The following is a 112380-nucleotide window of genomic DNA, read 5'->3' on the forward strand; positions in this document are numbered from 1 at the left end:
AGACCGAGCAGCTGGCCGACGCCGGCCTTCCCGCCGCCGCCGAGGCCGTACGGACCATGCGCGCCTTCGTCTTCGGCAGCGTCGCGGTCGAGGTCCAGCAGTCCGGCTGGGCCGATCCCGAGGTCGACACCTGGACCCGCCGCGACGAGCGGGCCGACGCCGACTTCGAGCGCGGCCTCGACGCACTCATCAAAGGACTGCAAATTTAGTCGGCGTGTCGCGCTTGGACCGTTATCCTGCTTAAGACACGCTGTGTCGTAGGTCACAGACTCACCCGGGGCACCCTCCACTAACCGCCCGAACGGGCTATGTCGGTTTGTGTGACCCACGTCGCACACTTGCTAGAAACGAACAAGCCCGAGCCGCTCCCCGTCAGCTCAGTGCGACATGGGAGCCATCCACGAGATATCGGAGGCACGCCGATGTGCCCGCACGACCCGGTCTGCCCGTCTGCCGAGGCGCCCGACCGCGAGGCAGCAAGAACCCTCGCCTGCCACCCCGAGCAGGGGTGGAGCCTCCTCTGCAACGGCGTCGTCCTGTTCGAGGACACCGGGGAGCTCCTGCCCGGCGGCATCGTCATCGCACCCCACCGCCCCGCCGTGGGCGCCGCCTGACCTACGCGTAACGCACGATCCAGCGGGCGACGATCTCGCCCACCTTTTCGGGGTCCTTCTTCAGATCATGTCCCTCCCCCGGCAGGACGACCAGCTCAGCGGCGTCTGCCGGGTCCGGCACCCCGAACGGGTCCCGGTCCCCGTTGACCACGAGCACGTCGACGCCCGCCTCGCGCAGCTCCCCCGCCCTGGAACGTTCCGGCCTCCCCGGCGGATGCAGCGGAAACGCCAGCGCCACCACGGCCGCCGCGCCTGCCCGCAGCGCCGTACGGCAGGCCACCCGGGCCCCGTTGCTCCGCCCGCCCTGCACCAGCGGCAGGCCGGGAAAACGTGCGGCCAGCGCCGCCACGACGATCTCCCATGCCTCGTCCTGCCGCTCGGGCGAGCCCGGCGCCCTGGCCCCCGCCAGCCGGAACGGCTGCGTCACCCTGGCCACGCTCACACCCGCGGCCAGCGCGTGCTCGCGCACCGCCAGCAGGTCGGGCGCGTCCACCGTGCCCGCGGAACCGTGCGTCAGCACCAGCAGCAGCTTCGGCCGCCGGACCTCGTCGAGGTCGACCCGCGCGGGACCGCGCGCAGTGGTGATCTCCATGGCGCCAACGGTACTCCGGGAGGAGGCGCGACCTGGCTCTCAGGTGGGATGACGGCGCGCCGCCGCGAGGGGACAATCTCGGTATGGCAGACATGCGTCCTCTCCGCGACGAGCTGCAGGCGACTCTCGACGCCCGGCGCGATCTCGGTCCCGAATACGAGCAGGCGTTGGTGGAATCGTTCGTGGAGCGGCTGGACGCCACGATCGCCGCCCGGGTGCGCGCCGAGCTCGACACCCACGGCCCCAGACCCGGCAAGAACCACAAGCCGAGCGCCTCGGCCCTGATCCCCATCGCGCTCGGCTCGCTCGCCCTCGGCATCCCGCTCACGGCCATCGCCGCCTCGGCGGCCGGTCCGGCCGGCCTGGTCATGGCGTGGCTGGCGATCATCATGGTGAACGTCGTGGCGGCCGTCGCCATCATGCGCGGCCGCTGACCCGCACACCGCTCCGCCACGGGTACGAGGGCTCCGTGGCCCGCGGCGGCCGGGCGGTCAGCCGTCGCGGTCGAGGCGCAGGCGGACCTCTTCGGCCAGCGCCTGGTCGGCGTGGTTGAGGCCGTAGCTCCAGACCCGGTCCGCGTCGTCGGCGCGCCCGCGCAGCGGCAGCGTGCGGGCCAGCAGTTCGATGGCCAGCGCGCTCGTGCCCGGCTCGTCGCCGTCCTCCACCGCGCCCGCGAACTCCGCGCACGCCAGCTCCAGGTGGGCGATCCCCAGCTGCACCCGCAGCCTGGCCACCTCCGCCGCCGGCGCGTCGTGCAGCGCGGCCATGAGCACGTCCGCGGCCTCACCCGGCTCGCCCTGGAGCAGCAGCAGGTCGCCGAGCTGCTGCGCGGCCCGCGCGCCGAGGTTCGGGTCGCCCGCGCCGATCGCCGCGCGCAGTTCCTCCTCCGCCCCGTCCAGGTCGTCCCGCTGTACGGCCAGCCTGGCCAGCCCCAGCCGCGCCAGCGCCACGTACTCGGGGGCCCCCATGCCGAGCACCGCCTGCCAGGCGCCTCTGGCCTGCTCCGGCCGGTTCTCGCGCTCGAAGCCCTGGGCCAGGTGGCAGGCGGCCTGCGCGCCGTACTCGGGATGGCCGGTCGACAGCGCCACCCGGGCGGCCGCCCGGGCGCCCTCGGCGTCGCCCCGTTGCTCCAGCACGACCGCCAGCCCCACCGCGGCCTGCGCCCGGTCGGGCCCCGCGGGGTCGGCGGCCAGCTCGGACAGGATGGCAGCAGCCGCATCGAGATCACCGCCCTCGGCCAGCCTCCTGGCGTGTTCCAGCGGGGACGCGTCGACGTCTGGGGGTGTCAAGGAGGCTCCTTCTGAACGTTGATCGCCCCGAGCCTAACGACTCGGGGCGATCACGTCTCGCAACTCGGCCTGTCCTCATCTATCCCTGATGGACACGCTCTTGTTGCCTGCCGGCGTGACGAACGTCCAGGGCGGCCCATGACATACGCCACGACCGCTTCGGCCGGTACCGGACGTCAGCAGCCCCGGGCGCCGAACGCCAGGAACTGGGTGACCTCCCGCCGGTCGAAGTTGTCGTCGCTGCCGATCACCAGCGTGCACTCGCCGGTGGCCAGGCGCGGCCCCCAGGCCAGGCTCTCCAGGTTCTGGACCGGCGCCCTGACGTTCTCCAGGTCCATGACGAGCCGCTTGGAGACGGGCCGGTAGGGGCGCCCGGTCGCCAGGCTGTCCCTGCCCTGGACGTCGGTGGCCCGGCGCAGGTCGATCTCGTAGAGCTTGACCTTGTAGTCCACGCCCTCGATCCAGGAGCGCTCCAGGGCCAGGTAGCGGTGGTCGTCGAGGGCGAGGATCTCCGACACGCCGCTGTCGGTGACGCCGTCCGGCGGGATCGGGGCGGCGGGCAGCGGGTCGATCGGGTAGGCGTACTGCCCGCGCAGCCGGCCGTCGCGGCCCCACACGGTGATCCGGGCCGGGGCGCCGGACTCGACGGTGGGCGGCTCGCCGTCCTCAAAGCGGGGGCCCTCCACGATGGCGGCGATCGTGCTCGGCGCGAACGTCAGCCCCTCGAACCCGAAGTTGCGCCGCGGGCCGCTGTTCGTGGCGGTGACCTTCAGGTTGCCCGGCAGCGGGAGCTCGCCCAGGTGGCGCCCGTCGCGCCCGGCCCAGCGGACGAACAGGCCGGACAGCGGGATGCCGGGGTTGCGCGCGTCGGGCCGGTCGCCCTCGTGGCCCCAGAGCAGGTTGCGGCTCCACCGGTCGAAGCGGATCGTCTCCGGGTCGGCGTCATCGGGCTTGCCGTACCCGGGGTAGGGGGTCCCGTCGGGGCGCAGGAGCGTGGTGGCGCCGGTCAGGCGCACTCCGGTGAACGCGCCGGTGCGCCGGTCGATGTCGAGGGCACCGGTGTAGAAGCGGGCGGGGTTGTAGCGCCAGCGGTCGTCGGAGATGAAGTACCAGGTGCCGGTCCGCGGATCGCGATCGATACCGGACAGGCCGCCGACGACCGTGCCCTCGAACTCCATCTTGTGCGGAAGGCGCTGCTCACCGAGAAAGCGGGTGATTCTGAGCCCCTGCCGCGGGGCGGAGGCGGCGCTCGAGGGCGGGGTGGCGACGAGTTGCGCGCCGACCACCAGAGCCAGAGCCAGGGCGGCCTTCACCGATCTTCCCCGAAGGATCATTCACTTCTCCACGGCTTGGAAACGGGCCCCATCGGGGCCTGAGCAAGCACATGAGAGCGTGGATCAAGAGGAAAGTCATGAGGACATGCCGCTGCCCCGGCAGCCTTTACCGTCGGCTCCCGGGCCGGGACAGTCGAAGGCCCCGGGAAGACACAAAGCGCTTCCCGGGGCCTTCGGCGACCTCAGTCCTCGTACGCCTCCAGCGGCGGGCAGGCGCAGACCAGGTTGCGGTCGCCGTAGGCCTGGTCGATCCGGCGCACCGGCACCCAGTACTTGCCGTCGCGCAGCGAGCTGACCGGGTAGGCGGCCTCGGCGCGGGTGTAGGGGTGCGCCCAGGTGTCGGAGGCGGCCGCCTCGGCGGTGTGCGGGGCGTTGCGCAGCGGGTTGTCGTCCTTGTCGTAGGCGCCCGAGGCCACCTTGGCGATCTCGCCGCGGATGGCGATCATGGCGTCGGCGAAGCGGTCAAGCTCGGCCAGGTCCTCGCTCTCGGTCGGCTCGATCATCAGCGTGCCGGCCACCGGGAAGGACATCGTGGGCGCGTGGAAGCCGTAGTCGATGAGGCGCTTGGCCACGTCGTCGACGGTGACGCCGGTCTCCTTGGTGATCTGGCGCAGGTCGATGATGCACTCGTGGGCGACCAGGCCGCCGCGGCCGGTGTAGAGGACCGGGTAGTGCGGGGCCAGGCGGCGGGCCAGGTAGTTGGCCGACAGGATGGCCTGCTCGGTGGCGGCCTTGAGGCCCTCGCCGCCCATCATCCTGATGTAGGCCCAGGAGATGGGCAGGATGCCGGCGGAGCCGTACGGGGCGGCCGAGACCGCGCCGACCGGCGAGCCGGGACGCAGCGCGTGACCGGGCAGGTAGGCGGCCAGGTGCGCGCGGACGGCGACCGGGCCGACGCCGGGGCCGCCGCCGCCGTGCGGGATGCAGAAGGTCTTGTGCAGGTTGAGGTGGGAGACGTCGGCGCCGAACTCGCCGGGCTTGGCCAGGCCGACGAGGGCGTTGAGGTTGGCGCCGTCGACGTAGACCTGACCGCCGGCCTCGTGGACCTTGGCGCAGATCTCGGTGATGGTCTCCTCGTACACGCCGTGCGTGGACGGGTAGGTGACCATGATCGCGGCCAGCGCGTCACGGTGCTTGGCGATCTTGGCGTCGAGGTCGGCGAGGTCGATGTTGCCCTCGTCGTCGCAGGCGACCACGACGACGCGCATGCCGGCCATGACGGCGCTGGCGGCGTTGGTGCCGTGGGCGGAGGACGGGATGAGGCAGACCTCGCGGCCCGTGTCGCCGCCCGCCTGGTGGTAGGCGCGGATGGCCAGCAGCCCGGCGAACTCACCCTGCGAACCGGCGTTGGGCTGGATGGAGACGGCGTCGTAGCCGGTCACCTCGGCCAGCCAGGACTCCAGCGTGCCGATCAGCTCCAGGTAGCCCTCGGTCTGCTCGGCCGGCGCGTAGGGGTGCACGGCCGCGAACTCGGGCCAGGTGATCGGCTCCATCTCGGTGGTCGCGTTGAGCTTCATCGTGCACGAGCCCAGCGGGATCATCGAACGGTCGAGGGCGATGTCCTTGTCCTGCAGCTTGCGCAGGTAGCGCAGCATCGCGGTCTCGGAACGGTGGCTGTGGAAGACCGGGTGGGAGAGGTAGTCGTCCTCGCGGGCGAGCGAGGCGGGCAGCGCGTCGTCACCGGCCAGGTCGCTGAGCCCGGCGGAGACTCCGAAGGCGGCGGCGACCTGCTCCAGGTGGGCGAGCTCGGTCTTCTCGTCGCAGGAGACCGAGACGTGGTCGGCGTCGATCTTCCAGAGGTTGACGCCGCGGGCGGCGGCCTCGGCGACGACCTGCGCGGCCCTGCCGGGCACGCGGGCGGTCACGGTGTCGAAGAACTCGCCGTGCACGACCTCCACGCGGCCCGCGCGCAGCACCTCGGCGAGCGTCACGGCGTGGGCGTGGGTACGGCGGGCGATCCGCCGCAGTCCCTCGGGCCCGTGGTAGACCGCGTACATGCCGGCGATGACGGCCAGCAGCACCTGGGCGGTGCAGATGTTGGAGGTGGCCTTCTCCCGGCGGATGTGCTGCTCGCGGGTCTGCAGGGCCAGGCGGTAGGCGGGGGCGCCGTCGGCGTCCACGGAGACCCCGACCAGGCGGCCGGGCATCTGCCGCTGCAGCCCCTCGCGCACGGACATGTACGCGGCGTGCGGCCCGCCGAACCCGAACGGCACGCCGAAGCGCTGGGAGGAGCCGATCGCGATGTCGGCGCCGAGCGCGCCGGGCGCGGCGATGAGCGTGAGGGCGAGCAGGTCGGCGGCGGCGACCACGAGGGCGCCCGCGCCGTGCGCGCGCTCGGCCAGCGCGCGGAAGTCGCGCACCCGGCCGGATGCGCCCGGGTACTGCACCAGCACGCCGAAACACTCGGGCAGTTCGCCGTCGAGGTCGGCATGGACGAGCTCGATGCCCAGCGGCTCGGCGCGGGTGGCCAGCACGGCCTTGGTCTGCGGGAGGGCGTCGGCGTCGACGACGAACACGTGGCTCTTGGACTTGCCGGCCCGGCGGGCCAGGGTCATCGCCTCGGCGGCGGCCGTACCCTCGTCCAGGAGGGAGGCGCCGGCCACGTCGAGGCCGGTGAGGTCGGAGACGACCGTCTGGAAGTTGAGCAGCGCCTCGAGGCGGCCCTGCGAGATCTCGGGCTGGTAGGGCGTGTACGCGGTGTACCAGCCGGGGTTCTCCAGCAGGTTGCGGCGGATCACCGCGGGCGTGATCGTGTCGTGGTAGCCCAGGCCGATCATCGAGGTGAGCACGCGGTTGCGGCCGGCCAGCTCGCGCAGCTCGGCGATGACCTCGCTCTCGCTGGCCGCCGCGGGCAGCTTCAGCTGGTCCTTGGCCCTGATGGCCTCGGGCACCGCCACCGCCACCAGGTCGGCGACCGACTCGAAGCCGACGGCCTCCAGCATCCGCTGCTGCTCGTCGGCCGAGGGCCCGATGTGGCGGGTGGAGAACGGAGGTGCTGTCAGGTCGGTCATGAGGGTGCCCTCCCGAGGCGATGGAGACCGGCGCCGGGGCGCGGTGGCCGGGTCTCCCCCTCTGTCATGGGACCTGAGAGCTTCACCCCGCGGGCGGGGCTTGCACCGTCGGTGAGGCGCGCCTGGCTGGCGTGCCTGCTTTCCAGAGTTGCCTCACCCGAGCGGTACCGGTTGCCTGAGAGATTCCGGGGAGGGTTGCTCCTTCGGCGCCCCGACTCAGGGTCGGGGACTCTCCCGCACGGGGTCGTCAGCCTTCGGGACCTAGATTACTACGCCGGACCGCGTCAGGCGTTCCGGCACGCTCACCTATCCGATCTTGCGCGCGCGCCGCCGCTGCGCCAGCTCGTCCGCGGGGTGGTCGGCCGGGTCGTCACCGGCCGCGGCTCGTTCCCCCGGCAGCTCCGCGAGCGACCCCTCGACTTCCCGCCAGACTTTGCCCAGCGCGATCCCGAACACGCCCTGACCGCCCTGCAACAGGTCGATGACCTCGTCGGCGGAGGTGCACTCGTAGACGCTGACGCCGTCGCTCATGAGCGTGATCTGCGCGAGGTCGGCGACGCCTCGATCACGCAGATGCTGTACGGCGGTGCGGATCTGCTGGAGCGAGACCCCGGTGTCCAGCAGCCGCTTGACGACCTTGAGCACCAGGATGTCGCGGAAGCTGTACAGGCGCTGCGAGCCGGAGCCCTGGGCGGCCCTTATCGTGGGCTCGACCAGGCCGGTTCTGGCCCAGTAGTCCAGCTGCCTGTAGGTGATGCCGGCCGCCGAGCAGGCCGTCGGGCCCCGGTAGCCGATGTCACCCGGAAGTGTCGCGGGGGCGTCGTCGAAGAGCAGGCCCTGCTCTCCGGCACGCTGCCGCGCGCTCTCGCGCCGCACCGGATCTTCCTGGCCGGCCGTCTTTCCCTCGCCGCTGCTGACCGCCACGCGGACCTCCGGCTTTCTCTCATCCCGCGGCCTGATCTGGGGGTTCGCAACGCGCGACCACGGGTTTCACTTGCACCGTAGGACCGTGACCAAGCGCAGTCAACGATCCGGCTCGGCGCGTCGTGAAGCGTAAATGCACTGAAATACCTACCCCGCCCTGCCGAAGTCCTCGGGCGTGATCGTGTCAAGGAACTCCCTGAACTTCTCCACCTCGTCCTCCTGGTCGTCAGGGATGATCACACCGGCTTCCTGCACGACCTCCTCGCTGGCGAAGATCCGGGCACCGGTGCGCAGGGCGAGCGCGATGGAGTCGGACGGCCTGGCGCTCACTTCGACGCCGTTGGAGAAGACCAGATCGGCGAAGAAGATGCCGTCACGCAGCGCGACGATGTTGACCGCGCGCAGGCCGACGCCGAGCGCGCTGAGCACGTCGCGGAACAGGTCGTGCGTGAGGGGTCGCGGCGGCGGCTCCTCGGCCTGGGCCAGCGCGATGGCGGTCGCCTCGGTCATCCCAATCCAGATCGGCAGGAACCGCTCTCCGTGTGCCTCCTTGAGCAAGACGATCGGCTGATTTGTGGGCATTTCAACGCGAACGCCCACTACCTCCATCTGCAACACGGGCTGCTCCGTATCCGACACCTGACCGCTCTTATGCAATTCAACGTAACACCCGGCGGACACCTGGGGGCGCGCCGGTGGCCTCTTCATCGGCCCAGGACACTCCGCACGCCCGCGCGCAGCAGGGCCGCGTGCAAGTCAAGCAGAAGTGCGGACAGCTCCCTGCCCACCTCGTCGGCCTCCCCGATCGCGCCGGGTCTGCGGCGTTTGAGGATGGGTGCGACGGTCTGTTCCACCAGCCCCGCCTCACGCTCGGCCGCGGCCTTCACCGCCCGCAGGTGCCGGGCGTGCAGGCCGAATCTGGCCAGGGCGCCGACGCTGCGCGCCACCTGGAGCGCGTCCTCGTCGTAGCGGCGCGCGACGGGGGCCAGCAGGCCGTAGTCCTCCAGCTCGGTGAGCGTCTCCTCGCTCAGCCCCGCCGCCTCCAGGAGCTCGGCGCGGCTGAGCCGCACCTCCGAGGTCTCCTGTACGGCGTGCGGCCGCCCGAACGACTCGGCCATCTTGTCCTTGATCACGCGCAGCGGGAGATAGTGATCACGCTGCTCGCGCAGGATGAACCGCAGCTGCTCCACGTGCAGATGCGTGAACTTGCGATAGCCGGACGGGCTGCGCTCGGGCTCGATGAGCCCCTCCCCCTCCAGAAAACGGATCTTGGAGATCGTCACGTCGGGGAACTCGGCGTGCAGCAGGCCGAGCACCTCCCCGATGCTCATGTGCGAGCGGGCCGCCTGAGAGGTCATCCCGCGACGGCGGTCCGCATCAGGAAGACCAGCCGGAACTTGCCGATCTGCACCTCGTCTCCGGAGTGCAGCGGCACCTCCTCGATGCGCTCGCGGTTGACGTAGGTGCCGTTGAGGCTGCCCACGTCGCGCACGGAGAACTGGCCGCCGTGGTGGCGGTAGAACTCCACGTGCCGGCGCGAGACCGTGATGTCGTCGAGGAAGATGTCGCTCTCGGGATGGCGCCCGGTCGTGGTGAGGTCCTTGTCGAGCCGGAAGCGGCTGCCGACGTTGGGCCCCCTGGTGACCGTGAGCAGCGCGGTGCCCGGAGGCAACTGCTCCACCAGGGCCCGCTCGGCGAGCATGAACTCACCGGTCTCCGCCTCGTACGCCTCGATTCCCGCGACCGAGATGGTCGAAGTGGTGTCCCCGGCGACCTCGGGTCTGGTCAGCGGTGACCCACAGCGGGAGCAGAAACGGGCATCCTCGGGGTTGGCGTGCCCGCACTGCGTGCAGTAGACGCTCGGCATCGATCGGCTCGGCCTCCTACCGCGAAGTCGCGGCAACGGTGCTCGGGGCGCGCCTCGCTTCGCTCTTCAAGTTTGCGAATGCCGCAACTTACGCTGATCAGCGACGAAGGTCAAGACGGACGCCTGACGACAGGTTTGGACGGTGACAAAGTTACCGCCGAGTCTGCCTCAAGGTCCATGCCGCCGCGCTGCCTTTCTGTCACGTTCCTGTTGCCTGCCGGGCAATCCGGCAGGTCATCCTCCCAGATGCCCGCCCAATGATCCACTCGAAGGTCCGGCGTGTCACTCCGGATTCTCGCTCGATGATCCGGTACGCCCACGTTCACGTGGCCCGCAGGGCGCCTCACGTTCCCGAGGCCTGTTCGACGATGCGGGCCCAGCGTTCCAGGAGCGCCTGCGCCGCGTCGGCGTCGGCGGCCTCGGCCCAGACGTCCGTGACGGGCTCGGTGGCGGCCGGGAGGATGAGCGCCCAGCTGCCGTCCCCGGCGGCCAGCCGTACACCGTCGGTGGTGTCGACGCGGAAACCCTCACCCGCCGCTTCCGCGGCCTCGATGACCGAGCGCATCACCGCGCCCTTGGCCGCCCACGGAGTGGGGACGCCGCGCTTGAGCAGGCTCGCCTCGGGGATGCGGGCGTCGATCTGGCTGAGCGACAGGCGTGTGCGGGCGACCAGGCCGAGCAGGCGCATGAAGGCGGCCAGGCCGTCCACGGCGGGGCTGAACTCGGGCACGATGAAGCCGCCGCGGCCGTCACCGGCGAAGACCAGGTCCTCGGCCGCGGCGGCGGAGGTGAGCGCGTCGGTGGCGGTGGAGGTCCACTCGACCTGGACGCCGTGGAAGCGGCAGACCTGCTCGGCGACGCGGGTGGTGGTGACGGGCAGGGCGACGCGCCCGCGGCGCCGCTCGGCGGCGACGAGGTCGAGCACGACGAGCAGGGCGCGTTCCTCGCCGATGAGCTGGCCCATCTCGTCCACCAGGGCGATGCGCTCGCCCATGGGGTCGAAGCGCACGCCGAAGGCGGCCCGCGAGGAGCTGACCAGCTCGGCCAGGCGTTGCAGGTCGCGGCGGCGCTCGGCGAGCGTCTCGGTGGGCGAGGCCTCGTCCAGGCGGGCGTTGACGGTCAGCACCTCGACGCCGACGCGGCCGAGCAGCGTCGGCAGGACCAGCGTGGCGGTGCCGCCGGCGCAGTCGACGACGACCTTCATGTCGCGTACGCCGGTCATGTCCACGCAGGCCAGCAGTTCGTGGGCGTAGTCCTCGACGGCCCTGGCCGGGTAGCGCAGCTCGGCGATCTCGCCGGGGAACGCGCGGCGGAACTCCTGCCGGGAGTAGACGCGCTCCAGTTTGCGCTGGGCGGCGGGCGGCAGGTCGGAGCCGCGCTGGTCCATGAAGACGATGTCGACGCTCTGGGGGTCGCCCGCGGTGGTGCGCAGGGCGATGCCGCCCGCGGCCGCCTCGCGGGAGGTGTGGAAGCGTGCCACGGGCAGCGGGGCGGCCTCCAGGTCCAGGACGTTGATGGCACTGGCGGTCAGGGCGCCGATGACGGCCCGCTTGAGCGCTCTGGCCGCCAGCGAGGAGTCCCGGGCGGTGACCACCCGCTCGCCCTTCTTGAGGGTCGTGGCGTAGGCACTGGCCAGCCGTACGCACAGCTCGGGGGTGATCTCGACGTTGACCAGGCCGCTGACGCCGCGTGGGCCGAACAGGCTGCGCTGGCCGCGCGACTCCCAGATGACGCTGGTGTTGACGACGGCGCCGGCCTCGATGGTCTTGAACGGGTAGACGCGTACGCCGCTGGAGACGTAGGCCTCGGCCTCGATGACGCAGTCGTCGCCGATGACGGCGTTCTCCTCGACGCGGGCGCCGGTCATGAGGTCGGTGCCCTTGCCGATCACGCAGCCGCGCAGGTGGGCGCCGGGGCCGAGGTAGACGTTGTCGTGCAGGACGGCGCGGTGCAGGAAGGCGCCCTCGCGGACCAGGGCGTTGTTGCCGACGACGGTGAACTCGCGCAGTTCGGCGCCGGCCTCGATCTTGGCGTACTCGCCGATGAGCAGGGGGCCCTTCAGGACCGCGTCGGGGTCCACGGTGGCCGATTCGGCGACCCAGACGCCCGGGGAGCGTTCGAAGCCGCCGATGTCGAGCTGGACGCGTCCCGACAGGGCGTCGGCCTGCGCCTTGAGGTAGCTCTCGTGGGTGCCGACGTCCTCCCAGTAGCCCTCGGCGACGTAGCCGAAGAGCGGGGCGCCGCGCTTGAGCAGGCGGGGGAAGACGTCGGCCGACCAGTCGACCACCTCGCCGTCGGCGACCTCGTCGAGGACCTCGGGCTCCATGACGTAGACGCCGGTGTTGACGGTGTCGGAGAAGACCTGGCCCCAGGTGGGTTTTTCGAGAAAGCGCTGGATGCGGCCATGCTCATCGACGATGATGATCCCGAACTCGAGCGGGTTGGGCACACGCTTCAAGCCGATGGTGACAAGCGCCGCATTCTCACGATGGAAACGGATCATGTCCGATAAATCGATATCCGTCAGGGCGTCGCCGGAGATGACCAGAAAACGGTCGTCCCTGAGCTTGTCCGCGGCGTTCTTGACGCTGCCGGCGGTGCCGAGCGGGAGGTCCTCGGTGGCGTAGTTGAGGCTCATGCCGAGCTCGTCGCCGTCGCCGAAGTAGTTGCGCACGAGCGCGGCGAGAAACTGCACGGTCACGACGGTCTCGGGGAGACCATGCCGTTTGAGCAGCCGGAGCACGTGCTCCATGATCGGGCGGTTGACCACCGGCAGGAGAGGTTTGGGCTGGTTGGCGGTCATCGGTCGCAGCCGAGTACCCTCCCCGCCCGCCATCACGACCGCCTTCACCCGATCACTCCTTCTTGTCGGCCTTTATGAGCTGGCGCACCTGTACCACATACAACAGCCCCGCCCACCAGTACAGGCCCGTTCCCCAGATCGCGAAGGCCCAGCCGGTAATCCGGGCAATTTCCGCATACCACCCAGTGTGGGACGCGAGGAAGAGGAGCGGGAAGGCGTACATCAGGTTGAACATGGCGGCTTTGCCCAGAAAATGCACCTGGAGTGCCCGGTAGCCGTGTTTGCGAAGGACGGGAGCGAAACTCGCGACGAAGAGTTCCCGACCGAGGATGAGCACCACCAGCCACCAGGGGATGACCTCGCGCAACAGCAGGCCGATTATCGTGGCGAACACGTAGAGCTTGTCGGCGGCGGGGTCGATGATCCGGCCGAGGCGGCTGGTCTGGTTGAACGCGCGGGCGATCTTGCCGTCGAGCCAGTCGGTGAACCCGGCCACCATCAGCAGCGCGATGGCCCAGCCGTCCGCCTTGGGCCCGAGAACCAGCCAGAGGAACACGGGGACGCCAAGCAGGCGCAGGAAGCTCAGCAGGTTCGGAACTGTCCAGATCCGGTCCTCGGCGGAAGTTTCGCTCACGCTGCGACCCTACTGCGTTGGGTTGTCCTCCCACGCGATCACCTGCTGGGCTTGCCCGGACTCCCTCATTTCCCCCCAGTCCCCTCCCACCCCGGGGCGGAGGCGTGAGGTTCCCGGCGGTCATACGAGCCGACGCGGGGGCAGGCGGCACGGGCAAGGTCTCGCAAGGACAGAGGCCCGAGGGGCGGCGTCCCCGGGAGGCGGGGTCCCAGGAGCGGGGCAGGCACGCGGGGCGGGTCCTGGGCCCGTGGCATCGGTCGCGCGAGTGGGGCACGTGGACCGGGGAACGCGGGTCCCGGAGGCGGAGAGCATGCCGGGAAACCCGGGGCCGAGGGGGGCAGGCGGGCGCGTACCCGGGAGGAGGGTTACGGGCGGGCGGAGGTGAGGAAGGCCCGGATGAGCGCGGAGTCCTTGACCCCGCGCGCGACCTCCACGCCGCTGGAGACGTCCACGCCCCACGGCTCGGCGGCGGCCACCGCCGAGCGCACGTTCTCCGGCGTGAGGCCGCCCGCCAGCAGCCAGCGGCCCGACGGGCGGCCGCGGACGGCGGACCAGTCCCAGGGCTCGCCCGCGCCCGCCCGGGGAGCGTCGACCAGCAGCAGGTCCTCGTCGTAGGCCCCGCAACGCAGGTCGGCGTCGGCGGCCACGGCGCGCACCAGCGTGAGGCCCAGGTCCTTCAGGGCGGTGAAGTCGGAGTGCGGGTGAACGCCGTGGAGCTGGATCGCGCGCACTCCGGCCGTCAGCGCCGCGGCCCTGACCGTGTCCGGGTCCTCGCCCTTGAAGACGCCCACGGTCAGGACGTGCGGGGGGACCAGGGCGGCGAGTTCGGCCGCGCGCCCGGGCGTGACGCGGCGCGGGCTGTGGGTGAGCACGAAACCGATGGCGTCGGCGCCGGCCTCGACGGCGGTCCGCACGTGCTCTTCTTCGCTCAGGCCGCAGATCTTGACGTACACCCCTCCAGGCTACGGCAATCGTGAGAGAGCGCTCATGAACGCCTCATGAACGGGTAATCACGCGCCGCGACGATCGTGGTCGTGACAAGAACGATCTCCGCCCTCCTCCTCAGCGCCCTGGCCGTGACCGCCGTCGTGATCTTCACGCCGGGGCTCGGCACCCAGGGGAAGATCACGCTGGGAGTGTTCGCGGTGGCGACCGTTCTGTGGGTGATCGCCAAGGTGGACGACACGCTGGTCGCCCTGGGGGCCGGGCTGGTGCTCGTGGTGTCGGGGGTGCTGCCCGCCGACGACTTCTTCGGGGCGCTCGGCGAGCCGACCGTGTGGCTGCTCATCTGCGCCTTCGTGATCGCCGCCGGGGTGTCGGCCTCGGGGCTGGCCGCGCGGGCGACCGCCTGGCTGGTCTCGCGGGCCTCGACCGTACGGCGGCTGGTGCACCTGACCACGGCGGCGCTGGTGGTGAGCGCGTTCGCGGTCCCGGCCACGTCGGGGCGGGCGGCGCTGGCGGTGCCGGTGTTCCTGGCGCTGGCCAAGGTGCTGGAGGGGCGGCGCCGGGTCGTGGTGGCGCTGGCGCTGGTCTTTCCCGCCGTCATCCTGCTCTCGGCGGTCGCCTCCCTCATCGGGGCGGGCGCGCATCTCATCACGGTCGAGATGTTGTTCCAGGCCACGGGTGAGCGGATCGGGTTCGCGCACTGGCTGCTGCTCGGGCTGCCGCTGGCCGTCGTCTCCTCGCACCTGTGCGCCGAGATCGTGCTGCTCATGATCACGCGGCGGGCCGACCGGCGCGAGCCGGTGAGCGTGGACGCCGAGGCGGTCGGCGAGGCCACCGGCGTACCCGTCAGCGGGCCGCTGGACGGGCCGCAGCGCCGCTCGGCCGTGCTGCTCTGCGTGGTCGTGGCGCTGTGGTGCGCCGAGCCGCTGCACGGAGTCTCGCCCGCGGTCGTCGCGTTCGTCGGCGCGGTGCTCACCGCCACCCCGAAGGCCGGGACGATCACCATGAACAAGGCGCTGGCCACCGTGCCCTGGGCGATGCTCATGTTCATGGCCGCCACCATGGCCATGGGCGTGGCCATGACCTCCTCCGGGGCGGCCGGCTGGCTGGCCGGCGGGTTGTTCGGCGTCCGGGTGCCGGCCTGGCAGTTCCTGGCCGCGGTGGTCGGCGTGAGCACGCTGGCGCACCTGCTGCTGCAGTCGCGCTCGGCGCGCTCCAGCGTGCTCGTCCCGCTCGTCATCACCGCCGCCGCCGGGCTCGGGGTCTCCCCCGCCGCGGCCGCGTTCGCCTCGACGGCCGCCGCGGGGTTCTGCCACACCCTTCCCGCCTCCGCCAAGCCCGTCGCGCTCTTCCACCGCATCGAGGAGGCCCCCACGTACGGCTCCCGCCACCTGCTGGCCCTGTCGGCGGTGCTCGCGCCGCTGACCGCCGGGCTCGTTCTGCTTTTCGCACTCATGGTGTGGCCGTATCTCGGCCTGCCCTACTGAAGGATGATCATGCGTATTCTCATCGCCCCGAGTGGTTTCAAGGAGTCCCTGAGCGCGGGGATGGTCGCCGAGGCCATCGCCCGCGGGGTACGCCGGGTTCTGCCGCTGGCCAGGACCGAGACACTGCCCCTGGTGGACGGAGGCGAGGGCTCGGCCGCCGCGCTGGCCGAGGCGCTGGGCGGGCGGCTGGTGCCGTACAGGACGACCGGGCCGGTCGGCGCGCCGGTGGACTCGCACCTCGCGCTGCTGCCCGGCGGGACGGCGGTGGTGGAGATGGCGGCGACCGCGGGGCTGCGGCTGGTGCCACGTGAGCTGCGCGATCCTGGGCTGACCACGACGTACGGGGTGGGCCAGCTGATCGCCGCCGCGCTCGATCACGGGGTGCGCAGGGTGCTGGTCGGCTGCGGCGACTCGGGCACCTCCGACGGCGGCGCGGGCGCGCTGACGGCGCTCGGGGCACGGATGCTCGACGCGGAGGGGCGCGCGCTGCCGGCGGGCGGCGTGGCGCTGGCCCGGCTGGACCGGATCGACGTCTCCGGGCTGGACCCCCGGCTGGCGGGCGTGGAACTGCTCGTGGCCTGCAACCCGTGCAACGTGCTGTGCGGTCCGCGCGGCGTGGCGCGGGTGTTCGGGCCGCAGAAGGGGGCCACGCCCGAGCGGGTCGAGGAACTGGCCGCGGCGCTGGAGCGCTGGGCCGGGGTGCTGGAGCGCGACCTCGGCGCCACCGGGCTGCGGACCGCGCCGGGCAGCGGGGCGTCCGGCGGCCTGGGCGCGGGTCTCGCGGCGCTGGGCGGGCGGTTGCTGCCGCGCTTCGAGGTGCTGCTCGACCACGTGGACCTCGACGCGAAGATCGCCGCCGCCGACCTGGTGATCACCGCGGAGGGGGCGATCGACGCGCAGACGCCGTCGGGGAAGATCCCGGCCGAGGTGGCGCGCCGGGCCAAGAGGTACGGCAAGCCCGTCCTGGCCCTGGCCGGAACCATCGGCGCCGGGGCCGGCCAGGTGCACGAGGCGGGCATCGACGCCTTCGAGAGCATCATGCCGGGGCCCATGCGGCTGGCCGAGGCGATCGACGGCGGCGAGGAGTTCCTGGTGGCGGCGGCCGAGCGGGCGCTGCGCATGGTCATGGTGGGCGCCCGGCTCCAGCGGGCCGGCGGCACCTCCGAGATCATGAGGGCCGCGCTCCCCGGGATCTCGGGGGACGGGCCGTCACCGGGAACGGGCCGCCCCGCCGTCCCGCCCGCGGCCGGCGAGGCGTCGGCGGGCCGTGTCACGGCGGGCCGGGTCGCGACCCGGCCGAGGACCTCCGGAAGCGCGATCGCGACGAAGCCGAGGACTTCCGAAGGCGTGATCGCGGCGATGCCGAGGGCCTCCGGCGCTCCCCCGCTCACGGAGCTGATCAGGGGTCGGGTCGCGTGATGGGGCGGAAGTGGGCGTCCACCAGCCCCAGCCGGTGGGCGACCACCGCCGCCTGGATGCGGTTGCGCAGACCCAGCTTCTCCATCACCGCCCCCACGTGGGTCTTGACCGTGGTCACGCCCACGTGCAGGAGCTCGGCGATCTCGCTGTTGGACAGCCCGGAGCCGAGCAGGGTCAGCACGTCCAGTTCCCGGTCGGTCAGGTGGGCCGCCGGCGCGGTCTCGGCGCGCACGTCCTCGGCGGCCAGCGCCCGCTCCACCACGCGGCGCAGCACGGACGGCGCCAGCAGCTGCTCGCCGATCGCGGCCCTGCGCACGGCGTCGACCATGCGCTCGGGCTCGTCGTCCTTGACCAGGAAGCCGAGCGCCCCGGCGCGCAGCGCGGCGTAGACGTTGGCGTCCTCGGCGAAGGTGGTCAGCACGACGATCCTGGCCGACGGGGTGGCCGACAGGATGCGCCTGGCCGCCTCCAGGCCGTCGACGCGGGGCATGCGCAGGTCCATGAGGATGACGTCGGGGGTGAGCTGGGCGGCCAGGCGCACGGCCCCGGCTCCGTCCTCGGCCTCGCCCACCACCTCCATGCCGCCCGCCGCCTGCAGCAGCATGCGTACGCCCGCCCGTACCAGGGCCTGGTCGTCGGCGACCAGCACGCGGATCACGCGGCGCTCCCCCGGGCGCCGGGCAGGGTGGCGCTCAGCAGCCAGCCGCCGTGCCCGTCGGGGCCGGCGGTCAGGGCGCCGCCGAGGGCGCGCACCCGCTCGCGCATCCCGGCCAGCCCCTGCCCGGAGGAGGGCAGCGGCTCGCGGGTGGTGACCGGCGGGCCGTTGCGTACCTCGACCGACAGGCCGCCCGCGGTGCGGGCCCGGGTGACGCTGACGCTCACCTCGGTACCGGGTCCTGCGTGTTTGAGCACGTTCGTCAAGCCTTCCTGGACGATGCGGGCGGCGGAGGCGCGGGTGACCAGCGGCGCCTCCTCCATGGCGGGGTCGACCTCGAGCGCGACCACGAGGCCGGCGGCACTCATCCGCTCGGCCGACTCCCTGACCACGTCGCCGGGGTCGGCGAGGAGGTCGGGCGGGCTGTCGGGGTCGCGCAGCAGGTGGAGCAGGCCGCGCAGGTCCTCCAGCGCCTGGTGGCCGGTCTCGCGGATGTCGGCGAGCGCGTCGGCGATCGGGCCGTCGGGCGCGGCGTAGCGGGCGGCTCCGGCCCGCAGCACCATGGCGCCGACGTGGTGGGCGACGATGTCGTGGACCTCGCGGGCGATGCGCTCGCGCTCGGCGAGCTGGTCGGCGCGTACCTGGGCGACGGCCAGGCGGGACGACTCGCGGGCGCGCAGTTGCTCGGCCGAGCGCGCGGCCTGGTTCGCGCCGAGGTAGCGGCCGATCGCCACCGGCGTGACGACCAGCGCCATCAGGACCACGACGCGGACCGGCGTGGTCTCGACGCCGGGCTCGACGACGGCGATCGAGCCCAGGATGCACGCGGCGAGATAGACCGCGGCGGTCCACAGCCACGAGGAGACCCGCATCGCGAACACGCCGATGGAGATGAGCACCAGCAGCATGCAGGTGTTGACCACCTGCGGCAGGTAGCTGTCGGCGGCCAGCAGCAGCAGCCCTTGGAGCAGGAAGACCAGGCCGGGCAGCCGCCGCGCGACGCCGAGCGACAGCCCGCCGGCCACCGCGAGCAGCCCGGTGACCCAGATCGGCTGCTCGGCGGCGTGCCAGCTCGTCCAGGTGCTGAGCACCGCGTAGGCGACGCCGCCCGCCGCGAGCAGCAGGTCGGGCGCGATGGCGCGCTCTTCCAGCCGTACGGCGGGCCGCCGCAGATAGGCGCCGAGCAGCGCGGGGAACAGCGCGATCCCCACCGAGTACATCCACGCGGTGGACGTGAACGCCACGCCCGGGTCGGCGATGTTGAACGCGCTGGCCAGCGCGCCCGCCGCCACGGCCGCCACCATCCAGGGCCAGCGGGTGCGGTAGGCGGCGGCGCCGAGGGCGGCGCACAGCAGCACCTGCGCCGTGTTGGAGGTGAAGGACCCGATCTGGTCGGTGTAGACGAGGAAGGCCGCGAGGTAGAAGACGACGGCGACCGGCACGCGGCGCACGAACCCCATCGGCGCCCCGGCCAGCACCGCGAACAGGATCACCGACAGGGCGGGACGTGCCTCCCACGCGGGAGCCTTGCCCGATATCAGCAGGTCCAGGCCGATGCCGGAGGCGGCCAGGAGGAGATCGAGCGGCGCCGCCCGCCATCGCCAACGCATGGACAAACGCTATCCCCGCGTGTCGGATGCCGGGTCCTCCCCGCGGAGGACCGGGCCTCCTCCAAGTGGCCGGAACTCTGTCCGTTCGACCGAGGAGTGAGCCCCGATCTATGCCGTAAGTTTCCTCCCATGTCTAACGACACCGCTCTCTTTCTGGGCCAGTTCCTGCGCTCGCCCGCCAGCATCGGCGCGCTCGCACCCAGTTCCAGGCGGCTGGCCGAGGCGGTCTCGGCCCCGATCCCGGAACGCGGAGAACCGGTCGTGGTCGAGCTCGGCCCCGGCACCGGTCCCTTCACGGCCGAGATCCAGCGCCGGTTGTGCGGGCGCGGGCACCACATGGCCGTCGAGTTGAACGACTCGCTGGCCGGGCTGCTCGCCCAGCGCTACCCGCTGGTGGACGTGGTCCGCGACGACGCCGCCCGGCTACCGGAACTACTGGCCGAGCGCCGCCTGAACCGCGCGGACGTGGTCGTCAGCGGCCTGCCCTGGGCCGCCTTCCCCGAGAGCCTGCAGCAGCAGCTGCTCGGCGCGGTGTGCACGGCGCTCGGCTCCGGCGGTGCGTTCACCACGTTCTCCTACATCCACGCCATTCCGCTCAGCGCCGCCCGCCGCTTCCGCAGTCTGCTGGACGAGCGGTTCGAAGAGGTCGTGCCGGGCCGTACGGTGTGGCGCAACGCGCCGCCCGCCTTCGTCTTCCACGCGCGCCGCCCCCGCCCCTGAGCCTGCCCGCGCGGGTCGGCGATGATCCGCGCGGCTCGACCCTGACCAGAACTTCCTTCTACGATGGGCCGATGGACTTCACGCTTCCGGAGAGCGCGCTGGCCGTCCAGCGCGGCGTCGGCGACATCTGCGCCCGATATGACATGGACTACTGGCAGCGGTGCGAGGCCGAGAAGCGCTGGCCGGAGGAGGTCTGGGCGGAGCTGGCCAAGGGCGGGTGGCTGGGGCTGGCCGTACCCGAGGAGCATGGGGGCGGCGGTCAGGGGCTGCTGGAGCTCGCGGTCGCGACCGAGACGCTGTCGGCGTCGGGCTCGGCGGGGGGCTCGGCGTTCACGTACGTGCTGACGCCCGGCTTCGGCGCGCTGACCATCGCCCGGCACGGCTCGGATGAGCAGAAGGCCGCGCTCCTGCCCAAGATGGCCACGGGCGAGATCGAGACCTGCTTCGCGCTGACCGAGCCGGACGCCGGGTCGAACTCCCTGGCCATCACCACCTCGGCCCGCCGCGACGGCGACGAGTTCGTGGTCCGGGGCCAGAAGATCTGGATCACCGGCGTGCAGCGGGCGACCTGGATGCTGCTGGTGACGCGGACGATCCCGGCGGCCGAGGCCAAACCGCGCACCCACGGCCTGACCGTGCTGCTGGTGAACGTGCCGGAGGCGGTGGCCGCCGGGCAGCTCAGCTACCGGCCGATCCCCAAGATGGGCGCGAACACGACGCCGTCGAACATGGTGTTCCTGGACGACCTGCGGGTGCCGGCGAGCAGCGTGGTGGGCCAGGTGGATCAGGGCGCGCTCGTGCTGTGGGACATCCTCAACCCCGAGCGCGTCCTGCTGGCCGCCTCCGCGCTGGGCGGGGCCGAGGTGGCGCTGCGGGTCGGGGTCGAGTACGCCAAGGAGCGCGAGGTGTTCGGCCGGGCGATCGGCGCGAACCAGGCGATCGCGTTCCCGCTGGCCCGGGTCAAGGCCAAGATCGAGCTGGCCCGCCTGATGTTGTACAAGGCGGCGTGGTCCTTCGACCGCGGGCTGCCCTGCGGGACAGAGGCCAACATCGCCAAGCTGACCGCCTCCCAGGCCGCGTGGGAGGCGGCCGACGCCGCCTTCCAGACGCACGGCGGCATGGCGTACTCGCTGGAGTACCCCGTGGCCCGCCTGCTCACCGACGCCCGGATCGGCAAGGTGGCGCCGGTGACCGAGGAACTCCTCCTGAACTACCTGGCCACCCAGGTCCTCGGCCTGCCGCGCAGCTTCTGAGCCAGCGCGAGCGCTCCGGCCGCCGTCCCAGCGCGGTGACGGCGGCCAGGCGGGCGCGGCGAGGTCGTCGGTTTTCCGGACCGCGACCATCTTCCGGCAGGTACGCGACACGGCGCCGAGCCGGTTGGCGGACTAGAAGCTCGGCGGCCGCTTCTCGCGCAGCGCCCGTACGCCCTCCCGCACGTCGGGGCCGGTGAAGCCGAGGAACTCCATGGCCAGCGAGGCGTCGAAGGCCGGTCCCGCCATGCGCAGCCAGTTGTTGAGCGAGTACTTGGTCAGCCGGATCGCCTCCTGGGCGCCGGCGGCCAGCCGTACCGCGATCTCCAGGGCCTTGTCGTGGACCTGGTCGTCGTCCACGCACAGGCTGACCAGGCCCATCCGCTCGGCGTCCGCGCCGGAGACCGGCTCGCACAGCAGCAGGTGGTACTTGGCCTTGGCCATGCCGCACAGCAGCGGCCAGATGATGGCCGCGTGGTCGCCCGCGGCGACGCCGAGGCGGGTGTGGCCGTCGATGATGCGGGCGGTGCGCCCGGCGACGGAGATGTCGGCCAGCAGCGCCACGGCCAGCCCCGCGCCGACCGCCGGGCCCTGGATGGCGGAGACGACCGGCTTGGAGCAGTTGAGCACGTTGTAGACGATGTCGCGGGCCTCGCCGAACACGCGTAGCCGGGTGGCGTGGTCGAGCGTCATCTCCTCGATCATCGACAGGTCGCCGCCGGCGGAGAACGCGCTGCCCTCTCCCCTGACCACGACCGCGCGGACCGCGTCGTCGCGGTCGATGTCGCGCCAGATCTCGGCCAGTTCGCGGTGCCCGGCCATGTCGACGGCGTTGAGGCGGCGCGGCTCGCTGATGGTGACGCGCAGCACGCCGTCGGCCGGCATGTCGGTCTTGAGCTTGTCGTAGGCGTAGGTCACGGGGCCAGGTCCCCGCGCAGCCGCTCCGCCACGTACTCGCGGGCCTCGATCGCCTGGTCGAACAGCCCCGGCAGGCCGAAGAAGCTGTGCACGGCGCCGTCGAACCTGCGCGACTCCACCGCGACCCCGGCCTTGGCCAGGCGTTCGGCGTAGCGCTCGCCCTCGTCGCGCAGCACGTCGCACCCGGCGGTCACGACGGTCGCGGGCGCCAGCCCCTCGCAGGAGTCCAGCCGCAGCGGCGACAGGCGCGGGTCGGCCGCCTCGGCGCCCGGCGCGTACTGGGCGAAGAACCAGGCCATCTCCCGGGCGTCGAGCCCGAAGCCCTCGCCGAACTCCTTGTAGCTCGGCGTGTCCATCGCCGCGTCCATGACCGGGTAGACCAGCACCTGGTGGGCCAGGCTCAGCCCGGCGTCACGGGCCTGCCAGGCGGCCACGGCGGCGAGGTTGCCCCCGGCGCTGTCGCCGATGACGGCCACGCGGCCGTTGCTCTGGTAGAAGGCGGGCCGGGCGAAGACGTCGCGCACCACGGCCCAGGCGTCGTCGGCCGCGTCGGGGAAGACGTTCTCCGGAGCGAGCCGGTAGTCGACGGAGACCACGACGGCGCCGGTGCGGATGGCCAGGTCGCGACCCACGGCGTCGTTGCGCTTGACGCTGCCGAAGACGAAGCCGCCGCCGTGGAAGTAGACCACCACCGGCAGGGCGTCCTCGCCGCGGTCGGAGCGGTAGATCCTGATGGGCACGCCCTCGGCCGTCTCGTCGCGCACGAACGGCAGGTGCGTGATCGGCCCGCGCTCGGCGGCCAGGCCGTCCTCCGCGCGCATCCGCTGGATGGCGCCCAGATCGAGCGTGTCCGGGTCGACGCCCAGATCCGACGGGAAGCGCGCGACGAAGTCCCGCGCCTGGGGATGCAGCGGCATGATCCGAAGCCTAGCGGGCCGCCTCCACGAGCGCATCGAAGAGCTTGATCTCCTCCGCGCGTTCCGGGTGCCACTGCACGCCCACGCCGAAACGGTGCCCCTGGAGCTCGATGCCCTCGACGATCTGGTCGTCGGCCCAGGCGACGGCCAGCAGGCCCGAGCCGAGCCTGCGTACCGACTGGGTGTGCGGGGCCACCACCTCGACCTTGTCGCCCACGGCCTTGCCCAGCTTGCTCGACACGCTCACCTGGATCACGTGCGGGCCCTGTTCGCCGTGCCGTTCGTGGTCGAGCACGTCGGGCAGCCAGGGGATGAGCGTGCCGCCCTGGGCGACGTTGAGCACGTGCATGCCGCGGGCCACGGCCAGGATGGGCACGTCGGCCTGGACGGCCGCGCGGGCCAGCGCCAGCTCGAACCGGTCGCGGTGCGCCTGCGGCTCGGCCACCCTGGTGTCGTCGTCCTCGCCGTAGGCCTGCGCGCCGACCTCGACGCCACCGGCCAGCACGATGCCCTTCAGCCCGCGTACGTAGTCCTCGACGGCGTGCAGGCCGAGCGGCGGCAGGATCACGGGGGCGCCACCGGCGCGGGTGACGGCCTTGGCATACGAGGGCGGAGACAGCACGGCCTCCCTGACCCAGTCGCCCCAGCGGGCGGCCTCGAAGTAGGCGGTGATACCGATCAGGGGTCGAGACATGCGATCTCCAGGGAGTTGGGGCCTCAAGCCCATCATGGCGCAGACCATTTCGGTTATGTCGGCTCTCCCGGAGATCCCGTTCTGTCACTTCTATCCCCGCCCGAATCTCACCTCTGTCCTCGCCTCCCGTGTTGATCCACTTTTCAGCTCGCGGACAGGAGGTCTCCGGCGGCGCGGGCGAAGGCCAGTACCCGCGCGCTCCCTCCCCCGGACCGCCACATGAGGCCCCACTCCACCGGAGCCGCGTCGCCGAACGGCACGTAGGCCACGTCGGGGCGGGGGTGGTAGCGCCGGGTCTGCGCGCCGACCGGGAACACGCCGCGCCCGGCGCCCACGAGCGTGAGGATCTCGTGCAGGGTCGCCGCCACCGGACCCGGGGCGATGGCCCGGCCGGCCGGCGTACGGCGGGGCGTGCGGTCCGCCCGGTGCGACTCCGGCACCGAGTCGGGCAGCCGCAGCACGGGCACCCGGGCCAGATCCTCGACCGACACCCGCGTCCTGCGGGCGAACGGATGCCCGGCGGGCACCGCCAGCATCCGCATCTCGCGCACCAGCACCGGCCCGGCCACCACGCCGGCCGCGTCCATGGGGAACCCGGTCAGCGCCAGGTCGGCCACGCCCTCGCGCAGCCAGGGCACGACGTCGCCGAGCTGCGCCTCCCTGATGTCCACCGCGCACCCCGGCTGCCTGGCGCGGAACTCCTCGGCCGCCCCCACGACGAGCTGCCCGCCGGCCGGGCCCACGAAGGCGACGGTCAGCGTGCCGGTGATGCCCTTGCCGGTCTCGATGGCGCGTTCCACGGCCGCGCCGATGAGCTCCCAGGCGGGCCGGATCTCCTCGTGCAGCTGACGTCCGACCGCCGACAGCTCGACCCGCCGGCTGCTGCGGTCGAACAGCGGCACCCCGACCTTCCGCTCCAGCTTCTTGATCGTCTGGCTGACCCGGGCGGTGGACACGTGCAGCCGCTCGGCGGCGCGGCCGAAGTGCAGTTCCTCGGCCAGCGTCAGGAAGGCTTCCAGCTCGTATCTCTCCACATGCCACCCCGGACCGTTAAACCACGCTTCATGATCCTTGCACAGACGCGCATTGATGACGAGAACGGACGAAACAAGGATGAATCACATGTACGTCACTACTGACCGCGCGCTCGCGGACGGCGCGGACCCGCGCGACCTGCCGGAGATCACCGATGCCCTGTACCGGTTCGGGCTGGGCCAGGACCTGGGGGACGCGGAGCTGTTCGCCTCGGCCTTCACCGCGGACGCCGAACTGGACTTCGGCCCGGCCGCCGCGAAGTGGGGGGCCGCGCCGCCCGTGATGTCGGGCAGGGACACGATCGTCACGACCATCCAGGGCCAGTTCGCCGGCCGGGTGACGACCACGCACCAGGTCACCAACCCGCGCGTGCAGGTCACCGGCGGCACCGCCCGCCTGACCGCGATGGTCGAGGCCCAGCACGTGCTCACCGCCGACCGGGGCGTGCACGCGCTGCTGAAGAACCTCTACGACGTGGAACTGGTACGCGAGGACGGGCGCTGGGTGATGAGCCGGGTGGTCATCGACAACGTCTGGTACACCGGCGACCCGCCCGCGATCTTCGGCTAGAGGCGGACCGGGAGGGTGGCGGCGGAGTTGGAGAACAGGGAGGGGACCGGGGGGATGCGCGCGGCGTCCAGCGACATGCCGGGGTGGCGGGCGAACAGGGCGGGCAGGGCCACCGCGGCCTCCAGGTGGGCCAGCGCGGCGCCCAGGCACACGTGCGGCCCGCCGCCGAAGGCCAGGTGGCGGCGCTGCTCGCGGGTGATGTCGAAGCGGGCGGCGTCCTCACCGTGCTGCGCCGTGTCGCGGCCCACGGCGCTGTAGGGAGCGAGGATGGCCTCGCCGGCCGGGATCGTCACCCCCGCCACCGTGAGGTCCTCCAGGGGGTAGCGGGCCATGAAGTTGCCGATGGGCGCGTCCCAGCGCAGCGTCTCCTCCACCACCGCCGCCCAGGTCGCCCCGTCGCCCTTCAGGGCGAGGGAGAGCTGGTCGGGATGGGTCAGCAGCGCCCGTACGGCGTTGACGATGAGACTCAGCGTGGTCTCGTGCCCGGCGGCCAGCATGAGCCAGATGGTCCCGGCCAGCTCCTCGTCGGTCAGCCGCTCCGGGTCGTCCACCTGCGCGGCGATCAGCGCGCTGGTCAGGTCCTCGCCCGGTGCGGCGTGCTTGCCCGCCACCAGGCGGCCCAGCAGCAGGTAGATGTCGCGCTGGGTGCGCAGCACCTCCTCGGGGGAGGTGGTCGAGCGGAAGATGCTGTCCACCAGCGTGCGCAGTTCGTCACGCTCGTGCTCGGGCACGCCGACCAGCTCGCAGATCATCCGCATCGGCACCGGGTAGGCGTAGTGCGGGCGCAGGTCCACGGTGCCGTCCGGGGCGGCATGGCCGGGCAGTTCGTCCAGGAGCCCGTCCACGATCCGCTCCAGCCTCGGCCGCATGCCCTGCACGCGGCGCGGCGTCAGCGTCTGGGTGACGAACTTGCGCAGCCGGTGGTGCTCGCGCCCGTCGGCGGTGACCATGTTGGTGACCTTGACCATGCCGATCAGCGGCCAGTCGTCGGGGATCTCGCCGCGCCGGACGGCGTTCCAGTTGCGCCAGTCCTTGCTCACCCTGCGGTCGGCGACCAGTTCCGCCAGCAGGTCGTGGTGGGTGACGGCCCAGGCCCGGACGCCGCCGGGCAGCTCCACCCGCACGACCGGCCCCGCCTCCCGCAGCCTGGCCGCCTCGCCGTGGTGGTCGCTTCCGGCCGGGTCGAGCGTGATGACGTCCATCAGTGATCTCCAAACAGGACCGGGAGCGCCGCGGGGCAGCGGGTCCACGGCGAGGGGTGCGGGATGAGCTCGTCCGGCGCCACCGCGAGGCGGACGTCGGGCAGCAGGTGCAGGGCCGTCTCGACCGCGGTGCGGGTGATCAGGCGCGCCGGTACCGGGGCGGGGCAGGCGTGCGGGCCCGCGCTCCACGCCAGGTGGGCCCGGTTGCCGAGCTCGATCACCGCGTCGCCGGTGTGCGCGCCCGGGTCGGCGTTGGCCGCGGCCAGACCCAGGACCAGGGCGTCGCCGCGCGCGATGCGCCGGCCGCCGAGTTCGGTGTCGCGCAGCGCGTACCTGGCGGGCATGTTCGTCATCGGCGGGTCGCGCCACAGGACCTCGTCGAGCGCGTCGTCGACGCCGAGCCGTCCGCCGCGCATGCGGCCGGCGAAGCGCGGGTCGGTGAGCACCAGGCGCAGCGTCTGGGAGATCCACGTGGTCGTGGTCTCCTGCGCGGCGGAGATCATCACCACCATCGACTGCAGCACCTCGGCGTCGCCGTTGAGGTCGTGGTGACGCAGGAAGCGGCTGGTGAGGTCCTCGGCGGGGTCCTGCTGGCGGGCGTGCATGACGCCGCCGAGGATCTCCTCGAACTTCCTGTTGCCGGCCTGGGAGTCCTCGGCGCTGCCGAACAGCGCCCGCAGCGCCGCCAGCAGTTCGTGCCCCTGGGTGACGTCCAGGCCGAACAGGTCGGCGATGGCCAGCATGGGGATGACCGCCGCGTACTCCCCCACCAGGTCCGCGCTGCCCTTGTCGCGGAAGCCGGCGATCAGGTCCGCGCACATGCCCTCCACCGAGCGGCGCATGCGCCGCTGGTCGATCGCGGCCACGCCGTCGTCCAGCGGACGGCGCAGCCTGCGGTGCTCGCCGCCGTCGGCGCCGATCACGTTCGGCCGCCAGAACATCATCGGCCCGAGCCCCGAGTCCGGCGGCACCACGCCCTCCTGGAACAGCCGCCAGTTGCGGGCGTCGCGGCTGTAGAGCTTCTCCTGGCGGGTGATGGTGAGGATCTCCTGGTAGCCCATGACGAGCCAGGCGCCCACCCCGGGCTCCAGCTCGACCCAGGCCACGTCACCCCACCGCGCCCGCAGCTCCTCGTAGTCGGTGGTGGCCGTGAGCGGGGTGGTCATGCCTGTCATGCCTTCTCTTTCTGTACGGCGTGCTCGACCAGCGTGATGAGGCAGTCGAGGGAGGAGGTCCGGTTCCTGGCGTCGCACTCGACGATCGGCGTGTCCGGGGCCAGGTCGAGCGCCTCGCGCAGCGCCTTCCTGCTGTGCCTGACCGAGTCGGGGAACAGGTTCACGGCCACGGCGAACGGCATGTCGCCGCGCAGTTCGAGCTGGTCGAGCACCTCGAAGCTGCCTTCGAGGCGCCGCGTGTCGATGAGCACCAGCGCGCCCACGGCCCCTTCCGACAGCCCCGCCCACAGGTCCCAGAAGCGCTGCTGGCCCGGCGTGCCGAACAGGTAGAGCGCGGTGAGCGGGCTCAGCGTGATGCGGCCGAAGTCCATGGCGACCGTGGTGGTGGCCTTGGCCTCCAGCCCGGCCAGGTCGTCGACGCCGACGCTGGCCTGCGTCATCGTCTCCTCGGTGCGCAGTGGCTCGATCTCGCTGACCGAGCCGATCATGGTGGTCTTTCCGACGCCGAAGTCGCCGACCACGAGGATCTTCACCGATTCCTGGACCGTGTCGGGAAGGTAGCGGTCAGCGGAGCCTGCGAAGGCCATCCAGCACCTCCTTGAGCATGTTCTGTGACGGCCGGGCGACTTCGGGGATACGTGAGCGGGCGGTCAGGTGGCCGGAGTCGACCAGGTCGGAGGCGAGGATCGAGGCGACGCTGAGCGGCAGCTCCAGGTAGGCCGCCGCCTCGGCCAGCGACAGCAGCCTGCGGCACATGCGCACCAGGTCGCGTTCCTGGCGGCTGGCCGAGACCGGCAGCGGTTTGCCCGCCTCGGTGACCACGAGCAGCGTGTCCAGGCCGATCGTGTTGCGCGAGGGGCGGGCCCTGCCCTGCGTCAGCACGTACGGGCGGACCGCATGGTCCTTGTAGTCGCCCGGGTCCGTCATGCCCTGCGGGCCGGGGTGCTGAAGTTCCGCTCTCCGATCTTGATGACCTGGGCCTGCATCTGCTGGGCGATCAGGCGTGGGTCCACCACCGGCTCGGTGATCACCACCAGGTGGGAGCCGGTGCCCGCCGAGCGCGCGAACAGGTAGCCGCCCTCGAAGCCGACCATCAGCTCCTTGACCGCGCCGCCGTCCATGCCGAACTCCCTGCCGACGCTCTGCGCCAGCGACTGCAGGCCCGAGCAGGCAGCCGACAGGCGGTCGGCGACGTCGCGCGGGGTCGCGGCGGAGCGGGCCTTCAGCAGCCCGTCGGAGCTGAGGACGACGACGTGCCTGACGCCGGGGACCCAGACGACCTCGCCGATCATCCAGTCCTGGTCCTGCTGCATCCGTTCCTCCGTCATTCGTCCATCTGTCGATTGTCCATCTGTCATGCGCCCATCCGTCATGCGCCCATCCGTCAAGCGCCCATCCGTCAATCGCCGTCGCCGTCGTCGCCGTCGTCGCCGGGCTCGGTGTCGGCGTTGTGGTCGAAGAAGGCCGCCATCCAGGCGCCCGCCTGCTCGGGTGTCGTCTCTGCGGGCGCCGGTGCGGGCTGGTCCGCGGGCGCGCCTTCCTCGTCCGGGCCTTCCGCCGCGGTGAACAGGCCGCCCGCCGTACCCTCTGCCGGGGGCGCGGCCTCGCCGCGCTTGGAGCGACGGCGGGGCAGCTCGGGATCCTGGGGGGCGGCGTGCGGCGCCCTCTCCTCCGGTACGGCGGGGCGGGCCGCCCTGACCGGCGGCGCCGACACCGGTTCCAGCGTCTCGACCACGTCGGTCGGCACCAGCACCACGGCGCGCACGCCGCCGTAGGGCGAGGGCAGCAGGTCGGCCAGGAAGCCGTGGCGGCGCACGTAGTGCCCGATGACGGCCAGCCCCGTCTGCGGGATCTCGCCGACCTCGCCGACGCCGACGGTACGGCGGCCGGAGACGACCTCGCGGGCCTGCTCCAGGTGGTGCTCGTCCATGCCGACGCCGCCGTCGTCGATCTCGATGACCGCGCCGCGCTGGACGTTGCGGATGGCCACCAGCACCGTGGTGGCGGGGGGCGAGGACTGGGTGGCGTTGGCCAGCAGTTCGGCGACGAGGTGGATGAGCGGCTCGACGACCTTGGCCGAGGCCGCGGTGTCGGGGTCGCCGGAGACCTCGACGCGCTTGTAGGCGACGATGCGTGAGGCGGCGGCGCGTACCACGTCGACGAGCGCGAGCGGCTTGGGCCACTGCTGGCCCGGCCAGTCGCCGCACAGCACGGCCAGGCTCTGCGCGTGGCGGCCCTGCTGGGCCGCGGCGTGGTCGACCTGCATGCTGGCCTCGAGGACGTCCGGGTTGCCCGGGTGCCGCTCGGCCATGAGCGAGACGGTCTCCTGGATGCGGTGCGCGGAGGTCTGCACCCGGCGTGCCAGGGCCACGACGGCCAGCCGCAGCGACTCCTGCCGCTCGTTGTCCTGCTTGGCGGAGCCGGCCACGGCGTCGAGCACGTCCTCCAGCCGGGCCGCCACCTCCTCGTCCAGGGCCCCGTTCTGGTACGGCGGGGGCACCGGGGTGTCGTTCCCCACCGCCGGGATGCGCTCGGTGACCAGGTGCTTGACCGCCTCGTCGAGGGCGGCGGCGCGGGCGGCCAGGTGGTTGTTCCACTGGAGGTTGCGCTGCTGGACGTGGTGCTGGAACTCGGCCTCGCGCTGCTTGCTCGCCCGCTCCCGCTGCTCCAGGGCCTGGACCGTGGCTCCGTGCTCGTACCGGACGGCGGCCACGGCAACGGCGCAGACCAGCGCCAGCACGCCCGCGGCCACGGGTAACCAGGCGGCGGCGCCGGTCGCGGCGGCGAAGGCCAGCAGCGCGGCGAGGATCGGGAGGGCCAGGGTGACGGGCCAGAGCCACTGCGCCTGCTGGGGCGAGCGAGGGGAAGCCATGACAACCTTTGCATGGGTGGATGGGAGGCGTGGCCGTCCTGCGGGGTGTCGCTTGTGGCGGCGGAGGAACTCACACACCAAGATCCGATTATTCCGACTTCACACGCTGAGTCAATCCATCTCGCGTTATCTGTCAGATATATGGCAAAGGTTGGTTTTATCCCAGTTTTCGATGATTTATCAGCCTGTGGGGGCTTTCCGCGACCCGCACGGGCCGCGGCCCGCCCGCCCTGGCGTCATATGCCTGGCAGACCTATGGCCACTCCGGCGCGTGAGCGCCGGAGGGCAGGTCAGCGCGTCGGTCCATATATCTCCCAGACGCATTATGCTGACCGCATGGCACAAGATGATCAGCTGCCCGAGCTGACGCCCACCGCCTGGGCGATCCTCGGCTTCCTGTCCTTGAAGGCGCAGTCCGGCTACGAGATCCTGCGGGCCGCGAAGCGCTCGATGGAGGCGTTCTGGGGCATCAGCAACGGCCAGCTCTATCCCCAGCTCCGCCACCTGGCCGAGCAGGGGCTCATCCGGCCGGCCGGGGAGGCCGAGGGTCCGCGCTCCCGCCAGCGCTGGGAGATCACCGACTCGGGCCGCTCCGCTCTGCGCACCTGGCTGGAGTCGCTGTCCTCGCCCGTCCAGATCAGGGACGAGAACCTCGTCAAGCTCTTCTTCGCCGGCGGCGGCAGCCCCGACCTCGTCGGCCGCCTCCTGGAGGAACGCAAGAACATCTTCTCCCAGTTCGAGAAGGTGATCGACGCGGTGCTGCCCGGCGACCAGCTGCCCGAGGCGGAACAGGCCGCCTCCCTGGGCGCCCCCGAGCTCCTGTTCCGCTACGGCAAGCACTTCACGAAGTCGACCATGCGCTGGATCGACCAGGAGGAGTCCCGCATGATGGCGGCCCTGCGGAAGGCCGGCGAGGACGACAAGGACAAGAAGGACGAAGACGACGAGGGGCGTTCCTGAGCATGGACCTCCTGACTCCCCTCACCCTGGCCCTCACCGCCTGGCTGGCCGCGGTCGTGGCCAGGCGCGCGCTCGGCATCCCGGTCGGCTGGCCCCGCACGATCGCCGTCGGCCTGTTCGTGACCAGCGCCATCGGCTCGGCCGTCACGTCGTTCGCCGAGTTCGCCGGGATCGTCGCCGACGGCCGGATCATGGTCTCGATGCCGGCCGCGTACCTCGTCCTCAGCCTGGTGATCGCGTGGGTGTTCGTCCTCGGCCTCACCGCCCTCGTGGTGCTGGAGGTGGTCGTCCCCACCGGCACGCTGCCGTCCCCGCTCGACCTGCTCAAGGGCTGGCGGGCCCGCCGCCGCCGGGCCCGCCGCTACGCGCAGATCATGAAGATCGCGGTACGGCACGGCCTCGGCGGCTACCTGCGCGGCAGGCGCAGAACCGACCCCTACCACGGCGACACGAAACTCGCCCGTTCCCTGAAGGCGGCGCTCAACGAGGGCGGCGTCACCTTCGTCAAGCTCGGGCAGATGCTCTCCACCCGCCGCGACCTGATCCCCGGGCAGTTCGCCGACCAGCTCGCCACCCTGCAGACCAGGGCGGAACCCGAGCCGTGGCCCGCGATCGAGGCGGCCATCGGGGCGGCGCTCGGCAGGCCCGTGGCCGAGGTGTTCGCCTCCGTCGACCCCGAGCCGATGGCCGCCGCCTCCGTCGCCCAGGTGCACGCGGCGCGGCTGCTCGACGGCCGCGAGGTCGTACTCAAGGTGCAGCGGCCGCGCGCCCGCGCCCAGGTCGCCTCCGACATGGAGATCATCCTCAGGCTCAGCCGCAGGCTGGAGCGCAGCACGCCGTGGGGGCGCTCGCTGCGGGTGTTCACGCTGGCGAAGGGGTTCGCCGCCTCGCTGGAGGAGGAACTCGACTACACCGTCGAACTCGACAACCTGCGCACCGTGTCGGCCACGCTCGACGGCGGCATCGCGGTGCCCCAGGTCGTCGAGGAACACTCCAGCGGCACGCTGCTCGTCATGACCCGCCTGCGCGGCACTCCCGTCGGCGCCGCCGCACCCGTGCTGGCCGCCCTGGGCCGCGAACGCCGCGCCCAGATCGCGCACCAGCTGCTCAGCGAGGTGCTCAGGCAGCAGGTGCGCACCGGCGTCTTCCACGCCGACCTGCACCCCGGCAACGTCCTGGTCGACGAGGACGGCGGGCTCGGCCTGCTCGACTTCGGCTCCGTCGGCCGGCTCGACGACTCCACGCGGCGGGCGCTCGGCATGTTGCTGCTGGCCGTGGACCGGGATGACGCGATCGCCGCCACCGACGCCCTGATCGAGTTGCTCGACCGTCCGCGCGGCCTGGCCGAACGGGACCTGGAGCGGCAGATCGGGCAGCTCATGGTCCGCTACCGGACCGGAACCGGGCGCGGCGGGTCGAGCGGCATGTTCGGCAGCCTGCTCAGGGTGGTGCACGACAACGGCTTCGCCGTACCGCCGCAGATCGCGGCCGCCTTCCGCGCGCTGGCCGCGCTCGACGGGACCCTCGCGCTGATCAGCCCCGACGTCGACATGGTCGGGGCGGCCCGCGAACAGGGCCGCGCGCTGATGCGCGAGGCCGTCGAGCCCGGCCGGGTCAAGGCCGACCTGGAGGAACGGCTGGCCGGCTACCTGCCGGTCCTCCAGCGGCTGCCGCGGCGCATCAACCACGTCGTCGAGGACCTGGAGCACGGCAGGCTCTCGCTCAACGTACGGCCGCTGGCCGACGACGGGGACCGGCGGTTCCTGACCGGGCTGGTGCAGCAGATCGTGATCGCGGTGCTGGCGGGCAGTGCGACACTGGGCGCGATCATGCTGATCACGGCGGACATCGGGCCGATGATCACGCCGAACATCCGGTTGCTGGCGGTGGCCGGGGGTGCGTTGTTGCTGATCGGGTTCATCCTGGCGCTGCGGTCGCTGGCCCTGGTCTTCAACCCGAGATCCGATTAGGCGGGGCGTCCGCCCGCGCTCTCCGCGGCGATCGCGGCCGGGCGCTCATCGCGATCGCGTCCAGATCGATCATCCCGAGGTCCTCCGGACGACGGGGTGCAGGCCGCCGCGGACCGCAGAGCAGCCCGGCCCTTTGCCTCGCCTGAAGACTTTCGATGACACGCCGACGTGCAGCGGTTCAAGATAGGTGGACATCTTCAGACGGCAGGAGCCAGTCATGCCTGGAACCATGTCCGCTCTCGACCGCATCCGGCCCCTTCAGGAACTCGCCGTCGAGCTGGCGGGGGTCTCGGGGGAAGAGGCAACTCCGCTCACGTCGCTGGCGGGCCGGCTGGAGACTTCCCAGAGCCGGGTGGAGGAGATCTTCACCGGGCAAGCTCCACCCAACCCTGTCGAACTTACGTTGGTGCTGGTCACGCTCGACCCACTCATCACAGGGGCGGAGATCGCCGCTTGGCAGACCTGCTTGCAGTTCGCCGGCGCGCTGATGAGCCCTACCGGCTATCGGGGCGATCCGGTGAAAGAGGTTCTGCGCATCTTGCATCCCTTGGAGGACCTGGCCAACGCACGGGGAGCGGGGCCCTCCCGGCGGGAGGTGTCCCTGCTCCGGCCCGACGCGGGCCTTCCGGACCTGCCGGATCTCGAGCTTTATCTGCGGCGAACGTTGGAGCCCGGCCGGCGGCGTGCGCCGTGGCGCATGGCTTACGGCTTCGCGCGTCAGCTCCTGCGGACGACCGGCGGGCCCGTCGAGGACGGTGTTCCAGCGCTACGGGAGTCTTGGGTAGATCCCCGCTCACCGATCCCTTCGCCACCCGACGACGAGCCTCCTGTCCCGTCCCGGTACCACAGAAGCGCGCACGCCGTTGTCGCGGCCGACGAGGTACGGATGCGCTTCAACATCGCTCAGCAGGCGGCGCTGCGTGATCATGCGGCCGAGGAGGAGCCGCAGGCGCACGTTCTTACGATCTTCCTCAGCCATGAGCACCGGCAGGAGCACGTCGAGTCAGCGGTGACCGAGTGGCTGACCGCGCAAGGCGCAGAGGTCGTCTACGAAGGCATTCCGATCATCGGATCCCTCTGGAAGACCTTCTTGACCCGGGCGAAGAAGGATGCCGGGGATCATCTCGACGACGGCATGACGCTCGCCGCCCGCGCCGCGGGACTGTACGGGCTCGACACTCGCCAAGCCGAGGTGAACGTCCAGGAAGCCGAAGCCTTCGCCAAGGTGATGGAGGCCATCGCGGACATGGACTCGGCGATCATCCACCACGGGACGCTGCTCGTGGTCAAGTACAGCGGGTCGGTGGTACGCCGTGAGCTGAGCCAGCTGGAAGTGGAAGCGCTGCGTCGGAACCCGGCCCTGACCGCGCGCCCGGACATCATCTTGACCGAGCTGCAGCGCCACGCGGAGTCGCCGGCGGTCAAGGACGAGGTACAGCCGTCTCACCCCAGCGCGGGCTAGCGATCCGCCGAAGCTGATCGACTGCCGGCGCTCGCGCGCCATCTCGGTGAGCAGACCGGTGTTGTGGCGCCGGCCAAACCCTTCCGCGTCCCAAGATCCAACGACTCGTTAGGGAAGCGGCACCTAACGCCAGGGCATGTGCTGCAGGCACCAGGTGTTGCCGTCGGGGTCGGCGAAGTACGCGTAGAGCACTCCGCCGAGGTCCTCGACTTCGCTGATCTCGACGCCGCGTTCGGCGAGTTCGGCGCGGGACGCCTCGATGTCGGCGACCACCAGGTGCAGACCGCGCAGTGTTCCCGGAGACATGTCGAGGGTGGGGAGACCTTCGGCGAGGGTGATCGAGCAGGCCGAACCGGGTGGGGTGAGCTGGACGATGCGGATACCGGGCTTCGGGTTGACGTCGACGTCGAGGCGGAACCCGAGCTGGTCCCGGTAGAAGGATTTGGCCCGTTCGACATCGGTGACCGGCACCGGCACCAGCTCCAGCAACAGCGTGCCGGGCGGCACGGGTGGGTTGCCGGAAGCCTGGGGGATCTCGTTGGCGGGGGCGGGCGTGCCGGTCATGGATGGCGCCTTTCGTGGATGAGGGTGGTGAGCAGGCTGGCAAGACAGTCGTATCCTTCGCCGGCTCCGAGTTCCATCTCGGCGCCGGCCGGGCCGGTGGAGACGAACCGCCAGGCACCGCCGGGGCGCAGGCCGACCCCACAGACGGTAGGCCGCCGGCCGCGGGCGCGGCCGCGACTGAGCAGGCCGGACGTCGCGTCCGGCGTACCGCTTGCCACCATGTCGATAACCCTCCGGTTCAATAACCTGGTGGTTTTATATGTGCCGGAGTCCGGGTCTGTCAAGATCGCGAACGCTCTGGGGACACCATGGGAAGGGTCTTCCCGCAACCCGGCCGCGCGGCCAGAAGACGAGGCGGGGGACGCAGCGGCGTGACGGGGGCCAGTATCGACGGAGGGCCGGAGTTGGCGCGGGGGTTCCAGCTCCCGAATGTGGCGCTGACTGATGGCAGGGGCGGGCGGTGGCTGGTCCGGAGGGTCGGAATGGGAGTGTCGAGGGCGGGAAATGGTCGGAAATGCGAATCCGATTAACTTTCACTTTTAAAGTACGCCGCCATAACCAGGTGAATGCGGAAAATAACGTTACAGTTACGGATAGTTGTGGTTCGCACCATATTGAGGTGAAACGGTTGTGGCCCCAACGCGGTGATGTAAGACTCCAAAGCGAGCGATCGGCCGAGCCGGGGCCCGTCGAGCGCTCGTCACCCGGAGCCGTCAGGGAGGTGAACATCACGACCGGAATGAGATTCCGGCCGAAAAGTGGGGTCAGTTAAATGACGTTGAATCCGCGCCTGGTCAAGGAAAGTTTCTCCGTCGTCGAACCGGTGGCCGACAAAGCCGCCGCCTACTTCTACGGCCGGCTGTTCGCCGAGAGCCCGCACCTGCGAGGGATGTTCCCGCCGGCCATGGACATCCAGCGCGACCGGCTCTTCACCGCCCTCACCCGCATCGTGTGGAGCCTGGACAGTCCCGGCAGCCTGGCCTCCTATCTCGGCCAGCTCGGCCGCGACCACCGCAAGTACGGCGTGATGGCCGAGCACTACACCGCCGTCGGCAACGCGCTCCTGGCCACGATCAGGCGGTTCGCCGCCGACGTGTGGAACACCGAGATCGAGGCGGCCTGGGTCGCCGCCTACACCGCCGCCGCCAACCTCATGATCGAATCGGCTTCCGCCGACGCCGGGGTCTCGCCCGCGTGGTGGCTGGCCGAGGTGATCGACCACGAACGCCGGGCCCCGGACATCGCCGTCCTCACACTCCGGCCGACGCAACGCCTGCCGTACACGGCGGGACAGTATGTGAACGTCCAGACGGCGCGATGGCCGCGCGTCTGGCGGACCTTCTCCATCGCCAACGCCCCGCGCGCCGACAACACCCTGCGCCTGCACGTACGCGCGGTGCCCGGCGGCTGGGTCTCGACCACGCTGATCCGGCACACGCGCATCGGCGACACCGTCATGCTCGGCCCGCCCATGGGCACGATGGCGGCCGAGGAGCGCAGCGCGCGCGACATGCTGTGCGTGGCGGGCGGCACCGGGCTGGCGCCGATCAAGGCGATCATCGAGCACGTCATCGCCTCGGGCCGGCGTCCCAACATCCATCTGCTGTACGGCGCGCGTACCGCGGAGGAGCTCTACGACCTGCCGGATCTGATCAGGATGGAGTCGTCGTTCCCGTGGCTGCGCGTGCTGCCCGTAGTCTCCGACCAGCCGGCGTGGGACGGCATGCGCGGCCACCTGCCGGAGGTGACCCAGCGCTTCCACACCTGGTCCGAGCACGACGTCTACGTCTGCGGCCCGCCCGCGATGGTCAACGAGACCGTGCGCCGCCTGCAGATCGGCGGCGTCCCGCTGTCGCGCATCCACCGCGACGTCGCGCAGTCGGAGCGGTGAGCGCCTAACGGAAGAACGCCGCCGTCTCCTCGTCGTTGGGCCAGAACGTCTCGATGGCCAGCTCCGACACCGTCACCTCCACGGGCGTGCCGAACGTCGCGATCGTGGTGAACATCGACAGCACGCGCTCGCCGTGCCGCACCCGCAGCGGCAGCAGGATGTCGGCCGGGCTGGGCACGACGGCGACGTTCAGCTCGACGCCCGGGTAGGTGTAGGCGGCCAGTTCGTCGTGCAGTTCGGCCAGGCGGCCGTCGCCGCTGGTCTCCGCCTGGCGGCGCAGCCGGTGCAGCAGGTGGGCGCGTACCTCGGGCAGGTTGAGCAGGCGCCCGCCCATCGCCTCCGGGTGCAGCGACAGCCGCATGATGTTGATCGGGTCCTTCAGCAGGTGGTCGGGCACGCCGTCCATGAACATCCCGGCCGCCTCGTTGGCGGCCACGAGGTTCCACGCCGCGTCGACGACGACCGCCGGGTACGGCTGGTGCCCGGCCAGGATCTTGTCCAGGGCCCGCCGTACCGCGTCCATCTCGGGGGCGGTGACGTCGCGCTCGCGAAAGACCGGCGCGAACCCGGCGGCGACCAGCAGCCGGTTGCGGTGCCGCAGCGGGATCTCCAGCTCCTCGGCCAGTTTCATCACCATCTCGCGGCTCGGCCGGGCCCGGCCGGTCTCCAGGAAGCTGACGTGCCGGGCCGACACCTCGGCCTCGATGGCGAGGTCGAGCTGGCTGACGCGGCGCCGCTGGCGCCAGGATCTCAGCAGGTCACCAAAGGACTCTTCATGCATAGCAAGCGCTTCCATAACCCGGAATCTACCGAGCGTGGGGAAGTATCACGATTACCTGGCGGGTAAGCGAACGACCTTCGGTACAAATCCCGCAGTCACCGGCGGTACCTGCCATGCCGTGACACGATGGCCGAGAAGCGAACATGCGAACGATGGGAGCTCCGACATGAGTGAGGCCATACTCGCGATCGGCACCCGCAAGGGCCTGTTCCTCGCGCGATCCGGCGATGGCGGCCCGTTCGAGGTCGGCCCGATCCACTTCTCGACGGTCGCCGTGCCCGCCGTGGCGATCGACACCCGCGGCGCCACGCCCCGCCTGCTCGCCGGCATCGAGTACGGCCACTTCGGCCCGTCGGTCATGTACTCCGACGACCTCGGCCAGACCTGGCAGGAGGCCGACCGCGCGCCGATCGCCTTTCCCGAGGACAGCGGCGCCACGCTGGAGCGGGTCTGGCAGTTGCTGCCCTCGCCCTCCGAGCCCGACGTGGTCTGGGCCGGGGTGGAGCCGGGCGCGCTGTTCCGCTCGGAGGACGGCGGCGTCACCTACGAACTCGTCGAGGGCCTGTGGCGGCACCCGCACCGCGAGCAGTGGCAGCCCGGCGGCGGCGGGCTGTGCCTGCACACGATCCTGAACCACCCGACCGACCCGAAGATCCTCGGCGTCGCCATCTCCACCGGCGGCTTCTACCGCTCCACCGACGGCGGCGCCTCGTGGGAGGCGGCCAACCAGGGCATCCGCGCGCCGTTCATGCCGGAGGGCCAGCAGTACCCGGAGTTCGGGCAGTGCGTGCACAAGGTGACCTTCCACCCCGCGCGCCCGGAACGCCTGTTCCTGCAGCACCACTTCGGCGTCTACCGCAGCGACGACTTCGGCTCGTCCTGGAAGGACATCGGCTCGCCGCTGCCCTCCGACTTCGGCTTCCCGATCGTGGTGGACCCGGCGCGGCCCGACACCGTCTACGTGCTGCCGCTGCAGGCCGACATGGACCGCACCCCGGTCGAGCACCGCTACCGCGTCTACCGCAGCGACGACGCCGGGGACACCTGGCGCCCCCTCGGCGAGGGCCTGCCCGAACCACCCGTCTACGCCACCGTCCTGCGCGACGCGATGACCGCGTCGGAGGCGAGCGTCTTCTTCGGCACCCGCGACGGTTGCGTGTACGGCTCGCGCGACGGCGGCGAGAGCTGGGCGCAGATCGCCGGGCACCTGCCGGATGTCCAGACCGTCCGGGCGGCGGTGCTCTAGGCGATGGCCAGGCCCGTCACCATGGTGGTGTTCGTGCTTCCCAGTGCCTTCCAGCGGTGGGTCAGCGGGCAGAGCGAGGTGAAGGTCTTCGCCGTCGGCGCCGACCCGGAGACCCCGCCGACGCTCGGCTCGGCGCTCGACACGCTGCGCCGCGTCCACCCGTCGCTGGAGGAACGGCTGCGCGACGAGTACGGCAGCATCCGCCGCCACATCAACATGATCGTGTGCGGCGAGAACGGCCACGGCGTCGGCCGTCTCGACTGCGAACTCCCACCGGGCGCCGAGGTCTACGTCCTGCCCGCCCTCTGACGGCCGCGGCGCCCGCGCTCGCGCGGGCGCCGGTCATCAGAGCTTCTCGGCGAGCGACTCCATGAACGCCGGCCAGGCGCGCCCGCCGGTGTCCACGCCGAAGCGCACCATCACCAGCTTCTTGTCCGGCACCACGTAGATGACCTGCCCGTAGCGGCCGGAGGCGATCCTGGCCTCACCGCGGGCCCACCAGAACAACTGGTAGCCGTCGGCCCAGCCGTTCGGGGCGGCCACCGGCGTGTTGGGCTCGTTGATCCATTCGGCGGGCACGAGCTGCCGGCCGTTCCACCTGCCCTGCTCGGCCACGAGCATGCCGAGCTTGGCGAAGTCGACGGCGCGGCCGTTGACGCCGCTCTCCATCTTCTCGAAGCCGTCGGAGGAGTCCAGGCTCCACGAGCCGTCGGCCTCCATCCCGAGCGGACGCCAGAGCTTCTGCTCCAGGTAGGTGGCGACCGGCACCTTCGTCGTACGCTCCAGCGCCAGCCCGACCAGCAGCGGATTGAAGTTGTTGTAGCGGAAGCCCTGGCCGGGATCGCTCTCCACGCCGGAGTCGTCGATGGCCAGACCGCGCAGGTCGGGACTGTAGTAGGTGCTGGTGTCGTCGCTGAACGGCGTGCCCTCGTCGTCGTAGCGCAGCCCGGAGCGCATGCCCATCAGGTGCCGCAGCGTGATCTTCTCGAAGCGCGGGTCGCGCTCGCGCAGCTCCGGCACGTACGTGGTGATCGGGTCGTCCACCGACCGGATCTTCCCCTCGCCCACGGCCACGCCCACCAGCAGCGACAGCACCGACTTGGCCACCGACATCGAGGTCAGCGTGGAGTCGCGGCGGGTGCCGTTGAAGTAGCCCTCGTACAGCAGCTTGCCGTCGCGCACCACGACGAACGCGGTCGTCTGGCCCGCCGCCAGCGCCTGCTCATCCAGGCCGGGGATCGCCTGCGGCTGCTTGGGCAGCGGCGCCGGGGTGCCCGTGGCCACCTTGCGGAACGGGAAGCGCTGCCAGTCACCGACGTCCGAGTCACCCCAGAAGAAGGCCCTGGCCAGTTGCGAACGGCCGGTGCTGGCCCACAGGCCACCGTAGGCAGCGGCGGCGACCAGCACCAGAACTCCGAGGATGATCAGCAGGCGGCGCACACGCCCATTGTTGGTGCGCCGCCCGCTGACGTAAACCCTTACTCCGCCGGAGGTGCAGGGGTCAGACCTTGCGCCAGCCGGGGACCCAGGCGCCGTCCTCGACCACGTAGTCGCCGAACAGCGCCGGCGCCTCCTTCTTCATCAGCTCGCCGATGCGCTGGAAGAGCATGCGGATCTCCTCCTCCGCGCCGACCGCCGTGCGCGCCTCGATGGTGTGGCGCAGTGTGCGCACGTTGGCCGTCCACACCAGGCCGGTGGCCACGCCCTCGGGGGCGAAGCGCCGCATGAAGGAGGTGCGGTGCTTCTTCTCCGAGAACGGCACGCCCTCCTCGTCGAGGCCGAAGTGCCCGGCCATCCACCCCTGGAACTCCTCCAGCTGCTCCAGCACCGCACCGGCCCGCTTCATCAGCTCGGGGTCCTCACGGGCCCAGTCGGGGAACCAGAAGGGCAGCTCGGTCAGCCGGACGAAACGCAGCGACTCCTGCGAGATCGCCACGCCGGGCCGGTGGCGGACGAGTTCGTGCGTGAGCACGCGGCTGACGTTGTGGAGCACGAAGCTGAAGCTGACGTGCTCAAGGACCGAGCCGTGGGCGCTGGCCAGGATGTTCCGCAGGTACTCGGTCTGGTCCTTGCGGATGCGTACCACGTTGGGGTTGAGGCCGGGCTCGAAGGAGCGGTAGCACAGCCGCCCGGCGAACTCGGCGAGGTTCTGGGCGTCGAGGTCGCCGCGGTCCAGCCGTTCCAGCCACGCCGTGCCGCCCACCTCACCGAGATAGCGGGCCAGCTCGTCGTAGTCGAGTTCGGGACGGGCGACGATAAAGACCTCTGGTTCGACGGCGTGCATGGCAGCCCCCCGGCTTGGCGATGTGACGGCCCTAGCAAACCAGGTCCGGGGGTCGGTTCGCGACTTGCCCGCCGTACCTCCGGGAGATGGGGTACGGCGGGCGGCCGGAAGGGTGTCAGCAGCGGCCGGCGGGCCGCTCGCGGTAGACCAGATCGGTGTCTCCGGCGGAGCCGTCGATCCAGGCCGTGAGCGCGCCGTCACCGGAGGTGTTGGCGAACTGGTCACCCCTGTTGCAGGAGAAGCGGGTCAGGGGCCCGCCCGCGAGGGGCAGCTGGAACAACTTGGGCAGGTTGGCGTTGGTGAGCGTGCCGTCGCCGTGCGGGTTGACGCCGACGGTGACGATGTCGTCGTTGGCGTCGATGGTGCTGGGCAGCAGCGCCTTCGGCCCGTCGGGCACCAGCCAGGTCAGGCCGGTGCCGTCGTGGTTGGCCCGCACCAGCCCGTAGACGTTGTCGGCGTCGGCGTCCGCGTACCACACGAGGTGCTTGGAGGTGAGCACGGGCGGGGCCGAGGACGACGGCTCCTGGCCCGTTGAGGGCACCTCGGGCAGCAGCGTCTCGGTGCCGGTGGCCACGTCGTACACGGCGGGCGCGGTGTGCGTCTTCCCGCCTGCGCTCCAGACCCGCAGGTAGGACAGCTTGCCGCCCTTCAGCGCGGGCTGGACGCCGAGCACGCCGGCGGCCGCGGTGAGGTTGACCGGCGCGGCGGCGCCCTTCTTCAGCCATGTCTCGGTCTCGCCCGTGGCCGGGTCGAAGGACTCCCAGGCGACGGCGTCACCGGAGGCGGTCACCACGCCGAGGGGCGTGGACACCTCGGCGACGACCTGCTCGGGCGCGCTGCCGTCCAGCGGCCGGGTGACGATCCGGTACGTGCCGGTGCCGGCGTCGAATCCCGCCCACACCGCCCGCCGGCCGTCGATGACCGGGCCGAAGTTCCAGTCGTCGTTCTGTGACAGCTTGACGGGCTTGCCGCCCCGGACACGGCCGGTGAGGATCGAGGTCGGCTCGGACGCGTCGGGCGAGGAGTTGCCGACCACGTACCGGTCGCCGGCCACGTCGGCGCGGGAGCCGCCGTCGCTGATGTTGTCGACCAGCACGCGGCTGTCGGTGCGGATGCCGCGCTCCCAGCCGCGCCGGATGCCGTGGCGCTCGAAGGCCAGGGCGATCGTCACCCGGTCGTGCAGCGACACCCCGAGCGCGCGGGCGGCGGACTCGACGGCGCGTCGGCCGTCGGCGAAGTCGTCGATGGGCGTCATGTACTCCGTCAGCGCCTTGTAGACGACCTTGTCGGCCTTCGCTCCGAGCTTCTCGCGGATGTCCCAGAGCGCGCCGGAGAAAATCGTGGAGTTCAGGTGGACGCCGCCGCCGTCGAGGCTGACGCCGACGCCGATCCAGTCCTTGGCGGCCGAGCGGCCGTCGTCGAGGTCGCGGATGGCGCACTCCCCGGGCGGCAGCGTCTTGCACAGCCGGTCGCCGAGCAGGCTCGCGTCGGGGTGGCTCATCGGGACGCCGAGCGCGTCGACCTCGATGGCGTTGCCGAAGTAGTCGGCCAGGCCCTCGTTCATGGCGCCCGACTGGCCGAAGTAGGCGAGGTTCGCGCTGTTGGTGATGACGCCGTGGGTCATCTCGTGGCCGACGACGTCGAGGCCGGCGGCGAGGGAGTGGTAGGTGGGGCCGCCTCCGCCGTACACCATCTTGGTGCCGTCCCACAGGGCGTTCTCGAACGGTTCGCCGAAGAAGGTGACGTTGACGACGGACAGCATCGAGCCGCCCTTGCCGTCGAGCCCTTCCCGGCCGAGCCCGCGGTAGTACTCGTAGACCTTGCCGGTGCCCCAGTGAGCGTCGGCCGCGCCGCTCTCGGTGTGGCCGGGCCCGAAGACGGGCGTGGGCGACTCGGCCAGCTTCGCGCCGGGCGGGATGCCGGGCACGAGGTAGTCGAACAGGTCGCCCTTGTTCGCGTCGTAGGTGAGGATCTCGCCGCTCGTGCCGTTCCACATCGGGCGCGCGCGGTCGCGGGTCTCGTAGACGCCGTCGGCGCGCTGGTAGAGGTTCAGGGGTACGGCCCGGCCGTCCGAGGCGGTTCCGGAACCGGTGGCGGGGCCCTCCATCTGGATCCGGCTGATGGCCTGGAGCGGCTGGCCGGAGTGGGCGTCGATGTAGGCGTCGAAGGCGAGGAGCTTCTTCCTGGCCCGGTCGAGGCCGGTCATCGGGAGCTTCCAGGCCAGGCGGCCCTTGGTGCCGCGCGGGACGACGACGAGGCTGCCCTGGCCGGTCTTCACGGCGCGGCGGGCGAGCGGGTCGGTGACGAAGTGGGTCAGCGCGATCCGGCCGGCCGACTCGGCGGTCAGCTTGGGCGTGGTGTCCACGCTCAGCTCGGTGAGGAAGCGCCCGCCGGCGCCGGTGACCTGCCGGGCGGCGCCGCCGCCGCGGAAGTGCACGAGGTACTGGCCGCCGAGGACCGGCAGGCCGCGGTGTTTCTGGGCGAACCTGACGGTGGTGTCCCGGCCGTCGGTGACGGTCTGGATCGGGGTGAGGTCGGCGGGGTCGAGGTGGTAGCGGGCGTTCTTCAGGTGGTTCTTGGCCGCGGTCGCGAGGTCGCCTCCGGCTGCCGCTTCGGCCAGGCCGCTCACCTCGGCGGGGGCGTCGGTGCCGGCGCGGGGCTCGACGGCCGGCGGGTCGGCGGCGTGGGCCGGGGCCTGGACGGCCAGGGGGGTGGCTAACGCGAGCGAGAGGGCAAGAGCCGATGATGTGATGGGACGCCAGGACACGACACCTCCAGGTGTTGCGTAAGGGGTTCTGGCGTCTTGATCATCGCCTTGCCCTGACTGACCGGCGGGTCACGATTCAATATCACCAGTCAGGAAATTTCGCTTTTCTCCGGCCTCGCGTAGATGTGTGCGGGGGAGTTACGGCCCCATTGCCGTCGCGGGCCGCGGGGTGGCCGCCCGGTGATCGGGACGGTCACGATACGGACTCGGGCACGGCCGCAACCCCTCCCAAAAGGTTGTCCCTTCAAGTTTTCGGAGTTACAGTCTGACTCACCGTAATAACTTGAAGGGACAACCAATGGACGTGGTCCTCTGGATCCTCCAGATCCTGCTCGCCCTCGCCTTCGCCGCCATTGGCGTCGGCAAGATGGTCGTGGCGAAGGAGCGGGTCAGGGAGCGCATGCCGTACGTGGACGACTTCACCCAGGGACAGCTCCGGCTCGTCGGCCTCGTCGAGTTCCTCGGCGCGCTCGGCCTCGTGCTCCCCTGGGCCACCGGCATCGCGCCCATCCTCACGCCGCTGGCCGCCGCCGGCCTGGCGGTCACGATGGTCGTCGCGGCGGGCGTACATGTGCGGCGCAAGGAGAACTTCGCCATTAACCTGGTACTGCTGGCGGTGGCGGTCGTCATCGCCATCGGACGGTTCTGACGCTGGGAGTTCTTTGATCGAGGGCCTCGACGCCGACGAGCAGCGCGCCTGGCACGGACTCATGGCCGTGTTCCTGCTCGGCATTCCGCAGGTGGAGCGTACGTTCCGCGCGCATGGGCTGGTGCACATCGAGTACGGCTTCCTGTGCTCGCTGGAATCGGCCCCCAAGCGGCTGTCCGACCTGGCCGCGACCTCCAACGTGTCCATCAGCCGGTTGAGCCACCGGATCGGGAAGCTGGTGGAGCGGGGGTACGTGCGGCTGCGCCCCGACGAGCACGACGGCCGGGCCACGGTCGCCGAACTCACCGACACCGGCCGCGCCCTGATCGCCGAGATCGCCCCGGCCCACGCGAAGGCGCTGCGCGAGGTCCTGTTCGACCACCTGACCCGGGACCAGGTCAACGCGCTGGCCGAAGCCATGCAAACCGTCGGCGCCAACCTGGGCGCCTGCCTCGACCCCACCTGACCCCGGACACCCCGCCCGCCGCCACCCCCGGGCTCACACGCCGCCGGCTCACCTCATCGGGCATCTCGGCCTCGGCGGCCCGCGCGCCCGTCCACGAACCCGGCGGCGCCCGCATGACGGGTCGCCCGGCAGCACCCGCGGGGCGACCTACCCGGGATCCGCCCCGGCACCGGGTGACGATCCGCTCACACCCGCATGACCGCCCACACCCCGCGTGACACGCCGGCCGCCCCCTGCGTGACCGGCCGCTGAGTGCGCCCCAGTGATCGTCCGGCCGGGCGTACAGGCCCCTGGTGGACGGCCGGGATGGCGGTGCTCTGTGTGTCCGCCCATGGGTGCTGTTCGCGGGGGTCAGAGGCGGTAGACACGGCGGGCGTTGCCGGAGCCGATCATGTGGGCGATGCGGGCGCAGTCGGTGGGGTTCCACTCGCCGTCGTCCAGGCGGGCGCGCAGGGTGCGGGCCAGGCCGTGGCGGAAGTAGAGGGCGCCCAGGTGACAGGTCTCGGCGACGCCGTAGCAGTCGGAGGAGAACATCTGCTTGTGGAACGGCACCAGTTCCAGCAGTTCGGCCATCACCCTGGCCGAGCCGGCGGCGGTGTAGGTGAGGGCCAGGCCGACGTCCACGTAGACGTGCGGGAAGACGGCGGCCAGGTAGGCGGCCTGGCGGTGGTAGGGGTAGCAGTGGAGCAGGATGACCGGGACGCCGATCGGCTGCAGGGAGCGGATGAAGCCGGTCATCAGGGCCGGGTCGGCCCGGTCCAGGTCGAGGTCGGTGTCACCGTACCCCGTGTGGAACTGCAGGGGCAGGCCGCGCTCGCGGGCCACGTCGACGGCGGTCCAGAGCAGGTGGCGCAGCAGGATCGGGTCGGCCAGGCGCTGCTTCGGGTCGGACAGCCGGCGGTTGGCGGCGGCGATGACCGAGCCTCTGCTCGGGCGGGCGGGGTCGAAGTCGAGGCCGCACCGGTAGGCGACGATCGACTTCAGGCCCACGGCCCGGGCGGCGCGGGCGGCCAGCTCCTCGGCGAGGCTGTCCATGTAGTCGACCGCGATCTGGGCGGTTTCTGCCACGTCCTGTTCGATCTGTTCCAGGCGGACGATCTCGTCTGCGGCGGCGCCGCCGTGTCGTCCCATCTCGGCGGCCGACAGCAGGTCGGGGGCCTCCAGGCCCGTGTCCACCAGGAACGCCACGATGCCGGCCGCCTCCAGCAGCCTCCTGTTGACCTCGCCCGCGCCAAGCTCGGCGCGTCTGGCCAGGTAGACGGCGGGTGGGGCGTGGGGTTCCAGGTCGAGCACCGGCGCGCACCATCGGCGGATCGCGGCGCCGACGGGGGTGTCGAAGTGGGTGGTGCCGGGGGGCGCGGGGGTGCTGCCTTCGGTGATGAGCAGCTCGAACTGGGCCCTGCTGAGCTCGTCGCGCCTCACCCCGTGGCAGTGGTGGTCCACCAGGGGCGCCAGCAGCGCCTCGCGCACCGCGTCGGGAAGGTCTACGGGGAGCATGCGGGCGAGCCTAGGCGTTCGCGCCGGGCCACACGCCGCGATTACGCACTTGTCCCGGCGGCACCGCCCGGGGATGCCCCGATGCGCCCCGGAACGACTGTCCCATGTTCACCGAGGGCAGAGCCCGGGGACCGGGGACCGGGGACCGGGGACCGGGGACCGGGGACCGGGGACCGGGGACCGGGGACCGGGGACCGGGGACCGGGGAGGCCCGAGCGGCCAAGGGGCCGGGGAGCGGTCGAGGAGGGGAAGGCGTGCCGGAGGACTCGGGGCGGGGCCGGGAAAGGGCGTGAGGTGGGTGGGCAGGGTTCCGGAAAGGGGCTGCCCACCCACGGGTGGGTCAGCGGCGGGTCAGGCGGAGGACGTTGGCGATGATTTTGGCGCCGGCGTCCCCCTCTGCCGTGAGGATGGACTCCGGGTGGAACTGGACGCCGTAGCGCCGGTTCGCCGGGTCCTCGATGGCCATGACGTTGCCGTCGGGGGTCAGGGCGGTCGGGGTGAAGGAGACCACCCCGGGGCGCTTGGCGTGCAGCGAGTGGTAGCGGGCGGCCGTGAACGTCTCGGGCAGGCCCTCCAGCAGCGCGCTCTCGCCCAGGCGCGAGACCTGCCCGCGCTTGCCGTGCTCCGGGTAGCCGAGCAGCTCAAGCGTCCCGCCGGCGTGCTCGACCATGGCCTGCAGGCCCAGGCACACGCCGAAGACCGGCAGGTTCCTGGTGTACAGCTCATCGATGAGCGCGGACATCCCGAAGTCGGTGGGCCACCCCGGCCCGGGAGACAGGACGACGAGGTCGGGGGCGATCGTGTCGATCATCTCGGCGGGGAAGCCGTGCCGCAGCGTGGTGACCTCTGCGCCCTGCTGGCGGAAGTAGTCGGCGAGGGTGTTGACGAAGGAGTCCTCGTGGTCGACGAGCAGCACCTTCATGCCGAGCCCCGGCTGTTCGGGGACGGCGGGCACGGGGACGGACGCGGGCTGGTTGACCGCGTCCAGGGCGCCGAGCAGCGCGCTGGCCTTGAGTTCGGTCTCGCGCTCCTCCGACTCGGGGTCGGAGTCGAACAGCAGCGTGGCTCCGGCGCGCACGGTGGCCACGCCGTGCTTGATCTGGGCGGTACGCAGGGTGAGCCCGGTGTTCATGGACCCGTCGAAGCCGATGAAGCCGATGGCCCCGCCGTACCATCTGCGCGTGGTGGCCTCGTGGTCCTCGATGAACTGCATCGCCCAGGTCTTGGGGGCGCCGGTGACGGTGACGGCCCACATGTGGGTGAGGAAGGCGTCGAGGGCGTCGAACTCGGGGCGCAGGCGGCCCTCGATGTGGTCGACGGTGTGGATCAGGCGGGAGTAGAGCTCGATCTGGCGGCGGCCGATGACCTTGACGGTGCCGGGCACGCAGATGCGCGACTTGTCGTTGCGGTCGACGTCGGTGCACATGGTCAGCTCGCTCTCCTCCTTGACGGAGGACAGCAGGGTGCGGATGGCCTCGGCGTCCTCGACGGGGTTGGAGCCGCGGGCGATGGTGCCGGAGATGGGGCAGGTCTCCACGCGGTCGCCGCTGACGCGCACGTACATCTCGGGTGAGGCGCCGACGAGGTGCTCGCCCTCGCCGAGGCTGATGATGAACTCGTACGGGGCGGGGTTGGACCGGTGAAGGGTGCGGTAGAAGGCGGGCGGGTCGGTGCAGACGGAGTGGAAGACCTGGCCGGGCACGACCTCGAACAGGTCGCCGCGCTTGAACTTCTCCTTGGCCGCGGCCACGACCTTGGCGTAGGAGCCCTTCTCGGGGTTGGGCGGGACCTGGCCGGGGACCACCTGCGGCACCGAGGCGCCGGTGCGCTCCATGCCGCGGGTGGAGACGCCGTCGACGGTGAACTCGTAGCGGTGCTCGACGCTGGTCTCGCGCTGGCGGTCGATCACCACGAGCCGGTCGGGCAGGTGCAGCACCAGGTCGCGCTGGTCGTCGGGGCGGGTCAGCTCGTGCCGGATCGGCTCGAACTGGAAGGCCAGGTCGTAGCCGAAGGCGCCGTACAGGCCGAGGTGGGCGTCGTCGCCGGCGAAGGCGGCGATGACCTCGCGGATGGCGGTGAAGACGGTGGGGCGGCGGCTGCGCATCTCCTCGGGCAGCAGTTCGTCGCTCTCGGCGACGTGCACCTCGACGCGGTCGGCGGTGGGCTGGGCCACCGGCTTGCCCGCGGCCAGCAGGCACGTCGCCAGCACGGGCAGCACGACCTTGCCGCGCTCGTTCAGCGCCGTCGCGGTGATGCGCCGCCCTCTGGCGACGAGCTCGACGCACGGGTCGACATAGCCGAAGGCCCACCGGCTGTAGCGGCCCGGGTAGTCCATGCCCGAGGAGAACGCGCCGCCGCGCCGTTCTCCGAGCGCGCTCACGATCTCTTCGAGCGCCTCCTCGGCGACCTCACGTGTCTCCCGCTCGACATGGACGCCACCGGCGGTGGTATATCCGCTCGTCTCCATTGCCTGCCCCTTGCTAACCCAATGAGCCCCGGAGGCGAGACAACAAAGGCCGCCTTCCGGGGCGGCCGTCGTTGAGGAATGCGAAGTACGCGCCGCCTAGAAGGGGCGCCACCACTGGCTCTGCAAGCCGATTCGCATGCAGGGATGCTAACACGCCCGGCATGGGGCGTGACCATGGCGCGCCCCCTGACACGGGAGCGGTTCGCGTAAGGGCGGGTTAGGGGCTCGCACGTGGTGACAAGCCCGAGTCAAGCACCTAACTTCAGCGAGTATGGAGCGCGCCTTCGCCTGGCGGCCCGTCACCGCGATCGCTCTCGGCACGGCCGCGATCCTGGTGGCTTTAAGCGGGGCCTACGACTATCACCGCGACGAGCTGTACTTCCGCATGCTCGCCGAGCATCCGGCCTGGGGCTACGTCGACCAACCTCCGCTCACCCCGATGCTGGCGCGTGCCGCCATCGGGGTGTTCGGCGACACGCTGACCGCCATCCGCATCCCCGCCGCCGTATGCGCGGCGGTGCTGCTGGTGCTGGTGGCACTCATCGTCCGCGAGCTCGGCGGTGGCCGGTTCGCGCAGATCCTGGCCAGCCTGGGGGTGGCGACCGCGGGATTCGTCCTGATCGTCGGCCACTCGCTGCTGACGCTCAGCGTCGACCTGCCGCTGTGGGCGGCGGCCATCCTGTTCATCCTCAAGGTGCTGCTGCGCGGCGAGCCGCGCTGGTGGCTGGCCGCCGGAGCGGTGATCGGGGTGGCGACCTACAACAAGCATCTGATCGCGCTGCTGGTCATCGGCCTGGCCGCCGGACTGCTGGCGGTGGGGCCGCGCCGGGTGCTGCTCAGCCCGTGGTTGTGGGCGGGGGCGCTGATCGCGATGCTGCTGGCGGTACCGAATCTCGTCTATCAGGTCACGAACGGCTGGCCGCAGCTGAAGATGGCGGCGGCGCTGAGCGCCGACAAGGGCGCGGAGATGCGGGCGTTGTTCCTTCCGATGCAGGTGCTGCTGCTCGGCCCGGCGGCCGCGGTGGTGTCGGCGTTCGGGTTCGTGCGGCTGTGGCGCGAGCGGCGGGTGCGGGCGCTGGCGGTGGCCTATCCGGTGACCGGGCTGCTGACGGTGCTGTCCGGCGGCCGTCCCGACTACATCACGGGGCTGATGGTGCTGCTGTTCGCGGCGGGCTGCGTGGGCCTGGAGGCCGCGCGCCCGCGCCGGCGGGTGGCGGGCACGGCGGCGCTGGCGGTGGTGGCGGCGGGCAACCTGTTCATCGCGCTGCCGATCCTGCCCGCGAAGGAGGTGGCGCGGACGGTGATCCCGGAGGCCAACCAGGTGGTCCGCGAGTCGCTGGGCTGGCCGAGCTTCGCCACGCAGCTACGGTCGGTGTTCGACAAGCTGTCGCCGGAGGACCGCTCGCGGGTGATCCTCCTGATGGGCAACTACGGCAACGCGGGCGCGGCCGACCGCGCGGGCCTGCCGCGCGTCTACAGCGCGCACAACCAGTTGTTCGAGTACGGCCCGCCGCCCGAGACCGGCACCGTGGTCATCGCGGTCGACGTGATCAGGTGGGCCATGAACAGGCAGTTCACGACGTGCGACGAGGCCGGCGAGATCGACAACGGCCTCGACCTGGACAACGAGATCCAGGGCATGGTGATCTTCGTCTGCAGGGGACTGAAGATTCCGTGGCGCGACGGCTGGCGCAACTTCCAGCATTACTCGTAGAAAACCCGAATTACCACTTTGACTCTTGCCAACTCGACCGTGTCGAATCACGCTCTGCACATGGTTGCCAAGATCGCCTGGCGAGCGGCTCTCACGGGGGCCGCAGCCGCCCTGTGCCTCCTGCTCCCCCAGTCCGTGGCCCTGGCCGCACCCCAACCCGACAAGATCGACAAGTCCGTGCTGGACGACCTGAAGGCCGATGACAAGGCGACCTTCTGGGTCAAGATGAAGGGCGAGGCCAACTTATCCGCGGCCCGCCGGGCCACCTCCAAGGACGCGAAGGCCGCCGAGGTCTTCAAGACCAAGAAGGGGCACGCCGCGTCCTCCCAGGCGGAGCTGCGCAAACTGCTGACCACGCAGAACGCCGACTTCGCCCCCTACTGGATCGTCAACGCCGTCCGCGTCACCGGCGCGGGCGCCAAGCTCGCCACCGCGATCGCGGACCTGGCGGAGGTCGAGAGCATCCTCCCGGTACGCACGTTCGCGGTGCCGAAGCCGGACCAGGGCAGAGCGGAGGCCAGGGCCAAGGCCGCCGTCGAGTGGAACATCGACCGGGTCAACGCGCCCCGCGTGTGGAGCGAGCTCGGCAGCAAGGGCGAGGGCATCGTCGTCGGCCACATCGACACCGGCGCCGACTTCACCCACCCGGAGATCGCCGCGCAGTACCGGGGCCGGGGCCCCGACGGCTCCTACGACCACAACTACAACTGGTTCGACCCGGCGGGCGTGTGCCCGAGCGCGGCGCCGTGCGACAACAACGACCACGGCACCCACGTGACGGGCACCATGGTCGGCGCCAACGGCATCGGCGTGGCGCCGGCCGCGCGCTGGGTCGCCGCCAAGGGCTGCGAGACCGACACCTGCACCGACGAGTCGCTGATCAGGTCCGGCCAGTGGATGGCCGCACCGACCGACCTCAACGGTGAGAACGAGCGGCCCGACCTGGCGCCCGACATCGTCAACAACTCCTGGGGCGGAGCGGGCTTCGACCCCTGGTACAAGACGATCGTGGAGTCGTGGATCGCCGCCGGCATCTTCCCCGCCTTCGCCAACGGCAACGCCGGCCCGGCCTGCACCACCAGCAGTTCCCCCGGCCAGTACGTGATCAGCTACAGTGTCGGCGGCCTCGACATCAACAACGTCCTGTACGCCCGCTCCAGCAAGGGCGCCGGCGAGAACGGCGAGATCAAGCCGAACATCGCCGCCCCCGCGGTGAACGTGCGCTCCTCGGTGCCCGGCGGCGGATACGCGGCCTTCACCGGCACGTCGATGGCCACGCCGCACGTGGCCGCGACGGTGGCGCTGCTGTGGTCGGCGGCGCCGAGCCTGCAGGGCAACGTGGACGCCACGCGGCCGCTGCTCGACAGCACGGCGATCGACGTCAACGACACCAGTTGCGGCGGCACGCCCACCGACAACAACGTCTGGGGCGAGGGCAGGCTCGACTCCTTCGCCGCCGTCCAGTCGGCGCCCCGCGACGGGCTCGGCGACCTCAGGGGCACCGTCACCGCCGGTGGCGCTCCGGTCGCCCACGCCGAGGTCAGCCTGACCGGGCCGCTGAGCCGTACGGTCTTCACCGGCGCCGACGGCACCTACGCGGTGCCGCGCCTGCTGCCAGGCGACTACCAGGTGAGCGCGGCCAGGTTCGGCTACACCTCCGGCACCGCGAACGCCACCGTGGCGGCCGGGCAGACGGCCACCGCGGACGTCACGATGACGCGGAAGGACAGCGGCACGGTCTCCGGCCTGGTCTCGATCGCGGGCGCGCCCGAGCCCGGCGCGACCCTCGCCGTGGCCGGTACGCCGGTCCAGGCGGTCACCGGCGCCGACGGCCGCTACCGGTTCACGATCCCGCACGGCACCTACGACGTGACCGTCACGCCGCGCTCGCGCTGCGCGACGGCCTCGACGACCGTCCAGGTGACGGTGGCGGGGGACGTGGTCAAGGACGTCGACCTGCCGCTGCGGGGCGACGGGTTCGGCTACACCTGTGAGAGCAAGGCCCTGCCGTACGTGGAAGGGACCGAGAAGCTGGCACTGACCGGCGACGACGAGGCGCAGCAGGTGACGCTGCCGTTCACCTTCCCGTTCTACGGCGCCGCGCAGACGAAGGCGTGGATCACCACGAACGGCTACGCCTCCTTCGCCGCCGAGAAGGTCACCACCGGCTCGAACGGCACGCTGCCGACCACGGGCACGCCGAACAACGCGGTCTACGCCTACTTCGACGACCTCGTGGCCGACGCGGAGTCGGGCATCTACACCGCGACGCAGGGCAGCGCGCCCAACCGCGTCTACGTGGTGGAGTGGCGCAACGTGAAGTTCTACTCCGACGCCACGATGCGGATCTCGGTCTCGATGCTCCTGGGTGAGAACGGCACCGTGTCCTACCGCTACAAGGACGTCGAGGGCGCCCGCGAGCAGGGCAACAGCGCCACGATCGGCGTGGAGAACGGGCCCGGCACCGACGCGCTGCTGTACTCGTTCAACACGGCCGCGGTCTCCACCGGACAGGCGGTGACGGTCGCGGCCACCCGCCACGGGCTGGTCACGGGCACGGTCACCGACGCCAACGACGGCAAGGCGATCGCCGGCGCGACCGTGAAGGTGGGCCAGGCGGCGACCTTCACCACGGGCGCGGACGGCACGTTCTACGGCCAGGTGCCGGCCGGCGACCACAAGGTGGAGGTCTCCCGGGAGCACTACGGCACGTTCTCCCAGGACGTCACGGTCGCTCCGCTGGCGTTCACCCGGGTGGACACGGCGCTGATCACCGGCGCGGTCAGCGCCTCGGTCGGCGAGCTGGCCGTGGTCATGCCCACGGGCGTCAGCCGCAGCCGCTCGTTCGAGCTGACCAACCTCGGCGCGCCCGCCGACTACACCGTCACCAGCGACGCCGCCTGGCTCACCGCCGCGCCGACCTCCGGCCGCCTCGCCAAGGGCGAGAAGGCCGCGGTGAAGGTCACGGTCAGCAGCCAGGGCGTACAGCCGGGCACGGTTCAGGCGGGCAAGCTCACGGTGAAGTCCAACAGCGGCCGCCAGCCGATCCTGGAGATCACGGTGAACGTCGTGGTGCCCAAGCACCAGGTGGCGCTCGACACCGGCGCCTCCAGGCAGGTCGTCGACGCCCAGGGCGACGTGTGGACCGCCGACCGCAAGTACACCCAGGGCGGCCATGGCTGGGTGGCCAACCAGAACCGCACCGCCGACACCCGCAGGACCATCGCGGGCACCACGGAGCAGACCCTGTTCCGCACCGCCCGCGAGAACCTGCTGGAGTACCGCTTCGACAACGTGCCGAACGGCACCTACACCGTCGAACTGGGCTTCGCCGAGATCACCTCGAAGCGTCCCGGCTCCCGGGTCTTCGACGTGATCGTCGAGGGCCAGCTCGCCGTGCCCGCGCTGGACCTGGCCCTGGAGGTGGGCACCTACACGGCGGCGAACCGCTCGTACACCGTGAAGGTCACCGACGGCCAGCTGAACGTGCGCTTCGCCCGGCGTGACGGCCAGCCGATCGTCAACGCCGTGCGCGTCTCCGAGCGGCCGGACAAGAACTAGCCGGGCCGTACCGGCGTCAGCCCCGGCCGCTTGGGGCTGACGCCGTCGCCGGAGGAGCGGCCGTGCAGGCGGCGGTTGATCCACGGTGCGAGGAACTGCCTGGCCCAGCGCAGGTCCTCGCGCCGGGCGTCCGTCCAGACGGGCGGGCGCCGCGGCGGGTACGGCTCGCGCCAGTTCTGCCCGACCGGCACCCCGAGCACCTCGGCGGCGGCCAGCGCCACGCGGCGGTGACCGTCGCCGTTGAGGTGGAGCCGGTCGGAGTCCCAGGCGCGCGGGTCGCGCAGCACGGCCATGGGCCACAGGTCGACCAGGTGGGCGTCGTAGCGCCGGGCGATGTCGTGGATGTGCAGGTTGTAGACCTCGATCTTGCTGTGCGCCAGCCGCATGACGGGCACGTGCCGCAGGTCGAAGCCGGTGAAGAGCATCACCTTGGCCCCGGCCTCGGTGAGTGTGCGCACCCCTTGTTCCAGCCGCCTGGCGACGATCGCGGGCCCGCTGCCGGGCCGCAGGATGTCGTTGCCGCCCGCGCAGAGCGAGACCAGGTCGGCGCCCATGGCGACCGCCCGCGGCACCTGCTCGCTCACGATCTCGTCGATGATCCGGCCGCGCACCGCGAGGTTGGCGTAGCGCAGGCCGGGCCGGTCGGCCTCGATGTGCTCGGCGAGCCGGTCGGCCCAGCCGCGGAAGCCCGTGGCGGCCGGGTCTTCGAGTCCCTCTGTGAAGCTGTCCCCTAGGGCGACGTATGAAGAAATTCGTCCCATGACGGGATAGTTTGCCGCGAATGTCATGCCCTACGCGACCGTAGGTCAATCCGGCGGGCGTCCCCGGACGAAGAAGGAGGCAAAGTCCCCACGAGAAGGAGCACCTCTCATGCGCAAGACACTGGCCCTCGCCGCCGTCGTGGCGGCCGCGGGCGCCGGCCTGGCCGCGCCCGCGCTCGCCGACGCCTCCCCCCGGCGCGACGGCGTGACCCCGCGCGTCGCCGGGCTGACGACCGATGGCAGGCTGGTCGCCTTCCGCGCCGACCGTCCCGGCTCCGTCACGGACATCGGCAAGGTCAACGGGCTGAAGGGCGACGCGAAGGTGGTCGGCATCGACTACCGCGTGCAGGACGGCAAGCTGTACGCCGTCGGCGACCAGGGCGGCGTCTACACGCTGTCCGGCGCGGCCAGGGCGACCAAGGTCTCCCAGCTCAGCGTCGCGCTGGACGGCAAGAACTTCGGCGTCGACTTCAACCCCGCCGCCAACCGGCTGCGCGTGATCAGCGACACCGGCCAGAACCTGCGGCACAACATCGACGATCCGATGGGCGCCCCGGCCGCCGGCACGACCGCGACCGACGGCAAGCTCACCAACCCGCCCGTGCCGCCCGCCACGACCGGCCTCACCGCCCTCGGCGTGAGCGGCGCCGCCTACACCAACAACGACCTGGACGCGACGACGGCCACGACGCTGTTCGACGTGGACACGACCGCCGACCAGATCACGGTGCAGTCGCCGGCCAACGCCGGTAACCTCGCCCCGGCCGGCAAGCTCGGCGTGGACGCCGGCTCCCCGGCCGGCTTCGACATCTACACCACGCTGCGCAAGGGCGCCGCCTCGGCCAACACCGCCTACGCGGCGCTGACGGTGAGCGGCTCCTCCCGCTTCTACGCCGTCGACCCCCTGACCGGTGCGGCCGCGCAGGTGGGAACGTTCCCGGCCCGCCGCCAGGTCGTGGACATCGCCCTGCCGCTCGACCAGGGCTGACGCCGTCCGCATCCCGCCGGCCGACCCGCCCGCGGGCGCGAATCCCCCTTGTCCCCCCGCCCGCGCGTCTGTTACCCGTTGAGGTATGCGGGGGAAATATCCAGTACGTGTCACCAGAGACCTGCCCGTCCCCATGCCCGACGGCGTCCGGCTGCTGGCCGACCACTACGTGCCCGTGGGGGCGCCGCGCGCGCCGGTCGTGCTCATCCGCTCGCCGTACGGCCGCAGGGGCGCCTTCGGCTGGATGTTCGGCCGCGGCTTCGCCCGGCAGGGCTTCCAGGTCGTCATGCAGTCCTGCCGGGGCGGTTTCGGCTCCGGCGGGCTGCTCGACCCGCTCGGCGACGAGCACGACGACGGCCTGGCCACCGTGGCCTGGATGCGCGGACAGCCCTGGTACGGCGGCAGCTTCGCCACCTTCGGCCCCTCCTACCTCGGCTACACCCAGTGGGCCATCGCCCCCTACGCCGGTCCCGACCTGCGGGCGATGGCCACGCAGATCACCGCCTCCCAGTTCCGCGACGCCGCCTACGTGGGCGGGGCGTTCGCGCTGGAGTCGGCGCTGAGCTGGACGACGCTGACCGACGCGATGTCACGCCGCTTCGGCGGCACCGCCGCGCTGACCGCGCCCCGGCTGACACGCCGCGCGGTGCTGTCCGGGCGGCCGATGGGCGAGCTGGACCTGGTCTCGGCCGGGCATCCGCTGGCCTTCTACCAGGATCTGCTCGCCCATCACGGCGATCCCGCCGCGCCATATTGGGCCAAGCGCGACTTCTCCCCCGACGTCGCCGACGTCGGCGCGGCGGTCACGATGCTCGGCGGCTGGTACGACGTGTTCCTGCCCTGGCAGATCAAGGACTATCTGACGATGCGCAGGGCCGGGCGGCGGCCGTACCTGACGATCGGGCCCTGGTACCACGTGGACATGCGCCACGGCCGGCCCTCCGTCGCCGAGGCGCTGACCTGGTTCCGCGCCCACCTGCTGGGTGACTTCTCCCGGTTGCGGGCCGATCCGGTGCGGCTGTACGTCACCGGTGCCGGCGAGTGGCGCGACTATCCGGACTGGCCGGTTCCGGGGATGCGGATGCGCCGCTGGCATCTGCGGTCCGGGTTCGGGCTGGATCCGGCCGCGCCCGGCGAGGACGGCGCCGGCCGCTTCCGCTACCACCCCGCCCATCCCACGCCCGTCATCGGCGGCCCGGTGCTGCTGGCCGACTCCCGCCCGCGCGACCAGCGCCGCCTGGAGGCCCGCCGCGACGTGCTCGTCTACACCTCCGCGCCGCTGCGCGCCGACACCGAGATGATCGGTCCCGTGGGTGCCGAGCTGTCGGTGCGCTCCAGCGCGCCCTGCACCGACGTGGTGGTGCGGGTCTGCGACGTGCACCCGTCGGGCGCGTCCATGAACATCTGCGAGGGGGTACGGCGCACGCTCGGCGGGCCGGAGGACATCCGGCGGGTCGAGGTGGACCTGTGGCCGATCGGGCACCGCTTCAGGCGCGGCCACCGGATCCGTGTCCACGTGGCGGCCGGGGCGTACCCGACGATCGCCCGCAACCCGGGCACCGGCGACCCGATCGCGGGCGGCGGGCCCATGCTGCCGGCCGACGTGGAGGTCCTCCACTCCCCCGCCCATCCCTCGGCCGTTCTCCTGCCCGAAGTGAGCGGCCCTTAGAGTCGGATCGTGCGCGCGTCCCGGTTGATGTCGGTGATCCTGCTGCTGCAAGGGCGGGGCGGGATGACGGCCGCCGAGCTGGCCGAAGAGCTGGAGGTCTCCGAGCGGACCGTCCACCGCGACGTGCTGGCGCTGGCCGAGGCGGGCGTCCCGGTCTACGCCGACCGGGGGCGGCGCGGCGGCTACCGGCTGCTGGAGGGCTACCGCACCCGGCTGACCGGGCTCGACCGCGCCGAGGCGGAGGCCCTGTTCCTGTCGGGCGTGCCGGGGGCGCTGCGCGAGATGGGCCTGCAGGACGTGGCGGCCACCGCCCGGCTGAAGGCGGCGGCCGCGCTGTCACCCGGGCTGCGGGACGCGCCCTCGACGGCGGCGCAGCGTTTCCACCTGGACGCGCCGGGCTGGTTCGCCGGTGAGGAGCCGCCGCCGGCCGCGCTGGCGCCGCTGGCCAGGGCGGTGTGGAGCGATCGGGTGGTCGGGCTGGCCTACAAGGGCAGGCAGCGCACGGTGCGTCCGTACGGGCTGGTGCTCAAGGCGGGTGTCTGGTACCTGGTGGCGCACGCGGGGGACTTCCTGACCTTCCGCGTGGACCGGGTGGAGGCGGTCGTGGCCCGGCAGGAGGGTTTCTCCCGCGATCCGGGGTTCGACCTGGCGGCGTACTGGCGGCGGCAGTCGGCCCGCTTCGCCCGATCCCTGCTGCGCGCCACCGTCACGCTGCGGCTCAGCCCGTCCGGGGTGCGCATGCTCCGGCACATCGCCGACCCGGCCGCGCTGGAGGACGCGCTCGCCTCGCTGGGCGAGGACGGGACGGTCGAGCTGGCCGTGGAGTCGATGGTGGTCGCGTACACGCAGGTGCTGCGCTTCGGGCCGGAGGCGGAGGTGCTGGCGCCGCCGGAGCTGCGCGAGATGGTGCGCGAGGCCGTCCTGCGGACGGCCCGCCTGTACACCCCCGGCGCCTAGCGGTACTCGGACGCGTCGGCCTTCTTGCCGCCGTCCTCCACCTCGTCGATGTAGCGCCACACGTCCGGCCGGCTGCCGTCGAGGTCGGTGAAGCCGTAGACCTGGGCCAGGCTGCCGCTGTCGAGCGACTGACCGGTCCAGCGCATCTTGTCCGGGTCCTGGGCCAGGGCCGCCACGGCCCGCCCGGCGAAGGCCGGCGTCTCCGACACCGCCCAGGTGGCGTTCTTCGGGATGTAGTCGCGCCAGGTCTCCTCGGTCACGCCGAAGTTCTCCAGCATCGCCTCCGAGCGCAGGAACCCGGGCGTGAGCGCCACGGCGGCGCAGCCGTGCTCGCGCAGGTCGTGCGAGAGCGCGTACGCCAGCCGTACGACCGCGGTCTTGGCCTGGTCGTAGAAGAGCGAGAGCCGGTAGTGGCCGTCGTTGTACTTCTTGGTCCCGTCGGTCACCTCGACGACCAGGCCGCCGGGCTTCCTGGACAGCAGCGGCAGCGCGTAGTGGCTGGTGATGATGTGGGTGTCGATCGCCAGCCGGAGCAGGCGCAGCCCGTTGTCCAGGTTGTGCTCCCAGACCGGGACGTTCCACTCGGTGAGCCGGTCGCCGCCCCACACGTCGTTGACCAGGACGTCGAGCTGTCCGTGGTCGCGTTCGATCCGCTCCACCAGCGCCTTGACCTGCTCCTGGTCGAGGTGGTCGACGCGGACCGGGATGCCGGTGCCGCCGGCGGCGGTGACGAGCGCGGCGGTCTCCTCGATGGTCTCCGGCCGGTTCATCTCCGAACGCTGCGATCCGCCGGAGCGGCCGGTGCAGTAGACGGTGTACCCGGCGGCGCCGAGCTGGACGGCGATGCCCCGGCCCGTGCCTCGTGTGGCCCCTGCCACCAGTGCGATGTTCATGACGACCACTCTCAGCCAAAAAGAGGACACCCCATGTCATGTTTTCTCAAGGATTCTCGCGTGATAAGTAAGGAGTTACCATGAACGAAGAGTTCGAACTGCGCGGGGTCAACCATCTGGCACTGGTCTGCTCGGACATGAAGCGGACCGTCGACTTCTACTCCGGCGTCCTGGGCATGCCGCTGATCAAGACGATCGAGCTGCCGATGGGCTGGGGCCAGCACTTCTTCTTCGACGCCGGCGGCGGCAACGCGCTGGCCTTCTTCTGGTTTCCCGACGCGCCGGAGGCGGTGCCCGGTGTCTCGGCGCCCAAGGGACTGCCGGACCGGGGCGAGCTGCTGTCGGCGGTCGGCTCCATGAACCACATCGCCTTCGACGTGCCGCCGGACAAGATCGAGGAGTACCGCGACCGGCTGATCGCCAAGGGCGTGGACGTGGGCGTGCTGCTCAACCACGACGACAGCGAGTTCGGCGTCGCCCCGGCTCCGCACGAGGGCGTGTTCGTGCGTTCCCTCTACTTCAAGGATCCCGACGGCGTCCTCATCGAGTTCGCCTGCTGGCTGCGTGAGCTGGGCCGCGAGGAGGACGTGCGGCACGAGCCGAAGACCGCCGCCGACCGGACCGTCTGATGCCGCGCCTGCGCCGGGTCCCGCGCGAGGAGGTCGCCGACCCGCTCACCGCGTTCTTCTACGACCGCCTGCTGACCGGCGACGGCACCGCCACGGGCTCGCCCGGCGACTGGTGGGAGGTCTTCGCGCTCGACCCGGCGATCCTGCGCCACTGCGTGAAGGGCTTCCAGCTCTACCGGGAGTCCGCGCTCGACCCGGTGCTGCGCGAGCTGGGCCAGACGCGCGCCGGATGGGCCAGGCAGTCGCGGTTCGTCTACTCCCAGCACTGCAAGCAGATGCGCGCGATCGGCGTGCCGGAGGAGAAGATCCAGGCGGTCGCCTCCTGGCAGGTGAGCACCGTCTTCGGCGAGCTGGAACGGGCCGTGCTCGCCTACACCGACGCGCTCGTGCTGGACGGCGGCCGGGTGCACGACGAGGTCTTCGCCGTGCTCAAGAAGCACCTGCCGGACGAGCAGATCCTCGAGCTCACCTACATCACCTGCATGTACGAGATGCACGCCACCATGGCCAGGGCGCTGCGGGTGGAGTTCGACGACCGCGACGACCCGATCACCGAGGTGCCCGCGCCCGAGGGGTACGGCACCCGGGACATCGCCGACGAACTCGCCTGACCGTCCGTCTGATCGTCCGTCGACCGTTCGTCGCGAAGAGCCGACCGTTCGCCGATCCGCGACCGGATTACCGGCCAAACCTCACTACTGTCACGTCGGATGACGCCACCCCTGCCATCCCCCCAATGGTCTAGAAATAGTCCAAAACGTGATATTTCAGTCATTGGGCCATCTGGGTTGTGACGCTAGTGTCCCCTCACCCGCGTACCACTGTCATACCGGAGGGGTCATGGCCGAGCCGCCACCTCGCACCGACAAAAGCCCGTGGAACTGGCTGCTGATCGTGCCGATCGTGCTGCCGTTGTGCACGTTCCTGTTCAACGCCGACGAACCCCGGCTGATGGGCTTCCCGCTGTTCTACTGGCTGCAGCTCGCCTTCATCCTCGTCGGCGTCGCCTGCACCGTGGTCGTCTACAGGATGACCAAGTGAGCGGGCACACGACCGAACTGGTCGTCTTCATCGCACTGTTCGCCCTGGTCAGCGGCATGGGCTTCGTGGCCGCCCGCTGGCGTAAGCCGAAGGACATCGAGAGCCTCGACGAGTGGGGCCTCGGCGGGCGCAACTTCGGGACCTGGATCACCTGGTTCCTGGTCGGCGGCGACCTCTACACCGCCTACACCTTCGTGGCGGTGCCCGCCCTGGTGTTCGGCGCGGGCGCGCTGGGCTTCTACGCGGTGCCGTACACCATCGTGATCTATCCGCTGGTCTTCCTCGTGCTGACCCGGCTGTGGTCGGTCTCGCACGTGCACGGCTTCGTCACCCCGGCCGACTTCGTGCGCTCCCGCTTCGGCTCACCGACGCTGGCACTGGTCGTGGCCATCACCGGGCTGGTCGCGACCATGCCCTACATCGCGCTGCAGCTCGTCGGCATCGAGGCCGTGCTGCAGTCGATGGGCGTCACCGGCCACTGGCCGATCATCGTGGCCTTCGCCATCCTGGCGGCCTACACCTACCAGTCGGGCCTGCGCGCCCCCGCGCTGATCGCCTTCGTCAAGGACTCGCTGATCTACATCGTGATCCTGGCGGCGGTCATCTACATCCCGATCAAGCTGGGCGGCTGGGACAACATCTTCGACGCGGCCGCGGCCAAGTTCGACAAGTCCCCCGCCCCGGGTGACGGCCTGCTGCTGAACGCGGGCAACCAGCTGCAGTACATCACGCTGGCCTTCGGCTCGGCGCTGGCGCTGTTCCTCTACCCGCACAGCCTCACCGGCGTGCTGGCCGCCAAGAACCGCACCGTCATCAAGCGCAACATGTCCGCGCTGCCCGCCTACAGCTTCCTGCTCGGCCTCATCGCCCTGCTCGGCTACATGGCGATCGCCGCCGGCACCAAGCCCGTCATCGGCGAGAACGGCAAGCCGATCGGCAACACGGTCGTCCCGGTGCTGTTCGACAACATGTTCCCCGACTGGTTCGCGGGCGTCGCCTACGCCGCGATCGCCATCGGCGCGCTGGTCCCCGCCGCGATCATGTCCATCGCCGCGGCGAACCTGTTCACCCGCAACATCTACCGCGAGTACTTCAACAAGAACGCCACCGACAAGCAGGAGGCCACGGTCTCCAAGCTCGTCTCACTCGTGGTCAAGGTCGGCGCGGTGCTGTGCATCCTGCTGCTGGACCCGCAGTTCTCCATCGACCTGCAGCTCATCGGCGGTGTGATCATCCTGCAGACGCTGCCTTCCGTGGCCCTCGGCCTGTACACCCGGTGGTTCCACAAGGGCGGCCTCATCGCCGGCTGGGCCCTGGGCCTGGCGGCCGGCATGTGGATGCTCTACACCATCCCGAACCCCGCCTCCGGCAAGCTGCACTTCGGCGGCTCGGCGTTCTCGCTGGGAGAACTCGGCTTCGACACCAAGACGACCGTCTACGCCGGCGTCCTGGCCCTGGCCGTCAACCTCCTGGTGGCCGCCGTCGTCACCGTGGCCCTGCGGGCCGCGAAGGTGGCCGATGGCGTGGACGGCACGCGGCGCGACGAGTACTTCGCCGACGAGGGCGACCCCCGGGTCAAGGACCTGGACCTGTCCGCACCGCACTAGCGGCCGGCGCGGAGGAGCAACGTTGATGCAACCTCCGCGGGAACACCGTGGACAAATGGGCACGCCCCGTCCGTCGCCCCCGTGCAGACGGTACGTGCCCCGGTTCGGGCGGGCGGTGATCTGCGCCTTGCCACCCGCCCGGACCGCAGGACGGCGTCACGGAGGCGCGTAGCCGGGATTGGCGACGTCGAGTTTGGCGCGCACGGCCGCGGTCAGGGCCGCGAGCAGCTCCGGGTCGCCGTCGCGGCCCTCCCTGATCCGGGCGGCCAGTTCCGCGTCGCTGCCCACGCCCAGCGCGGCCAGCCGTACGGCGTGCTCGGCGGCCTGGGCGGGGCCGAGCTCGATCTCCCGCTCCACCATGCCGAGCACGTTGATCGCCACCCGCGTGTGAAAGCGCACCCGGCCCTCGACCGCCGGCAGCACGTCGGCCTCCAGGAACTGCCTGACCGCCGCGACCAGCTGGGCCGCGTCGGGCACGTCGTGCGGCGCCGCCATGGCGCCTCCTCTCCGCTGTGCCGAAGACGCTGAAAAGAATCCGCAAGTGACCGCTTATCCGTTGACCGGGCAACGGATAGACGGTGTGATCCTTTCATGAGCTTCGCCGTACCCGACAGCGTCCGGCCGGTTCGCGACGCCGTCCACGCGTTCATGACCGAGCGGGTCGAGCCCGCCGAGCCCGCCCTGTGCGACGGCGACGCCGCCACCCTGCGCGAGCTGCAGGAGGAGGCCAAGAAGGAAGGCCTGTGGGCGCTCGGCCATCCGCGTGAGCTGGGCGGCGGCGGCCTGCCGTTCCTCGACTACGTCTACGTCAACGAGGTGCAGGGGCGTAGCGAGTTCGGCCAGCTCGCGCTCGGGACGTTCACGCTGCAGGACTCCCTGATGCTGCACGAGCACGCCTCACGCGGCCAGCGTGAGCGCTACCTGGAGCCTCTCGTGCGTGGCGACATCTGGCCGAGCTTCGCGATGACCGAGCCGGACGTCTCCAGCAGCGACCCCACCCAGATCGAGACCGAAGCGGTGCTCGACGGCGGCGAATGGGTCATCAACGGCCACAAGTGGTTCACCACCGGCGCCTCCCGCGCCGCCTACACCACCGTGATGTGCCGCACCGAGCCGCAGGCCCCGCCCCACCTGGCCTTCTCCATGATCCTGGTGCCGACCGGCACGCCCGGCTACACGATCGTCCGCGAGACGCCGGTGCTCGGCCTCGGCGGCGCCCACTGCGAGGTGCGCTACGAGGACGTCCGCGTCCCGGCCGCCAACCTGCTCGGCGAGCGCGGCCACGGCTTCGTCATCGCCCAGAAGCGCCTCGGGCCCGGCCGGATCTTCCACTGCATGCGCTGGCTCGGGCAGGCGCAGCGCGCCTTCGACCTGATGTGCCACCGCCTGCACGGGCGCACGGCGTTCGGTGAGCCACTGGCCAAGAAGCAGCTCATGCGCCAGCACGTCTTCGACTCCTACACCGAGATCCAGTCCGCGCGGCTGCTCACCCTGCACGCGGCGCAGGCGGTGGACGCCGGTTCCGACGCGCGCGTCGAGATCGGGGCGATCAAGGTGGTGGGGGCGCGCATGCTGCACAACGTGATCGACCGGGCCATCCAGGTGTACGGCGCGGCGGGCCTGACCCCGGACACGCCCCTGGACCGGATGTACCGGCACGCCCGCGCCGGACGCATCTACGACGGCCCCGACGAGGTGCACATCGACTCGGTCGGCAGACGGGTCCTGGGCGCGTACACGAGCGGCGGCTCGTGGGAGTTCGGCCTGCGATGAGCGCGCGCACCGGCGACCGGATCGCGGGCATCGTGCGGGACGCGCTGGGCGCGCGGGCGGCGGTGCTGTCGAGCGCGCGGCTGCCCGGCGGCGCCTCCCGCGAGACCTGGTCGCTCGACGTGGACACGCCCGGCGGCCGGCGGGCGCTCATCCTGCGCCTGGACTCCCCCGGCGCGCCCCTGAACACCGGCGCCTCCCCGGAGACCGGCGGCGGCCTGGCGGCCGAGGCGGTCCTGATGCGCGCCGCCGCCGATGCGGGCGTCCCGGTCCCGGAGATCGTCGCCTCCGGCGGCTCCTACATCCTCATGGCGCGGGTGGACGGGGAGACGATCCCGCGCAAGATCCTGCGCGACGACGCCTACCGGCACGCCCGGCCGCTGCTGGCCGCGCAGTGCGGGCGGGCGCTGGCGGCGGTCCACCGGATGCCGCTCGGCGCGCTGCCCGCGCAGAAGGAAGCGGACGCGCTGGCCCAGTGGCGCGAGGTGCTGGATCTGACCGGGCAGCCGCATCCGGTGTTCGAGCTGGCTCTGCGCAGGCTCGCGGCGACCCGGCCGGAAGGCGCGCGGCGGACGGTCGTGCACGGCGACTTCCGCAACGGGAACCTGATCGTGGGGCCGGAGGGCGTGCGGGCGGTGCTCGACTGGGAACTGGCCCACGCCGGCGACCCGGTCGAGGACCTCGGCTGGCTGTGCGTGAAGGCGTGGCGGTTCGGGGAGAAGGCGCCGGTGGGCGGCTTCGGCACCTACGACGAGCTGGTCGGCGCCTACGAGCAGGCCTCCGGGCACGCGGTGGACCGGGAGGCGCTGCGGTGGTGGGAGGCGTTCGGGGTGCTGAAGTGGGGCGTCATCTGCGTCATGCAGACGATGCGGCACCTGGCCGGCGGCGCGCGGTCGGTGGAGCTGGCGGCGATCGGGCGGCGGGTGTGCGAGACCGAGTGGGACCTGCTGGAACTGCTCGGCGCCCGCTGAGAACGCGTGGCGACGCCCGTCCGGCGCCGCACGCCGGAGGCGGCTTCGCGACGGGGTTCCCGCGGACGCGGCCGGTCGCTCAGGTACGCGCTCGCCCGCGGGAAGCGGTCGCGGTCCGGGGACCGAGCGGGCGCGGGACGAGCGCGGCCACGATCACCTCGGCCAGGCCGTCGACGACCTCGCCGGGGTCGACGCCGGGGTGGTCGAGCCACCAGTCGGCGGTCGTCTGGACCATGCCGATGAAGGCGTGGCCGAGCACCTGGGCGCGTACCGGATCGGGGGTGACGCCCTCGGCCACCAGCACCTGCGCGAGCTCTTCGCCGAGACCTCTGACCAGCGTGGTCATGTGACTGCGGATCTTGCTGTCCTCGGCGCTGGCCCGGTGGAACAGGAAGCGGTAGAGGTTGTGGTTGGCGCCGATCAGGTCGAGGTAAACGGCGATCGCGGCGCGGGCGCGCGAGCGAAGGTCGCCGCCGCCCTCGGTGAACTGCGGGCGCAGCCGGTCGATGACGGTGCGTACGTGGCGGTCGGCCAGCGCCTGGTAGAGGCCGCTCTTGTCGCCGAAGTGGCGGTAGAGGATGGGCTTGGTGATCCCGGCCTCCGCGGCGATCGCGGCCATCGACACCTCGTGCCCGTCACGCTCGATCACCCGGTCGGCGGCGTCGAGCAGCGCCCTGCGCCGGTCCGGGCTGCGTCCCCTCACCCGGCAAGGATAGATCGCTCCCGTCCACGCAACAGCGCCGAGGTCACCAGCAGCGCGCCAACGACCGTGTAGAGGCCGGTGACCCCGGCCAGGGTGCCGGGCGGCTCGCCCGGCAGCGCGCCCCAGCGGGGCAGCCCCGCCGCCACCAGCAGCGCGAGGTCGAGACGCGTGGCGAACAGGGCGCCGAGTGCGACGAGCGGCAGCCCGCAGATGATCGCGGCCAGCGGGGACAGCCGCTGCCATCCGGTCAGCAGCCCGGCCACCGCGGCCACGGCGCTCAGATAGCCGAATCCGGCCGGGCTCGGGCCGAAGCCGGTGTAGCCGGCGCGCAGGGCCCGCGCGCCGGCCTCGGTCAGGTAGTAGACGGCGGGCAGCGCGAGCAGGCCCACCGCGGCGGCGGCCACATGACGTCCCACGTCCTCATCGTCCCCTGGAATCCGGGCAATGTCTCGATCTTGGGACAGACGGCCCGGAGTACAGGCTTTAGCGTGGATACATGGCTAACAGTGGCACTGGTCCTGGTTCGATCACACCTGACGGATCCCCTGTTGAGTTCTATCTCCTCATCGAGCCGAACGGCGAGCCCGAGATCGTCAGCGCCGCGCTCGCGCCCGGCGCGTCGATCCTCGAGATCGGCTCGGGGGTGGGGCGGCTGACCCATCCCCTGCTCGCGCTCGGCCACGAGGTGGTGGCCGTGGACGAGTCGGCGGACATGCTCGCGCACGTGCGCGGCGCGCGGACCGTGCGGGCGCGGGCGCAGGAGCTGCGGCTGGAGCGGGAGTTCGACGCGGTCCTGCTCGCCTCCTATCTGGTCAACACCGCCGACGACGACGCGCGCCACGACCTGCTGTCGGCGTGCGCGCGGCACGTACGGCCCGGCGGCTCCGTCCTCATCCAGTGGACCCCGGCCGAGCAGCACGACGCGTGGGAGGTCGGCCGGGGGCGCACCACGGGCGACCTCAGCATCACGCTGGCGGCGCTGGAGCCGGTGCGGCCCGGGGTGGTCGCCTCCACGATGCGGTACACGCAGGACGAGCGGGTGTGGACCCAGTCGTTCTGGTCGCGGCGCCTGACCGACGACGACCTCCGGGCCGAACTGGAGCGGGCCGGGCTGCGGCTGGATCGCTTCCTGACCGACGACCACAGCTGGGTGCTGGCCGTCCGCGACTGACCAGGCCGGTCAGTAGAGCAGGCCGGTCAGTAGAGCAGGCCGGTCAGTAGAGCAGGCCGTGCCCGAAGGGGTAGAGCGGGTCGGCGGTGCCGCCCGGGACGTCGGACGGGCTCGCCTCGACCGCCGCCATCGACCGCGGCAGCTCGTACGGCAGCCGCCCCTTCGGCTCGGCCCGCCCGAACAGCACCTCCAGCAGCGCCCGGTCGCTCGCCCCGTAGTCGGCGACCACGGCGGCCGCGCCCTCGGCGATCTCGGGGAAGACCGCGGGCCGCTCCAGGTAGACGTCCACGACGGTGGGCACCGTGCGCTGCAGGCGGGTGATCCGGTCGATCTCGGCGGCGGGGAAGGCCAGGCTTCCGGAGTGGAAGAAGGCCTCGAAGGCGCCCGGCCGCGGCTCGTACGGCGCGGCCAGCCGTACCACGGCCACGTCGGCCTCCTCCGGCGTGGCGACGACCTTGCCGTAACCGGCGGCGAGGTCGGCGTCCACGCCCTCCACGTACAGGCGCACGCCTTCGGCCAGCGGCAGCGGGCCGTTCTTCAGCAGGGTGAGCGAGGCCGTCTGCGCCTCGAACCCGGCCCGCGCGAAGGCGGCCCGCCCGACGACCTCCTCGGCCATGTCGGCGTCGACGAAGGGCGCGTCGAACAGCCCGAGCGTGAACTTCTCCCGCAGGACCCGCCGCACCGACGCGTCCAGCCGTTCGGTGCTGATCCGCCCGGCGTCGACCAGTTCGGTGAGCAGGTCGGGGCAGGCCTCGCCGCCGAACTGGTCGACGCCGGCCTCGATCGCCTTCTGCACGCGCCCCGCGGGGGTGAGGTGCTCCACGCCCCAGGCGCGGGCGGGCATCTCCTGTCCCATGATGAAGGCGTCGGTGATCAGGCCCCAGTCGGTGCAGACGATGCCGTCGAAGGCGTAGCGCTCGCGCAGCAGGCCGGTGATGACGCCCTTGTTGAAGCCGAAGCCGACCTCTTCGTGCCCGGTGCCGACCGGCATGCCGTAGTAGGGCATGATCTGCGAGGTCCCGGCGTCGAAGGCGGCTTCGAAGGGCTTCAGGTGGTGCTCGAACCGGCCGCCGGGGTAGACCTGCTCGCGGCCGTGGGCGAAGTGGGGGTCTTCGCCGTCCTTCTGCGGCCCGCCGCCGGGGAAGTGCTTGGTCATGCAGGCGACGCTGCCGGGACCGAGGCGCTCGCCCTGGAAACCGAGGATGTAGGCGCGCACGAGGCGGGAGGTGAGCTCGGCGTCCTGGCCGAAGGTGCCGTTGGCGCGTGACCAGCGGGGCTCGGTGACCAGGTCGATCTGGGGGTGGAGGGCGACGCGGATGCCGACGGCCAGGTATTCCTGCCGCGCCATGTCGGCGAAGGTCCGGACCAGCTCGGCGGAGCCGATCGCCGCCAGCCCCGGCGGCTCCGGCCACTGCGAGAACGCCCCGGCCATCATGGACGCGCCGGGGTTGCCGGAGAAGGAGTGGCGCGGGTCGGTGGAGAGCGTCACCGGGATGCCCAGCCGGGTGGCGGCGGCCCGCTCCTGCAGCGCGTTGTGCCACTCGGCCATCTCGCGCGGGGAGCCGCCGCCGAGCACGTTGAAGTGGTTCATGTGCCTGCCGTCGATCATGCTCTCGGCGGTCTCGGCCCCCGGCGGCGGCGCGAACCAGGCGATGGTGTGGAACAGCAGCCCCGCCTTCTCCTGCAGGGTCATCCTGGCCACGAGGTCGTCGACCCGCGCCGCGGTGGGGAGTGAGGGGTCCTTGTAGGTCATGGGCGTGATTATACGTATCATCAGCTCCTCTACCAGAGGTTCGCGCCATGCGCCACGCCGCCGCGTGCCGAAATTACTGGGAAATACTGGAACTCCTGCTACCCTCGCGCCATGAGTGACCGGCTGGACCAGCTGGAGAGGCGCATCGACGAACTCCGCGCCGGGGTGCGCCGCGCCATGCGCGCCCGTGACGCGGTCACCGCCCGGGCCCTGCGCGCCGACCTGCGCGCCGCGGAACGCACCTGGGACTCCCTGGTCAGCTCCCCCGTCCAGACCCCGGGCGGCAAGCGGGCCGGCACCACGACCGTGCGCGAACGGGTGCACCAGGCGCTCGACGCGCTCGGCGCCCCCGCCCAGCCCCGGCTGATCGTGGCGGTCAGCGAGGCGTTCTTCTCCGGCGGGCTGCGCTCCGCGCAGCTCACCAGCATCCGCCGCGACGAGGAACGTTCCTTCCGCTCCAGCCCGTACGGCCGGCCGTACTACCTGTGCGCCGCCCTGACCGACCGCCTCTCCCCCGCCCGGGGCCTGCTCACGCTGAGCACCTGGCCGCTGGAGCGCCGGGTGGTGGGCCCGCTGAGCCCGCGGGTCGACTTCCTGACCTGCGCGGCGGCCGTGGCCCGGCACATCCAGCGCAGCGCGGGCCCGTCACCGGAGTCGCTGCGCCTGGTGGCCAGGATGGGGCGCAACATCCCCGGCGGCGAGCTGGTCGAGCTGGGCAAGGACGTCGATCCCGGCCGCGTGGCCGAGATGGCGCTGGCGGAGCTGGCCGTACACCTTGATCGGGACACGCGCGACCGGGCCGGGCTGGCGGCCCGCGCGCGCGAGCAACTGGACGACCCCGCGCGGCTGTTCGGCGCCGCGCTCCTGAGCGCCGCCAACGTCGGCGCCCTCGGCAAGGAAGGGATCACGGCGTGAGACGGATCGACGCGCTGCGCGGGACGACACCGCCGAAGCCGCACGACGCCCGGGCCATCGCGGCGCTGGCCGCGAATCCGGGTTGCGCGCGCCGGGCGCTCATGGACGGCGCGGGGGTGGACAAGGACGCGGCCGCGCGGCATCTGGGCTTTCCCGCGCCGTTCGGGCAGTCGCCGTTCGCGATCACCCGCGGCAACCAGTTCGAGGCTCTGGTCAAGTCCGACGGCTGCGCCGAGCTGCTGCGCATGCTGCGCGAACTGCTGGAGCTGCCGATCGCCGAGGTCGCCTACCACGACGTGGAGAACGTGGGCGCGCACCTGCGCCACGCGCACACCCGCGCGCTGTTCGACCGGGCGGCCAGGGGAGAGCACGACGCGGGCACGCTCTACGACCACCCGCTGCTGAGCCTGGACATCGCCGGCCACGCCGCCTACCTGGAGCCGGACGTGGTCGCCTTCCAGCTGGAGGGCCGCTTCCACATCGTGGAGATCAAGTCGTTCGCCATCGTGGACGGCCAGGCCGACCCGGCCGCGGTGGCGGCGGCCGCGCGGCAGGCGGCCGTGTACGTGCTGGCGCTGCGCACGATGCTGGAGGAGCTCGGCCACGACCCGCTGGCCGTCTCCCACGACGTGGTCCTGGTCTGCCCCGAGAACTTCGCCAACCGCCCGGTCGCGAAACTGGTGGACGTGCGCAGGCAGCTCGCCGTGCTGCGCAGGCAGCTGACCAGGATGACCACGCTCGACCGGCTGCTGGAGGAACTGCCGGAGGAGCTCACCTTCGACCTGGAGCCGGGCGAGGACGGCCTGCCCCTGCGCCGCGCCGCGGACCTGGCCGACGCGCTGCGCGGGGTCGCCGCCCGCTACGCGCCCGACTGCCTGTCCACCTGCGACCTGTGCTTCTTCTGCCGGGACGAGGCCCGCGAGGAGGGCGCCTCCGACCTGCTGGGCCGCAACGTCCGCGACGAGCTGGGCGGGGTGGCCAGCGTCGAGGAGGCGCTCGGCCTGGCCGACGGCACCCGGGCCCCGCGCGAGGGGCAGGAGGAGATCGCCCGCCTGCTGCGCGGCGCCGAGCGGCTGCGCCAGGACTGCCTCGCATGAGTCTCCTGACGTCCCTGGCCAAGCTGCGCGCCCTTCAGGAGGGCCGGGCGCAGCCGATCGCGACCGTGCGGCACTGCCACCTGTCCGCGCGGCCGATGGTGTTCATCCCGCTGAAGCTGTCCGGCGAGGCCGCCGCTCCGCTGGCCGCCATGTTCGGCACCGACCGGCAGGCGCCCCAGCTGCTCGTGGTGGCACAGCCGCGCAACCGCGACCTGCGCTTCGCCTTCACCGCGGAGCTGGCCGGGCTGCTGCTGCCCTACCTGGAGAGCTTCCTGGCCGACACCGAGACGGTCGAGCGCAAGAACGCCGACCCCTACGAGCGCGCGCTCGACGCCCCGCAGGTGCTGCTGCCCAACCGCATGGGTGTGGCGTTCACCGCGCTGCTGGGCCGTTCGACCCGCTTTCGCCGCACCGACGGCCCGTACCCGGTGCCGGAGGGCGTGCCGCTGCTGGGCCGCTGGCTGACCTATCTGGCCGAGCGCGCCGCCTACCCGGGCTCGTCGCTGACGCTGGCCGTGACCGAGGAGCTGAGCCGCCACTGGGCCAGCGGGCAGAGCGCCCTGGAGGACGCCAACCTGGCCGCCCTGATGGCCTGGGTCGAGGGACGCCCCTCCGACGAGGCCGAGGACCCGCTGGTCTGGCCGCCCGCCGGGCCCGCCACCGACCCCGGCTTCGACTCCGAGGTGCTCGCGCCCGCGATCGAGAACGGCTCGGCCGAGCGCATCACCGAGGCCCTGCGCACCCAGCTGGAGCCCACGTGGCGGCTGATGTGGCAGGCGGCCGACCTGCTGCGGGCGCTGCCCGAGGGCGCGAGCGTGGCGCAGCGGTGGGAACTGGACCGTGGCTCCTACAGCGGCTTCGCCACCCAGCTCGCCGAGGGCGGCCCGCCGCAGGCCCGCCGCGACGGCGCGGTCGCCGCCGCCTCCCGCCTGTCGCGCATGGAGCGCGCCCAGGCCTCCTACGACGTGCAGCGCGCCTACGACGACCCGCTGATCATGGCCGACCACCGGCTGTCGGGTGAGGCGTTCGCCGGCGAGGTGGTACAGACCGAGCCGGACCACTTCGAGGGCGAGGGCCGCTCGCGCAAGCTGCGCCCGCTCGTGGTGGTCAAGACCGACGATCCGGTACGGCTGCCGCCCGGCAGCGCCCTCGGCACCCCGCAGCGCAAGGGACAGGGCGCCGAGCTGGTCGAGGCGGGCGGCGGCCTGGTCACCCTGAAGATCACCAAAGGGATGGGCAGGGGCAAGGCGCCCGCCCCCGGCTCGGTCCCCGAGGTGGGTGAGCGGGTCTGCTACACCACGCTGACCGACGACTTCCAGGGCGCCGCGACACTGCCCGAGCCCGAGGCGACCCCGTGGACGCACGGCGGCCCGCCCCTGGAGTACGTGCCGAACGACGACGACGCCAGGGAGGCGTGGGAGTGAGCCCCGAGGAGGTCATCCAGAACGTCCTGGCCGACCTGCCCAAGCACCGCGGCGTGGTGGTCGACTCCCCGCCCGGCGCGGGCAAGTCGACGCTCGTGGTGCGGGCCGCGGCGCACATCGCGGCGACCGGCGAGCCGCTGATGATCGTGGCGCAGACCAACGAGCAGGTCGACGACCTGGTCACCCGCATCAGCGGCAAGCACCCGGACCTGACCGTGGGGCGGCTGTCGGCCTCCGGGTACGTGGCGCCGCGCCGGCTGCTGGAACTCCCGGGCGTCACCGTCGGGACCCGCATCCAGGACCTGGGCGACCCGGACATCGTCCTGGCCACCTCCGACAAGTGGGCGTGGATCTCCGGGCGCACCTGGCCGTGGGCGATCGTGGACGAGGCGTACCAGATGCGCTCGGACAAGCTGCTGCGCATCGCCGGGCTGTTCGAGCGGGCGTTGTTCGTGGGCGATCCCGGCCAGCTCGACCCGTTCTCGATCGTGGAGGCGGACCGCTGGTCGGGGCTGTCGTGGGATCCGCTGCAGAGCGCGGTGTCGGTCCTGCTGCGCCACAACGGCGACCTGCCGGTGCACCGGCTGCCGGTCTCGTGGCGGCTGCCCGCCTCGGCGGCGCCGGTGGTCTCGCGGGCCTTCTATCCGTTCACCGGCTTCACCTCGGGCACCGGGCCCGGTGAGCGGCGGCTGGAGCTGAGCACCGGCGGGCTCGGGACCGTGCACGACCGGGCGCTGGAGGAGGCGGCGCGCTCGGGGTGGTCGCTGCTGGAGCTGCCGAACCGGCACACGGTCCGTACCGACGGCGAGGCCGTGCGGGCGGTGGCGCTGCTGGCGGCGCGGCTGCTGCAGCGGGGCGCGGTGGCGAGCTCGGAGCAGGGCGAACGGCCGGTGACGGCCGAGCGCGTCGCGGTCGGCGCGGCCCACCGCGACCAGGTGGCGGCGATCAGGAACGCGGGGCTGCCGCCGGAGATCACCGTGGACACCGCCAACCGGCTGCAGGGCCGCGAGTACGACGTGACGATCGTGTTGCACCCGCTGTCGGGGCGGCGTGACGCGACCGCCTTCCACCTGGAGTCGGGACGGCTGTGCGTGCTGGCCTCGCGGCATCGGCACGCGTGCGTGGTGGTGGCGCGGGCGGGCATCGCCGAACTCCTGGACGCCCACCCGTCGGCCGAGCCGGTGCAACTGGGCGTGCCGGTGAAGTTCCCCGACGGGTGGGAGGCCAACCAGTCGGTGCTGGAGCATCTGGCCGCGCACCGGGTCAGGGCCTGACGGCGTCCTCAGACCCGGCGGCGCCACACGTCGATGACCATGACCGGGCTCATGCCGGCCGAGGTGTAGAGGCCGAGCGCCGGGGTGGTGTTGTTGGAGTCGACGTGCAGGATCGTGCCCTTCCTGCCGCGGGCGGCGTCGGCGGCGAACGCCTGGAGCAGCAGGTGGCGGCCCAGGCCGCGGCCCCGGTAGGCGGGCAGGGTGGCCAGCGTGCCGACGTAGCCGCAGTCCTCGTCGGGGACGAAGGCGTTGTTGGCGTGGAGCATGGCGGCGGGCTCGCCGTCGATCCTGGCCACGATGAGCTGTGACCAGTCGTTGACGCTCTGGGCCTCGCGCCGCTGGTACCAGGCGTCGTAGCCGACCTTGATGAAGCCGAAGTGGTCGGCGAAGCCTTCCTGGTGGACGAGGTGGGCCTGGCGGCGTACCTCCTCGTCCTCGCCGGTGTGCAGGGTCAGGCCGGGGAGCGGTTCCGGGGCCGCGGGCGGGGCGGTGAAGTCGACGCGCATGCGGTGGAAGCTGGTGGCGGGCTGGAAGCCCTTCGCGCGGGCCTCGGCCTGCTTGGGCTCGTCGGCGCGGTAGACGCCGATGTCGACGGTGGCGCCGCGGTGGCCGAGCTCGGCGGCGATCTCCTTGGCCCTGCCGAGCACCAGCGCCCACAGGCCCGCGGACAGGCCTTCGGTGCCGGGCCGTACCAGGACCTCCACGTCGACGTTGTCGCTGTCGCCCTTGCGGCAGGCCCACGCCCAGCCGACCGGGCGCCCATCGGAGTCCTCGGCCAGCCACCCGTCGGTGTCGCGGTCGAACTCGGGCTCGACCAGCTCGTCGGCGATGTCCTCGAGCGTGGTGTCGACGCGGCCGAGGACCGCCTGGTCGCAGGCGGAGACGAGGTCGTGGATGGCGGCGGCGTCCTCGATCTGCGGACGCCGGATCCGATGGGTGTTCATGCAGGATATTGTCCCGATCTATCGGGTTTTCCGCCTCCGGTTTTTCCCTCGTCGTAGGCTGGTGGCGTGCTCGACAAGACCCCGCTGCGCGTCGAGGTCGCCACTCCCGCCCCGGGCACCGTCAGGCTCTCACTGACCGGCGACCTCGCCTTCGACACTGCGGCAAAACTCTCCGGGCTGGCGTTCGAGCCCGGCTACCACCGTCTCGACCTGGACCTGGCCGGGATCTCCTTCATCGACTCCTCCGGCCTGGCCGCGCTCGTCCGGCTCCACCAGCAGGCCGAGTCGGAGGGCGCGGCACTGCGGCTGGTCGCGGTCAGCCCGCACCTGCGCCGGCTGCTCAAGGTGACCGCGCTCGACCAGTTGTTCAGGCTCCCTTGAGCGACTCCTCCTGCTCCTGCGCGGGCTCGGGCGCGCCGCCCCGCAGCGGGATCTCCTTGATGAACAGCGCCAGCAGCGGTACGACGACCGCGAACGGGATGGCCCACCAGAAGATGTTGGAGGTGGCCCCGGCCAGCGACTCCAGCACGCCGGCGCGCTGACCCGACCCCATGGCGGCCAGCGTCGCCGGGTCCAGCCGGCCCCCGCCGCCCGCCAGGCGCGCGGCCTCCTCCGCCCCGAGGCGCTCGGTCATCCCGGACAGCAGGTGGTTGTTGAAGATCGCGCCGAACACCGAGACGCCGAACGAGCCGCCGATGGAGCGGAAGAACGTCGAGGTGCTGGAGGCGACGCCGAGGTCGCGCTGCTCGACGCTGTTCTGGGCGATGAGCATCGTGGTCTGCATGAGGAAGCCCATGCCGACGCCGAGCACGCCGATGAACAGGCCGGTCTGCCACTCCGGGGTGCCCACTCCCATGAGCGAGAGCAGCCACATGCCGAGCGCCATGCCGGCGCCGCCGATGATCGGGTAGAGCTTGTACTTGCCGGTGACGGTGATGGCCTTGCCCACGAAGATCGAGACGACCATCGCGGCGCCCATCATCGGCAGCAGGAGCAGGCCGGAGTTGGTGGCCGAGGCGCCCTGGACGGTCTGCTGGTAGAGCGGCAGGAAGTTGATCGCGCCGAACATCGCGAAGCCCAGCAGGAAGCCGATGGCCGAGATCAGCGTGAAGTTGCGGTTGCGAAAGAGCTGCAGCGGCATGATCGGCTCGGCGGCGCGGCGCTCGATCGGGATGAACGCGGCCAGCGTCACGATGGCCAGCGCGCCCAGGCCGAGGATCTGCGGGGAGCTCCAGGCGTACTGGCTGCCGCCCCAGGCCGTGACGAGCACCATCGCGGTGATGCTGATCGACAGCAGGATCGCGCCCAGCCAGTCGATGCGCACCTGGTTGACGTGCTTGGGGAGCTTGAGCTTGACCGCGAGCCACGCGAGGGCGAGGCCGCCGACGGGCAGGTTCACGTAGAAGGCCCAGCGCCAGTCGAGGTGGTCGGTGATGAAGCCGCCGACCAGCGGGCCGGCGATCATCGCCAGCGACATGACGCCGGCGGTGATGCCCTGGTACTGGCCGCGCTCGCGGGGCGGGACGAGGTCGCCGATGATGGCCATGACGTTGACCATGAGGCCGCCGGCGCCCAGGCCCTGGATGGCGCGGAAGGCGATGAGCTCCATCATGCCGTCCTCGGGACCGCCGAGCAGCTCCGATCCGGCCATGCCGCACAGCACCGAACCGATCATGAAGATGACGATGGAGACCATGAAGATGGTCTTGCGTCCGTACAGGTCGCCGATCTTCCCCCAGATCGGGGTGGAGACGGTGGTGCCCAGCACGTATGCGGTGACGACCCAGGACAGATGGGTGACGCCGCCCAGCTCGCCGACGATGCGCGGCATCGCCGTACCCACGATCATGTTGTCGAGCATCGCCAGGACCATCGCGAGCATCAGGCCAGGGAGGACGACCATGACTTCGCGCCGTCTTTCCACGATTACACCCCCAGTTTTGGATCTTACTTACTTGCCGACCGGCAAGCTTAGACTAGACTACGTATCAATCCCTCGAAATAGGTGCACATTGCGGGAAGACACCCGATCGCGGATCCAGCAGATCGCCCTCAGGCTCTTCACCGAGCAGGGCTACGAGGCGACCTCCCTGCGGGAGATCGCCGAGGAGCTCGGCGTCACCAAGGCCGCGCTCTACTACCACTTCAAGACGAAGGACGACATCGTCGCGAGCCTCGCCGACGACCGTGTCGCCGAGATCGAGGAACTACTGGAGTGGCTGCGGGCGCAACCCCGCACGCCCGAGACCCGCCGCGAGCTCATCGTGCGCTACGCCGAGCGCCTCGACCGGCCGCGCCAGGCCGAGCTGGCCCGCTTCCTCGAACGCAACCAGACGGCCTTGCGCGACCACCCGAAGATCCTGCGGATGCGGGAGAAGATGCTGGAGGTGGTCGCCGAGCTCGTCGAGCCCGGCGACCCGCTGACCACCAGGATCAGGCGCACGCTGGCCATCTTCAGCCTGCACGCGGGCATGTGGCTGACCCAGGACGTGGACGCCGGTCCTGAGGAGCGCAGGAAGGCCACCCTGGAGGTCGCGATCAGCCTGCTGGAGCCTTAGGGACGCATAACCGGCGGGGTTTCGGGCATGGTGCGCCCATGGAGGCGACCATCGCGCTGAAGCTGCCCAGAGACGCCGCGAGCGTGCCGCTCATCCGCCAGATGTTCGACGGCACGCTCCGATCGCTCGGCGTCGTCCCCCAGATCAGGGACGACATCGAGCTCATGCTGAGCGAGGCCTGTACGAACGTCGTACGGCACGCCGCGCCGAGCGACGAGTACATGGTGACCGCCGGCGTCCACGACGACCTGTGTGTGATCAGGGTCGTGGACACCGGCGGCGGCTTCGACCCCCACCAGGTCCGCGAGCCCAAGGAGAGCGCGGAGAGCGGGCGGGGGCTGCTCATCATGCGCGCGCTGGCCGATGACGTGCGTTTCACCAACCGGCGTGAGAACGGCGCGGTCGTGTCGCTGGAGAAGCGGCTGCGTTTCGAGGCCGGCGCCGCGGGTCTGTCCCTCTGAGCGTTCAGCGGGGTCTGGCCAGCACGCCGAGCACGACGAGGGTGAGCGCCGAGATGAGCAGAACGGCCAGGAAACACAGCAGAAGGGTGATCGTCAGGGAGGCGGCCATGCCGAGCATCGTCAACATGGCACCATGCCCTGCCCGCTTTAGCGGGAGATATGCGTTTATGTGGTGTGCACCACACGGCTGGGGAGAAGGTCGAGGCGGCGCAGTATGACGCCCTCGCGCAGCGCCCACGGGCAGACCTCCAGGCGCTCCACCTCGAACAGGTCCATCGTGGCGTCGGCCACGATGGCGCCCGCGGCCAGCTGCATCGCCCGGCCCTCCGAGACGCCCGGCAGCTGACGGCGGGTGGCGGCGTCCATCGTGGTGAGCTTGACCGTCCAGTCGGCCAGCGCCTCCCTGGTCAGCGAGCGCGAGACGTACGGGCCGTCGCTGGAGGGGGCGCCGCCGGCCAGCCTGGCCAGCTGCTTGAACGTCTTGGAGGTGGCCACGGCGCGATCGGGCTGGCCGTAGCGGACGATGTCGCCGACCGTGCGGGCGATCTCGGCGCGTACGTGCCTGCGGAGCTTGCGCACCTCGGCGACGGGCGGCGGGTCGGCGGTGAACCAGTCGCGGGTCAGCCGCCCGGCGCCCAGCGGGAGCGAGACGGCCACGTCCGGCTCCTCGTCCACGCCCGCGGCCAGTTCCAGGGAGCCGCCGCCGATGTCGAAGGCGAGCAGCCGTCCCGACGACCAGCCGAACCAGCGGCGCACGGCCAGGAACGTGAGCCTCGCCTCGTCCTGGCCGGTGAGCGTCTGGATGTTGACGCCGCAGCGGGCGTCGATCTCGGCGAGCACCTGCTCGCCGTTGGCGGCGTCGCGGACGGCGGAGGTGGCGAAGGCCAGGAAGTCCTCCACGCCCTTGTCCTCGGCGATCTGGAGCGCTTCCTCGACGAAGGCGCCGAGCCGTTCGACGCCCCTGGAGGAGAGCGTGTTGCCCTTCTCCAGGTGCTCCGACAGGCGCAGCTCCTCCTTGTGGGAGTAGGCGGGGATGGGACGCGCGCCGCGGTGGGCGTCCACGACGAGGAGATGGACGGTATTGGAGCCGATGTCCAGAACGCCGAGTCGCATGGCAGGAACGCTACCGGTCCATCGGCCCTGCGGCGAAGCGGAGGGCGCGCTCGCGGGGATCGGATGATTCGCGGGCATACGCGGGGGCTACCCTGCCTAGGAAACCGGGACGGGCGAAGGGGTTCAGGTGGAGTCGTGCTGCGGGCCCGGCAGGGATGCCGAGGCGGGGCCGTACCAGATGGCGGGGCCGTACCAGACGGAGGTGACGCCCAGGCGGCAGGCGCCGCGCGGGATGGCGCGGGTGCCCGGCGGGCCGTTCCTGATGGGCGGCGACGACGCCGACGGGCGGCCGGGCGACGGCGAGGGGCCCGTGCGGGAGGTGCGGGTGGACGCCTTCCTCATCGATCCGGCGTGTGTGACCAACGCGCAGTTCGCGACGTTCGTGAAGGAGACCGGGTACGTCACCGAGGCGGAGGCCATCGGATGGTCCTTCGTGTTCCGGCCCTTCGCCACCGGCGGGATCATGGACGCCTCGGTGCCGCAGGCGCCCTGGTGGGCCGGTGTCGAGGGGGCCGGCTGGCGGACGCCGGAGGGCCCCGGGTCGACGGTGGGCGACCGGCAGAACCATCCGGTCGTGCACGTGTCGTGGAACGACGCCCACGCCTACGCCACCTGGGCCGGCAAGCGGCTGCCGACCGAGGCCGAATGGGAGAAGGCCGCACGCGGCGGACTGGAACGGGCGAAGTACCCGTGGGGGGACGAGCTCTCGCCCAAGGGACGCCGCCGGTGCAACATCTGGGAAGGGCCCTTTCCCGGCGCGCCCAGCAAAGGCACCGTGCCGGTGAAGTCCTTCCAGCCGAACGGTTACGGGCTCTACAACGTCTCCGGCAACGTCTGGGAGTGGACGGCCGACTGGTGGGGCACCTCATGGCGGGATTTCGCGGAAAATCCCACAGGTCCGGAGGCCGGCGACGCTAAGGTCATTCGCGGGGGTTCGTACATGTGCCACGACTCCTACTGCAACCGCTACCGGGTCGCCGCGCGCACCATGAACACGCCGGACTCCTCAACGGGGCACACCGGTTTCCGCTGTGCGGCAATACTCTGATCGCATGGCACGAACCCTGCGACTCCTGATCACCGGCGGCGGCACCGGCGGTCACACGTACCCGGCCCTCACCACCCTGGCCGCGGTGCAACGGCGGCGGTTGCCGCACGACGTGCTCTGGGTGGGCACCGCGAACGGCCTGGAGGCCAGGATCACCGCCGAGCACGGCATCCCGTTCAAGGCGATCACGACGGGCAAGCTGCGCCGCCGTCCCAACCTGCGCGAGCTGGGCACCAACATCGCCGACGTCTTCCGCATCCCCGTGGGCGTCGCGCAGGCGGTCGGGCACGCCGCCCGGTACCTGCCCGACGTGGTGCTGTCGACCGGCGGCTACGTCGCGGTGCCGATCGGGGTGGCGGCCAAGCTGATCCGCCGCCCGCTGGTCATGCACGAGCAGACGACCGTGGTGGGCCTGGCCAACCGCATCCTGTCCCGGCTCGCCACCCGCATCGCGCTGTCGCACGAGTCGTCGCTGGAGTACCTGCCCGCGTCCGCCCGTACCAAGGCGGTCGTGACCGGCAACCCGATCCGCCCCGAGCTGCTGCGCGGCGACCGGGCCGCCGCCTACGACCACTTCGGGCTCACCTTCGAGGTGCCGCTCATCTACGTGACCGGCGGCGCCCAGGGCAGCAAGCAGATCAACACGCTGATCTCCGAGAGCCTGCCGGTGCTGCTGCGGCACGCGCAGATCGTGCACCAGTGCGGCCCCGCGTGGATCGAGCACATGCGGGCCGTGCCGCTGCCTCCCGGGCTGGCCGACCGCTACCACCCCGTGCCCTACGTGGGCGCGGAGCTGCCCGACCTGTTCGCCGCCGCCGACGTGGTGGTGGCGCGCAGCGGCGCGGGGACGGTCTCGGAGCTGACCGCCGTGGGCAAGCCGTCGGTGCTGGTCCCGCTCATCCCGACCGGCGGCGACGAGCAGCGCAAGAACGCCTCCTACCTGGCCTCGTCCGGGGCGGCGCGGGCGCTGCTGGAGCCGCGGCCGACGGCCGAGATGCTGCTGGCGGAGCTGATGCCGATGCTGGCCGACCCGGCGCTGCGGGCGGCGATGGCGGAGGCGGCACGCAAGCTCGGCCGCGTGGACGCCGCCGACGCGCTGGCCGACGTGCTGCTGGAGGCCGCCGCGAGCTCCGGCAGGGGCTGAGCCCTCAGCCGCCGGGCCAGGTGTCGCCCGGCCGGGTGTCCCTCTCGCGAGGATCGCCCGGCCAGGTGCCCTCGTGCAGGGTGTCGTGGAGGGTGTCGTCGCGCGAGGTGCCGTCGTGCAGGGCGTCGTCGTGGAGGGTGTCGTCGTCGGCGGGGGCGAGGCTGTTGCGGTCCTTGGGGTCGAGGTGGCGGAAGGCCTCGTGGGCGGAGCGGACGCTCCGCCTCAGCGCCTGCTCCAGCAGGTCCGCGTCGCCCGCCAGCCGATCGAGCTCCGGTACGGCGAAGCCGTCCGCCCCCGACTCGGCCACCAGTTCCTCGTACTGGGGCAGCCGCCCCCGCAGTTCCTCGATCTGGCGGTGGGCGTGGAAGGCCCGCTCGGCCTCGGCCACGTGGGTGGCGTAGCGTTCCAGCGCCTCCACCCGGGCCACGACGGCCGCCTCGCTATTGTCGAGCGCCCTGGCCAGCGGCGCGGCGACCGCCTCCACCTCGGGCGTGAAACCGGAGGAGACCGTCCTGTGGTGGTGGGCGCGTAAGGAGGAGAGCTTGGCCAGCAGGCGGGCGATCTCCCATTCCTCGGCCGGCAGCATGACCGCGTTGCGCACGTCGTCGAGCAGGCCCTCGTCGTTGACCCGCGAGCCGAGCACGGCCTGGACCGCCCGGCCGGCCCTGCCCAGCAGCCGCTGGGAGGACTCGTCGAGGTCGCCGAGGAGGATGAAGCGGCCTTCGTACCAGCGGGCCTGCTCGAAGACCTCCCGCAGGGTGGCCTCGCGATCGTCTTCGGCGGGGTCGATGTCGCGCCGGAGGATCCCGGCCATGAAGATGATCACGGTGACGACGCCGAGCAGGAACCCGAAGCCGTCGAAGCCGGAGTTGATGACGGTGATGACCAGCAGGAGGGCGAGGGCCGCCGACAGGCCGAGCTGCAGCTTCTGCTTGTGGGCCGGGCTCGCGCCGGAACGGGGCGGTGGCACCCATCCGCGGCGGATCCTGGCCAGCAGGGGCCCGTGGCGCCGTAACAGATGAGCGTCATGGTCCGGCACGTCGGGATCTACGATGACATCGGCCATCGGCCTATCTTTCCAGATGCCGGAACGCCTCGTGTGCCGAGCTGACGCTGTCGCGCAGGGCCTGCTCCAGGCGGCCGGCGTCGTCGGCGAGTTCGGTCAGCTCGGGCACCGCCTGCCCGTCGGCGCCGGACTCGGCCAGCAGTTCCTCGTAGCGGGGCAGCTTGGCGGTCAGCCGTTCGATCTGGCTGCGGGCACGGTAGGCGCGCTCGGCGTCGCGCACGTGACCGGCGTAGCGTTCCAGCGCCTCGACGCGTTCGGTCACCGCCCGCTCGCTGCCCTCCAGCACCCTGGCCAGCGGCTCGGAGACCGCCAGCACCTCCGGGGTGACACCCTCGGACATGACCTCGCGGTGCTCGGCACGCAGGCCCGACAGCTTGGCCAGCAGGCGGGCGATCTCCCACTCCTGCGCGGGCAGCATGATCGCGTTACGCGCGCCGTCCAGCAGCCCCTCGGCGTTGACCCGCGACTCGGTGACGGCGTCGATCGCGCAGTGCGCGCGCAGCATGAGCGCCCTGGCGGCCTCGTCGAGGTCCTCGCGCAGCACGAACCGGCCCTGGTACTGCTGCGCGCACTCGTAGACGTCGAGCTCGGCGTCGAGCTGCTTTTCCACCTCGGCGTCAGGGTTGGGCTTGAGCAGGGAGGCCAGGATGAGAAAGGAGACGCCGGTCATGATGAACGCGAACGTGGTGTAGTGGGCGGCGCGGAAGAAGGCCAGCGCGGCCACGGTCGCCGAAGACGCCATCGCGATCAGAATGATCTTGTAGGTGATGCGCGCCGCCACGCTGCGCCGTTTGTGCGGCGGCGCCCAGCCGCCACGCATGCGGACGAGAAGCTTGCGGTGCTGCCGTAACAGCTCCGCCGCCTGGTCGGGAACGGTTGGATCGACAACCACTTTCGCCTGACGCCCGGACACGCAAATGATCCTATGTAACGTTCTGTCCTAATGTCAGCCTTCGAGATGGCGAAACGCCTCGTGTGCGGACGTCACGCTCCGCCGTAAGGCCCGTTCGAGGTGGCCGGCGTCCTCGGCGAGCCGTTCTATCTCGGGTACGGCCAGCGCGTCCGCCCCCGACTCGGCCAGCAGTTCCTCGTAGCGGGGCAGCCTGGCCCTGAGCTCCTCGATCTGGCCGCGGGCATGGTAGGCGGCCTCGGCCTCGGCCACGTGGCCCGCGTACCCCTCCAGGGCCTCGACGCGCGCCAGCACGGCGGCCTCGCTGGAGTCGAGGGCACGTTCCAGCGGCGCGACCATCTCGGCCACCTCCGGCGCGACCCCCCGTCCGAGCAGCGCCCGGTGCTCGGTGCGCAGCGCCGAGAGCTTGGCCAGCAGGCGGGCGATCTCCCACTCCTGGGCGGGCAGCATGACGGCGTTGCGGATGTCGTCGAGCAGGCCCTCGGCGTTGACGTGGGAACGCAGGACGGTGCCGATGGCCTCCTGCGCGCGGGCCAGGATCGCCCGCGCCTCGGTGTCGAAGTCCTCGGGCAGCAGGTAGCGGCCCTCGTTCCAGCGGGCCTGCTCGAAGACGATCCGCTCGTGGACCCTGCCGTCCGGCGGGGTCTCGTTGATGGCGGCCATCCTGACCAGGACCAGCACCACGAACGCGCCCAGCACCACGAAGCCCGCCGGGGCCACGCGTGAGTCGAGCAGCACGGCCACCAGCGCGATCATGGGCGGCGTGGCCAGCAGCAGGAGCAGGCTCGACGGGTTTCTGCGGGGGCGGTCCCTCGCCACGGGCTCGGGCCGCCAGCCTAAGCGGATCCGGGCCAGCAGGTGAGCGTTCGCACGGAGGAGTCCGGCCGTCTCGGCGGAGACCGCTGGGTCGATGACCACACTCACAGGCTGTACCGGCAACTGGCGCCCCCAAATGCTGGTTCTGCCCGGATACTACGGCGATTTTCCGCCCTTTGGCAGGGAGCGGCGCAGGCCGTTCAGCGCCGGCGCGGCCGCGACACCGGCCGGCGGAAGGGCGGGGAGCACGTAGCGGTGGTCGAAGTCGAGCACGGCGACCGGTGCCACCAGCAGGAAGACGGCCGCCGCCCACGGCAGCAGCGCGTCACCGGCGGAGCGGGCGGCGGTCTCGGCCCGCGCGCCGTCCACGACCGCGTGGCGGCGCCGCGGCCAGAGCGAGGACGGCCGGGAACAGCCGGTGTGTCGAAGTCGGGGTGGTCACGGGCGGGTGGCCCACCGCCCCGGAGGTGGCCTCGGCGTCACGCGATCTGGTTACGCCGGGGTTATGTGACAATCACCAGACTTACGGGAGTTTAAGATCGTTTGGGGGAAGAGTGCGAGTGCTGATCGCCGAGGACGAGCGCATGCTCGCCGACTCGATCGCGGAGGGGCTGCGCGCCGAGGCGCTGGCCGTGGACGTCGCCTACGACGGGGAGTCGGCGCTGGAGCGCCTGTCGGTGAACGCCTACGACGTGCTCGTCCTGGACCGCGACCTGCCGCTCGTGCACGGGGACGAGGTGTGCAAGCGGGTCGTCGCCGACGGGGCGCTGGTGCGCGTCCTCATGCTGACGGCCTCCGGCGACATCAGGGCGCGGGTGGCGGGGTTGTCGCTGGGGGCCGACGACTACCTGCCGAAGCCGTTCGCGTTCGAGGAACTGGTGGCGAGGGTGCACGCCCTCGGCCGCAGGGCCCGTCCCGCCGACCCGCCCATGCTGGACCGCGCGGGCGTGCGGCTCGACTGGGCGCACCGCCAGGTCTTCCGCGACGGACGGTACGTGCCGCTGGCGCGCAAGGAGTTCGGCGTGCTGGCCGAGTTGCTCCGGGCCAAGGGCGCCGTCGTGTCGGCCGAGGACCTGCTGGAGAAGGTGTGGGACGAGCACATCGACCCGTTCACCAACACCGTGCGGACCACGATGATGAAGCTGCGCAAGAAACTCGGCGAGCCGCAGGTCATCGAGACCGTGCCGGGAGCGGGGTACCGCATCCCATGACCGTGCGCCTGCGCATCTCCATCGCCTGCGCGGCGGTGTTCCTCGTGCTGGGCACCGCCGTGCTGGCCGCCGTCTACTTCGTCGTGCAGCACAGCCTCACCTACCGCACCGGCCTCATGACGCCGGCCCGCATCTCGGTCAGCGTGACCGACGAGTACGGCTCCGGCACCTTCGAACGTTTCTCCGCCCCCTACGAGATCGCCCGCGCGCGGGCCATGCAGGTCCAGACCATCTACCGGCGCGACACGCTCGCCAACGTCCGCCTGATCGGCCTGGCCTCCGTGGCGGCGGGGACCGGCCTGGCGTTCCTGGGCGGCTGGCGCGCCGCCTCCTGGGCGATGCGCCCGGTGAAGTCGGTGACCGAGAACGCCCGCCGCGTCGCCCAGAGCCACGACTTCACCGAGCGCATCGGCTACGAGGGCCCGCGCGACGAGGTCGCCGAACTGGCCGGGACCTTCGACACCATGCTCGTCCGGCTGGCCCGCTCCTTCGACGGCCAGCGGCGCTTCGTCGCCAACGCCTCCCACGAGCTGCGCACCCCGCTGACCATCAACAGGACCCTCGTCGACGTGGCCGTGCGCCGTCCCGACGCCACCGAGGACGTCAAGCGGCTCGGCGAGTCGCTGCTGCTGGTCAACACCCGGCACGAGCGGCTCATCGACGGGCTGCTCGCGCTGGCCGAGGGCGAGCGGGCACTGCTGGACCGGCGGCCGTTCGACCTGATGGACGTGGCGGAGCACGTGCTCGACCAGGTGGCCGTCGAGGCCGCCAAGGCCGAGGTGAGCATCCAGCGGCTGCTGGACACGGCGCCGACCAGTGGCGAGGCGGTGCTGGTCGAGCGGCTCGTGCAGAACCTCGTCGAGAACGCGGTCCGCCACAACCATCCGCAGGGCGAGGTGTGGGTGACGACGCGGGGCCGGGCCGAGCAGGTGGAGCTGGTCGTGGCCAACACCGGGCTGCCGGTGCCGCCGTACGAGCTGGAGTCCATCTTCGAGCCGTTCCGGCGGCTGCACGGGGACCGGCTGCGCTCCGATCGGGGCAGCGGGCTGGGGCTGTCGATCGTGCGCGTGATCGCGGAGGCCCACGGGGGGACCGTCACCGCGCGGCCCCGGGAAGAGGGCGGGCTGACGATCACCGTCGAACTGCCGCTGGACAACGCCTCCGGGTGACACCCGGTTTTCGGACGGCCGATACCCTGGCGGGATATTGGGCGATCTTTCGGGAGATGCGGTGGAACTGCGGGGCAAGATCGTACTGGTGACGGGCGCGTCGTCGGGCATCGGGGCGGAGACGGCCAGGGAGTTCGCCCGCGCCGGGGCCAGACTGGTCCTGACGTCCAGGAACGAGGTCAGGCTCCACGCGCTGGCCACGGAGCTGGGCAAGTCACACGTCTTCCCGGCGGACCTGGGCGATCCGGCGGCCGTCACCGCCATGGCCGAGCACGTGAAGGCCACGGTCGGCGTACCCGACGTCATCGTGAACAACGCGGGCGCGGGGCGGTGGCTGTTCGCCGACGAGACCTCGCCGGAGCAGTTCAGGGAACTGGCCGCGGTGCCGTTCCTCGCCGCCGGCTACGTGAGCGCCGCCTTCGCCCATGACATGGTACGGCGGGGCAGCGGCCGCATCGTCGTCGTCAACTCCCCCGCCTCCCGCATCGCCTGGCCCGGCGCGTTCGGCTACACCGCGGCCCGGTGGGGACTGCGCGGCCTGGTCGCCGCCCTCCGCGCCGACCTGCACGGCACCGGGGTGGGGGTGACCGAAATCATCCCCGGCAAGGTCTCCAGCGACTACTTCGCCAACAACCCCGGCTCGGAGGAGCGCATCCCGGGCATCGCCGGCATCATCCCGACCGTCACTCCCGAGCAGGTGGCGCGCGCCCTGGTCAACGCGGTGCGCCGGGGGCGGGGCCGTACGTCGCTGCCGGTGATGATGCGCCTCATGCTGGGGGCCGCCTGGGCCTCCCCCAGCCTGACCCGCCTGCTGGCGACCAGGACCGGGGCGCGCCGTTAGGAGCTTTTCCGCTGGTTCTCGCGCCCGGATCGCCGCTCCTGCCTGACGGCGGCTTCCGGGGTGGGCCGGCGGCCGGTTCTGGAGCGGGTGACGGCGACGCCGGCCAGGCACAGGAGGCCACCGGCGAACGTCAGCCAGCCCGGCACCTCACCCAGCGCCACCCACGCCATGGCCACGACCAGAGCCGGGACCGCGTACGTGGTGGCGCCCATCTTGCCCGCCGTCGTCCTGGCGAGGGCGTAGGCCCAGGTGGTGAAGGCGACGGCGGTCGGGAAGACGCCCAGGTACACCAGGTTGAGTGTGGCCGACAGCGGGGCCCGTGCCGCCTCGGTGACCAGTTGCCCGGCGAAGGGCAGGCAGGCGATCGTGCCGACGAGGCACCCGTAGGTCGTCACCTGGAGCGCCGAGGCGTACTTCAGCGCCGGTTTCTGCGCCATGATCGCCACCGCCCACGACACCGCGGCCAGCACGCACAGCCCGACCCCCAGCACCGACGACGCCCCGCCCTCCGACATCGACACCCCGACCACGACCGCGCCGGCGAACGACACCGCCAGGCCCGCCAGCAGCCGCCCCGGGAAGCCCTCCTTGAGCACCCACCCGCCGAGCAACGCCATCAGCACCGGCCCGATCCCCAGCACCATGGCCGCGGTACCGGCGTCGACCTGCTGCTCACCCCAGTTCAGGGCCACCATGTACACCCCGAACCACAACACCCCCGACACCACGATCCCGGGCCAGGCCGCCCGCGGGGGCAGCCCTTCGCGGCGCACCAGCAGGATCACGCCGAGCGCGAGCGAACCGGCCAGCAGCCGTCCCAGGGCGAGCGCGCCGGGCGAATAATCCTGTACGGCGGCGCGAATCGCCACGAACGCCGACGCCCACAACACCACGGTCACCCCGACCGCCGCCAGCGCCCACCGGTCGGTCCTCACCTCAACACTGTGCTCCATACCCCCGACCCTAGAGCCACGACATTTAACCCTTCATCAAACTATCCCCACCCACCCCTGCACCCCCGACGCCGTACGCCCCAGGCACGCGGGTCGCGGGCCGGGCAGGGGTCACAGGGCGTCGGTGATCTCCTGGAGGGCGGCGGGGTCCTCGATGGTGGAGGGGGTGCGGTACGGGCGGCCGGCGGCGATGTCACGCATGGTCGCCCTGAGGATCTTGCCCGAGCGGGTCTTCGGCAGGCGGGTGACCACCAGGGCGCGGCGGAAGGCGGCGACGGGGCCGATGCGGTCGCGGATCATGGTGACGAGCTCGCGTTCGAGATCGGCGGGGTCGCGGTCGGCACCGGCCTTCAGGACGACGAACCCCAGGGGCGCCTGGCCCTTCAACGGGTCGTCGACGCCGATCACGGCGCATTCGGCCACGTCGGGGTGGGCCGCGATGACCTCTTCCATGGCCCCGGTGGACAGGCGGTGCCCGGCCACGTTGATGACGTCGTCGATGCGGCCCATGACGTACAGGTAGCCGTCGGCGTCGATGTAGCCGCCGTCGCCGGTCAGGTAGTGGCCGGGATAGCGGGTCAGGTACGACTCGGTGAAGCGCCGGTCGTCCTTGTACAGGGTCGGCAGGCAGCCGGGCGGCAACGGCAGGCGGATCGCGACGGCGCCTTCGGTGCCGGGCGGGCAGTCGGCGCCGGCGGAGTCCAGGATGCGCACGTCGTATCCGGGTACCGGCTTGGTGGGCGAGCCGGGCTTGAGAGGGAGTTGCTCGATGCCGACGCAGTTGGCGGCGATGGGCCACCCGGTCTCGGTCTGCCACCAGTGGTCGATGACGGGGATGCCGAGCAGGCCGGTGGCCCAGTGGTAGGTGTCGGGGTCGAGGCGTTCCCCGGCCAGGAAGAGATGCCGCAGGCCGGACAGATCGGTTTTGGCGGCCCACTCCCCGGCCGGGTCCTCCTTCTTGATGGCCCGGATCGCCGTCGGGGCCGTGAACAGCACGCGCACCCCATGCTCGGCCACCACCCGCCAGAACGCCCCGGGATCCGGGGTCCCGACCGGTTTGCCCTCGTAGAGGATGGTCGTGCAGCCGGCCAGCAGCGGCGCGTACACGATGTAGGAGTGCCCGACCACCCACCCCACGTCGGAGGCCGCCCAGAAGACCTCGCCCGGCGCGACGCCGTAGACGGCGCTCATGCTCCAGTGCAGCGCGACCGCGTGCCCGCCGTTGTCGCGCACGACGCCCTTGGGGACGCCGGTGGTGCCCGAGGTGTAGAGAACGTAGAGCGGATCGGTGGCCCGCACGCTGACACAACCGGTGGGCACCGCCGTGCCGAGCGCCTCGGCCCAGTCGAGGTCGCGCCCCGGTTCCAGCTCCGCGCGGCACTGCGGGCGCTGCAGGATCACGCAGTGACCGGGCCGGTGCCCGGCCTGCCGGAGTGCGGCATCGAGCAGCGGCTTGTACTCCACCAGGCGAGACGGCTCGATCCCGCACGAGGCCGACATCACCACCTTGGGCCGCGCATGGTCGATCCGCACCGCCAGCTCCGGCGCCGCGAATCCGCCGAACACCACCGAGTGCACCGCCCCCAGCCGGGCGCAGGCCAGCATGGCGACGACGGCCTCGGGCACCATGGGCATGTAGATCACCACGGTGTCCCCGCGTCCGACACCGAGCCCGGCCAGCATCCCCGCCGTCCGCGCCACCTCGTCCAGCAGCTCACGATAGGTATAGGTCCGCTTGCCCCCGGTGACCGGACTGTCATGAATGAGCGCCGCCTGCTCCCCGCGTCCGGCGGCGACGTGCCGGTCAAGCGCGTTGTGGCACGTGTTCAGCCACCCATCGCCATACCACCGCCCATCGGCCCGGACCTGCGCGGGCTCCACGTCCCACTCGATCCCCCGCGCCGCCTCGGCCCAGAACCGCTCGGGCCGCTCAATGCTCTGCCGATACACCTCATCGAAACCCACCCCCCGATCCCACCAGCCCCGCCACCACCCGATCAACCCCCCGGCCGCCGTTTCGCGCTCCCACAGGCCCTCGATCCTTGACGGCTCCGCCACCCCACCCACCGCCCGCCGACCCCGGCCGCCCTCCACGGCCTCCACGCCCCTCGGGCGCGCGCACAAGGCACCGCAACGGCCGTCCCGTGGGCCCCCCAAGTGGTGGGAAGCCGGCGGACCGGCCCGAGGCCCGCTGTCCGGATCGCCGATCGGCCCCAACCACCCCGGCCGGACCCGGGGCAGCCAGATGGACGGGACCTCGCGGGACGTGGTGACCCGCCTCTCCTGACACCGCCAAAGCCCGGGGACGCCGATCACCTCTGGCGGTCTGGGAAGTGGATCGGCACCGCGGATATGGGGAGGACATGGCGGTGTTCGTCCGGGTAGCGTGTGGCGCCTGGGCGGCTCAGGGTGTGCTTCCTTCTCATCACTTCACATGAACAGCGTGCCCGCTCTCCGCCCCGGGAGACCGTGCCCGGCACGGCCTCCCGCACGTGTCTTCAGGGGAGGTAAGGGGTGCACGCAATCGCCGAGGTGCTGCTGCGCGCGCGGCGGCTGGGCGCCCTCGCGCCCATGCTGGCCGACCCGCGCGCGGCGCCGCCGGTGGGCAAGCTGCTCAAGGGGATGCAGCGGGGTCGTGCTAGGCGCTGGGCGAGGCGTTCGAGGAGCGGGTGACCATGGGGGAGCTGGCGTGCCGGCACGCGGCGGGACGCGCACGGGAGGTGCTGGTGCGCCGGCGCGACGGCGCGGTCGTCCGCTACGAGCGCCGCACCGGCGAGCCGGTCGCCGCCTTCGCCGCGCGCCTGTCGGCCCGCGCCGACGCGCCCGAGGGCCGGCCGGACGGCGCCGGGCTCGCGATGCTGGTCCGCGGCGACGTCGACCTGGACGGCGACGCCGACGTCCACGCCCTCTACCCGGACCGCCGCGGCGGACGCCGCCTGGAGGCCGCCGACCTGCTGAGCGGGCTGGCGCCGTGAACGACGACCTGATCCTGTCCGTCGTCGTGGGCTCGCGCGCCTACGGCCTGGACACCGGCGCCTCCGACACCGACCGCAGGGGCGTGTTCGTGGCGCCGACGCCGGCGTTCTGGCGCCTGGACAAGCCGGCCACCCACCGGGACGGGCCGCTGCCCGAGCAGTTCTCCTGGGAGGTGGAGCGCTTCTGCCGCCTGGCCCTGGAGGCCAACCCGACCGTGCTGGAGTGCCTGTGGTCGCCGCTGGTCGAGCTGAGCACCCCGTTCGGTGAGCGGCTGCTCGGGCTGCGCCGCGCGTTCCTGTCCGAGCGTGCCCGGCAGACCTTCTGCGGGTACGCCGACGCCCAGTTCCACCGCCTGGATCCGGCCGCGCCCAAGTGGAAGCAGGCCATGCACATGATCCGCCTCATGCGCTGCGGTCTTCATCTCGTACGGCACGGCGACCTCGAGATCGGCGTCGGCCCGGAGCGCGCGCGGCTGCTGGCCGTCAAGCGCGGCGAGGTCCCGTGGGAGGAGGTGGCCGCGTGGCGGGCGAGCCTGGCGGCCGAGCTGGGGTCCGCGGTGAGCGTTCTCCCGGCGGCCCCGGACCGCGCCGCCGTCGAGGAGTTCCTGCTGGACGTCAGGAGGGCCCACCTGTGAACCTGCCCGGCTGGCTGCCCGAGATCCCGGGCGAGCAGCCGTACCCGCTGGTGTTCGCGACCGTGAGCGGCGCGCACCTGTACGGCTTTCCCTCCCGCGACTCCGACGTGGACCTGCGCGGCGCGCACGTGCTTCCGCCGCGCGAGGTCGTCGGCCTGCGCACCGGCCCGGAGACGCTCGACCGCACGTGGACGCGCGAGTCGGTCGAGGTGGACCTGGTGACGCACGACCTGGCCAAGTTCTGCCGGCTGCTGCTCAACCGCAACGGCTACGTGCTGGAGCAGTTGCTGTCGCCGCTGGTCGTGGCCACCTCGCCGGCGCACGCGGAGCTCGCCGCGCTCGCGCCCGGCTGCCTGACCCGCCACCACGCCCACCACTATCTCGGCTTCGCCCGCACCCAGTGGCGCCTGTTCGAGAAGACCGGCGAGCTCAAGCCGCTGCTGTACACGTTCCGGGTGCTGGCGACCGGCACCCACCTGATGCGCACGGGCGAGCTGGTGGCCGACCTCACCCTGCTGTCCGGGTACGGCCCGGCGTACCTGCCGGAGCTGGTGGAGGCGAAGCGGGAGGCCGAGCACGGGGCGGCGCCGGTGATCGAGGGCGTGGCGGCGGAAGTGACCCGGATGACCGCGGCCCTGCGGGAGGCCCAGGCCGCCTCCTCCCTGCCCGAGACCGCCACCGCCCACGACGCCCTGAACGACCTGGTGATCCGCCGCCGCCTCGCCTAACCGGGTCCCGGCTCCAGCGCCGCGCGCCAGAGGCGGAGGGTGAGCTCCTCATCGGCGCGCCCGGCGTACGTCATGGCGGCCGACCAGACGCGGGCCAGTTCGTGGGGCGGCTCCGGCAGCGACTCGCCCGTCACGGTACGCCGGACGGCGGCGGCCCGGCGGGCCAGGAGCTCCAGGAGGGCGGCCGCGGTGGGCAGCTGGTCGCGGCGCAGCCGGGCGGCGGTGGCGGCGATCGTGGCGTCCGCCGTGGGTCCCGCCGTCGCCCTTCCGCCCATGGCCATCCGGTGCAGGACGCGATGGAGCGGGGTGAGAGGGGTGGCGCGCCCGCCGGGCTTGGGCGGGAGCGGCGGGCCTGACGGGCCGGGCAGGTCGGCGAAGGGCAGGTCGTGCCGGTCGGCGGCCAGGACGGTGACCACGCCCGGCCGATCGGGCACCACCCGCACGATGACCTCGCGCTCACGTGCGGGGGCGAGTTTGCGGAGGTTGGCTTCGGCGGCGGGAGTGGCGCCGACGGCGGTCAGAATGCCCGCGCCGGTGCGCAGCTCACGGCCCGCCAGTTCGGCCCGCAGGAACATCAGGCCGTCGCGCTCGCCGCGCAACGCCCCGGCCAGCTGGCCGGCCGGGGGTTCCGTCCACAGGGGGCCGGTCCACGCGCAGTCGCCGTGGATCGCGGCCTTGGTCTCCTTGGTACTGCTCAGCCTGCCGTCGGGGCCGGCGGCGGCGTTCTGGGCGAAGACGCGGCTGCGGCCCAGCCGTTCGGGCGACAGGGCCAGCCCGCCGAAACGGACCGCCGCCCGGTAGGCGGCTCCCACCCGCTCCACGCCGCCCGGCGCCACGTCGGCGACGCTGTACAGCCGTCCCGCCTCGTCGGCCAGCCATGTCACCACGCCCGCGTAGCCGGAGGCCGTGACGACGGGTTCGCTGAACAACCCCTGAAGGATCAAAGGTGGCAACGGCTCGTAGCGGCGCCTGCCGCCCTGGCCGCCCGCTTCGTTGGCCCGCCAGGCCGTGGTGAGCAGTTCGGCCAGGTCCCGCGCGTAGGCTGCCAGCTCGAACTCGGGCCGCCCGGCCCGCACGTCATGAACGCCCTGGGCCACGGCGGTGGCCGGCCGGGCCAGGCCGTACAGGCGCGCCTCGGCACAGGCGTGGGCCGCCCGCAGCAGCCGTTCCCTGGCCGCCGCGCCCGCGTGCGCCACCCCGGCGGCGAGCACCTCGGCCCCGGCCTCCCACGCCATCGCGGCCGGTCCGCCGGACGCGGGAGGCGCCGGACGCGCCTGGCCGCCGTCCGGAAGGCTCGGCTCTTGCGGGGCGTCAGGGTCGGGCCTCTCGCCGTTCCCGGCGCTCTCAGTGCTCTCGCCGCTCTCGGTGCTCTCGGGGCTCTCGGGGGTCTGTGGCGACGAGGGGACGGCCAGGGGCAGGACGCTCAGGACCGAGAGGGCGTGCAGGCAGCGTGGGGTGAGCAGGCAGGTGCAGGTGATCTGGGCGAGGTCGGTGAGCACGCCGTCGCGCGGCAGCCGTACCGTCTCCTGGCCGGTGCCGACGTGCAGTTCGGCGCCTTCGGGACGCCACTGCCAGTCCTCCGCCGCGCCGGGCGCGGCGTCGAGGCGCCGGGTGACGCGGGCGGGGGCGGCGGCGAGGGCGTCGGCCAGGACCGCGGGCATCACCTGCGGCCTCATCCGCGCACCCGTTCGGCGATCCAGCCGGCCAGCTCGGACGGGGACAGCGCCGCCACCGGCATTCCCGCGGCCGCCACCTGCTCGGCGACGGCCCGGTTGTAGATCGGTTTGCCCTGGTCGTCCAGGGCGGCCAGGCCGAGGGTGTGGGCTCCGGTCCCGGCCAGCGCGCGTACCTCGGCCAGCAGGCGGCCCACCGACACCCCCTCGTCGAAGTCGCTCACCACGGCGACGATGCTGCGGCGGGGGATGGTGAGGCGTTCGCGGGTGTAGCGCAGTGCCGTGCCGATGGCGGTGCCGCCGCCCACGGACACCTCCAGCAGCAGCGACAGCGGGTCGGCCACCCGGTCGGACAGGTCCGCGACCTCGGTGGAGAACGTGATGAAGCGTACGCTCAGCGCCGGAACCCCGTGCAGCACGGCGGCGGCCAGCGCGGCGTAGATGGTCGAGCGTTCCATGGAGCCCGACACGTCCACGCACAGGTGCAGGTGCCAGTCGGCGCCACGCCGTGCCCGGGTCCTGAACACCGGCCGCTCCACCACCACCTCCGGCCCCCGTTCGGTGAGCCGGGCGGTGTGGAGGTTGCGCCGCAGGGTACGGCGCAGGTCGATGGGCCCGCCCGGCCGCGAGGTGGGCCGCGGCGTGGTCAGGCCGGTGAGCGCGGGCCGCATGCGCCGGGCCAGCTTCTCGGTCAGCTCGGCCACCATCCGCGCCACCAGCGGGCGCAACCTGGCCAGCCGCGCCTCGGGAAGCGCCCCGGCCAGGGCCAGCATGCCTTCGAGCAGGCCGACGTCCGCGCTGACCCGCTCCGGGTCCAGGGCCAGGAGCGCGTCTACCCGCCCGCGCGCCGCCGCCCGTCCCACGACCTCCTCGCGTACCCGGGCCCCGAACAGCGCCTCCAGCTCCTCCACCCACTCCCGGGCGGACGGATACGGCCGCCCGCCGCCACCCGCGTCGGCCCCCTCCCCCGTTCCCGCCCCGTACAGGTCATCCAGCGCCCGCGCGACCGCCCTGGCCGCGGGGTCCAGCCGGTCGGCCTCACGCCCCAGCACCATCCGCCACCGGTCGGCCCGCCCGATCCGCCGCGTGTGACCCGCCCCGTCCCGCGCGACCGCCCCGTCCCGCGCGACCATCACGGGGGGCGCGCCGTCCGCCGCCGCACCGGCCGCGCCGTCCAGGGCCGTCGGATCCAGCTCCAGTACGGCCAGCCGCCCCGCCTCGTCGGCCGCGGCCCAGGCGGCGAGGTCCCCGGCCGGAGCGTGGAGGGTCACGCCGGCGTCCAGCCCGAGGCTGTCGAGCAGGCGCCGGCGGGAGGCGGGAGACAACGCCTCGAACCCGTCACGGAGCGCGGGCAGCCGGGCGAGGAACCCGGCGTCGTCCCAGGTCTCGACCCGTTCGGCCAGCGGGGCGAGCAGGTCCGCCGACGCCTCCAGCATCGCCCCCGCCACCAGCACCACCCCGGCCACCCGCCCCGCCGCCATCACCCCGGCGCCGGCCGCCGCCTCGCTCCCGGTCCCGGCAGGCGGACGGGGCGGCCGGTAAGCGGGCGGCCCCGGGTCCGGCGACAGATCAGGGTCAGCGGGCGGCTCCGGGTCCGGCGACAGATCTGGGTCAGTGGACGGCTCCGGGTCCGGCGGCGGGTCTGGATCCGATGACGGGGCTGGGGAGGCGGCTTCGGCCCAGGTGGCGAGGCGTACCGACACAGAGGCGGGGGTGTCGGCGCCCGCGATGAGCAGGGCCGCGGCGGCGGCGCCCTGGGCCAGCGGGGTGCCGTCGGCGGCCATGCGGCGCAACGCCCACGTCAAGCGGCTCCGGACGGGCGCGAGCCGGACCAGCTCGCCCAGCAGCGCCGCCTCCTCGTGGCGGGTCATCCCGGACAGGCCTTCGACGGAGGCGACGGCCGCGGTCAGGACGAGTTCGGCCGCTTCGCGGCAGCCGGGCGGCGGCGAAGGGAGGGCGGCGAGGCGGCAGAGGAGGCGGTGGCAGGCCACCAGGTCCGCGGGGCCTGCCACGGGGACGAACTCCGCGCCGAGGCGGCCCACCAGCTCGGCGGTCAGCTCCGGCAGGCCGCATTCGGCGGCCTTCTCCACGATCGCGGGGAGGCGTCCGGTCAGGGCGGCGCGGCGCAGGCGGCCCTCGGCGGCGGGGGCGAGGGCCGTGCCGTAGACGGCGGCGCGCTCCAGCGTGGCCTCTGTCAGGGGTCGCCAGCGCACGGTCCACGCACGGCCCAGGGTGGCGGCGCCGCCGACGCCGGTCATGGGGCGTTCGTCCGCGTAGCCGACGTCCAGCGCGGACAGGCGGCTGAGCGCGAGGTGGCGGCGCTGGTCGAGGGGTGAGCGGTGGGGGTCGAGGCGCAGGACGGCCTCCGGCTGCCCGGGTCCCGGCAGGCCAAGGCGGGCGACGAGCTCCTCGACATGGGTGAGCAGGCCGGAGCGGGGGGCGGCCGGGTCGACCTGGCCGCGGCGGGCGCCGATGAGGACACGTTCGGCGGCGCGGGCCACGGCGCGGGCGCGGCCCAGGGGTTCGCCCTGGGCCAGGGTGCTCTGGAGGGCTTCGACCAGCTCGCGGCGTCCGGGGGCGGGCAGGCCGCGCAGGGCGGCCAGGTCGCGGGCCATGCCGTACGCGGCCTTGGCGTCGGGGACGCCCGCCACGTGGCCGTCGTGGCGCAACTGCGCGCAGATCCGCGCGATCGTCTCAGCGGCGGCCCGCTCCACGGCGGCGGGATCGCCCCCGGCCAGGTAGACGGCCTGGCGCCATTCCGGGTCCTTGATGCCCGCGGGGTAGCCGGAGCGGGAGTCCAGCAGCTCGAAACCGTAGGGAACGAGCGCGGTCACCACCTCCCCCGAGGCGGGCTCAGGAACGCCGGACGTGGCGGCGGGGGCGGTCAGCGCGGGGGCGTGGAAGGCGCCGACGACCACGGCCGCGCCCTCCGGTCCGATGTCGGCGATGCGGCGCCGCATCCACGCCTCCCTCGCCAGGTCCCGCTCGGAGATCGTGCCGGTGTCCTGCCGCAGGGCCCAGCCGACGGCCAGGGCGGCACGGCGGATCCGCGCGGGTTCCGCCCCGTGGGAGGGCGTCTCCACGAGGCGGTCCCACAGCTCCTCGTGGTCGTCCACGTCCATCCGCCGCATCAAGGCGGGCATCAGCGTTCCCTCCGGGCTGTCGCCGGGCAGCTCGGTGAGCAGGTCGATGGCGTGCACCGGCACCCCGCGCCCGACCGCCCACCGCACCGCGGCCAGCTCCGGGGAGAAGTCCGCGAACGGGTAGAAACCCAGCCGTTCCCCCTCCTGCGAGGCGACGGCCAGCGCCACGGGCGCCGTGGTGGCGGGCGAGCCGAGCCAGCCCAGCCACTCCTGCAGTTCGCCGGGCAGTTCGACCAGCACCGCCCGCGGCCGCGCCCCCTCCAGCAGGTACGGCATGGCCGCCGCCAGCACCGGCGAATGGTGACGAACCCCGATCAGGTACGGCGAGCGCCCCGCGACCAGCTCCTCCAGCCCTTTCACGACCCACCGGACAGCGCGTCGCGCAGCTCGTACAGCCGCCGCCACAACCGCGGCCCGCTCTCGGCCCGCCGCCGCACCGTCGTGTCCCAGTACGCCAGCAGCTTGCCCTGATCGTCGGGATCGTCCTTGCGCACCACGCCCAGCAGATATCCGGGCAGCAACGACAGCGGGTCGGGAACGGGCAGGTACGCGGCCTGCAATCCCATCGACCCGGCGACCGCCACCGCCTCGGCGGTGCTCATCACCGCGGTCGGCCGCTCCACCGGCCAGCCTTCCTCGGCGGTGCCCAGCCGCAGGTCGCGGAAGGTCGTCACCAGCGCCTCGATGACCGCGTCGTCGACCTCCAGCGTGGCCCCGGCGCGGGCGAGGGCGGCGCCGGCCTGGGTGCGGACGAGGGCGACCTCGTCGGCGAGGGTCCCGATGGGCGGCACGACCTCGAAGTTGAAGCGCCGCTTCAGGGCCGCGCTCATCTCGGAGACGCCCCGGTCGCGCAGGTTCGCGGTGGCGATCACGTTGAAGCCCTGGGCGGCGTACTCGGTGGCGCCGAGCTCGGGCACGGCCATGCGGCGCTCGGACAGCACCGACACCAGAGCGTCCTGTACCTCGGGCAGGCAGCGGGTGATCTCCTCGACCCTGGCCAAGGACCCCGCGCGCATGGCGGCCAGGATCGGGGAGGGCACGAGCGCCTGCCCGCTGACCCCTTCCGCGAGCAGGAGGCGGTAGTTCCAGCCGTAACGCAGGTGTTCCTCGGTGGTGCCCGCGGTGCCCTGGACGACCCGGTCGCTGGCGCCGCTGACGGCGGCGGCCAGCAGTTCCGACAGCATGGACTTGGCGGTGCCCGGCTCGCCGACGAGCAGCAGGCCGCGTTCTCCGGCGAGCGTGACCACGGCCCGCTCGACCAGCGCCCGCTCGCCGACGAACTTGCGGGCCACCCGCCGTCCGTCGCCCATGACGAAGTCCACGACGGCCGAGGGCGTCAGCCGCCAGCCGGGCGGGCGGGGACCGGGGCGGGCGGCCAGCTGCTCCAGCTCCTCGGCGTGGCGGACCTCGGCGGGCTCGACCTGCGGCTGAAGGCTCATCGGGGGCCCTGCCCCTCGCGCACGCGCTGCCACGCCCGCTCGAACAGCTCGGGCAGCGACGTCTCCGGCAGGCGGCGGCCGAGCGTGAGCGGATACAGCGCCTCCAGCTTCCACGTCTCGGCGGGCAGGTCGGGCGCCTTGCCCTTGGTCCAGCCGCCGGGCAGGAAGAGCCCGCGGCCCGCGCGTTCGCGCTTGGCGGCCATGACCAGACCGCGTTCGGACAGGACGGCGGCGGCCTTCTTGTGGCGGGCGGGTGTCCAGTCGTTCCAGGTGCGGACGTTGCGGTCGGTGGGTTCGAGGAGCGTGAGCAGTTGCAGGTAGAGGACGGCAGGGTCCTCGTCCAGGCTGAGCGTGTCCGCCGCCGCGGCGAGCACGGCGGGTGCACTGGCCCTGGGGTCGGCCTCCCAGCGGCCCGCCTCCAGCAGCGGAGTCCGTTCGGCCATCCGGGTGTAGCCGTCCGAGCGCAGCAGCTCGACGACCCGGGCCGGCGGCGTCCTGGTGTCCCAGGGCGTCTCCAGCGACAGCTGCAGCCGGGAGCGGGCGTCGCCGCCGAGGAGGGCGGGGCGGAAGAACGTCTGGCCGTGGGTCACGACGATGGTCAGGCCGTCGTCGACAGCCGTGACCTCGTCGTCCAGCTTTCCCCGGTACGGCTCGCCGGTGAAGCCGTCCGCCTCCATCGGGCCGCCGCGCAGGAGCAGCCCCGGGTGGTTCAGGCGGCGCCGTACCAGGTCGAGGGCGGCGGGCAGGCCCGCGCGGACGGGGTGGCCGCCCGGCAGCGTGGCATACGCCCACGGCAGCGCCAGCGCGAGGTCGGCGAGCAGGTCGTCCAGGGAGACGGGCTCGACCGCCTCGTGGTAGCGGTTCCCCGCCAGCCAGGTGTCGTGGTCCCGGTTCAGCTCGGCGACTGAGGACGGGTCGGTCAGCGCGCCGAGCGCCCTGGCCGCGGGCAGCCGCAGCGGCAGTGTCCTGGCGGCGGTCACGGCGTCCTCGGGCACCCGCGGCCGGCGTCCGAAGCGGGCGGTCCACGCCTCGGCCAGGCCGCGCGCGAGCGCCTTCTGGTCCCAGGGGTCGGCGGGGACGGCGGCGTCGAGCAGGTCGCGCCGTTCTTGCCGGGTGAGCGGCTTCAGCTCGTCGCGCGCGACGACGGCCTCGGCGGGCTTCAGCCCGAGTACCTCCCTGCTCTCGGCGGGGAGGAAGTCGCGGCCCCAGCTGTCCAGGCCGGGCAGCCCGGCCAGCAGCAGCGCGGCGGCGGGCCGGCCGAGACCGGTCTCGGCGCACAGGAGCTCGACGGCTTCGGGGTCGTGCTCGGCCGGGCCCCGCTCGCGCAGCCGGTCCACGAAGGCGGCGAGCGTGCGCGGTGTGGCCCAGCCGGTGGGCAGCTCGGCCGAGACGTCCAGCACCTCGCCGGCGCGGGGGGCGGTGCCGTACTCGATGAACCTGCGCCGCCGCGCCTGGTAGATCCCCGGCCAGTTGGGGGTGACGTCCAGCGTGAGGTGGGCGCCTTCTGCCGACAGGTGGCCGGTGGGGCCGGGCGCGTCGGCGACGCCGCGGCGCAGGCCGGGCTCGGCCAGCCGCGAACCGGACCACAGCTCCAGCAGGGCGAGGATCGCGGCCCTGCGCGGCGCGGGCGTGGCGGGCGAGATCGCGCGCACGGCCAGGCCGCCGAGGCGGCCGATCAGGTCGGTCCAGTCGTGGAAGCTGCCGGGCATGGCGCCCTTGACCGCCTCGGGCGGGACCTCGCCGGACAGGAACGCGACCGTGAAGGCGATCTGCCGCCCGGCCTGGTAGGTGAGCAGGCCCTGGGCGTTCACCAGGTCGGCCAGCGCCTTGGCGAGCTCCTCCTCGTCGAGACCGGGCACGAGCCCGGCGGTGGCGCCGGCGCTGGCGAGCAGTTCGTCGCGGCGGGTGGCCAGCTCGTTCGCCTGCCGCACCAGCCCGGCCACGCCGCGCCGCAGCCGCTCGTGCGTCACGGGTGGCGCGCCGCCGTCCATGAGCGCCCGCGCGCCGGCTTCCGTGAGATTCCGCAGTACGGCCGAGCCGCCGGGGTCACGCGGCGCCAGGTGGTGCCAGAACGCCTGGAACGGCACCAGGGCGGTGCCGTCCGAGCTGCCCTTGGCGGTGCTCCAGCGGTCGCGGCCGGTGGTGACGTCCCAGTGGAGCGCCCCGTCGGCCTCGGCGAGGACGACCGTGGTGCCGGTGCCGGTGAGCAGCAGGGGCTCCGCGCGTCCGGGCAGGTCGAGCAGTCCCCAGGGTGTCGCCGTCAGCTTCGCGCCGCCGCCTCGGCCGTCGGCGCGGGCGTAGGTGTAGTGGCCGCCTGCCGCGTGGACGCGGAAGCCGATCATGCCGTCCGCGGTGCCGAGCGGCGTGCGCTCCAGTCCCTCGGGCAGCGGGGCGAGCGAGCAGCCGTCCAGTTGCCACCGCGCGCCGGGCGGCGGCGGCGCGTCCTCCAGGAACGCCGGCAGGCTGGCCCGTCCGAGCTGCCCCGCGGCCGGGTCGAGCTCACGCAGCACCGGCCGCCACGCGTCGGGCTGGATCCAGAACGTGGCGCCGTCGGAGAACATGCGGCCGGTCTCGTCGAGCTCGGGCCGCCGGTCGCCGGGGTGCAGGGCCTTGCGGCCGGTGACGCGCCCGCCCGAGGGGGTGAGGAAGGCGTAGCCGAGCCCGGCCCGGTGCTCGTGGAAGTAGTGCCAGCCGTCCTTCTCGTGGATCTCCGAGGGCGCCGACGACCAGTAGAACGAGCGCGACTCGTTGGTGCCCCAGGCGACGCGGAAGGCGCCGCCGGCGTAGAGGACGTCGAGGTGAGGCGTGCCGGCGGGCACGCGCAGGTCGTGCTCGGCGACCCGGCCGCCCGGACCGAGGGCGATCGCCTTGGCGGCGGTGAAGACGGTGAGCACGGGCCAGCTCGCGCTGACGCGCGCGTCCTCGCCGAGCTCTTCCAGGGCGGCGTCGAAGGCGTCCCAGCCCAGCTCGTCGTAGACGCCCGCCCGCAGCGTACGGCACAGCGGCACCGCGAAGTCGATGCCCTCGATCGCCTCGCGCAGCCCGTCGAAGGCGGCCAGCACGGGACCGGTGAGCGCGTTCTCCAGAGCGCCGAGCGCGGAGCGCGCGTCCAGCAGCCCGCCGGTGGCCGCCTGCCGGGTCCTGTCGAGCAGCCAGGCGTGGACCATCGGCCGCAGCACCGGTATCTCGATCAGTTCCTCGGCCTCGCGGTGACTGCCCACGGCCTGCTCCAGCAGGGGCGCGAAGCGCGGGTCGGCGGCGACGGCGGCCAGGTCGCGGATCCGCCCGTTCATCAGCCACCTGCCCAGGTGGACGACGGACTCGCTGCCGGGATCGGCGACGGGGACCCCGGCGGCCAGGCACGCGTCCAGCAGGTCGAGGTCGAGCATCCGCGTGCGCCAGGCCACTCCCCCTTCCAGCCGGACCGGCTCGCCCTCGGCGGCCAGCCGGCCGGCGATCCGCTCCACCAGGGCGAGCAGCGCCGGTGAGCCGGGCTCCGAGCGCCAGCCGCGCTTGAGGTGCGCCACCATGCGCGACAGCCACGCGGCCGGGACGGTGTCGAGCGCGCCGGACTCCCGCAGCAGCTCCAGCCACCATTCGTCGACGCCGTCGGCGGTGGGGAAGACCTCCAGCAGCGTCTGCCGCGGCTGGGCGAGCAGGGTCGCGCGGTAGGCCTTCCAGAACGGCGGGCGGGCCCGCTTCACCGCCGGGGCGCCGAGCAGGGTGGCGATGAGGCGTTCGTCCTCGGCGGCGGGGTCGAGCTTGGCGGCCTTGGCCAGCTTGCGCAGCTGCTTGGGCAGGTCGCTCCACGGCGGCAGGCCGCCCAGCGTGCGCCGGACCGCCAGCTCGAACAGCTCGTCGTAGGCGCGGCGCGGCTCGTAGCGCCCGGCCAGCTCGACGACGTAGGCGTTGACCGCCTTGACCGGCAGGGCCCCGGCGAAGGCGTACTCCAGGAACACCGCCCGGCGGGCCGCCTCGTCCACGGGCAGCGCGTAGGTGGCCTCGGCCTCGCGGGCCCGCCCGAACATCACCGCCGCCTGGCCGCCGTGCCCGGCCGCGATGAACGTCCGCCCGGCCTGCTCCCAGAAGCTCGGCAGGTGCGTGCGCGGCAGGGTGGCGGCCAGTTCCGCGTAGGCGTCGGCGGCGGCTCCCGGACGGGCGGCGGCCAGGCGGGCGGCGCGCTCCATGCCGGACACGGCGGCCAGCGCCGCCTTGGCGCCGCGCGGGTCGTTGACCAGGGCCCACGCCGGGTAGCCGAGGCCGCGGCGGCGTCCGGTGGCGAGGGGCGGGCTCACGTGCGGCTCGCCGTACCCGAGGAAGGCCATGGCGCGGTCTTCGGCCGGCGCGGTCGTCTCGCCGATGAGGCGGATCACCGGGCGCTCGCCGAGCGCGGCGTGAGCGTAGGCGCGGGCCCGGACGGGCTGGCCGCCTTCGGCCCCGGCCGGGGCGAGCCCGGCGTCGAGGAGGAGGTCGTCAGTCACCGTCGGTGATCCTTCCCGCGTAGATGAGCTCGGCCATGCGCACGCCTTCCGACCAGGCGACCGGGCCGACGTCGGCGGGGTCGAGCGGGCGCTCGTCGGCGCCGACCCAGACCAGGTCTCCCGTGTACGCCTCGGAGTCGGGGCCGTCGTCGCCCAGCCAGTAGCGGGCCTGGACGGGACGGCCGGAGTCCACGACCGGGCAGACGGCGTAGCCGCCGCGCACCCGGAAGCCGAAGCGGGCGGCGCGGGCGGTGGCGTGGCGCAGCTCGGAGAAACGCCCGCCCGCGTAGTCCGGCAGTCCGGCGCCCTTGTGGTGAACCTCGCGGGCCAGTTGCGGCACCCGCTGCGCCGCGCCCAGCTCGGCGGCGAACTCGCGCAGGTCGGCCAGGTCCGCCAGCAGCACGGGGTGCGGGATCAGGATCGGCCCCGGCTCCAGCCAGGCGGTCTCGGCGTCGAGGTCGACGACGCCGAGCCGGCCGTCCCGGCCGGCGTCCTTGAGCAGCCCCGGCTCCTCGTCACGCAGGACGACCAGGTCGGTGAGAGCCTCGCGCCAGGCCGGATCGGGCCAGACGGCCGCGATCATGGGGGACGGGACGGGGTGGCCGCCGAGCATCCAGGACTCCACCGTGGCCAGGCACTCGGCCTCGTGCCGGGCGAGGTGGTCGCGCAGCGCGAGCAGTTCCTCGGCCGCGGGGCCGTCCTTGACCGCCTTGGGCACCGATTTGAGCCGCCTGCCGGCGGCGTTCTGGCAGACGAGCGTGCCACCGTCGAGGGCCAGCCGGTAGCCGCCCCCGGCCTCCACCCACGTCAAATCTTCCGACATGGCTGGCATCTTCGCAGAAGTCAGCGACAATCCTGTTTTGCCGTGTTAGCCGGCCGGCGACAGGACGAGGCGGATCGAGTAGTTCCGATACCCGAGCCGCTCGAACGAACGCGCCATCGGCACGTTTCCCAGATCCGTGTCCGCCGCGATCCGCCGCGCGCCCCGCCCGGCCAGGAACCTGGTGATCTCCGCCAGCAGGTCGTCGGCGTAGCCGTGGCCGCGGTGCTCGGGCACCACACCCAGGTAGCCGACCACCGGCCCGCCGTTGTTGGCCGACGGCAGCGCGACGCCCACCAGGTCGCCGCCCGGAGTGTGGGCCAGCAACCACCACGAACGCTCGCCCGGCATCGCCTTGTAGTCCTCGACGTCCTGCCTGGCCTGCTCGATGGGATCCATGGTGGCCAGCGCCTCGCGCGTCTCGTGGTCGAGCGTGCCTTCGGCGACCCGCCGGAACGCCTCGGCGAACACCTCGTCGTCGTCCTCGGTCCTGAACACCAGCCGGCCCGAGGCGGCGGGCATCGGATCGTCCGGGGTCCACTCGTAGCGCAGCCGCTCCAGCTCGAACGTCAGCCCGGCCCGCGCCGCCGCCTCCTGCCGCCAGGCGATGGCCGCGGCGACGGCGGGCCGCTCGCGCCAGCCGTTCGGGAGGAACACGTGGTAGGCGGGGCGCGTGCCGTACACCTCGTGGGCGTGGGAGAGCAGGCCGGCGGCGAGCGCCACGCGGTCCTCCACGGAGGGGTCGACGTAGACGCAGTCGAGCGCCATCGGCTTGTCGCTGCCGGCGAAGCTCCACCAGACGGCGCGGGCCATGACACGCCCGTCCTGCTCCGCTATCCAGATGTGGTCATGCCGGTACTGCCCGTCGGCCAGAAAGCCGGTCAGGCGGTCGGGGTCGGCCCAGCTGATGCTGTCATCGACGGTGCAGGCGAGCAGGCGGTCGAGGTCAGCCTCAACCGAGGGGCGAAAGAGCACACTTCCTCCACAACTTCCAGGTCGGGGGACTCTAGCAAGTAGAGTCTTCGACGATGAACCACACGATCTCGCCCACTCCCGGCGCCCTGCTCGGCGACGACGCCTACGCCTGCTCGTGCGGCGCCTCGTTCGCCGGCCGGATGCCCGCCGAGCTCCACGCCGCCGAGAACGACCGGTGCACCGGCTGCCTCGGCTCCGGCGAGGAGACGATGGCGCCCGGCGTCACCCGGCCCTGCACCAACTGCGCGGGCAGCGGGGGACGCAGAGAGCAGATCATCTGGCAGCTGGCGCACTCCGAGGCGGAGCAGCTGATCACGATGAGCACGGTGCGGGGGGTGATCGCCGGGTTCGACGGGCCGTTCCGGCTGTCGGAGATCGCCGACATGATCCGCTCGGGCCTCGACCTGCCGGTGGGCCGCCTTCCGGTGGGGCCGCGGGTGCGTGACCTGCTCCTGGAGCTCCAGTCGATCGGCGAGATCACCATGATCTCCGCCCCCGACGAACTCCTCGACGGCACCGACGTGGTCCTCTACCGCGATCCCAGCTGGCAACGTACGCCCACTCTCGGCATCTGACCCCGTCCTTTTTTTACATTACGGCTCGCGCAGAATGGCCCGGACTCGCCGTCGTGGGCCGAGGTCTGTCGAGCGCCGGTCGTGAGGGCTCACGGGGTGCTCGCCGTGACGACTCCGCCCTTGACCGGCTTCCGGGGTCGCGGTTCGCCCTCAGCCGTCGTGCCCGCCTGCACGCACGGCCTCCGGCGAAGGTTGCCCCAATAGCCAGAAGCGAACTGCGGGCTTTGTCAGGCGCGGGCGAGGAGTTCGCCGTGGAGGATCGAGAACCAGCCGTCCTCGTCGGCCGCCCAGGTGCGCCAGCCCTCCGACAGCCGTGCCAGGTCCGCCGCCGTGGCGAGGCCTGTGGAGGTGGCCTGGTGGGCCAGCGCGGAGGAGACGACGCGTTCCGCCCACATCCCGCCCCACCACTCCCGGTCCTGCGGCGTCGAGAAACACCACGTGGACGAGGTGGTCGTCACGTCGGAGAAACCCGCCCGCCCGGCCCACGACAGCAGCCGGCGCCCGGCGTCGGGTTCGCCGCCGTTGGCTCGGGCGGCGCGCTGGTAGACGTCCATCCACTCGTCCAGCTCCGGCAGCTCCGGGTACCACGCGAACGCGGCGTAGTCGCTCTCGCGCACGGCCACGATGCCGCCCGGCTTGGTGACGCGCCGCATCTCGCGCAGCGCCCCCACGGGGTCGGCCACGTGCTGGAGCACCTGGTGCGCGTGCGTGACGCAGAAGGTGCCGTCGGGGAACGGCAGCGCGTGCACGTCGGCCACGGCGAAGTCGATGTTGCCCGCTCCCCTGGCCGTCGCCTCGTCGCGCGACAGCTGGAGCGCCTCGTCGGTGACCTCGGCGGCGGTGACGCGGGCGACGCGGGTGGCCAGGTCGGCGGTGATGGTGCCGGGTCCGGCGCCGACGTCCAGCAGGGTCATGTGCGGTTCGAGGTGGGGCAGGAGGTATCCGGCCGAGTTCTCGGCGGTGCGCCAGCGGTGGGAGCGCAGGACGGACTCGTGGTGTCCATGTGTGTACATGAGGGTCACCCTATTGGCCATCTCAGGATTTGGAAGAGACCGTCTCATATCGCAAGACCAGCGGTGCCGTACACTTGTTGCGAATCTTTCGCATCTAGGGAGGGCGTCCGTCGTGGGAGAGGTCCGTCCGATCGTGTACGTCGGGGATCCGGTGCTGCACACCCCCTGCGAGCCGGTCACCCGGTTCGACGAGGCACTGGCCGCGCTGGTCGACGACATGTTCGCCAGCATGTACGCCGCCAAGGGCGTGGGACTGGCCGCCAACCAGATCGGCGTCGGCCTGCGCGTCTTCATCTATGACTGCCCCGACGCCGACGGCGAGCGCCAGGTGGGCGTGGTCGTCAACCCCACGCTCGAACTCCCTCCGGTCGGCGAGCGCAACCTCGACCCGGGCGACGAGGGCTGCCTGTCGGTCCCCGGCCAGTACGCGCCGCTGCCCCGCGCCGACGTCGCCACCGTCCACGGCCAGGACCTCACCGGCGCCCCCGTCACCGTCGAGGGCACCGGCCTGATGGCCCGCTGCCTGCAGCACGAGAGCGACCACCTCGACGGTCACCTCTACATCGACCGCCTCCCGGCCAAGCGCCGCAAGCAGGTGCTCAAGGCCTACGAGGAGTCGCTGACCACCACCTGAGCCGGGTCAGAAGGTGAACATCCGCAGGCCCGGCTCCAGCGGCCGGGGCGGCCCGGTGTAGCGGTGGACGCCGACCGTGAAGTCCTCCCGGGTGAGTCCCTCCAGCTCGAAGCCCTCCTCGGCGAACCACGAGCACACCCGCGGTCCCAGGTCGGGCTCGCGGCGGTGGCGGGTCCAGATCACGGTGGCGCCCGGTGCGCACAACATCGGCAGGCAGCCGATCGTGCGGCGGACGTCCGCGTCGGTGATGTTGCCGAAGACGCCGCAGACCAGGACCAGGTCCGCGGGGACGGCTCCGGCGTAGGCGTCGGTGAGGGCGGCGTCGGCCGCGACGACCTCGACGCCTTCGGGTGCGGACTGCCGCGCCAGCCGTACGTTGCGCTCGTCGAGCTCCACCAGGCGGGCGCTCACCCCGGCGCGCCCGGGGTGGGCGGCCAGGACGGGCAGCAGGTCGCGGCCCTGGCCGGCACAGAGGCTGACCACGGTGCGCGCGCCGGCGTCGAGCACGTCGGAGATCGCCGCGCGCACCACCCTCAGCCTGCGCCACAACGGAGAACCTGGGGCGTCGTAGCCGGTGTGCCAGCCGTGCCAGTCGGGTTCCTCCATGATCGCCATGCTAGCGCCGCCGGGCGGGCCGGGACCCGGAGGCCCCGGCCCGCCCCTGCCGTCAGGGCGCCGGGCGCACGTTCACCGGGCCGCCTCGTGCGCGGTGACGGCCTTGGCGCCGAGTCCGACCCTGGCGTAGACCGTGGGCTGCCTGGCGCGCAGCACCAGCGCCCAGATCACGCCCACGACCGTCCCCGCCACATACACCAGCGGCAGGATCCAGGTCAGCGGGTCGCCGGGCGGCACACCGAGCAGCGCGTCGATGTTCGTCCAGCCGAGCCACACCATGGCCGCCAGCAGGACCGCCGCCGGCACCGGCGTGACGAGCCTGCGCAGCGCGCTCTCCCCGCTCGGCTCGCGCACGAAGAACACGATGATCGCGATCGAGGTGGTGAAGATCAGCAGCAGGACGCCGAACCCGCCGAACGCGCCGCCGTAGAAGAAGAGCTGGACCAGCGGATTGAGGCCGAGCACCGCGTAGACGACGATCACCACCAGGCCCAGCACGCTCTGGGCGATCGAGCCCGCCTGCGGGGCGCCGCTGCGCGGGCGGGTGCGGCCGAAGACGGCGGGCAGCACGCGCTCGCGGCCCAGCGCGAAGAAGTAGCGGGCGGTCGTGTTGTGAAAGGAGATCATCGCGGCGAACACGCTGGTGACGAACAGGACGCGGGCGATGTCCACGACCAGCGAGCCCAGGTGCGAACCCGCCAGGACGAAGATCGTCTCGGCGCCGTCCCTGGTGGCCGTGGCCACGATGTTGCCCGGCCCGGTGGCCACCGTCATGGCCCAGGCCGACAGGGCGTACAGGCAGGCGATGATGACGATCGAGGAGTAGGTGGCGAGGGGTACCGTGCGGCGCGGGTCGCGGCTCTCCTCGGAGAACACCACCGACGACTCGAACCCGACGAACCCCAGTGTCGCGATCACCAGCAGCGCCCCCACGCCCGGTACGAACAGCGCGCCGGGCGACAACGTCTCCAGCGACAGGCCGCCGGGGGCCGGGTTGGCCAGGTCGGCGAAGTCGAACAGCAGGATGACCGCCACTTCCAGGGTCAGCAGGATGGCCAGGAGGCGGCCGTTCACGTCGACGCGCATGACGCCGAGCACCGCGACCAGCGCCCAGACGATCAGTGACAGCACCCACCAGGGCGGCGCCGTCCCGAACCACCGTTCGACGATGGGGGTGGCGGCCGCGCCGAAGGCGCCGTAGAGGCCGACCTGGAGGGAGTTGTAGGCGATCAGCGCCACCCAGGCCGAGGCGATGCCGGCGGGGCGGCCGAGGCCGCGGCTGACGTAGGTGTAGAAGGCGCCGGCGTTGGCCATGTGGCGGGCCATCGCCACGTAGCCGATCGCGAACAACGCCAGGACCAGTCCGACCACCAGGAACGCGACCGGGAGACCGGTGATCTTCGTCACGCTGTAGCCGGTGGTCATCACGCCGGCCACGACGGTGAGCGGGGCGGCGGCCGAGAGGACGAAGTAGACGACCGAGGGGGCGCCGAGCCGATCGGCGGCCAGAGCGCGGGTGATCGGGTCTGGCTGGGGGGTTTCCATCGGCATCCTTTCTTGTGGAGGGGTTGGGATGCTGCTGGTTCAGTGGGGGTTACGGCGGACAGTTCCCGCCGCGGGCGGCTGCTCTTCCGGCGGCTTCTCCTCTCGGGTACGCCCGCCGCTCAGCCGTTCGCTCACGGGCGAGAGGTGTCCGGGCGGGGCGTTCCCCGAGACCCGGCACACCCACGCGACCTCGTAACCCGGCACGCCCACGGGCGGCCGTCAGCCCCGGGCTTCCCGGCGACCCACGGCCTGGCGGTAACTCCCGGCGTCCCGGCAATCCGGAGCTTCGCGGTGATCGAAGGCTTCCCAGTGGTCCGGGGCTTCGGGGTGGTCGAGGGGTTCCCGGTGATCTAAGGCTTCGGGGTGATCTGAGCCTTCGGGATGATCGGGGGGTTCGCGGTAAGCCGGGGCCTTCGGGGGAGCCGGAGCCTTCGGGAGGGCGGGGGCGCCGGGGACAGCCTGGTGGGCGGTGAGTGGGCATGGGGCGGGGGCCGGTCAGGTGCGGTAGGTCAGGACGGCGTCGCCGACGGCGGCGTGGACGTGACGGGCCAGGTCGGTCAGCTGCGGCGGCAGCGCGGCCAGGACGGTGGTCAGATGACGCCGGGCGGTCTTCCGCTCGGCCGGGTCCTCCACCACGACGTCCGTCATCCCGCACGCCTCCACCAGCGAGGCCAGTGCCATGTCATGCGGGTCGAGCGGCTGCCATCGGGTGAGCGCCATGTGGAGGCGCGTTCTGGGCCATGCGGCCGGACCGAAATCGGTGGCGAAAAAACGGCCGGGCTTGCGCCGCCATAATTTCGGCGCTTCACGTTCCAGGAATCCGGCCAGGATCATTCTCCCGGACACGTCGTCGACCGCCCGCTGCGACAGGTACACGAGCCAGGTTCGCAGATCCGTGTGCTGCGGCATGCTGCCCATGTCGGCGAGCACCCGGTCGGCCACGACCTCCTGAACCGGCCTGGGATCGACCAGCCGCACCGTGGACCCGCGCACCCCGACCCGCCCGGCCAGCACGAGCTCGCCGATGAGCGCCCCGGCCAGCCCCAGTTCGACTCCCTGGACATGCAGCCGGGGACGCCCCGTGCTCGTGGTGTCCCAGCCGACCAGGAAGAGCTCGTCGGCTAGCGCCCGCATGATTCACCCTTTGTGGAAGCCCGATATTCGATACCGCTCACATGACCAGAGCGAAATATCTATCAGACGGATGATCGCCGGGCTAGTCCCATTTAATTAGGTGCAACGCGTTTTAGAATGTTATTTCATTGCGTCGCGAGATATTCCGCATACACCTTTTTCGGCACGGTCATCCGCCAGGCCTCCACGACCAGTTCCCGCATCTCGTCCACCTCCAGCGCCGCCATCCGGGCCTGGACCCACTGATAGCGCAGGTCACCCTGGGACGGCATGAGAAACTTCTCCGGCTCCGCCGCCACCAGCGCCTCCCGCTCCTCCTTCGGGAACCCGAACCCCATGATCGTCTCGTCCCTGGAGAAGGCCACGTAGACGATGCTGCCCACCCGGAACTTGACCCGGTCCCGGATGAGATGCTCCGACGAGCGCGGCAACCGCGACGCCACCTGGCGCACATCCTCAACAGTGATCACGGCCCGACCCTAACCTCACCTGCCGACAATTCCCGGCCGTCGCCCCGTCCCATCCAGGCAACGCCCTGACCAGGGAACCGGCCCACGGGGCGGCGTCGCGGCGAGTACGCCGTGAGCCCTCACGAGCGGCGCTCGACGGGCGCCCGCCGGGGGCGGCGGTGCGGGTTGGGTGGCGGTAGCCGTCACCACTGAGCCGGAGGACCGAGCGGTCAGGAGACGCTCCGATACAGGTCGGCGGCGAGCTTGTTGATGCGCTTCACCGACGCGTCCCAGGTGCCGGCGGCCGGGTGGGCGGTCAGCAGGGCCATGATGAGGCGGTCGTTCTTGCCGAGCAGGCCGGTGGTGTGGAGTACGGGGTGGCCGTAGTCGGGGACGGTCGTGCCGCGGGCGCCGGCCGCCAGCACGCTGATGGGGCCGCCCCCGACCGGCGCTCCGGCCGAGGCGGGGATGATCTCGGCCGCCGCGGCGGTGTTCGCGCACCGGACCGGCGGCGTCAGGCCGAACCCCGACCACCCCTGCTTCACCGCCCAGGGGCGCGGGATCGCGCCGGGAATGCCGAACGACTGGTCGAAGCCGTCGGTGCCGCACCGCGTGGACTTGCGCAGGTGGCCGAGAACGAGGTCGCGCACGCGCGGGTCGGCGGTGTCGAGGAGGTAGCGGTAGGTCTTGACGATGTCGTACGCGCTCAGCGACACATACCCCCAGAAACCGGGCTTCGAGGCGGGCGGCGGCGTGGTGTCGGCCAGGCGCAGCTTACGGGCCATCCGGGTGATGATCGCGCCCTTGCCACCCCGGTTCCAGAACGAGGTGGCGGCGCCGTCGTCGCTGGACCGCAGCATGATCCGCAACAGC

The 112380-nt window shown here is 72.2% G+C and carries 105 protein-coding genes and 1 riboswitch (2 of these 106 cut by a window edge); of the genes, 46 read left to right on the plus strand and 59 right to left on the minus strand.

Annotated elements, in window-relative coordinates:
* Together ACIBKY_RS09090 and ACIBKY_RS09095 are read left to right on the plus strand one after the other, a co-directional pair.
* Positions 1-209, plus strand: the end of a protein-coding gene (locus ACIBKY_RS09090; protein ID WP_379623095.1) for a TetR/AcrR family transcriptional regulator C-terminal domain-containing protein. 352 nt of this gene lie to the left of the window's left edge; 209 of the gene's 561 nt are visible here — the last part of the coding sequence; its start codon lies off the left edge, out of view; its stop codon occupies positions 207-209.
* A 213-nt stretch (positions 210-422) separates the two neighbouring features.
* Complete coding sequence (locus ACIBKY_RS09095; protein WP_184963175.1) at positions 423-614, plus strand: DUF5999 family protein; 192 nt, start codon at positions 423-425, stop codon at positions 612-614.
* A gap of 1 nt (position 615) precedes the next feature.
* On the opposite strand, the gene ACIBKY_RS09100 is transcribed toward ACIBKY_RS09095, so the two are convergent.
* A complete protein-coding gene (locus ACIBKY_RS09100) occupies positions 616-1206 on the minus strand; it encodes an alpha/beta family hydrolase (protein ID WP_397095729.1) in 591 nt (196 codons plus the stop codon).
* An 83-nt stretch (positions 1207-1289) separates the two neighbouring features.
* On the opposite strand from ACIBKY_RS09100, the gene ACIBKY_RS09105 reads away from it, so the two are divergent.
* Positions 1290-1640 carry a hypothetical protein gene (locus ACIBKY_RS09105; RefSeq protein ID WP_397095730.1) on the plus strand — a complete coding sequence of 117 codons (351 nt, stop codon included), beginning with the start codon at positions 1290-1292 and terminating at the stop codon, positions 1638-1640.
* A 57-nt stretch (positions 1641-1697) separates the two neighbouring features.
* On the opposite strand, the gene ACIBKY_RS09110 is transcribed toward ACIBKY_RS09105, so the two are convergent.
* The 10 genes from ACIBKY_RS09110 to ACIBKY_RS09155 all read right to left on the minus strand — a co-directional run bounded on the left by ACIBKY_RS09110 (position 1698) and on the right by ACIBKY_RS09155 (position 14021).
* Entirely contained in the window at positions 1698-2495 is a 798-nt protein-coding gene (locus ACIBKY_RS09110) for a tetratricopeptide repeat protein (protein ID WP_397095731.1), read from the minus strand.
* 176 nt (positions 2496-2671) lie between these two features.
* Positions 2672-3829, minus strand: coding sequence for an esterase-like activity of phytase family protein (locus ACIBKY_RS09115; protein WP_397095733.1), 1158 nt, complete (start codon positions 3827-3829; stop codon positions 2672-2674).
* Positions 3830-4011: 182 nt separating this feature from the next.
* Entirely contained in the window at positions 4012-6840 is a 2829-nt protein-coding gene (gene gcvP, locus ACIBKY_RS09120; protein WP_397095735.1) for an aminomethyl-transferring glycine dehydrogenase, read from the minus strand.
* A 152-nt stretch (positions 6841-6992) separates the two neighbouring features.
* A riboswitch (glycine riboswitch) is annotated at positions 6993-7087 on the minus strand.
* A gap of 59 nt (positions 7088-7146) precedes the next feature.
* Positions 7147-7764: a MerR family transcriptional regulator gene (locus ACIBKY_RS09125; RefSeq protein ID WP_379623108.1), complete on the minus strand. Its 618-nt coding sequence runs from the start codon at positions 7762-7764 to the stop codon at positions 7147-7149.
* Between the two features lie 147 nt (positions 7765-7911).
* Positions 7912-8382: a bifunctional nuclease family protein gene (locus ACIBKY_RS09130; RefSeq protein WP_090771501.1), complete on the minus strand. Its 471-nt coding sequence runs from the start codon at positions 8380-8382 to the stop codon at positions 7912-7914.
* 86 nt (positions 8383-8468) lie between these two features.
* Positions 8469-9122, minus strand: a complete 654-nt coding sequence (locus ACIBKY_RS09135) for a MerR family transcriptional regulator (protein WP_379623110.1) — start codon at positions 9120-9122, stop codon at positions 8469-8471.
* Complete coding sequence (locus tag ACIBKY_RS09140; protein ID WP_379623112.1) at positions 9119-9631, minus strand: FHA domain-containing protein; 513 nt, start codon at positions 9629-9631, stop codon at positions 9119-9121. The genes ACIBKY_RS09135 and ACIBKY_RS09140 overlap by 4 nt, the downstream gene beginning before the upstream one ends.
* 343 nt (positions 9632-9974) lie before the next feature.
* Positions 9975-12482, minus strand: a complete 2508-nt coding sequence (locus ACIBKY_RS09145) for a sugar phosphate nucleotidyltransferase (RefSeq protein WP_397095738.1) — start codon at positions 12480-12482, stop codon at positions 9975-9977.
* Between the two features lie 4 nt (positions 12483-12486).
* A complete protein-coding gene (locus tag ACIBKY_RS09150; protein ID WP_184963195.1) occupies positions 12487-13068 on the minus strand; it encodes a CDP-alcohol phosphatidyltransferase family protein in 582 nt (193 codons plus the stop codon).
* Between the two features lie 365 nt (positions 13069-13433).
* On the minus strand, positions 13434-14021 hold the full coding sequence (locus ACIBKY_RS09155) for a phosphoribosylanthranilate isomerase (protein ID WP_397095740.1): 588 nt from the start codon (positions 14019-14021) through the stop codon (positions 13434-13436).
* Between the two features lie 81 nt (positions 14022-14102).
* Here ACIBKY_RS09155 and ACIBKY_RS09160 point away from each other — a divergent pair, with 81 nt between their 5' ends.
* Positions 14103-15500 carry an SLC13 family permease gene (locus ACIBKY_RS09160; protein ID WP_397095742.1) on the plus strand — a complete coding sequence of 466 codons (1398 nt, stop codon included), beginning with the start codon at positions 14103-14105 and terminating at the stop codon, positions 15498-15500.
* A 9-nt stretch (positions 15501-15509) separates the two neighbouring features.
* Positions 15510-16919, plus strand: coding sequence for a glycerate kinase (locus ACIBKY_RS09165; protein WP_397095744.1), 1410 nt, complete (start codon positions 15510-15512; stop codon positions 16917-16919).
* Here ACIBKY_RS09165 and ACIBKY_RS09170 read toward each other — a convergent pair.
* Together ACIBKY_RS09170 and ACIBKY_RS09175 are read right to left on the minus strand one after the other, a co-directional pair.
* A complete protein-coding gene (locus ACIBKY_RS09170; protein ID WP_397095745.1) occupies positions 16900-17577 on the minus strand; it encodes a response regulator in 678 nt (225 codons plus the stop codon). The two genes, ACIBKY_RS09165 and ACIBKY_RS09170, sit on opposite strands and share 20 nt — an antisense overlap.
* Complete coding sequence (locus tag ACIBKY_RS09175; RefSeq protein ID WP_397095746.1) at positions 17574-19184, minus strand: sensor histidine kinase; 1611 nt, start codon at positions 19182-19184, stop codon at positions 17574-17576. Before ACIBKY_RS09175 ends, ACIBKY_RS09170 begins: the two co-directional genes overlap by 4 nt.
* A 129-nt stretch (positions 19185-19313) precedes the next feature.
* Between ACIBKY_RS09175 and ACIBKY_RS09180 the strand changes: the two genes are divergently transcribed.
* On the plus strand, positions 19314-19904 hold the full coding sequence (locus ACIBKY_RS09180) for a class I SAM-dependent methyltransferase (protein WP_397095748.1): 591 nt from the start codon (positions 19314-19316) through the stop codon (positions 19902-19904).
* 71 nt (positions 19905-19975) lie between these two features.
* Positions 19976-21157, plus strand: a complete 1182-nt coding sequence (locus ACIBKY_RS09185; RefSeq protein WP_397095749.1) for an acyl-CoA dehydrogenase family protein — start codon at positions 19976-19978, stop codon at positions 21155-21157.
* Between the two features lie 132 nt (positions 21158-21289).
* Here ACIBKY_RS09185 and ACIBKY_RS09190 read toward each other — a convergent pair whose 3' ends face one another.
* The 4 genes from ACIBKY_RS09190 to ACIBKY_RS09205 form a co-directional block, all read right to left on the minus strand.
* On the minus strand, positions 21290-22072 hold the full coding sequence (locus ACIBKY_RS09190; RefSeq protein WP_397095750.1) for an enoyl-CoA hydratase/isomerase family protein: 783 nt from the start codon (positions 22070-22072) through the stop codon (positions 21290-21292).
* Positions 22069-22989 (minus strand): alpha/beta hydrolase, encoded by a 921-nt coding sequence (locus tag ACIBKY_RS09195; RefSeq protein WP_397095752.1) that lies wholly within the window; start codon positions 22987-22989, stop codon positions 22069-22071. The genes ACIBKY_RS09190 and ACIBKY_RS09195 overlap by 4 nt, the downstream gene beginning before the upstream one ends.
* Positions 22990-22999: 10 nt before the next feature.
* On the minus strand, positions 23000-23683 hold the full coding sequence (locus ACIBKY_RS09200; RefSeq protein WP_397095754.1) for a gamma-glutamyl-gamma-aminobutyrate hydrolase family protein: 684 nt from the start codon (positions 23681-23683) through the stop codon (positions 23000-23002).
* 143 nt (positions 23684-23826) lie between these two features.
* Positions 23827-24717 (minus strand): LysR family transcriptional regulator, encoded by an 891-nt coding sequence (locus tag ACIBKY_RS09205; protein WP_397095756.1) that lies wholly within the window; start codon positions 24715-24717, stop codon positions 23827-23829.
* Between the two features lie 88 nt (positions 24718-24805).
* On the opposite strand from ACIBKY_RS09205, the gene ACIBKY_RS09210 reads away from it, so the two are divergent.
* Positions 24806-25288: a nuclear transport factor 2 family protein gene (locus ACIBKY_RS09210; RefSeq protein ID WP_397095757.1), complete on the plus strand. Its 483-nt coding sequence runs from the start codon at positions 24806-24808 to the stop codon at positions 25286-25288.
* Here ACIBKY_RS09210 and ACIBKY_RS09215 read toward each other — a convergent pair.
* The 6 genes from ACIBKY_RS09215 to ACIBKY_RS09240 all read right to left on the minus strand — a co-directional run bounded on the left by ACIBKY_RS09215 (position 25285) and on the right by ACIBKY_RS09240 (position 30537).
* Positions 25285-26490 carry a cytochrome P450 gene (locus ACIBKY_RS09215; protein WP_397095759.1) on the minus strand — a complete coding sequence of 402 codons (1206 nt, stop codon included), beginning with the start codon at positions 26488-26490 and terminating at the stop codon, positions 25285-25287. The genes ACIBKY_RS09210 and ACIBKY_RS09215 overlap by 4 nt on opposite strands.
* Positions 26490-27665 (minus strand): cytochrome P450, encoded by a 1176-nt coding sequence (locus ACIBKY_RS09220; RefSeq protein WP_397095761.1) that lies wholly within the window; start codon positions 27663-27665, stop codon positions 26490-26492. The genes ACIBKY_RS09215 and ACIBKY_RS09220 overlap by 1 nt, the downstream gene beginning before the upstream one ends.
* Positions 27662-28252 carry a GTP-binding protein gene (locus tag ACIBKY_RS09225; protein WP_397095762.1) on the minus strand — a complete coding sequence of 197 codons (591 nt, stop codon included), beginning with the start codon at positions 28250-28252 and terminating at the stop codon, positions 27662-27664. The genes ACIBKY_RS09220 and ACIBKY_RS09225 overlap by 4 nt, the downstream gene beginning before the upstream one ends.
* Positions 28230-28592: a DUF742 domain-containing protein gene (locus tag ACIBKY_RS09230; RefSeq protein WP_397095763.1), complete on the minus strand. Its 363-nt coding sequence runs from the start codon at positions 28590-28592 to the stop codon at positions 28230-28232. The genes ACIBKY_RS09225 and ACIBKY_RS09230 overlap by 23 nt, the downstream gene beginning before the upstream one ends.
* Entirely contained in the window at positions 28589-28993 is a 405-nt protein-coding gene (locus ACIBKY_RS09235) for a roadblock/LC7 domain-containing protein (protein ID WP_397095765.1), read from the minus strand. The genes ACIBKY_RS09230 and ACIBKY_RS09235 overlap by 4 nt, the downstream gene beginning before the upstream one ends.
* A gap of 71 nt (positions 28994-29064) precedes the next feature.
* Positions 29065-30537 (minus strand): ATP-binding protein, encoded by a 1473-nt coding sequence (locus ACIBKY_RS09240; RefSeq protein ID WP_397095766.1) that lies wholly within the window; start codon positions 30535-30537, stop codon positions 29065-29067.
* 336 nt (positions 30538-30873) lie between these two features.
* Here ACIBKY_RS09240 and ACIBKY_RS09245 point away from each other — a divergent pair, with 336 nt between their 5' ends.
* The 3 genes from ACIBKY_RS09245 to ACIBKY_RS09255 all read left to right on the plus strand — a co-directional run bounded on the left by ACIBKY_RS09245 (position 30874) and on the right by ACIBKY_RS09255 (position 34929).
* The gene (locus ACIBKY_RS09245; RefSeq protein WP_397095767.1) at positions 30874-31497 is read left to right on the plus strand and encodes a PadR family transcriptional regulator; all 624 of its coding nucleotides are present in this window, start codon (positions 30874-30876) and stop codon (positions 31495-31497) included.
* A 2-nt stretch (positions 31498-31499) separates the two neighbouring features.
* Positions 31500-33467: an ABC1 kinase family protein gene (locus tag ACIBKY_RS09250; protein ID WP_397095769.1), complete on the plus strand. Its 1968-nt coding sequence runs from the start codon at positions 31500-31502 to the stop codon at positions 33465-33467.
* A gap of 217 nt (positions 33468-33684) precedes the next feature.
* Positions 33685-34929 carry a hypothetical protein gene (locus ACIBKY_RS09255; protein WP_397095771.1) on the plus strand — a complete coding sequence of 415 codons (1245 nt, stop codon included), beginning with the start codon at positions 33685-33687 and terminating at the stop codon, positions 34927-34929.
* 123 nt (positions 34930-35052) lie between these two features.
* Here ACIBKY_RS09255 and ACIBKY_RS09260 read toward each other — a convergent pair whose 3' ends face one another.
* Both ACIBKY_RS09260 and ACIBKY_RS09265 read right to left on the minus strand, forming a co-directional pair.
* Entirely contained in the window at positions 35053-35493 is a 441-nt protein-coding gene (locus ACIBKY_RS09260; protein WP_397095773.1) for a VOC family protein, read from the minus strand.
* Positions 35490-35777 (minus strand): hypothetical protein, encoded by a 288-nt coding sequence (locus ACIBKY_RS09265; RefSeq protein WP_397095775.1) that lies wholly within the window; start codon positions 35775-35777, stop codon positions 35490-35492. Before ACIBKY_RS09265 ends, ACIBKY_RS09260 begins: the two co-directional genes overlap by 4 nt.
* A gap of 488 nt (positions 35778-36265) precedes the next feature.
* On the opposite strand from ACIBKY_RS09265, the gene ACIBKY_RS09270 reads away from it, so the two are divergent.
* On the plus strand, positions 36266-37384 hold the full coding sequence (locus tag ACIBKY_RS09270; RefSeq protein ID WP_397095777.1) for a globin domain-containing protein: 1119 nt from the start codon (positions 36266-36268) through the stop codon (positions 37382-37384).
* 4 nt (positions 37385-37388) lie between these two features.
* On the opposite strand, the gene ACIBKY_RS09275 is transcribed toward ACIBKY_RS09270, so the two are convergent.
* A complete protein-coding gene (locus ACIBKY_RS09275) occupies positions 37389-38165 on the minus strand; it encodes a helix-turn-helix domain-containing protein (protein ID WP_397095778.1) in 777 nt (258 codons plus the stop codon).
* Positions 38166-38331: 166 nt separating this feature from the next.
* Between ACIBKY_RS09275 and ACIBKY_RS09280 the strand changes: the two genes are divergently transcribed.
* Both ACIBKY_RS09280 and ACIBKY_RS09285 read left to right on the plus strand, forming a co-directional pair.
* Positions 38332-39411: a WD40/YVTN/BNR-like repeat-containing protein gene (locus tag ACIBKY_RS09280; protein WP_397095780.1), complete on the plus strand. Its 1080-nt coding sequence runs from the start codon at positions 38332-38334 to the stop codon at positions 39409-39411.
* A 3-nt stretch (positions 39412-39414) separates the two neighbouring features.
* The gene (locus ACIBKY_RS09285; RefSeq protein ID WP_184963241.1) at positions 39415-39720 is read left to right on the plus strand and encodes a molybdopterin synthase sulfur carrier subunit; all 306 of its coding nucleotides are present in this window, start codon (positions 39415-39417) and stop codon (positions 39718-39720) included.
* A gap of 36 nt (positions 39721-39756) precedes the next feature.
* On the opposite strand, the gene ACIBKY_RS09290 is transcribed toward ACIBKY_RS09285, so the two are convergent.
* The 3 genes from ACIBKY_RS09290 to ACIBKY_RS09300 form a co-directional block, all read right to left on the minus strand.
* Positions 39757-40851, minus strand: coding sequence for a serine hydrolase domain-containing protein (locus ACIBKY_RS09290; RefSeq protein WP_397095782.1), 1095 nt, complete (start codon positions 40849-40851; stop codon positions 39757-39759).
* A 61-nt stretch (positions 40852-40912) separates the two neighbouring features.
* Positions 40913-41695 carry an FAD-dependent thymidylate synthase gene (thyX, locus tag ACIBKY_RS09295; RefSeq protein ID WP_397095783.1) on the minus strand — a complete coding sequence of 261 codons (783 nt, stop codon included), beginning with the start codon at positions 41693-41695 and terminating at the stop codon, positions 40913-40915.
* Positions 41696-41810: 115 nt separating this feature from the next.
* Positions 41811-44462: a M4 family metallopeptidase gene (locus ACIBKY_RS09300; RefSeq protein ID WP_397095785.1), complete on the minus strand. Its 2652-nt coding sequence runs from the start codon at positions 44460-44462 to the stop codon at positions 41811-41813.
* A gap of 298 nt (positions 44463-44760) precedes the next feature.
* Between ACIBKY_RS09300 and ACIBKY_RS09305 the strand changes: the two genes are divergently transcribed.
* The gene (locus ACIBKY_RS09305; RefSeq protein ID WP_397095787.1) at positions 44761-45111 is read left to right on the plus strand and encodes a DoxX family protein; all 351 of its coding nucleotides are present in this window, start codon (positions 44761-44763) and stop codon (positions 45109-45111) included.
* A 13-nt stretch (positions 45112-45124) separates the two neighbouring features.
* A complete protein-coding gene (locus tag ACIBKY_RS09310) occupies positions 45125-45577 on the plus strand; it encodes a MarR family winged helix-turn-helix transcriptional regulator (protein WP_397095788.1) in 453 nt (150 codons plus the stop codon).
* Positions 45578-45928: 351 nt separating this feature from the next.
* Here the strand turns inward: ACIBKY_RS09310 and ACIBKY_RS09315 are convergent, their stop codons facing one another.
* Together ACIBKY_RS09315 and ACIBKY_RS09320 are read right to left on the minus strand one after the other, a co-directional pair.
* Positions 45929-47074 (minus strand): amidohydrolase family protein, encoded by a 1146-nt coding sequence (locus ACIBKY_RS09315; RefSeq protein ID WP_397095789.1) that lies wholly within the window; start codon positions 47072-47074, stop codon positions 45929-45931.
* Positions 47075-47414: 340 nt separating this feature from the next.
* Positions 47415-49541: an anthranilate synthase component I gene (locus ACIBKY_RS09320; RefSeq protein ID WP_397095791.1), complete on the minus strand. Its 2127-nt coding sequence runs from the start codon at positions 49539-49541 to the stop codon at positions 47415-47417.
* A gap of 271 nt (positions 49542-49812) precedes the next feature.
* Between ACIBKY_RS09320 and ACIBKY_RS09325 the strand changes: the two genes are divergently transcribed.
* Together ACIBKY_RS09325 and ACIBKY_RS09330 are read left to right on the plus strand one after the other, a co-directional pair.
* A complete protein-coding gene (locus ACIBKY_RS09325; RefSeq protein WP_397095793.1) occupies positions 49813-51255 on the plus strand; it encodes a glycosyltransferase family 39 protein in 1443 nt (480 codons plus the stop codon).
* Between the two features lie 60 nt (positions 51256-51315).
* Positions 51316-54816 carry a S8 family serine peptidase gene (locus tag ACIBKY_RS09330; protein ID WP_397095794.1) on the plus strand — a complete coding sequence of 1167 codons (3501 nt, stop codon included), beginning with the start codon at positions 51316-51318 and terminating at the stop codon, positions 54814-54816.
* Here the strand turns inward: ACIBKY_RS09330 and ACIBKY_RS09335 are convergent.
* Complete coding sequence (locus tag ACIBKY_RS09335; RefSeq protein ID WP_397095796.1) at positions 54813-55577, minus strand: SGNH/GDSL hydrolase family protein; 765 nt, start codon at positions 55575-55577, stop codon at positions 54813-54815. The genes ACIBKY_RS09330 and ACIBKY_RS09335 overlap by 4 nt on opposite strands.
* 109 nt (positions 55578-55686) lie before the next feature.
* Here ACIBKY_RS09335 and ACIBKY_RS09340 point away from each other — a divergent pair, with 109 nt between their 5' ends.
* From ACIBKY_RS09340 to ACIBKY_RS09350, 3 genes are all read left to right on the plus strand, one after another.
* Positions 55687-56565, plus strand: a complete 879-nt coding sequence (locus ACIBKY_RS09340) for a DUF4394 domain-containing protein (protein WP_397095797.1) — start codon at positions 55687-55689, stop codon at positions 56563-56565.
* 133 nt (positions 56566-56698) lie between these two features.
* A complete protein-coding gene (locus tag ACIBKY_RS09345; RefSeq protein WP_397095798.1) occupies positions 56699-58234 on the plus strand; it encodes a CocE/NonD family hydrolase in 1536 nt (511 codons plus the stop codon).
* Positions 58235-58243: 9 nt separating this feature from the next.
* The gene (locus ACIBKY_RS09350; protein WP_397095800.1) at positions 58244-59191 is read left to right on the plus strand and encodes a helix-turn-helix transcriptional regulator; all 948 of its coding nucleotides are present in this window, start codon (positions 58244-58246) and stop codon (positions 59189-59191) included.
* On the opposite strand, the gene ACIBKY_RS09355 is transcribed toward ACIBKY_RS09350, so the two are convergent.
* Complete coding sequence (locus ACIBKY_RS09355; protein WP_397095801.1) at positions 59188-60084, minus strand: SDR family oxidoreductase; 897 nt, start codon at positions 60082-60084, stop codon at positions 59188-59190. The two genes, ACIBKY_RS09350 and ACIBKY_RS09355, sit on opposite strands and share 4 nt — an antisense overlap.
* A gap of 80 nt (positions 60085-60164) precedes the next feature.
* On the opposite strand from ACIBKY_RS09355, the gene ACIBKY_RS09360 reads away from it, so the two are divergent.
* From ACIBKY_RS09360 to mctP, 4 genes are all read left to right on the plus strand, one after another.
* A complete protein-coding gene (locus ACIBKY_RS09360; protein ID WP_397095803.1) occupies positions 60165-60713 on the plus strand; it encodes a VOC family protein in 549 nt (182 codons plus the stop codon).
* Entirely contained in the window at positions 60713-61324 is a 612-nt protein-coding gene (locus ACIBKY_RS09365) for a carboxymuconolactone decarboxylase family protein (protein ID WP_397095804.1), read from the plus strand. Before ACIBKY_RS09360 ends, ACIBKY_RS09365 begins: the two co-directional genes overlap by 1 nt.
* Before the next feature lie 229 nt (positions 61325-61553).
* Complete coding sequence (locus ACIBKY_RS09370; RefSeq protein WP_379623284.1) at positions 61554-61754, plus strand: DUF3311 domain-containing protein; 201 nt, start codon at positions 61554-61556, stop codon at positions 61752-61754.
* Positions 61751-63361: a monocarboxylate uptake permease MctP gene (gene mctP / locus ACIBKY_RS09375; RefSeq protein WP_397095807.1), complete on the plus strand. Its 1611-nt coding sequence runs from the start codon at positions 61751-61753 to the stop codon at positions 63359-63361. Before ACIBKY_RS09370 ends, mctP begins: the two co-directional genes overlap by 4 nt.
* 156 nt (positions 63362-63517) lie before the next feature.
* On the opposite strand, the gene ACIBKY_RS09380 is transcribed toward mctP, so the two are convergent.
* Positions 63518-63856, minus strand: a complete 339-nt coding sequence (locus tag ACIBKY_RS09380) for a DUF6285 domain-containing protein (protein ID WP_397095808.1) — start codon at positions 63854-63856, stop codon at positions 63518-63520.
* Between the two features lie 96 nt (positions 63857-63952).
* Between ACIBKY_RS09380 and ACIBKY_RS09385 the strand changes: the two genes are divergently transcribed.
* Together ACIBKY_RS09385 and ACIBKY_RS09390 are read left to right on the plus strand one after the other, a co-directional pair.
* On the plus strand, positions 63953-65134 hold the full coding sequence (locus ACIBKY_RS09385) for an acyl-CoA dehydrogenase family protein (protein WP_397095809.1): 1182 nt from the start codon (positions 63953-63955) through the stop codon (positions 65132-65134).
* Entirely contained in the window at positions 65131-66102 is a 972-nt protein-coding gene (locus tag ACIBKY_RS09390) for a phosphotransferase family protein (RefSeq protein WP_397095811.1), read from the plus strand. Before ACIBKY_RS09385 ends, ACIBKY_RS09390 begins: the two co-directional genes overlap by 4 nt.
* Positions 66103-66181: 79 nt before the next feature.
* Here ACIBKY_RS09390 and ACIBKY_RS09395 read toward each other — a convergent pair whose 3' ends face one another.
* Both ACIBKY_RS09395 and ACIBKY_RS09400 read right to left on the minus strand, forming a co-directional pair.
* The gene (locus tag ACIBKY_RS09395; RefSeq protein WP_397095813.1) at positions 66182-66805 is read right to left on the minus strand and encodes a TetR/AcrR family transcriptional regulator; all 624 of its coding nucleotides are present in this window, start codon (positions 66803-66805) and stop codon (positions 66182-66184) included.
* Entirely contained in the window at positions 66802-67221 is a 420-nt protein-coding gene (locus ACIBKY_RS09400) for a hypothetical protein (RefSeq protein ID WP_397095815.1), read from the minus strand. Before ACIBKY_RS09400 ends, ACIBKY_RS09395 begins: the two co-directional genes overlap by 4 nt.
* 80 nt (positions 67222-67301) lie before the next feature.
* On the opposite strand from ACIBKY_RS09400, the gene ACIBKY_RS09405 reads away from it, so the two are divergent.
* Positions 67302-67976 carry a class I SAM-dependent methyltransferase gene (locus ACIBKY_RS09405; RefSeq protein WP_397095816.1) on the plus strand — a complete coding sequence of 225 codons (675 nt, stop codon included), beginning with the start codon at positions 67302-67304 and terminating at the stop codon, positions 67974-67976.
* Between the two features lie 43 nt (positions 67977-68019).
* Here the strand turns inward: ACIBKY_RS09405 and ACIBKY_RS09410 are convergent, their stop codons facing one another.
* A complete protein-coding gene (locus ACIBKY_RS09410; protein WP_397095818.1) occupies positions 68020-69729 on the minus strand; it encodes a glycoside hydrolase family 3 protein in 1710 nt (569 codons plus the stop codon).
* A 111-nt stretch (positions 69730-69840) separates the two neighbouring features.
* Here ACIBKY_RS09410 and ACIBKY_RS09415 point away from each other — a divergent pair, with 111 nt between their 5' ends.
* Genes ACIBKY_RS09415 through ACIBKY_RS09430 form a run of 4 tightly spaced genes read left to right on the plus strand, consistent with a single transcriptional unit; the run spans position 69841 to position 74439 of the window.
* Positions 69841-70644: a hypothetical protein gene (locus ACIBKY_RS09415; protein WP_397095820.1), complete on the plus strand. Its 804-nt coding sequence runs from the start codon at positions 69841-69843 to the stop codon at positions 70642-70644.
* On the plus strand, positions 70641-71741 hold the full coding sequence (locus ACIBKY_RS09420) for a hypothetical protein (RefSeq protein WP_397095821.1): 1101 nt from the start codon (positions 70641-70643) through the stop codon (positions 71739-71741). Before ACIBKY_RS09415 ends, ACIBKY_RS09420 begins: the two co-directional genes overlap by 4 nt.
* The gene (locus tag ACIBKY_RS09425) at positions 71738-73165 is read left to right on the plus strand and encodes a hypothetical protein (RefSeq protein ID WP_397095822.1); all 1428 of its coding nucleotides are present in this window, start codon (positions 71738-71740) and stop codon (positions 73163-73165) included. The genes ACIBKY_RS09420 and ACIBKY_RS09425 overlap by 4 nt, the downstream gene beginning before the upstream one ends.
* Positions 73162-74439, plus strand: coding sequence for an AAA family ATPase (locus ACIBKY_RS09430; protein WP_397095824.1), 1278 nt, complete (start codon positions 73162-73164; stop codon positions 74437-74439). The genes ACIBKY_RS09425 and ACIBKY_RS09430 overlap by 4 nt, the downstream gene beginning before the upstream one ends.
* Before the next feature lie 8 nt (positions 74440-74447).
* Here the strand turns inward: ACIBKY_RS09430 and ACIBKY_RS09435 are convergent, their stop codons facing one another.
* Positions 74448-75383, minus strand: coding sequence for a GNAT family N-acetyltransferase (locus ACIBKY_RS09435; RefSeq protein ID WP_397095825.1), 936 nt, complete (start codon positions 75381-75383; stop codon positions 74448-74450).
* Positions 75384-75449: 66 nt separating this feature from the next.
* Here ACIBKY_RS09435 and ACIBKY_RS09440 point away from each other — a divergent pair, with 66 nt between their 5' ends.
* Entirely contained in the window at positions 75450-75764 is a 315-nt protein-coding gene (locus tag ACIBKY_RS09440; RefSeq protein ID WP_397095826.1) for an STAS domain-containing protein, read from the plus strand.
* Here the strand turns inward: ACIBKY_RS09440 and ACIBKY_RS09445 are convergent.
* Positions 75751-77307 (minus strand): MDR family MFS transporter, encoded by a 1557-nt coding sequence (locus ACIBKY_RS09445; protein ID WP_397095828.1) that lies wholly within the window; start codon positions 77305-77307, stop codon positions 75751-75753. The genes ACIBKY_RS09440 and ACIBKY_RS09445 overlap by 14 nt on opposite strands.
* A gap of 88 nt (positions 77308-77395) precedes the next feature.
* Here ACIBKY_RS09445 and ACIBKY_RS09450 point away from each other — a divergent pair, with 88 nt between their 5' ends.
* Positions 77396-77941, plus strand: coding sequence for a TetR/AcrR family transcriptional regulator (locus tag ACIBKY_RS09450; RefSeq protein WP_397095829.1), 546 nt, complete (start codon positions 77396-77398; stop codon positions 77939-77941).
* Positions 77942-77979: 38 nt separating this feature from the next.
* A complete protein-coding gene (locus ACIBKY_RS09455; RefSeq protein ID WP_397095831.1) occupies positions 77980-78402 on the plus strand; it encodes an ATP-binding protein in 423 nt (140 codons plus the stop codon).
* 4 nt (positions 78403-78406) lie between these two features.
* On the opposite strand, the gene ACIBKY_RS09460 is transcribed toward ACIBKY_RS09455, so the two are convergent.
* Both ACIBKY_RS09460 and ACIBKY_RS09465 read right to left on the minus strand, forming a co-directional pair.
* Positions 78407-78529, minus strand: a complete 123-nt coding sequence (locus tag ACIBKY_RS09460; protein ID WP_379623248.1) for a hypothetical protein — start codon at positions 78527-78529, stop codon at positions 78407-78409.
* Between the two features lie 38 nt (positions 78530-78567).
* Entirely contained in the window at positions 78568-79515 is a 948-nt protein-coding gene (locus ACIBKY_RS09465) for a Ppx/GppA family phosphatase (RefSeq protein ID WP_397095832.1), read from the minus strand.
* Between the two features lie 232 nt (positions 79516-79747).
* On the opposite strand from ACIBKY_RS09465, the gene ACIBKY_RS09470 reads away from it, so the two are divergent.
* Entirely contained in the window at positions 79748-80563 is an 816-nt protein-coding gene (locus ACIBKY_RS09470; RefSeq protein ID WP_397096864.1) for a formylglycine-generating enzyme family protein, read from the plus strand.
* Between the two features lie 4 nt (positions 80564-80567).
* On the plus strand, positions 80568-81707 hold the full coding sequence (locus ACIBKY_RS09475) for a UDP-N-acetylglucosamine--N-acetylmuramyl-(pentapeptide) pyrophosphoryl-undecaprenol N-acetylglucosamine transferase (RefSeq protein WP_397095834.1): 1140 nt from the start codon (positions 80568-80570) through the stop codon (positions 81705-81707).
* Between the two features lie 4 nt (positions 81708-81711).
* Here the strand turns inward: ACIBKY_RS09475 and ACIBKY_RS09480 are convergent, their stop codons facing one another.
* From ACIBKY_RS09480 to ACIBKY_RS09495, 4 genes are read right to left on the minus strand one after another with little or no spacing between them, the layout of a single operon-like run.
* The gene (locus tag ACIBKY_RS09480) at positions 81712-82773 is read right to left on the minus strand and encodes a hypothetical protein (protein ID WP_397095835.1); all 1062 of its coding nucleotides are present in this window, start codon (positions 82771-82773) and stop codon (positions 81712-81714) included.
* A 4-nt stretch (positions 82774-82777) separates the two neighbouring features.
* The gene (locus ACIBKY_RS09485; protein ID WP_397095837.1) at positions 82778-83686 is read right to left on the minus strand and encodes a hypothetical protein; all 909 of its coding nucleotides are present in this window, start codon (positions 83684-83686) and stop codon (positions 82778-82780) included.
* A 33-nt stretch (positions 83687-83719) separates the two neighbouring features.
* Positions 83720-84601, minus strand: coding sequence for a hypothetical protein (locus ACIBKY_RS09490; RefSeq protein WP_397095838.1), 882 nt, complete (start codon positions 84599-84601; stop codon positions 83720-83722).
* A gap of 54 nt (positions 84602-84655) precedes the next feature.
* On the minus strand, positions 84656-84868 hold the full coding sequence (locus ACIBKY_RS09495) for a hypothetical protein (protein ID WP_397095840.1): 213 nt from the start codon (positions 84866-84868) through the stop codon (positions 84656-84658).
* A gap of 185 nt (positions 84869-85053) precedes the next feature.
* Here ACIBKY_RS09495 and ACIBKY_RS09500 point away from each other — a divergent pair, with 185 nt between their 5' ends.
* The 3 genes from ACIBKY_RS09500 to ACIBKY_RS09510 all read left to right on the plus strand — a co-directional run bounded on the left by ACIBKY_RS09500 (position 85054) and on the right by ACIBKY_RS09510 (position 87720).
* Positions 85054-85710, plus strand: coding sequence for a response regulator transcription factor (locus tag ACIBKY_RS09500; RefSeq protein ID WP_397095842.1), 657 nt, complete (start codon positions 85054-85056; stop codon positions 85708-85710).
* Entirely contained in the window at positions 85707-86879 is a 1173-nt protein-coding gene (locus ACIBKY_RS09505; RefSeq protein WP_397095844.1) for a sensor histidine kinase, read from the plus strand. The genes ACIBKY_RS09500 and ACIBKY_RS09505 overlap by 4 nt, the downstream gene beginning before the upstream one ends.
* Before the next feature lie 61 nt (positions 86880-86940).
* A complete protein-coding gene (locus tag ACIBKY_RS09510) occupies positions 86941-87720 on the plus strand; it encodes an SDR family NAD(P)-dependent oxidoreductase (RefSeq protein WP_397095846.1) in 780 nt (259 codons plus the stop codon).
* Here the strand turns inward: ACIBKY_RS09510 and ACIBKY_RS09515 are convergent.
* Together ACIBKY_RS09515 and ACIBKY_RS09520 are read right to left on the minus strand one after the other, a co-directional pair.
* A complete protein-coding gene (locus ACIBKY_RS09515) occupies positions 87717-88673 on the minus strand; it encodes a DMT family transporter (RefSeq protein ID WP_397095847.1) in 957 nt (318 codons plus the stop codon). The genes ACIBKY_RS09510 and ACIBKY_RS09515 overlap by 4 nt on opposite strands.
* Positions 88674-88784: 111 nt before the next feature.
* Entirely contained in the window at positions 88785-90638 is a 1854-nt protein-coding gene (locus ACIBKY_RS09520; RefSeq protein ID WP_397095849.1) for a propionyl-CoA synthetase, read from the minus strand.
* Positions 90639-91187: 549 nt separating this feature from the next.
* On the opposite strand from ACIBKY_RS09520, the gene ACIBKY_RS09525 reads away from it, so the two are divergent.
* Genes ACIBKY_RS09525 through ACIBKY_RS09540 form a run of 4 tightly spaced genes read left to right on the plus strand, consistent with a single transcriptional unit; the run spans position 91188 to position 93011 of the window.
* Positions 91188-91346 carry a hypothetical protein gene (locus tag ACIBKY_RS09525; protein ID WP_397095850.1) on the plus strand — a complete coding sequence of 53 codons (159 nt, stop codon included), beginning with the start codon at positions 91188-91190 and terminating at the stop codon, positions 91344-91346.
* A gap of 2 nt (positions 91347-91348) precedes the next feature.
* Positions 91349-91648 carry a hypothetical protein gene (locus ACIBKY_RS09530; RefSeq protein ID WP_397095851.1) on the plus strand — a complete coding sequence of 100 codons (300 nt, stop codon included), beginning with the start codon at positions 91349-91351 and terminating at the stop codon, positions 91646-91648.
* Positions 91645-92283: a DNA polymerase beta superfamily protein gene (locus ACIBKY_RS09535; RefSeq protein ID WP_397095852.1), complete on the plus strand. Its 639-nt coding sequence runs from the start codon at positions 91645-91647 to the stop codon at positions 92281-92283. The genes ACIBKY_RS09530 and ACIBKY_RS09535 overlap by 4 nt, the downstream gene beginning before the upstream one ends.
* Positions 92280-93011, plus strand: a complete 732-nt coding sequence (locus ACIBKY_RS09540; RefSeq protein WP_397095853.1) for a DNA polymerase beta superfamily protein — start codon at positions 92280-92282, stop codon at positions 93009-93011. The genes ACIBKY_RS09535 and ACIBKY_RS09540 overlap by 4 nt, the downstream gene beginning before the upstream one ends.
* On the opposite strand, the gene ACIBKY_RS09545 is transcribed toward ACIBKY_RS09540, so the two are convergent.
* From ACIBKY_RS09545 to ACIBKY_RS09570, 6 genes are read right to left on the minus strand one after another with little or no spacing between them, the layout of a single operon-like run.
* On the minus strand, positions 93008-94687 hold the full coding sequence (locus tag ACIBKY_RS09545; RefSeq protein WP_397095854.1) for a hypothetical protein: 1680 nt from the start codon (positions 94685-94687) through the stop codon (positions 93008-93010). The two genes, ACIBKY_RS09540 and ACIBKY_RS09545, sit on opposite strands and share 4 nt — an antisense overlap.
* A complete protein-coding gene (locus ACIBKY_RS09550) occupies positions 94684-98187 on the minus strand; it encodes a DUF5682 family protein (RefSeq protein ID WP_397095856.1) in 3504 nt (1167 codons plus the stop codon). Before ACIBKY_RS09550 ends, ACIBKY_RS09545 begins: the two co-directional genes overlap by 4 nt.
* Complete coding sequence (locus ACIBKY_RS09555; RefSeq protein WP_397095858.1) at positions 98184-99266, minus strand: AAA family ATPase; 1083 nt, start codon at positions 99264-99266, stop codon at positions 98184-98186. Before ACIBKY_RS09555 ends, ACIBKY_RS09550 begins: the two co-directional genes overlap by 4 nt.
* Complete coding sequence (locus tag ACIBKY_RS09560) at positions 99263-103747, minus strand: hypothetical protein (RefSeq protein ID WP_397095859.1); 4485 nt, start codon at positions 103745-103747, stop codon at positions 99263-99265. Before ACIBKY_RS09560 ends, ACIBKY_RS09555 begins: the two co-directional genes overlap by 4 nt.
* Positions 103740-104570, minus strand: a complete 831-nt coding sequence (locus tag ACIBKY_RS09565) for a DUF4132 domain-containing protein (RefSeq protein WP_397095860.1) — start codon at positions 104568-104570, stop codon at positions 103740-103742. The genes ACIBKY_RS09560 and ACIBKY_RS09565 overlap by 8 nt, the downstream gene beginning before the upstream one ends.
* A gap of 45 nt (positions 104571-104615) precedes the next feature.
* On the minus strand, positions 104616-105542 hold the full coding sequence (locus ACIBKY_RS09570) for a GNAT family N-acetyltransferase (protein ID WP_397095862.1): 927 nt from the start codon (positions 105540-105542) through the stop codon (positions 104616-104618).
* Between the two features lie 53 nt (positions 105543-105595).
* Here ACIBKY_RS09570 and ACIBKY_RS09575 point away from each other — a divergent pair, with 53 nt between their 5' ends.
* Positions 105596-106117 (plus strand): hypothetical protein, encoded by a 522-nt coding sequence (locus ACIBKY_RS09575; protein WP_397095864.1) that lies wholly within the window; start codon positions 105596-105598, stop codon positions 106115-106117.
* Positions 106118-106344: 227 nt separating this feature from the next.
* Here ACIBKY_RS09575 and ACIBKY_RS09580 read toward each other — a convergent pair whose 3' ends face one another.
* Positions 106345-107130, minus strand: coding sequence for a class I SAM-dependent methyltransferase (locus ACIBKY_RS09580; protein ID WP_397095866.1), 786 nt, complete (start codon positions 107128-107130; stop codon positions 106345-106347).
* Positions 107131-107242: 112 nt separating this feature from the next.
* Between ACIBKY_RS09580 and def the strand changes: the two genes are divergently transcribed.
* Positions 107243-107764: a peptide deformylase gene (def, locus tag ACIBKY_RS09585; RefSeq protein WP_379623203.1), complete on the plus strand. Its 522-nt coding sequence runs from the start codon at positions 107243-107245 to the stop codon at positions 107762-107764.
* A 6-nt stretch (positions 107765-107770) separates the two neighbouring features.
* Here the strand turns inward: def and ACIBKY_RS09590 are convergent, their stop codons facing one another.
* The 5 genes from ACIBKY_RS09590 to ACIBKY_RS09610 all read right to left on the minus strand — a co-directional run.
* Positions 107771-108370: an SAM-dependent methyltransferase gene (locus ACIBKY_RS09590; RefSeq protein ID WP_397095867.1), complete on the minus strand. Its 600-nt coding sequence runs from the start codon at positions 108368-108370 to the stop codon at positions 107771-107773.
* 81 nt (positions 108371-108451) lie between these two features.
* Positions 108452-109924, minus strand: coding sequence for an APC family permease (locus tag ACIBKY_RS09595; protein ID WP_397095868.1), 1473 nt, complete (start codon positions 109922-109924; stop codon positions 108452-108454).
* Positions 109925-110419: 495 nt separating this feature from the next.
* Positions 110420-111058 (minus strand): GPP34 family phosphoprotein, encoded by a 639-nt coding sequence (locus ACIBKY_RS09600; RefSeq protein ID WP_379623197.1) that lies wholly within the window; start codon positions 111056-111058, stop codon positions 110420-110422.
* A gap of 125 nt (positions 111059-111183) precedes the next feature.
* Positions 111184-111528, minus strand: coding sequence for an MmcQ/YjbR family DNA-binding protein (locus ACIBKY_RS09605; RefSeq protein WP_379623195.1), 345 nt, complete (start codon positions 111526-111528; stop codon positions 111184-111186).
* Between the two features lie 209 nt (positions 111529-111737).
* On the minus strand, positions 111738-112380 hold the 3' portion of the coding sequence (locus tag ACIBKY_RS09610) for a hypothetical protein (protein WP_397095870.1). The gene runs 347 nt beyond the window's last position; 643 of the gene's 990 nt are visible here — the last part of the coding sequence; its start codon lies off the right edge, out of view — the gene reads right to left on this strand; the stop codon is at positions 111738-111740.

It is taken from the genome of Nonomuraea sp. NPDC050394, assembly GCF_044459065.1.
In the GTDB taxonomy this organism is placed as follows: domain Bacteria; phylum Actinomycetota; class Actinomycetes; order Streptosporangiales; family Streptosporangiaceae; genus Nonomuraea.

Bases quoted from the DNA above. Each gene is read 5' to 3' on its own strand.
- ACIBKY_RS09095 (WP_184963175.1), top strand. From the start codon at position 423: ATGTGCCCGCACGACCCGGTCTGCCCGTCTGCCGAGGCGCCCGACCGC.
- ACIBKY_RS09100 (WP_397095729.1), bottom strand. From the start codon at position 1,206: ATGGAGATCACCACTGCGCGCGGTCCCGCGCGGGTCGACCTCGACGAG.
- ACIBKY_RS09105 (WP_397095730.1), top strand. From the start codon at position 1,290: ATGGCAGACATGCGTCCTCTCCGCGACGAGCTGCAGGCGACTCTCGAC.
- ACIBKY_RS09115 (WP_397095733.1), bottom strand. From the start codon at position 3,829: ATGATCCTTCGGGGAAGATCGGTGAAGGCCGCCCTGGCTCTGGCTCTG.
- gcvP (WP_397095735.1), bottom strand. From the start codon at position 6,840: ATGACCGACCTGACAGCACCTCCGTTCTCCACCCGCCACATCGGGCCC.
- ACIBKY_RS09135 (WP_379623110.1), bottom strand. From the start codon at position 9,122: ATGACCTCTCAGGCGGCCCGCTCGCACATGAGCATCGGGGAGGTGCTC.
- ACIBKY_RS09140 (WP_379623112.1), bottom strand. From the start codon at position 9,631: ATGCCGAGCGTCTACTGCACGCAGTGCGGGCACGCCAACCCCGAGGAT.
- ACIBKY_RS09165 (WP_397095744.1), top strand. From the start codon at position 15,510: ATGCGTATTCTCATCGCCCCGAGTGGTTTCAAGGAGTCCCTGAGCGCG.
- ACIBKY_RS09175 (WP_397095746.1), bottom strand. From the start codon at position 19,184: ATGCGTTGGCGATGGCGGGCGGCGCCGCTCGATCTCCTCCTGGCCGCC.
- ACIBKY_RS09180 (WP_397095748.1), top strand. From the start codon at position 19,314: ATGTCTAACGACACCGCTCTCTTTCTGGGCCAGTTCCTGCGCTCGCCC.
- ACIBKY_RS09185 (WP_397095749.1), top strand. From the start codon at position 19,976: ATGGACTTCACGCTTCCGGAGAGCGCGCTGGCCGTCCAGCGCGGCGTC.
- ACIBKY_RS09195 (WP_397095752.1), bottom strand. From the start codon at position 22,989: ATGCCGCTGCATCCCCAGGCGCGGGACTTCGTCGCGCGCTTCCCGTCG.
- ACIBKY_RS09200 (WP_397095754.1), bottom strand. From the start codon at position 23,683: ATGTCTCGACCCCTGATCGGTATCACCGCCTACTTCGAGGCCGCCCGC.
- ACIBKY_RS09210 (WP_397095757.1), top strand. From the start codon at position 24,806: ATGTACGTCACTACTGACCGCGCGCTCGCGGACGGCGCGGACCCGCGC.
- ACIBKY_RS09215 (WP_397095759.1), bottom strand. From the start codon at position 26,490: ATGGACGTCATCACGCTCGACCCGGCCGGAAGCGACCACCACGGCGAG.
- ACIBKY_RS09220 (WP_397095761.1), bottom strand. From the start codon at position 27,665: ATGACAGGCATGACCACCCCGCTCACGGCCACCACCGACTACGAGGAG.
- ACIBKY_RS09225 (WP_397095762.1), bottom strand. From the start codon at position 28,252: ATGGCCTTCGCAGGCTCCGCTGACCGCTACCTTCCCGACACGGTCCAG.
- ACIBKY_RS09230 (WP_397095763.1), bottom strand. From the start codon at position 28,592: ATGACGGACCCGGGCGACTACAAGGACCATGCGGTCCGCCCGTACGTG.
- ACIBKY_RS09235 (WP_397095765.1), bottom strand. From the start codon at position 28,993: ATGACGGAGGAACGGATGCAGCAGGACCAGGACTGGATGATCGGCGAG.
- ACIBKY_RS09240 (WP_397095766.1), bottom strand. From the start codon at position 30,537: ATGGCTTCCCCTCGCTCGCCCCAGCAGGCGCAGTGGCTCTGGCCCGTC.
- ACIBKY_RS09245 (WP_397095767.1), top strand. From the start codon at position 30,874: ATGGCACAAGATGATCAGCTGCCCGAGCTGACGCCCACCGCCTGGGCG.
- ACIBKY_RS09250 (WP_397095769.1), top strand. From the start codon at position 31,500: ATGGACCTCCTGACTCCCCTCACCCTGGCCCTCACCGCCTGGCTGGCC.
- ACIBKY_RS09255 (WP_397095771.1), top strand. From the start codon at position 33,685: ATGCCTGGAACCATGTCCGCTCTCGACCGCATCCGGCCCCTTCAGGAA.
- ACIBKY_RS09260 (WP_397095773.1), bottom strand. From the start codon at position 35,493: ATGACCGGCACGCCCGCCCCCGCCAACGAGATCCCCCAGGCTTCCGGC.
- ACIBKY_RS09270 (WP_397095777.1), top strand. From the start codon at position 36,266: ATGACGTTGAATCCGCGCCTGGTCAAGGAAAGTTTCTCCGTCGTCGAA.
- ACIBKY_RS09275 (WP_397095778.1), bottom strand. From the start codon at position 38,165: ATGCATGAAGAGTCCTTTGGTGACCTGCTGAGATCCTGGCGCCAGCGG.
- ACIBKY_RS09280 (WP_397095780.1), top strand. From the start codon at position 38,332: ATGAGTGAGGCCATACTCGCGATCGGCACCCGCAAGGGCCTGTTCCTC.
- ACIBKY_RS09285 (WP_184963241.1), top strand. From the start codon at position 39,415: ATGGCCAGGCCCGTCACCATGGTGGTGTTCGTGCTTCCCAGTGCCTTC.
- thyX (WP_397095783.1), bottom strand. From the start codon at position 41,695: ATGCACGCCGTCGAACCAGAGGTCTTTATCGTCGCCCGTCCCGAACTC.
- ACIBKY_RS09305 (WP_397095787.1), top strand. From the start codon at position 44,761: ATGGACGTGGTCCTCTGGATCCTCCAGATCCTGCTCGCCCTCGCCTTC.
- ACIBKY_RS09315 (WP_397095789.1), bottom strand. From the start codon at position 47,074: ATGCTCCCCGTAGACCTTCCCGACGCGGTGCGCGAGGCGCTGCTGGCG.
- ACIBKY_RS09320 (WP_397095791.1), bottom strand. From the start codon at position 49,541: ATGGAGACGAGCGGATATACCACCGCCGGTGGCGTCCATGTCGAGCGG.
- ACIBKY_RS09325 (WP_397095793.1), top strand. From the start codon at position 49,813: ATGGAGCGCGCCTTCGCCTGGCGGCCCGTCACCGCGATCGCTCTCGGC.
- ACIBKY_RS09330 (WP_397095794.1), top strand. From the start codon at position 51,316: ATGGTTGCCAAGATCGCCTGGCGAGCGGCTCTCACGGGGGCCGCAGCC.
- ACIBKY_RS09335 (WP_397095796.1), bottom strand. From the start codon at position 55,577: ATGGGACGAATTTCTTCATACGTCGCCCTAGGGGACAGCTTCACAGAG.
- ACIBKY_RS09340 (WP_397095797.1), top strand. From the start codon at position 55,687: ATGCGCAAGACACTGGCCCTCGCCGCCGTCGTGGCGGCCGCGGGCGCC.
- ACIBKY_RS09345 (WP_397095798.1), top strand. From the start codon at position 56,699: ATGCCCGACGGCGTCCGGCTGCTGGCCGACCACTACGTGCCCGTGGGG.
- ACIBKY_RS09355 (WP_397095801.1), bottom strand. From the start codon at position 60,084: ATGAACATCGCACTGGTGGCAGGGGCCACACGAGGCACGGGCCGGGGC.
- ACIBKY_RS09360 (WP_397095803.1), top strand. From the start codon at position 60,165: ATGAACGAAGAGTTCGAACTGCGCGGGGTCAACCATCTGGCACTGGTC.
- ACIBKY_RS09365 (WP_397095804.1), top strand. From the start codon at position 60,713: ATGCCGCGCCTGCGCCGGGTCCCGCGCGAGGAGGTCGCCGACCCGCTC.
- ACIBKY_RS09370 (WP_379623284.1), top strand. From the start codon at position 61,554: ATGGCCGAGCCGCCACCTCGCACCGACAAAAGCCCGTGGAACTGGCTG.
- ACIBKY_RS09380 (WP_397095808.1), bottom strand. From the start codon at position 63,856: ATGGCGGCGCCGCACGACGTGCCCGACGCGGCCCAGCTGGTCGCGGCG.
- ACIBKY_RS09385 (WP_397095809.1), top strand. From the start codon at position 63,953: ATGAGCTTCGCCGTACCCGACAGCGTCCGGCCGGTTCGCGACGCCGTC.
- ACIBKY_RS09390 (WP_397095811.1), top strand. From the start codon at position 65,131: ATGAGCGCGCGCACCGGCGACCGGATCGCGGGCATCGTGCGGGACGCG.
- ACIBKY_RS09405 (WP_397095816.1), top strand. From the start codon at position 67,302: ATGGCTAACAGTGGCACTGGTCCTGGTTCGATCACACCTGACGGATCC.
- ACIBKY_RS09410 (WP_397095818.1), bottom strand. From the start codon at position 69,729: ATGACCTACAAGGACCCCTCACTCCCCACCGCGGCGCGGGTCGACGAC.
- ACIBKY_RS09415 (WP_397095820.1), top strand. From the start codon at position 69,841: ATGAGTGACCGGCTGGACCAGCTGGAGAGGCGCATCGACGAACTCCGC.
- ACIBKY_RS09425 (WP_397095822.1), top strand. From the start codon at position 71,738: ATGAGTCTCCTGACGTCCCTGGCCAAGCTGCGCGCCCTTCAGGAGGGC.
- ACIBKY_RS09435 (WP_397095825.1), bottom strand. From the start codon at position 75,383: ATGAACACCCATCGGATCCGGCGTCCGCAGATCGAGGACGCCGCCGCC.
- ACIBKY_RS09455 (WP_397095831.1), top strand. From the start codon at position 77,980: ATGGAGGCGACCATCGCGCTGAAGCTGCCCAGAGACGCCGCGAGCGTG.
- ACIBKY_RS09460 (WP_379623248.1), bottom strand. From the start codon at position 78,529: ATGTTGACGATGCTCGGCATGGCCGCCTCCCTGACGATCACCCTTCTG.
- ACIBKY_RS09465 (WP_397095832.1), bottom strand. From the start codon at position 79,515: ATGCGACTCGGCGTTCTGGACATCGGCTCCAATACCGTCCATCTCCTC.
- ACIBKY_RS09470 (WP_397096864.1), top strand. From the start codon at position 79,748: ATGGCGCGGGTGCCCGGCGGGCCGTTCCTGATGGGCGGCGACGACGCC.
- ACIBKY_RS09475 (WP_397095834.1), top strand. From the start codon at position 80,568: ATGGCACGAACCCTGCGACTCCTGATCACCGGCGGCGGCACCGGCGGT.
- ACIBKY_RS09480 (WP_397095835.1), bottom strand. From the start codon at position 82,773: ATGGCCGATGTCATCGTAGATCCCGACGTGCCGGACCATGACGCTCAT.
- ACIBKY_RS09505 (WP_397095844.1), top strand. From the start codon at position 85,707: ATGACCGTGCGCCTGCGCATCTCCATCGCCTGCGCGGCGGTGTTCCTC.
- ACIBKY_RS09515 (WP_397095847.1), bottom strand. From the start codon at position 88,673: ATGGAGCACAGTGTTGAGGTGAGGACCGACCGGTGGGCGCTGGCGGCG.
- ACIBKY_RS09530 (WP_397095851.1), top strand. From the start codon at position 91,349: ATGGGGGAGCTGGCGTGCCGGCACGCGGCGGGACGCGCACGGGAGGTG.
- ACIBKY_RS09545 (WP_397095854.1), bottom strand. From the start codon at position 94,687: ATGAGGCCGCAGGTGATGCCCGCGGTCCTGGCCGACGCCCTCGCCGCC.
- ACIBKY_RS09555 (WP_397095858.1), bottom strand. From the start codon at position 99,266: ATGAGCCTTCAGCCGCAGGTCGAGCCCGCCGAGGTCCGCCACGCCGAG.
- ACIBKY_RS09565 (WP_397095860.1), bottom strand. From the start codon at position 104,570: ATGTCGGAAGATTTGACGTGGGTGGAGGCCGGGGGCGGCTACCGGCTG.
- ACIBKY_RS09575 (WP_397095864.1), top strand. From the start codon at position 105,596: ATGAACCACACGATCTCGCCCACTCCCGGCGCCCTGCTCGGCGACGAC.
- ACIBKY_RS09580 (WP_397095866.1), bottom strand. From the start codon at position 107,130: ATGTACACACATGGACACCACGAGTCCGTCCTGCGCTCCCACCGCTGG.
- ACIBKY_RS09590 (WP_397095867.1), bottom strand. From the start codon at position 108,370: ATGGAGGAACCCGACTGGCACGGCTGGCACACCGGCTACGACGCCCCA.
- ACIBKY_RS09595 (WP_397095868.1), bottom strand. From the start codon at position 109,924: ATGGAAACCCCCCAGCCAGACCCGATCACCCGCGCTCTGGCCGCCGAT.
- ACIBKY_RS09600 (WP_379623197.1), bottom strand. From the start codon at position 111,058: ATGCGGGCGCTAGCCGACGAGCTCTTCCTGGTCGGCTGGGACACCACG.